General features: G+C 71.2%; 102 protein-coding genes, 3 rRNA genes, 1 pseudogene and 1 CRISPR repeat array (2 of these 107 cut by a window edge). Of the genes and pseudogenes, 21 read left to right on the top strand and 85 right to left on the bottom strand.

Going from position 1 to position 115,343, the window contains the following annotated elements; translation table 11 throughout:
• On the bottom strand, positions 1-463 hold the 5' portion of the coding sequence (locus AC0VYM_RS10330; protein ID WP_475461537.1) for a hypothetical protein. The gene continues 1,298 nt to the left of window position 1, outside the view; the window shows 463 of its 1,761 coding nt (coding positions 1-463); its start codon is at positions 461-463; its stop codon lies beyond the left edge, outside the window.
• 258 nt (positions 464-721) lie between these two features.
• On the opposite strand from AC0VYM_RS10330, the gene AC0VYM_RS10325 reads away from it, so the two are divergent.
• Positions 722-910 carry a hypothetical protein gene (locus AC0VYM_RS10325; protein WP_475461534.1) on the top strand — a complete coding sequence of 63 codons (189 nt, stop codon included), beginning with the start codon at positions 722-724 and terminating at the stop codon, positions 908-910.
• A gap of 163 nt (positions 911-1,073) precedes the next feature.
• On the opposite strand, the gene AC0VYM_RS10320 is transcribed toward AC0VYM_RS10325, so the two are convergent.
• Together AC0VYM_RS10320 and AC0VYM_RS10315 are read right to left on the bottom strand one after the other, a co-directional pair.
• The gene (locus AC0VYM_RS10320; RefSeq protein WP_475461533.1) at positions 1,074-2,021 is read right to left on the bottom strand and encodes a CRISPR system precrRNA processing endoribonuclease RAMP protein Cas6; all 948 of its coding nucleotides are present in this window, start codon (positions 2,019-2,021) and stop codon (positions 1,074-1,076) included.
• Positions 2,022-2,121: 100 nt separating this feature from the next.
• A complete protein-coding gene (locus AC0VYM_RS10315; RefSeq protein ID WP_475462994.1) occupies positions 2,122-2,664 on the bottom strand; it encodes a DUF1697 domain-containing protein in 543 nt (180 codons plus the stop codon).
• Between the two features lie 98 nt (positions 2,665-2,762).
• Between AC0VYM_RS10315 and AC0VYM_RS10310 the strand changes: the two genes are divergently transcribed.
• Entirely contained in the window at positions 2,763-3,824 is a 1,062-nt protein-coding gene (locus tag AC0VYM_RS10310) for a hypothetical protein (protein ID WP_475461531.1), read from the top strand.
• Between the two features lie 23 nt (positions 3,825-3,847).
• On the opposite strand, the gene AC0VYM_RS10305 is transcribed toward AC0VYM_RS10310, so the two are convergent.
• Both AC0VYM_RS10305 and AC0VYM_RS10300 read right to left on the bottom strand, forming a co-directional pair.
• On the bottom strand, positions 3,848-5,563 hold the full coding sequence (locus tag AC0VYM_RS10305; RefSeq protein WP_475461529.1) for a solute symporter family protein: 1,716 nt from the start codon (positions 5,561-5,563) through the stop codon (positions 3,848-3,850).
• Positions 5,563-6,000, bottom strand: a complete 438-nt coding sequence (locus tag AC0VYM_RS10300; RefSeq protein WP_475462992.1) for a DUF485 domain-containing protein — start codon at positions 5,998-6,000, stop codon at positions 5,563-5,565. The genes AC0VYM_RS10305 and AC0VYM_RS10300 overlap by 1 nt, the downstream gene beginning before the upstream one ends.
• A 527-nt stretch (positions 6,001-6,527) precedes the next feature.
• On the opposite strand from AC0VYM_RS10300, the gene AC0VYM_RS10295 reads away from it, so the two are divergent.
• Positions 6,528-6,809: a hypothetical protein gene (locus AC0VYM_RS10295; RefSeq protein ID WP_475461527.1), complete on the top strand. Its 282-nt coding sequence runs from the start codon at positions 6,528-6,530 to the stop codon at positions 6,807-6,809.
• A 152-nt stretch (positions 6,810-6,961) separates the two neighbouring features.
• Here AC0VYM_RS10295 and AC0VYM_RS10290 read toward each other — a convergent pair whose 3' ends face one another.
• The 6 genes from AC0VYM_RS10290 to AC0VYM_RS10265 all read right to left on the bottom strand — a co-directional run bounded on the left by AC0VYM_RS10290 (position 6,962) and on the right by AC0VYM_RS10265 (position 13,810).
• The gene (locus AC0VYM_RS10290; RefSeq protein ID WP_475461524.1) at positions 6,962-8,329 is read right to left on the bottom strand and encodes an NAD-dependent succinate-semialdehyde dehydrogenase; all 1,368 of its coding nucleotides are present in this window, start codon (positions 8,327-8,329) and stop codon (positions 6,962-6,964) included.
• The gene (locus AC0VYM_RS10285; RefSeq protein WP_475461522.1) at positions 8,326-9,636 is read right to left on the bottom strand and encodes a M20 family metallo-hydrolase; all 1,311 of its coding nucleotides are present in this window, start codon (positions 9,634-9,636) and stop codon (positions 8,326-8,328) included. Before AC0VYM_RS10285 ends, AC0VYM_RS10290 begins: the two co-directional genes overlap by 4 nt.
• 41 nt (positions 9,637-9,677) lie before the next feature.
• On the bottom strand, positions 9,678-11,351 hold the full coding sequence (locus AC0VYM_RS10280) for a thiamine pyrophosphate-dependent enzyme (protein WP_475461519.1): 1,674 nt from the start codon (positions 11,349-11,351) through the stop codon (positions 9,678-9,680).
• Positions 11,352-11,413: 62 nt separating this feature from the next.
• The gene (locus tag AC0VYM_RS10275) at positions 11,414-12,046 is read right to left on the bottom strand and encodes an RraA family protein (protein WP_475461516.1); all 633 of its coding nucleotides are present in this window, start codon (positions 12,044-12,046) and stop codon (positions 11,414-11,416) included.
• A complete protein-coding gene (locus AC0VYM_RS10270; RefSeq protein ID WP_475462990.1) occupies positions 12,039-12,440 on the bottom strand; it encodes a RidA family protein in 402 nt (133 codons plus the stop codon). The genes AC0VYM_RS10275 and AC0VYM_RS10270 overlap by 8 nt, the downstream gene beginning before the upstream one ends.
• Positions 12,441-12,442: 2 nt before the next feature.
• Entirely contained in the window at positions 12,443-13,810 is a 1,368-nt protein-coding gene (locus AC0VYM_RS10265; protein WP_475461515.1) for an MFS transporter, read from the bottom strand.
• 115 nt (positions 13,811-13,925) lie between these two features.
• Between AC0VYM_RS10265 and AC0VYM_RS10260 the strand changes: the two genes are divergently transcribed.
• Complete coding sequence (locus AC0VYM_RS10260; RefSeq protein WP_475461513.1) at positions 13,926-15,233, top strand: RsbRD N-terminal domain-containing protein; 1,308 nt, start codon at positions 13,926-13,928, stop codon at positions 15,231-15,233.
• Positions 15,234-15,479: 246 nt separating this feature from the next.
• Here AC0VYM_RS10260 and hutI read toward each other — a convergent pair whose 3' ends face one another.
• The 7 genes from hutI to AC0VYM_RS10225 form a co-directional block, all read right to left on the bottom strand.
• Positions 15,480-16,709, bottom strand: coding sequence for an imidazolonepropionase (hutI, locus tag AC0VYM_RS10255; RefSeq protein ID WP_475461511.1), 1,230 nt, complete (start codon positions 16,707-16,709; stop codon positions 15,480-15,482).
• Entirely contained in the window at positions 16,706-18,067 is a 1,362-nt protein-coding gene (locus tag AC0VYM_RS10250) for a formimidoylglutamate deiminase (RefSeq protein WP_475461508.1), read from the bottom strand. The genes hutI and AC0VYM_RS10250 overlap by 4 nt, the downstream gene beginning before the upstream one ends.
• Positions 18,064-19,302 carry an allantoate amidohydrolase gene (locus AC0VYM_RS10245; RefSeq protein WP_475461506.1) on the bottom strand — a complete coding sequence of 413 codons (1,239 nt, stop codon included), beginning with the start codon at positions 19,300-19,302 and terminating at the stop codon, positions 18,064-18,066. The genes AC0VYM_RS10250 and AC0VYM_RS10245 overlap by 4 nt, the downstream gene beginning before the upstream one ends.
• Positions 19,299-20,957, bottom strand: a complete 1,659-nt coding sequence (gene hutU, locus AC0VYM_RS10240) for a urocanate hydratase (RefSeq protein WP_475461504.1) — start codon at positions 20,955-20,957, stop codon at positions 19,299-19,301. Before hutU ends, AC0VYM_RS10245 begins: the two co-directional genes overlap by 4 nt.
• Positions 20,958-20,974: 17 nt before the next feature.
• Positions 20,975-22,522 (bottom strand): histidine ammonia-lyase, encoded by a 1,548-nt coding sequence (hutH, locus tag AC0VYM_RS10235; RefSeq protein ID WP_475461502.1) that lies wholly within the window; start codon positions 22,520-22,522, stop codon positions 20,975-20,977.
• A gap of 85 nt (positions 22,523-22,607) precedes the next feature.
• Entirely contained in the window at positions 22,608-23,009 is a 402-nt protein-coding gene (locus AC0VYM_RS10230; RefSeq protein ID WP_475461499.1) for a type II toxin-antitoxin system VapC family toxin, read from the bottom strand.
• Positions 23,006-23,260: a FitA-like ribbon-helix-helix domain-containing protein gene (locus AC0VYM_RS10225; protein ID WP_475461497.1), complete on the bottom strand. Its 255-nt coding sequence runs from the start codon at positions 23,258-23,260 to the stop codon at positions 23,006-23,008. Before AC0VYM_RS10225 ends, AC0VYM_RS10230 begins: the two co-directional genes overlap by 4 nt.
• Positions 23,261-23,372: 112 nt before the next feature.
• Between AC0VYM_RS10225 and AC0VYM_RS10220 the strand changes: the two genes are divergently transcribed.
• On the top strand, positions 23,373-24,128 hold the full coding sequence (locus AC0VYM_RS10220) for an IclR family transcriptional regulator (protein WP_475461495.1): 756 nt from the start codon (positions 23,373-23,375) through the stop codon (positions 24,126-24,128).
• Here the strand turns inward: AC0VYM_RS10220 and AC0VYM_RS10215 are convergent.
• A complete protein-coding gene (locus tag AC0VYM_RS10215; protein WP_475461492.1) occupies positions 24,125-24,817 on the bottom strand; it encodes a hypothetical protein in 693 nt (230 codons plus the stop codon). The genes AC0VYM_RS10220 and AC0VYM_RS10215 overlap by 4 nt on opposite strands.
• 115 nt (positions 24,818-24,932) lie before the next feature.
• On the opposite strand from AC0VYM_RS10215, the gene AC0VYM_RS10210 reads away from it, so the two are divergent.
• Positions 24,933-25,193, top strand: coding sequence for a hypothetical protein (locus AC0VYM_RS10210; RefSeq protein WP_475461489.1), 261 nt, complete (start codon positions 24,933-24,935; stop codon positions 25,191-25,193).
• A gap of 261 nt (positions 25,194-25,454) precedes the next feature.
• Here the strand turns inward: AC0VYM_RS10210 and AC0VYM_RS10205 are convergent, their stop codons facing one another.
• The 10 genes from AC0VYM_RS10205 to uvrC form a co-directional block, all read right to left on the bottom strand.
• Entirely contained in the window at positions 25,455-25,826 is a 372-nt protein-coding gene (locus AC0VYM_RS10205; protein WP_083926821.1) for an RNA polymerase-binding protein RbpA, read from the bottom strand.
• Positions 25,827-25,904: 78 nt separating this feature from the next.
• The gene (gene secG, locus AC0VYM_RS10200; protein WP_352387973.1) at positions 25,905-26,141 is read right to left on the bottom strand and encodes a preprotein translocase subunit SecG; all 237 of its coding nucleotides are present in this window, start codon (positions 26,139-26,141) and stop codon (positions 25,905-25,907) included.
• 287 nt (positions 26,142-26,428) lie between these two features.
• On the bottom strand, positions 26,429-27,208 hold the full coding sequence (tpiA, locus tag AC0VYM_RS10195; protein WP_475461486.1) for a triose-phosphate isomerase: 780 nt from the start codon (positions 27,206-27,208) through the stop codon (positions 26,429-26,431).
• Between the two features lie 122 nt (positions 27,209-27,330).
• Positions 27,331-28,515, bottom strand: a complete 1,185-nt coding sequence (locus AC0VYM_RS10190; RefSeq protein ID WP_475461483.1) for a phosphoglycerate kinase — start codon at positions 28,513-28,515, stop codon at positions 27,331-27,333.
• Between the two features lie 122 nt (positions 28,516-28,637).
• Positions 28,638-29,642, bottom strand: coding sequence for a type I glyceraldehyde-3-phosphate dehydrogenase (gene gap / locus AC0VYM_RS10185; protein WP_475461480.1), 1,005 nt, complete (start codon positions 29,640-29,642; stop codon positions 28,638-28,640).
• Between the two features lie 328 nt (positions 29,643-29,970).
• The gene (gene whiA / locus AC0VYM_RS10180; protein WP_330094586.1) at positions 29,971-30,951 is read right to left on the bottom strand and encodes a DNA-binding protein WhiA; all 981 of its coding nucleotides are present in this window, start codon (positions 30,949-30,951) and stop codon (positions 29,971-29,973) included.
• A gap of 201 nt (positions 30,952-31,152) precedes the next feature.
• Entirely contained in the window at positions 31,153-31,569 is a 417-nt protein-coding gene (locus AC0VYM_RS10175) for a DUF488 domain-containing protein (protein ID WP_475461476.1), read from the bottom strand.
• Between the two features lie 67 nt (positions 31,570-31,636).
• Positions 31,637-32,614, bottom strand: a complete 978-nt coding sequence (locus AC0VYM_RS10170; RefSeq protein ID WP_475461473.1) for a gluconeogenesis factor YvcK family protein — start codon at positions 32,612-32,614, stop codon at positions 31,637-31,639.
• A gap of 386 nt (positions 32,615-33,000) precedes the next feature.
• Positions 33,001-33,885, bottom strand: coding sequence for an RNase adapter RapZ (gene rapZ / locus AC0VYM_RS10165; RefSeq protein WP_475461471.1), 885 nt, complete (start codon positions 33,883-33,885; stop codon positions 33,001-33,003).
• A complete protein-coding gene (gene uvrC, locus AC0VYM_RS10160; protein ID WP_475461469.1) occupies positions 33,882-35,936 on the bottom strand; it encodes an excinuclease ABC subunit UvrC in 2,055 nt (684 codons plus the stop codon). Before uvrC ends, rapZ begins: the two co-directional genes overlap by 4 nt.
• Positions 35,937-36,115: 179 nt before the next feature.
• Here uvrC and AC0VYM_RS10155 point away from each other — a divergent pair, with 179 nt between their 5' ends.
• Positions 36,116-37,273: a mechanosensitive ion channel family protein gene (locus AC0VYM_RS10155; protein WP_475461465.1), complete on the top strand. Its 1,158-nt coding sequence runs from the start codon at positions 36,116-36,118 to the stop codon at positions 37,271-37,273.
• 66 nt (positions 37,274-37,339) lie between these two features.
• Here the strand turns inward: AC0VYM_RS10155 and AC0VYM_RS10150 are convergent, their stop codons facing one another.
• From AC0VYM_RS10150 to AC0VYM_RS10125, 6 genes and pseudogenes are all read right to left on the bottom strand, one after another.
• Complete coding sequence (locus tag AC0VYM_RS10150; protein WP_475461463.1) at positions 37,340-37,726, bottom strand: Rieske (2Fe-2S) protein; 387 nt, start codon at positions 37,724-37,726, stop codon at positions 37,340-37,342.
• 739 nt (positions 37,727-38,465) lie between these two features.
• A complete protein-coding gene (locus tag AC0VYM_RS10145; RefSeq protein WP_475461460.1) occupies positions 38,466-39,299 on the bottom strand; it encodes an aminoglycoside phosphotransferase in 834 nt (277 codons plus the stop codon).
• Complete coding sequence (locus AC0VYM_RS10140; protein ID WP_475461458.1) at positions 39,296-40,036, bottom strand: AAA family ATPase; 741 nt, start codon at positions 40,034-40,036, stop codon at positions 39,296-39,298. The genes AC0VYM_RS10145 and AC0VYM_RS10140 overlap by 4 nt, the downstream gene beginning before the upstream one ends.
• Positions 40,037-40,046: 10 nt before the next feature.
• A complete protein-coding gene (locus tag AC0VYM_RS10135) occupies positions 40,047-40,667 on the bottom strand; it encodes an SPASM domain-containing protein (RefSeq protein WP_475461455.1) in 621 nt (206 codons plus the stop codon).
• Between the two features lie 32 nt (positions 40,668-40,699).
• Positions 40,700-40,858 (bottom strand): annotated as a pseudogene (locus AC0VYM_RS10130) (BldC family transcriptional regulator); the annotation flags it as partial.
• Between the two features lie 10 nt (positions 40,859-40,868).
• Positions 40,869-41,006 carry a hypothetical protein gene (locus AC0VYM_RS10125; protein WP_475461452.1) on the bottom strand — a complete coding sequence of 46 codons (138 nt, stop codon included), beginning with the start codon at positions 41,004-41,006 and terminating at the stop codon, positions 40,869-40,871.
• Between the two features lie 676 nt (positions 41,007-41,682).
• On the opposite strand from AC0VYM_RS10125, the gene AC0VYM_RS10120 reads away from it, so the two are divergent.
• Together AC0VYM_RS10120 and AC0VYM_RS10115 are read left to right on the top strand one after the other, a co-directional pair.
• Entirely contained in the window at positions 41,683-42,747 is a 1,065-nt protein-coding gene (locus AC0VYM_RS10120) for a helix-turn-helix domain-containing protein (RefSeq protein WP_475461450.1), read from the top strand.
• Between the two features lie 13 nt (positions 42,748-42,760).
• Positions 42,761-43,345, top strand: a complete 585-nt coding sequence (locus AC0VYM_RS10115) for an HD domain-containing protein (RefSeq protein ID WP_475461447.1) — start codon at positions 42,761-42,763, stop codon at positions 43,343-43,345.
• A gap of 397 nt (positions 43,346-43,742) precedes the next feature.
• Here AC0VYM_RS10115 and AC0VYM_RS10110 read toward each other — a convergent pair whose 3' ends face one another.
• From AC0VYM_RS10110 to AC0VYM_RS10045, 14 genes are all read right to left on the bottom strand, one after another.
• Positions 43,743-44,111: a VOC family protein gene (locus AC0VYM_RS10110; RefSeq protein WP_475461445.1), complete on the bottom strand. Its 369-nt coding sequence runs from the start codon at positions 44,109-44,111 to the stop codon at positions 43,743-43,745.
• A 23-nt stretch (positions 44,112-44,134) separates the two neighbouring features.
• Entirely contained in the window at positions 44,135-44,746 is a 612-nt protein-coding gene (locus AC0VYM_RS10105) for an RDD family protein (RefSeq protein ID WP_475461442.1), read from the bottom strand.
• Between the two features lie 131 nt (positions 44,747-44,877).
• Positions 44,878-47,712: an excinuclease ABC subunit UvrA gene (gene uvrA, locus AC0VYM_RS10100; RefSeq protein WP_475461439.1), complete on the bottom strand. Its 2,835-nt coding sequence runs from the start codon at positions 47,710-47,712 to the stop codon at positions 44,878-44,880.
• A gap of 346 nt (positions 47,713-48,058) precedes the next feature.
• On the bottom strand, positions 48,059-49,081 hold the full coding sequence (locus AC0VYM_RS10095; RefSeq protein ID WP_475461437.1) for a TerC family protein: 1,023 nt from the start codon (positions 49,079-49,081) through the stop codon (positions 48,059-48,061).
• A 392-nt stretch (positions 49,082-49,473) separates the two neighbouring features.
• A complete protein-coding gene (locus tag AC0VYM_RS10090) occupies positions 49,474-50,556 on the bottom strand; it encodes a glycosyltransferase family 4 protein (protein ID WP_475461435.1) in 1,083 nt (360 codons plus the stop codon).
• The gene (gene murJ, locus AC0VYM_RS10085) at positions 50,553-52,163 is read right to left on the bottom strand and encodes a murein biosynthesis integral membrane protein MurJ (protein WP_475461433.1); all 1,611 of its coding nucleotides are present in this window, start codon (positions 52,161-52,163) and stop codon (positions 50,553-50,555) included. Before murJ ends, AC0VYM_RS10090 begins: the two co-directional genes overlap by 4 nt.
• Positions 52,160-53,161, bottom strand: coding sequence for a hypothetical protein (locus AC0VYM_RS10080; protein ID WP_475461431.1), 1,002 nt, complete (start codon positions 53,159-53,161; stop codon positions 52,160-52,162). Before AC0VYM_RS10080 ends, murJ begins: the two co-directional genes overlap by 4 nt.
• A complete protein-coding gene (locus AC0VYM_RS10075) occupies positions 53,158-54,303 on the bottom strand; it encodes a copper transporter (protein ID WP_475461428.1) in 1,146 nt (381 codons plus the stop codon). Before AC0VYM_RS10075 ends, AC0VYM_RS10080 begins: the two co-directional genes overlap by 4 nt.
• Positions 54,300-55,472, bottom strand: coding sequence for a putative cytokinetic ring protein SteA (steA, locus tag AC0VYM_RS10070; protein ID WP_475461425.1), 1,173 nt, complete (start codon positions 55,470-55,472; stop codon positions 54,300-54,302). Before steA ends, AC0VYM_RS10075 begins: the two co-directional genes overlap by 4 nt.
• Positions 55,473-55,649: 177 nt before the next feature.
• Complete coding sequence (gene recN / locus AC0VYM_RS10065; RefSeq protein WP_475461422.1) at positions 55,650-57,362, bottom strand: DNA repair protein RecN; 1,713 nt, start codon at positions 57,360-57,362, stop codon at positions 55,650-55,652.
• A 48-nt stretch (positions 57,363-57,410) separates the two neighbouring features.
• The gene (locus AC0VYM_RS10060) at positions 57,411-58,337 is read right to left on the bottom strand and encodes an NAD kinase (RefSeq protein ID WP_475461419.1); all 927 of its coding nucleotides are present in this window, start codon (positions 58,335-58,337) and stop codon (positions 57,411-57,413) included.
• Between the two features lie 109 nt (positions 58,338-58,446).
• Positions 58,447-59,247, bottom strand: a complete 801-nt coding sequence (locus AC0VYM_RS10055; RefSeq protein WP_475461416.1) for a TlyA family RNA methyltransferase — start codon at positions 59,245-59,247, stop codon at positions 58,447-58,449.
• Positions 59,248-59,277: 30 nt separating this feature from the next.
• Positions 59,278-59,457 carry a hypothetical protein gene (locus tag AC0VYM_RS10050; protein ID WP_378739103.1) on the bottom strand — a complete coding sequence of 60 codons (180 nt, stop codon included), beginning with the start codon at positions 59,455-59,457 and terminating at the stop codon, positions 59,278-59,280.
• A gap of 60 nt (positions 59,458-59,517) precedes the next feature.
• Entirely contained in the window at positions 59,518-60,195 is a 678-nt protein-coding gene (locus AC0VYM_RS10045) for a membrane fusogenic activity family protein (protein WP_475461414.1), read from the bottom strand.
• 187 nt (positions 60,196-60,382) lie between these two features.
• Between AC0VYM_RS10045 and AC0VYM_RS10040 the strand changes: the two genes are divergently transcribed.
• The 4 genes from AC0VYM_RS10040 (at position 60,383) to AC0VYM_RS10025 (ending at position 65,222) form a co-directional block, all read left to right on the top strand.
• Entirely contained in the window at positions 60,383-60,730 is a 348-nt protein-coding gene (locus AC0VYM_RS10040) for an SCP2 sterol-binding domain-containing protein (protein ID WP_475461411.1), read from the top strand.
• 16 nt (positions 60,731-60,746) lie between these two features.
• Positions 60,747-62,018: a DUF1015 domain-containing protein gene (locus AC0VYM_RS10035; RefSeq protein WP_475461408.1), complete on the top strand. Its 1,272-nt coding sequence runs from the start codon at positions 60,747-60,749 to the stop codon at positions 62,016-62,018.
• 56 nt (positions 62,019-62,074) lie between these two features.
• A CRISPR array of direct repeats spans positions 62,075-63,140; the repeat unit is 29 nt; unit sequence CGGTCCATCCCCGCGTGCGCGGGGCTCAC.
• Between the two features lie 165 nt (positions 63,141-63,305).
• Positions 63,306-64,172 (top strand): AAC(3) family N-acetyltransferase, encoded by an 867-nt coding sequence (locus AC0VYM_RS10030; protein WP_475461406.1) that lies wholly within the window; start codon positions 63,306-63,308, stop codon positions 64,170-64,172.
• Between the two features lie 33 nt (positions 64,173-64,205).
• Positions 64,206-65,222 carry an HAD-IIA family hydrolase gene (locus AC0VYM_RS10025; RefSeq protein WP_475461403.1) on the top strand — a complete coding sequence of 339 codons (1,017 nt, stop codon included), beginning with the start codon at positions 64,206-64,208 and terminating at the stop codon, positions 65,220-65,222.
• Between the two features lie 5 nt (positions 65,223-65,227).
• On the opposite strand, the gene AC0VYM_RS10020 is transcribed toward AC0VYM_RS10025, so the two are convergent.
• Positions 65,228-65,620 carry a single-stranded DNA-binding protein gene (locus AC0VYM_RS10020; RefSeq protein ID WP_475462989.1) on the bottom strand — a complete coding sequence of 131 codons (393 nt, stop codon included), beginning with the start codon at positions 65,618-65,620 and terminating at the stop codon, positions 65,228-65,230.
• Positions 65,621-65,811: 191 nt separating this feature from the next.
• Here AC0VYM_RS10020 and AC0VYM_RS10015 point away from each other — a divergent pair, with 191 nt between their 5' ends.
• Both AC0VYM_RS10015 and AC0VYM_RS10010 read left to right on the top strand, forming a co-directional pair.
• Complete coding sequence (locus AC0VYM_RS10015; protein WP_475462988.1) at positions 65,812-66,816, top strand: MBL fold metallo-hydrolase; 1,005 nt, start codon at positions 65,812-65,814, stop codon at positions 66,814-66,816.
• Between the two features lie 84 nt (positions 66,817-66,900).
• A complete protein-coding gene (locus tag AC0VYM_RS10010) occupies positions 66,901-67,836 on the top strand; it encodes a GNAT family N-acetyltransferase (protein WP_475461401.1) in 936 nt (311 codons plus the stop codon).
• Positions 67,837-67,910: 74 nt separating this feature from the next.
• Here the strand turns inward: AC0VYM_RS10010 and AC0VYM_RS10005 are convergent, their stop codons facing one another.
• Both AC0VYM_RS10005 and AC0VYM_RS10000 read right to left on the bottom strand, forming a co-directional pair.
• A complete protein-coding gene (locus AC0VYM_RS10005) occupies positions 67,911-68,312 on the bottom strand; it encodes an NUDIX hydrolase (RefSeq protein WP_475461398.1) in 402 nt (133 codons plus the stop codon).
• A gap of 62 nt (positions 68,313-68,374) precedes the next feature.
• Complete coding sequence (locus tag AC0VYM_RS10000) at positions 68,375-69,208, bottom strand: tetratricopeptide repeat protein (protein ID WP_475461395.1); 834 nt, start codon at positions 69,206-69,208, stop codon at positions 68,375-68,377.
• Between AC0VYM_RS10000 and AC0VYM_RS09995 the strand changes: the two genes are divergently transcribed.
• On the top strand, positions 69,152-69,877 hold the full coding sequence (locus AC0VYM_RS09995) for a hypothetical protein (protein ID WP_475461393.1): 726 nt from the start codon (positions 69,152-69,154) through the stop codon (positions 69,875-69,877). The two genes, AC0VYM_RS10000 and AC0VYM_RS09995, sit on opposite strands and share 57 nt — an antisense overlap.
• 248 nt (positions 69,878-70,125) lie before the next feature.
• Here the strand turns inward: AC0VYM_RS09995 and rrf are convergent.
• The 4 genes from rrf to tyrS form a co-directional block, all read right to left on the bottom strand.
• Positions 70,126-70,241: ribosomal RNA gene (gene rrf / locus AC0VYM_RS09990) — 5S ribosomal RNA — on the bottom strand.
• A 97-nt stretch (positions 70,242-70,338) separates the two neighbouring features.
• Positions 70,339-73,428, bottom strand: a 23S ribosomal RNA gene (locus AC0VYM_RS09985).
• Between the two features lie 318 nt (positions 73,429-73,746).
• Positions 73,747-75,279: ribosomal RNA gene (locus tag AC0VYM_RS09980) — 16S ribosomal RNA — on the bottom strand.
• The 16S, 23S and 5S rRNA genes sit together here, the layout of an rRNA operon.
• Positions 75,280-76,062: 783 nt before the next feature.
• Positions 76,063-77,361: a tyrosine--tRNA ligase gene (gene tyrS, locus AC0VYM_RS09975; RefSeq protein WP_475461391.1), complete on the bottom strand. Its 1,299-nt coding sequence runs from the start codon at positions 77,359-77,361 to the stop codon at positions 76,063-76,065.
• Positions 77,362-77,628: 267 nt separating this feature from the next.
• Here tyrS and AC0VYM_RS09970 point away from each other — a divergent pair, with 267 nt between their 5' ends.
• The 3 genes from AC0VYM_RS09970 (at position 77,629) to AC0VYM_RS09960 (ending at position 79,934) form a co-directional block, all read left to right on the top strand.
• Complete coding sequence (locus tag AC0VYM_RS09970) at positions 77,629-78,438, top strand: alpha/beta fold hydrolase (protein WP_475461388.1); 810 nt, start codon at positions 77,629-77,631, stop codon at positions 78,436-78,438.
• Positions 78,431-79,024 carry a TetR/AcrR family transcriptional regulator gene (locus tag AC0VYM_RS09965; protein ID WP_475461385.1) on the top strand — a complete coding sequence of 198 codons (594 nt, stop codon included), beginning with the start codon at positions 78,431-78,433 and terminating at the stop codon, positions 79,022-79,024. The genes AC0VYM_RS09970 and AC0VYM_RS09965 overlap by 8 nt, the downstream gene beginning before the upstream one ends.
• A gap of 184 nt (positions 79,025-79,208) precedes the next feature.
• Positions 79,209-79,934, top strand: coding sequence for an HNH endonuclease family protein (locus AC0VYM_RS09960; RefSeq protein ID WP_475461382.1), 726 nt, complete (start codon positions 79,209-79,211; stop codon positions 79,932-79,934).
• Positions 79,935-79,997: 63 nt separating this feature from the next.
• Here the strand turns inward: AC0VYM_RS09960 and AC0VYM_RS09955 are convergent, their stop codons facing one another.
• The 9 genes from AC0VYM_RS09955 to AC0VYM_RS09915 all read right to left on the bottom strand — a co-directional run bounded on the left by AC0VYM_RS09955 (position 79,998) and on the right by AC0VYM_RS09915 (position 90,373).
• Complete coding sequence (locus AC0VYM_RS09955; RefSeq protein WP_475461379.1) at positions 79,998-80,507, bottom strand: hypothetical protein; 510 nt, start codon at positions 80,505-80,507, stop codon at positions 79,998-80,000.
• A 167-nt stretch (positions 80,508-80,674) separates the two neighbouring features.
• Entirely contained in the window at positions 80,675-81,895 is a 1,221-nt protein-coding gene (gene lhgO / locus AC0VYM_RS09950; RefSeq protein WP_475461376.1) for an L-2-hydroxyglutarate oxidase, read from the bottom strand.
• A gap of 74 nt (positions 81,896-81,969) precedes the next feature.
• Entirely contained in the window at positions 81,970-82,422 is a 453-nt protein-coding gene (locus AC0VYM_RS09945; RefSeq protein ID WP_475461373.1) for a DUF742 domain-containing protein, read from the bottom strand.
• Positions 82,412-84,850, bottom strand: coding sequence for a sensor histidine kinase (locus AC0VYM_RS09940; RefSeq protein ID WP_475461370.1), 2,439 nt, complete (start codon positions 84,848-84,850; stop codon positions 82,412-82,414). Before AC0VYM_RS09940 ends, AC0VYM_RS09945 begins: the two co-directional genes overlap by 11 nt.
• Positions 84,851-85,119: 269 nt before the next feature.
• Positions 85,120-86,037 carry a sirohydrochlorin chelatase gene (locus AC0VYM_RS09935; RefSeq protein ID WP_475461368.1) on the bottom strand — a complete coding sequence of 306 codons (918 nt, stop codon included), beginning with the start codon at positions 86,035-86,037 and terminating at the stop codon, positions 85,120-85,122.
• 147 nt (positions 86,038-86,184) lie between these two features.
• Positions 86,185-86,805, bottom strand: coding sequence for a GTP-binding protein (locus AC0VYM_RS09930; protein ID WP_475461366.1), 621 nt, complete (start codon positions 86,803-86,805; stop codon positions 86,185-86,187).
• Positions 86,786-87,298 (bottom strand): DUF742 domain-containing protein, encoded by a 513-nt coding sequence (locus AC0VYM_RS09925; protein ID WP_475461363.1) that lies wholly within the window; start codon positions 87,296-87,298, stop codon positions 86,786-86,788. The genes AC0VYM_RS09930 and AC0VYM_RS09925 overlap by 20 nt, the downstream gene beginning before the upstream one ends.
• A complete protein-coding gene (locus AC0VYM_RS09920) occupies positions 87,295-87,729 on the bottom strand; it encodes a roadblock/LC7 domain-containing protein (protein ID WP_378747117.1) in 435 nt (144 codons plus the stop codon). Before AC0VYM_RS09920 ends, AC0VYM_RS09925 begins: the two co-directional genes overlap by 4 nt.
• Before the next feature lies 1 nt (position 87,730).
• Positions 87,731-90,373: a sensor histidine kinase gene (locus tag AC0VYM_RS09915; RefSeq protein WP_475461360.1), complete on the bottom strand. Its 2,643-nt coding sequence runs from the start codon at positions 90,371-90,373 to the stop codon at positions 87,731-87,733.
• A gap of 287 nt (positions 90,374-90,660) precedes the next feature.
• On the opposite strand from AC0VYM_RS09915, the gene AC0VYM_RS09910 reads away from it, so the two are divergent.
• Both AC0VYM_RS09910 and AC0VYM_RS09905 read left to right on the top strand, forming a co-directional pair.
• Positions 90,661-91,242 carry a helix-turn-helix domain-containing protein gene (locus AC0VYM_RS09910; RefSeq protein WP_475461358.1) on the top strand — a complete coding sequence of 194 codons (582 nt, stop codon included), beginning with the start codon at positions 90,661-90,663 and terminating at the stop codon, positions 91,240-91,242.
• Between the two features lie 106 nt (positions 91,243-91,348).
• On the top strand, positions 91,349-92,257 hold the full coding sequence (locus AC0VYM_RS09905) for a class I SAM-dependent methyltransferase (protein ID WP_475461356.1): 909 nt from the start codon (positions 91,349-91,351) through the stop codon (positions 92,255-92,257).
• Between the two features lie 33 nt (positions 92,258-92,290).
• Here the strand turns inward: AC0VYM_RS09905 and argH are convergent, their stop codons facing one another.
• The 20 genes from argH to ruvX all read right to left on the bottom strand — a co-directional run.
• The gene (gene argH / locus AC0VYM_RS09900; RefSeq protein ID WP_475461353.1) at positions 92,291-93,709 is read right to left on the bottom strand and encodes an argininosuccinate lyase; all 1,419 of its coding nucleotides are present in this window, start codon (positions 93,707-93,709) and stop codon (positions 92,291-92,293) included.
• A gap of 80 nt (positions 93,710-93,789) precedes the next feature.
• Positions 93,790-94,323 (bottom strand): arginine repressor, encoded by a 534-nt coding sequence (locus tag AC0VYM_RS09895; RefSeq protein ID WP_475461350.1) that lies wholly within the window; start codon positions 94,321-94,323, stop codon positions 93,790-93,792.
• Entirely contained in the window at positions 94,320-95,273 is a 954-nt protein-coding gene (argF, locus tag AC0VYM_RS09890; RefSeq protein WP_475461348.1) for an ornithine carbamoyltransferase, read from the bottom strand. Before argF ends, AC0VYM_RS09895 begins: the two co-directional genes overlap by 4 nt.
• Positions 95,270-96,478, bottom strand: a complete 1,209-nt coding sequence (locus AC0VYM_RS09885; protein WP_475461345.1) for an acetylornithine transaminase — start codon at positions 96,476-96,478, stop codon at positions 95,270-95,272. The genes argF and AC0VYM_RS09885 overlap by 4 nt, the downstream gene beginning before the upstream one ends.
• Positions 96,475-97,425, bottom strand: a complete 951-nt coding sequence (gene argB, locus AC0VYM_RS09880; RefSeq protein ID WP_475462987.1) for an acetylglutamate kinase — start codon at positions 97,423-97,425, stop codon at positions 96,475-96,477. Before argB ends, AC0VYM_RS09885 begins: the two co-directional genes overlap by 4 nt.
• 38 nt (positions 97,426-97,463) lie before the next feature.
• Positions 97,464-98,270 (bottom strand): bifunctional ornithine acetyltransferase/N-acetylglutamate synthase, encoded by an 807-nt coding sequence (locus AC0VYM_RS09875; RefSeq protein ID WP_475461343.1) that lies wholly within the window; start codon positions 98,268-98,270, stop codon positions 97,464-97,466.
• Positions 98,271-98,282: 12 nt separating this feature from the next.
• On the bottom strand, positions 98,283-99,311 hold the full coding sequence (gene argC / locus AC0VYM_RS09870; protein ID WP_475461340.1) for an N-acetyl-gamma-glutamyl-phosphate reductase: 1,029 nt from the start codon (positions 99,309-99,311) through the stop codon (positions 98,283-98,285).
• A gap of 142 nt (positions 99,312-99,453) precedes the next feature.
• Positions 99,454-100,875: an NAD(P)/FAD-dependent oxidoreductase gene (locus tag AC0VYM_RS09865; protein ID WP_475461337.1), complete on the bottom strand. Its 1,422-nt coding sequence runs from the start codon at positions 100,873-100,875 to the stop codon at positions 99,454-99,456.
• Positions 100,876-101,072: 197 nt separating this feature from the next.
• Complete coding sequence (locus AC0VYM_RS09860; RefSeq protein WP_475462986.1) at positions 101,073-101,468, bottom strand: MarR family winged helix-turn-helix transcriptional regulator; 396 nt, start codon at positions 101,466-101,468, stop codon at positions 101,073-101,075.
• 325 nt (positions 101,469-101,793) lie between these two features.
• The gene (locus AC0VYM_RS09855; RefSeq protein WP_475462985.1) at positions 101,794-103,020 is read right to left on the bottom strand and encodes an aminotransferase family protein; all 1,227 of its coding nucleotides are present in this window, start codon (positions 103,018-103,020) and stop codon (positions 101,794-101,796) included.
• Positions 103,021-103,520: 500 nt separating this feature from the next.
• A complete protein-coding gene (gene pheT / locus AC0VYM_RS09850; RefSeq protein ID WP_475461334.1) occupies positions 103,521-106,010 on the bottom strand; it encodes a phenylalanine--tRNA ligase subunit beta in 2,490 nt (829 codons plus the stop codon).
• The gene (gene pheS, locus AC0VYM_RS09845; protein ID WP_475461331.1) at positions 106,010-107,128 is read right to left on the bottom strand and encodes a phenylalanine--tRNA ligase subunit alpha; all 1,119 of its coding nucleotides are present in this window, start codon (positions 107,126-107,128) and stop codon (positions 106,010-106,012) included. The genes pheT and pheS overlap by 1 nt, the downstream gene beginning before the upstream one ends.
• Positions 107,129-107,312: 184 nt before the next feature.
• Positions 107,313-108,551: a sensor histidine kinase gene (locus AC0VYM_RS09840; protein WP_475461329.1), complete on the bottom strand. Its 1,239-nt coding sequence runs from the start codon at positions 108,549-108,551 to the stop codon at positions 107,313-107,315.
• A gap of 666 nt (positions 108,552-109,217) precedes the next feature.
• Positions 109,218-110,066 (bottom strand): TrmH family RNA methyltransferase, encoded by an 849-nt coding sequence (locus AC0VYM_RS09835; RefSeq protein WP_475461327.1) that lies wholly within the window; start codon positions 110,064-110,066, stop codon positions 109,218-109,220.
• Between the two features lie 30 nt (positions 110,067-110,096).
• Positions 110,097-110,468 (bottom strand): 50S ribosomal protein L20, encoded by a 372-nt coding sequence (gene rplT / locus AC0VYM_RS09830; RefSeq protein ID WP_026117095.1) that lies wholly within the window; start codon positions 110,466-110,468, stop codon positions 110,097-110,099.
• A gap of 166 nt (positions 110,469-110,634) precedes the next feature.
• Entirely contained in the window at positions 110,635-110,829 is a 195-nt protein-coding gene (gene rpmI, locus AC0VYM_RS09825) for a 50S ribosomal protein L35 (protein WP_017583949.1), read from the bottom strand.
• A 185-nt stretch (positions 110,830-111,014) separates the two neighbouring features.
• Positions 111,015-111,581: a translation initiation factor IF-3 gene (gene infC, locus AC0VYM_RS09820; protein ID WP_255421507.1), complete on the bottom strand. Its 567-nt coding sequence runs from the start codon at positions 111,579-111,581 to the stop codon at positions 111,015-111,017.
• 401 nt (positions 111,582-111,982) lie between these two features.
• Positions 111,983-112,822, bottom strand: coding sequence for a shikimate dehydrogenase (locus tag AC0VYM_RS09815; RefSeq protein WP_475461324.1), 840 nt, complete (start codon positions 112,820-112,822; stop codon positions 111,983-111,985).
• On the bottom strand, positions 112,819-115,206 hold the full coding sequence (gene mltG, locus AC0VYM_RS09810; RefSeq protein ID WP_475461321.1) for an endolytic transglycosylase MltG: 2,388 nt from the start codon (positions 115,204-115,206) through the stop codon (positions 112,819-112,821). The genes AC0VYM_RS09815 and mltG overlap by 4 nt, the downstream gene beginning before the upstream one ends.
• Positions 115,203-115,343 carry the final stretch of a Holliday junction resolvase RuvX gene (ruvX, locus tag AC0VYM_RS09805; RefSeq protein WP_475461318.1) on the bottom strand. 348 nt of this gene lie beyond the right edge of the window, so only the last 141 of its 489 coding nucleotides appear in the window; the start codon falls outside the window, past its right edge; its stop codon occupies positions 115,203-115,205. Before ruvX ends, mltG begins: the two co-directional genes overlap by 4 nt.

Genomic DNA, 115,343 nt, shown 5'->3' with positions numbered 1-115,343 from the left:
GCGCGGACATGTGACGGCGGGCGCGGCGCAGCCGGACGGGGAGCTCGGCCAGCGCCGCGTCCAGGTCCGGTGCGACCGGCTCCCCGGGGACGGGCACGGCCCCGGGCCCGTAGGGGACGAACGCGACCACCGGGGTCAGGCCCCCGGCCCGGTCCCGGAGCCTGCGCGTGTAGCGCCCGGTGAGGAGGCGGGCCGCCGCGAGGTCGGGCAGCACCAGGGTCAGGGCCCCGCCGGCGTCCCGCAGGACCAGACACCCCTCGGGAACGAGGTCACCCACCCCGTGGACGGGGTCGGAGGTGTCGGTGAGTTCGGCGACGAGCGCCGCGCGGCCCACGGCGTCCAGGATGCGTCGCCCGCTGTAGACGAAGGCCTGGATTCCGCGCAGGTCGACGCCGACGAGCACCCCGGTGACCGGGGTGTCGTCGTGGGCTTCGGTCGGTCGGCGCTCGGGGGCCTGGGTCACCGCGACGGACTCCTCGTGACCGGGGGACGGCGGGAACGGCGCGGGCGCCGCACGGGAACGGGTGTCCTGCTGACCTCTCTCGGACGGTGACGCCGTCGTCACCACGGATACCAGGAGTCGCCGCCCCGCGTCACCCCGTTGGCCCCTTCCGGTCACTCCTTCCCCCGCACGCACTCCGGTCCGACGGGGCACCGTTCCCTGTCCGAGAGAGCACAGTGCATGGACCGTCCCCCGCCCGACAGCAGAGAGGCCCCTCCCATGGCGACCCCGAGCAGACACGACCGGCTCTCCCGATCCGAACGCGACCGCCCCTCGGCGGGCAAGCGCACCGGCCCCGCCCTGACCCCGGAGGACCTCGTACCGCACCTGCTCGGGCTGGCCCGGACGCTCCGGGAGGGCGACGGACGGACCCCGCCGGGCCCCATGCCCCACGAACACACGTCCTGACGCCCCGACCCGGGTGACCATCCGGGTCGGGGCGCGGGCGGGGACGAGAAGGGGCTCCCACCCCGTCCACCGGGTGGGAGCCGCGAAGGGCGGCCGGGGGGCCGCCGGGGTGGGGCACCGGTCCCCGCCCGCCGTCCTCGGGCGGGAACCGGCGGTCTGTGGGTCAGTCGAACAGCGTTCCCCCGAACTCCTCCGCCTCCGCCGCCGCGCGCGCACGGCTGTCGAGCGGCCGGGGGCGGCCGTGCCGGATCCGGTGCGCGACGCGTCGGCCCGAACGCGGGGCGGGGACCTGCCCGGCGGAACCGCTCCGGGTGACCGTGTCCACCCGCACCGCCCCGAAGCCCTGCGCGGTGTACTTGCCGATCCCGGCCAGCTCCAGGAGCTCCAGCAGGACGGCGAAGGTGGCGCCCCCGAGCTGGCCGTCGACGGTGTCCAGGCGCAGGCCGCCCCGCCAGCCCAGCACGGTGCGGTTCTCGGTGTGCTGGTGCTCGGTCAGCCCCACCTCCTCGCCCGGCAGCGTCGAGCGCCTGACCCGGTCCAGCCCGGTCAGGGCCTCCTCCAGCCAGGGGGTGGCGAGTTCGGGCGGCGCGAAACGGGCCACCGCGCCCACCGCGCCGCTGCCGCCGACGATCCCGCCGCCCGAGCGGTGCACGGCCCCGAAGAGCCGCCGGGGGTTGGGGCGCACGTGCGGGACGCGTTCCCCCGTGGTGTCGCGGGTGGTCGTCACCACCGGGGTGACGGTGCGCACCTCGGCCGCGCGCACGGCGGCGGGCCGGTGCGCGTCGGTGAGCATCTCGGTGTAGGGGGTGTCGAAGGTCCGTGTGACCGAGAGGGGTTCGAGGAGGTGGTCACCGACACCCTGGACCCGACCGATCAGCTCCCCCGGGTCCACGGGCGCCAGGACGTCGTCGTCCAGCCAGGTCAGCGTCCAGTGGTACAGCCGGTCGCCCAGGGGGGTCGGCCAGCCGTTCATCGCCCAGCGCTTGGCCGCCGCGTGCTCGGACTCCGGCTGCGGCCACCAGCGGTTCAGCAGTCCGTGGCAGTCCTCGGGCCGGATCGGCCGCGCCGCGTCGGCCCTCTCCCCCAGGATCACGGTCCACCGTCTGGGCACCGGACACCACCCCTCGCCTGTTCGTGACGGCGCGGTCCGCCGTCCTCTTCCTCCCACGACTACTCTCGGACAGTCCCCGCGCCCCGGGGATCTGGGGGCCTCAGGCGTCCTCGGCCATCTCCACCAGACGCAGGACGGTACGCCAGTTGCGGGCGGTGATCTCCCCCGGGCAGTTCCGGGCGACCACGGCGGGCAGCCGGGCCTCGCGCACTCCGAGTTCGTGGTGGGTGAACACCTCGGTGGGGGTGACGGCGAGGCGCTCGCGCGGGTGGGTGGCGGGGTCGATCGCGGCGAGCGCTGCGGTGTCCACCGGTTCCGAGCAGAACAGCACCATGAACTTGGCGGGGTCCTCCACCGGCAGGGGGTTGGCCGCCACCGCCGCGCGGAGCTGTTCGAGCGTGCGCGCCATCACCGGTACGTCCAGACCGAGCCGGTCACGCAGCGCCGCGCGCACCGCCGCCTCCACCACCTCGGGGTCGGACTCCTCGGAGGTCAGGACGGCGTTGCCGCTCTGGATGTAGGTGGCCACGCCCGTGTACCCGAGCCCGGTGAGCAGGGCGCGCAGGTCGGCCATGGCCACTTTGCGGTGTCCGCCGACGTTGATGCCGCGCAGCAGCACGATGTGTCTGGTCATACCGGCCATGGTGCCCCAGCCCGACGACGGTTCCACGGTTGTCCGGCCCCACACGCGGGGACCACAATGGGCTGGCCACTGTTGACCCACGACGAAGCGGAGGGCCCATGCCCCGTCTGAGCCACAGCCTCACCCTGACTCCCCTGGGTCGTGAGGACCTCGCGCGGACGGTGTCCTCGGCGTACGGGGTCCTGCGCGGCGCGCACTTCGGGGAGGACGGCCTGCTGGTCCTGCCGTCGGAGAAGGAGCTGCGGCGCCTGGAGCAGCGGGCCGAGGAGCTGGGCATCGCGCTCGCCCCGGAGGAGAGGGCCGCGTACGAGCGCGGGGTGGAGGACCCGCTGGAGGGGACCGGGGACGCCGGGGAGGCGGCCGGTTCCACCGAACGGGAGCTGGCCGCCCAGGATCTGGCGGACGAGGCCGCGGTGGAAGCCGCCGAACTCTCCCTGCGCCTGCTCTCCGGGGAGCACCTCGCCCCCGGCAGCACCTACCTGGCCACCGAGGTCGATCCCGCGGGACGACCCGTCTTCGCGGCGGACGGCGAGGGCTGGGTGGGCACCGACCTGACCGTGGCCTCCTGGGACGAGACCGGCGTGTGCGCGGTCGACTTCGCCATGCGTGAGGAGGCCGGGAGCGGCGGGGGCTCCACCGGGAAGGGCGGTGAGGCCCCGTCCACCACCGGCTCGGTGGTGCACGACCGGGCCCGGCAGACCCTGGCCGTCGACGCGGACCTGCGCTTCCCCGTGGAGAGTGCCCTGGCGCGCTGGGGTTCGCACCTGCTGCGCGCCCGCGTACGCGTCCGGGTGGACCTGCCCGGCTGGTTCGCGGCCGCCACCGGCGCGGAGCCCCCTGCCCCGGTGACCCTGGAGGTGGAGCACCCGCTGGTCCGGGCGCGCGGTGAGGCCTCCCCCGCGCCCGGACCCGACGGGACGTGGACGGTCTCGGGTCGGCTGGACGTGCGCGGTGTCGGGTTGTCGCGCCCGATCGTGGCGGTGGCCGGGTGGGCTCTGGGCCGGTCCCTGCGCCGGTCCGACCAGTGGTCCGTGGAGTCGGGCGGCGCGTGGTTCCAGGAGGGCTGGGACGACGTCGCGCGGGCCCTGCCCGGTCTCCCGGACCTCCTGGACGACGTGGCCGGGACCTTCGCCGACGCCCGCCCCGGAGACCACGGCTGAACCCGCCGCCCCGGACCCGTCGGTCAGTCGCGGTCGGCGCCCCACCCGGTGAGCGAGCGCACCCGCAGCTCGGTGTAGCGGGCGCTGTTGCGCTCCCGTGAGAGCAGGCTGCCGAGGATCGCGCAGGCGAAACCGATCGGTACGGCCACCAGGGCCGGGTTCTCCATGGGGAAGACCTGGATGTCGACCCAGGCGGGCAGGACCGACAGGTTCCCGCCGGTCACGGGGTCGGTCCTCCCGGACACCACCGGGGAGAACAGCATCAGCAGCAGGGTCGCGGACAGCCCGCCGTAGATCCCCCACTCCACGCCCCGGGTGTTGAAGCGGCGCCAGAACATGGTGAGGACGATCACGGGCAGGTTGGCGGCGGCCGCGATGGCGAAGGCCAGCCCCACCAGGAAGGCGACGTTCTGGCCCTGTGCCCGCACCGCCAGGGCGATGGAGACCGCGCCGATCACGCACGCGGAGAACCGGGCCACCGCCACCTCCTGGGACTCGCGCGGGCGCCCCCACATCAGGATGTGGCCGAACAGGTCGTGCGCGATCGAGGAGGACGAGGCCAGGGTGAGGCTGGCGATCACGGCGAGGATGGTGGCCAGCGCCACGGCGGAGATCAGCGCCAGCAGCACGGCGGCACCCGCCGGTCCGGCGGTCCGGAGCCCGACCTCCTCGGCGAGCAGCGGGACGGCGGAGTTGCCCGAGGGGTCCAGGGCCGTGATGCGTTCGGACCCCACGAGGGCGGCGGCGCCGAACCCCAGGGCGAGGGTCATCAGGTAGAAGGCTCCCACCATGGCGATGGTGCGGTTGACCGAGGAGCGCGCGGCCCGGCCGTCGGTCACCGTGTAGAAGCGGATGAGGATGTGCGGCAGGGCCACGGTGCCCAGGACCAGCGCCAGCCCCAGGCTGATCAGGTCCATCTTGTTGAAGAGGGTCTGGGCCGCGTCTCCGGGGACCTCGACGCCGAACCGCAGCCCGGGTTCGAGGAAGGCCTGTCCGTGGCCGCTGGCCTCGGCCGCCCCGCTGAGCAGGGCGCGCGGGTCGAAGGAGAACAGGGCCAGGACCAGGACGGTGAGCAGTCCGGTGGCGGTGAGCAACACCACGGCCTTGATGATCTGGAGCCAGGTGGCCGCCTTCATCCCGCCGTACATGACGTAGACGATCATCAGCACGCCCACGAGCACGATGGCCCCGGTGCGGGCCTGGCCCGCGTCCAGTCCCAGGAAGGTGCCGCCGTCGTGCAGGCCGAGCAGGACCGAGACCAGGGCCCCCGCCCCCACCATCTGCGCCACCAGGTAGAACACGCACACGGTGACCGTGGACACCGTGCAGGCCAGCCGCACCCGCATCCGGCGCATACGGAAGGCGGGGAGGTCGGCCATGGTGAAGCGGCCGGTGTTACGTGTGAGCTGGGCCATGGGCAGCACCAGCAGCCAGGCCACAAGGAAGCCGATGGAGTACAGGAAACCGTCGTAGCCCTGGAGGGCGATCATCCCGGCGATGCCCAGGAAGGACGCGGCGGAGAGGTAGTCACCGGTCAGGGCGAGGCCGTTCTGGGTGCTGGAGAAGCCGCGCCCCCCGGCGTAGAAGTCGACGGCGCCCCTGGTGGTGCGCCGGGCGCGGATCGTGATGACCAGCGTGACCAGGACGAACACCGCGCACAGGCCGATGGTCCAGGCGTGCGCGGCCTCGACGCGGACGTCGAGCGCGGTGGTGAACGGGAACAGGGCCGTGGCGTCCATCAACCGACCACCCGTCCGTCGAGGGTGTCCTCGGCCCGGGCGTGGTCGCGGATCTCCTCCGCGAGGGGGTCGATGGAGCGGGCGGAGAAACGGCCGAACGCCCAGGCGAGCGCGAAGGTGAGCGCGAACTGGCCGAGCCCCGCTGCCAGGGCGACGTTGACGGAGTCGGTGATCCGCACGCTCATGAAATCGCGCGCGTAGGCGGAAAGGAGGAGATAGGAAAGGTAACTCAGCAGGAAGGTGCCGACCACCGCTCCGGCCAGAAGTGCGAATCTCCTTCGGAGTTTCACGAATCTCGGGTCGACGGACATGCGCTCACAGGCGTGCGCCATATCCGCCTCAGCCCACCCGCGCGCCGATCCGCCGCCGCTGAGGCGCGACGATTCCCCAGCGCCGCCACCACGCCCTCCGGACGTGCCTTCCATGTACTCGACCACGGCCATCCCCCCGAACACGGAAAATCCTCCCCGCGCACGCGGGGGCCTTGTGTGTGACGCCGAATCCGCTCCCCCACGGACTTCGGCCCTTCCCTCGGCGCGCGCCGCACTGGGCGCGTCGGCCGGATTCCCGGGGCGGCCCGTCTCCGTCACCGGACGTCCCCGCACCCCTGAGTGGAACTCACACTAACCACAGCCCCCGCGTCGTGTTCACCAAATACACAAATCGGCCGGGACGAATACGGGGACCGGAACACGAAAGGCGGGAAGGGCATTGTGTAACGGCGTCGGGAACGCGCCCGCTCCGCCACGGAGACCGGGATCACGGACCATCACCCGAATGGACCGCCTGGTCATCCGGGCCACACGCGCCGCCGGACGGCGCGATGACCCCTCCGACTTCGCTAGGCTTCGGGGCGACCCCGACCCATCACGGAAACCGGTCTCATCACCCGTTTCCGCGTTCGTACACGTGTATGATTACAGGGTCCGCACAGTTCACGCGATACCGAAGGGAAATCCCCGCCGTGGTCACCGAGGTCTTCACGCGCAAGTACTGCGATCCCCACGCCGTCCGCGAGGAGAAGGTCGAGGCGACTGAGGTCATCCAGTTCGCCTGGGAGGGCGCCGTCCGTGAGGTCGACGCCTGCGAGGAGTGCTTCAAGGAGCACGAGACCCGCTACGAGCCCCTCGTCGACTACTCGCGTCCGGTGAAGAAGCGCCGCGTCACCAAGAAGGCCGCCGCTTCCACCACCGAGAAGCCCGAGGGCTCCGACAGCGACGCGGACGGCGACGACGACGACAACTAGGTCGTCGGGCGCACCGGGGGGTCACCCCCGGGCCACTCCCTAGGTTCACCGGGCGGTCCCACGGGAACGCCCGGACCGGCCTCATCGCGTCAACCGCGAAACGGGGGCCGGCGGGCACGGTGTGCCCGCCGGCCCCCGTTCGCGTGTGCGCCCTACGGCACGCGCAGGAGCTTGCGGTTCACGAACTCCGCCATGCCGTACTCCCCCAGCTCGCGGCCGATCCCGGAGGCCTTCACCCCGCCGAACGGCAGGTCGGCCTGGGTTCGTGAGGGGGCGTTCACCGACACCATGCCCACGTCGAGCCGGTCGGCGACGGCCAGCGCCGCCTCCTCGTCCGTGCCGAAGACCACGCTGCCCAGGCCGTACGGGGTGTCGTTGGCCAGCTCGACGGCCTCGTCGACGGAGCCGACCCGGTGCACCACGGCGACCGGGCCGAAGATCTCCTCCCGGTAGGCGCGCGTTCCGGGAGCCACCCCGGTGAGCACCGTGGGCCGCACGAACGCCCCTTCGCGGTCCGGCCGGTCGCCGCCGGTCAGCACGGTGGCGCCGTGGGCCACGGCGTCCTCCACCTGTCCGATCACCTGACGGGCGGCGGTCTCCGAGGAGAGCGGCCCGAGGTCGGTCCCCTCCTCGGTGGGGTCCCCGACCCGCAGGGCGGCGACCCGTTCCACGAAGGCCGCCACGAAGGCGTCGTGGACCTCGTCCAGCACGATGATCCGTTTGGCGGCCGTGCAGGCCTGTCCGGCGTTGCCCATGCGACCGGCCACGGCGGCGTCCACCGCCCGGTCGAGATCGGCGTCGGCCAGCACGATGAAGGGGTCGGACCCGCCCAGTTCCAGAACGGTCCGCTTCATCGCACGCCCGGCGAGCGCGCCGACGGCACGGCCCGCCCGCTCCGAGCCGGTGAGCGAGACCCCCTGCACCGCCGGGTGCTCGATGATCCGCGCCACCTGTTCCTCGGTGGCGTACAGGTTGGTGTACACGCCCTCGGGCAGTCCGGCGTCGGCGTACAGTCCGACGATCGCCGCCGCCGACTCGGGGCAGCTCGGCGCGTGCTTGAGCAGCACGGTGTTGCCGAGCGCGATGTTGGGCGCCGCGAACCTCGCCACCTGGTAGTAGGGGTAGTTCCAGGGCATGATGCCGAGCAGGACGCCGATCGGCTCGGTCCGCACGGTCGCGGAGCCCTCCGCCACGGCCAGGGCGCGGTCCGCGGTGAACGCGGCGGCGTTGCGCGCGTAGTAGTCGTGGATGTCGGCGCACAGGTCGACCTCGCCCAGCGCCTCGGCGGTGGTCTTGCCCATCTCCCGGGTGATGATCGCCGCGAGGTGGTCGCGCCGCTCGCGGTGGAGCCGCGCCGCGGCCGCCAGGAAGCGGGCGCGTTCGGCCACCGGGCGGCGGCGCCAGTCCCGGAAGGACTCGGCGGCCCCGGCGACGGCGGCGTCGACCTCGGCCTCCGTGGCGGTGGGGAAGCGTCGGACCACGAGGCCGGTGGTCGGGTCGGTGACGGCGTAGTCGGTCACGAGCGGTCCTCTCCGGGGACGTAGGCGGTGGCGGGGCCGAGCTCGCCCGCTCCCAGGCGGCGGGTCACGTCGGTGAACAGTTCCAGCCCGGCGAGCAGGTCGGCGTCCTCGGTGAACTCCCCGACGTTGTGCGAGACTCCGCTGACGGAGGGCACGAAGAGCATCACGGTGGGAACGTGCTCCTTCATGTTGATGGAGTCGTGCCCGGCCACGGTCATGATGGGCTCGCTGCTCAGCCCGAGGCGTTCGGCGCTGGTACGGGCGAGCTCCACCCCGGAGGGCTGGTAGGGGTTGACGCCCCAGGAGTGGGACAGGTGCCGCTCCACGGTCACCCCGGTCTCCGCCTCGATCCCGGCCACGCGCTCCAGCAGCTGCGCGTTGGCCCGCGCCAGCACGTCCTCGTCGGGCGAGCGCAGGTCCAGCAGGAGCGTGACCCGGGAGGCCACCACGACCGGTGAGTTCGGGTAGACGTCCAGCTTCCCGACGGCGGTGTGCAGGGTGCCGGGGAACGCGTCCGCGAGTTCCCGCGCGGCGACGACCAGCCGGGAGGCGCCCAGCAGCGCGTCACGGCGGTCCGCCATGACGGTCGCCCCCGAGTGCGACTGCTCCCCGTGGACGGTGATCTCGTACTTGCTGGCCGCCCAGGAGGCGCTGACCAGACCGATCGTGGAACCGGAGTCCTCCAGGACCCGGCCCTGCTCGATGTGGATCTCGGCGCAGAAGACGGCCGGGGGGCCGTCGCCGTCACCCAGGAACCCCGTGGGCTCCAGCGCCTCCGCCACGGTGGTCCCGGCGCGGTCGCGGGTGGCCAGCGCGGTCTCCAGGCCGAGCCTGCCCGTGTAGACGGCGCTGCCCATCATGGAGGGCTCGAACCGGGAGCCCTCCTCGTTGAACCAGTTGACCACCGCCAGGTTGTGCACCGGCGGGGCGGCCGGGTCGGTCTCCTCGGCCGCGACGCGGAACACGGCGTGCGCCGCCGCGAGCACCCCGTAGGCCCCGTCGAAGCGTCCGGCGGTGGGCTGGGAGTCCATGTGGGAGCCGACGACGACGTAGGGGGCGCCGGGAACGCGTTCCAGCAGCCCGAACTGGTTGCCGATCCGGTCGTAGACCACGCGCAGGCCGTTCTCCTCCATGAGGGAGGCGAACCACCGGCGCTGGGCGTTGTCGGGTTCGGTGGCGGCCTGGCGGTCCACTCCTCCCTCGGGGGTGGCCCCGAAGGTGCTCATGGTCGCGAAGTCGTCGAGGAAGCGCTGGTCGGCCTCGTCCCGGGCCGGGGTCGGCTCGGTGGTCGGTCGGCTGGTGGGCATGGGTCGTCCCCTGTTCGTACGGTGGTGTCGGCTGCGGGCGGTCAGGACGCGGAGGGAGACCGGACCGCCGGGTCCTGCCGCAGGTGCAGGACGGCGGGGCCGCCGCTCTCACGCGCGCGGAGCAGGGCCTTGCGGAAGTCGGCGGTGGTGGACACCGTCTCTCCGTACCCGCCGAAGGAACGGGCCAACGCGGCGAAGTCGGGGTTGGTGAGGTGGGTGCCGGAGGGGCGCCCCGGGTAGTGCTGTTCCTGGTGTTCGCGGATGGTGGCGTAGACGCCGTTGTCCACGACGATCACAATGAAGGACGCGCCGTAGCCGACCGCCGTGGCGATCTCCTGACCGTTCATGAGGAAGCAGCCGTCCCCGGCCACGGAGACCACCTGGCGCCCGGGGTGGACGAGGGAGGCGGCCACGGCGGCCGGGACGCCCATGCCCATGGCACCGTTGCGCGGGGCGAGCAGGGAGCCGCTGGAGCGGTGCTCCAGGTACCGGGCGGGCCAGAGCGCGTGGTTTCCCGCGCCGTAGGTGACGACGGCGTCCTCGTCGAGCTCCTCGCGCAGCACCGCCATGACGGCGGTGAGGTCGACGAAGCCGTCCTCCGTGTCGGTGGTCCCCTCCGGTTCGGGGGTGGAGAAGGCCTCGTGTGCGGCGCGGGCCCGGTCCAGCCGGTCGGGGTCGTGCCGGACGGCCTCGCCGCCGTGCCCGGTGAGGGCGGCGACGAACCCGGCGGGGGCGGCGGCCACGTGCTGGTCGACGCGTCCGCTGTGGCCGAGCGGGTCGCCGGGGAGCACGAGGACGGTCTCGGCGTCGCCGCCCAGGGTGTAGCCGTCACTGAGCACGTCGGTGCGGGCCGTGCCCACGAACAGGGCCAGGTCGGCGCCGTCGAACAGGGCGGCCGCCGCGTCGGAGCGCCCGTAGCCGAGCGAGCCCGCGTAGGGGCTCGGCTCCCCCGGCACCCGGTGGGGCACCGCGTCGTAGGCGCGGAAGTCCGCGAGGACCGGGATCCGGCGCTCCCGGGCCCAGGCCGTGAGTGCGGCGCCGGTCCCGTCGGTCCAGGACTCGCCGCCCACCACGATGACGGGCCGCTCCGCGCGGTCGACCCGCGCGACGACCTCGGCCACGGCCTCGGCGGAGGGTCGGCCGGTCGTGGCGGTGCGCGGCTCCACCACGGTCCCACCGGGTACCCGGACCCGGATGACGTCCTCGGGCAGCCCGACCACGACGGGTCCGGGGCGGCCGGAGCGCGCCGTGTGGACGGCTTCGGACACCACCCGCCCGGCGGAGGCCGGGTCGTCCAGCGTGACCACCTTCTTGGCGGTACTGCCGAACCACCCGGTCAGGTCGAACTCCTGGAACGCCTCCCGGCCCCGGTCCGCGACGGGGATCAGCCCGACGAACAGCACCAGCGGGGTGGCGTCCTGGTACGCGGTGTGCACCGCGACGAAGGCGTTGGCCGCCCCAGGCCCGCGGGTGACCATGGCCACGCCCGGCAGTCCGGTGAGCCTCCCCTCCGCCAGCGCCATGAACCCGGCGCCGCCCTCGTGGCGGGTGACCACGGTGGTGATGGCGGAGTCGTGCAGCCCGTCGAGGACGTCGAGGTAGGACTCTCCGGGTACCCCGTAGACGCGTTCGACTCCCTCGTGTTCGAGCTGGGCGACGATGAGGTGGCCGGCCGAGCGGGCGGCGTCCGTCGGCGCGGGGGCTGTGGTGGACATCGTGGGTGGGGCCTTCCTGGTGGTGTCGGGGCGGCGGGGGTGGTGGTGCCGGTGTCGGCGGGTCAGAGGGCGAGGAGGCCTTCGAGCGGTTCCCCGGCGCGGATGCGGGCGAGGAGTTCCGGTTCGGCCCGGTCCGAACGGCGGGCGTCCTCGGCCAGGGCGGGGTCGAAGGTGTGCGGGTCCAGGACGAGGAGGCCGTTCTCGTCCCCGAGGACGACGTCCCCGGTGCGCACCCGGGCGCCGCCCACGGTGACGGGCGCGCCGACCCCGTCGAGGGCGGTGCCCAGGCGCTTGGTGGTGCGGCAGGTGGTGCCCCGGGCGTAGACGGCCAGCCCGCTCTCCACCAGGGCGGTGTGGTCGGTGACGGGTCCGTCCACGACCACGCCCGCGCCCGCGCGGGCGGCCACGGCGGCGGCGGTGACCGCCCCGACGGGGGCGTGCGCCCCGCCGACCACCTCGACCACCAGGATGCCGCCCGGGGCGAGGCCGACCAGGGCCCGGTTGACAGCGAGGGCGTCAGGTGTGGTCAGGCGGACGGTGTGCGCCACCCCGGCCATCCTGGGCACCGGGGTCAGACGGCGGATCCCGGGGTCGCAGAACCCCTCCTCCAGCACGTGGCCGAGGGTGGGGATCTCGACGTCGGTGAGGGTGGCCAGGAGCGCGGCCGTCCGTGTGTCGGAGCCGGGTTCAGTCACGGGGCTCCCCCTCCCCGCGGTCCGCCAGGACCGCCACGCAGTCGATCTCCAGGGCCACTCCCCACAGGGAGACGCACACCGTGGTGCGGGCTGGCAGGGTGTCGCCGAACACCTCGCGGTAGACCCGGTTGTAGGTGTCGAGGTGGTCGGGGTCGGTGAGGTAGCCGTTGACCTTGACCACGTGGTCGAGCGAGCTGCCCGCCGCCTCCAGGACGGCGCGGAGGTTGCCGAGGGTGCGGGTGAGCTGCTCCGCGAAGGTGTCCGGGGCGGCGCCGCTGGCGTCCACCGGCAGCTGTCCGGACGTGTACACGAAGCCGTTGGCGACCACCGCGTGGGAGAACGCGCCCACGGGCGCGGCCATGCCGTCGACCGCCTCGATACGGACGGGGTCCATCGTCACACCGCCTTCCGGGCGTCGGGGTCCACCTCGGCCTCGTCGAACCGGCTGCCTCCCGCGAGGGAGCGCAGCAGGAGCAGCGCGCCGAGCGAGAGCAGCGACGCGGCGACGATGTACCAGGCGATCGAGGAGCTCTGCCCGGACACGGACAGCAGCCACACCGTGGCGGCGGGGGTGGCGGCGGAGCCCAGGAGGCCGGAGAGCATGTAGGCCACGGACAGCCCGGAGTAGCGGATCTTGGAGCCGAACTGCTCAGCGAGGAAGGTGGCAATGGGGCCGTAGTTCGCGGAGAAGGCCAGCATCATCATCGAGTAGGCGGCGAAGAGCAGCGGCACCGACCCGGAGTCGAGCATCCAGAAGAACGGGAAGGCCAGCAGTGCCTCTGCGGCCACCCCGGCGAGGATGACGGGCCTGCGGCCCAGGCGGTCGGAGAGGCGGCCGAAGAAGGGGATGGCCACGAACGCCAGGGAACAGGCGACGAGCACGGCCCACAGCATGAGGTTTTCGGAGTGCCCCAGCTCGGTGGTCCCGTAGTTGACCCCGGAGGTGACCAGGAGCGTGAACGTCGACCCGGTGGACAGGGTGGCGACGCCGCCGAGCAGGACCTGCTTCCAGTAGTGCCGCATCAGGTGGGCGAACGGGAGCTTGGCCTTGGCGCCCTGGTCCTTGACCTGCTGGAAGCTGGGGGTCTCCTCGATGTGCAGGCGGATGTAGATGCCCACGCCCACGAGCAGCGCGGACATCAGGAACGGAACGCGCCAGCCCCAGTTCAGGAAGGCCTCGTGGTCGACGGAGGCCAGGACTCCGAGGAAGGCGAGGTTGGCGAGGAGCGTGCCGACGGGCACACCGACCTGTACCAGTGAGCCGTACCAGCCGCGCCGCTGGACCGGGGCGTGCTCCACGGTCATGAGGACCGCGCCGCCCCACTCGCCGCCCAGGGCCAGGCCCTGGATGAGCCGCAGGGTGAGCAGCAGGAGCGGGGCCGCGACGCCGATCGCCCGGTAGTCGGGGACCAGGCCGATGGCGACGGTGGCCACGCCCATGGTGATGAGGGAGATGAGCAGCATCGACTTGCGGCCCAGGCGGTCGCCGAAGTGCCCGAACAGGACCGCGCCCGCGGTACGTGCCACGTAGGCCGAAGCGAAGGTCAGGAAGGCCAGGATGGTGCCGACGGCGCCGTCGAGGTCGGGGAAGAAGACCTGGTTGAAGACGAGGGCGGAGGCGGTGCCGACGAGGAAGAGGTCGTACCACTCGACGGTGGTGCCGATGACGCTGGCGGTGGCGATCTTCCGCATCTTCGCCGGTTCGAGTCGGGCCGGGCCCGAGGAGGGGTCGACACCGGTGGGGGTGCTGGGGCTTGCGGTCATGAGGGTCTCCGTTTGAGCTGTGGAAACAGCGCGTTTGTCTCGCCTTCATGGTGCTGGTGTGATGGATGGGGATCAATCGGCATTCACCCACGCTCTGCGCCGCTAGCCTGTGCGAATGCACAGTGCCATGTCACCGGGGGAACCCGACCGGGACCCCAAACACCCCTGGAACCCCCTGGTGGAGGCGGATTCCGACACCGAGGCCGCCCCACGCCCGAGCCCGGAGACTGGTGTTTCCGCCATGTCGCCGGGGCGTAACGTTTCCGGGCGCGAGGCCGTGCCCGACGGAGCCGACGCCCGGGCCTGGGCCCGCACGCTCGAACTGCTGGCCGCCGACCGTGAGGCCCTGGTGGACGACTTCCTGCGGCGGCTGGACGACCTCGGCGGGTACCGGGAGCGGACGGTCCCCGACACCGACCTGCGCGCGACCGCGAGCGACACCCTCGACATGCTCATCCGCCAGATCGCGGGCCAGCCGCTCCCCGCCCACCTGGTCGGGCTGCCCGTACGTCTCGGCAGGCGCCGCGCACGTCAGGGGGTCGCGCGCGAACGGCTGCTGGAGGCGGTCCGGCTCGACTTCCGCGTGCTCTGGGCCGGGCTGGCGCGCGCCGGAGGGGCGGGCTCGGCGGACGTCCTCGTGCAGCACGCCGAGGAGATCCTCACCATCGTGGAGCGCTACATCGGTGACGTGCAGGTGGCCTTCCTGGAGGAACAGGCCGTGCTGTTGCGGGACTCCCGCGCGCTGACCGCGCAGGCCCTCTCCCGTCTGCTGAACGCCGGGGACCGGGCCGCAGAGGTGGCCTCGGAGGTGGCGGGCACACTCGGCCTGCCCGAGCGCGGCCGCTTCGAGGTGGCCTTCGTCTCCGTCCTGCCCAGGGACGAGGCCTGGCGGCGCCTGGTCCGGGACCGCGAGCACGACCCGTGCCTGACCTGGGAGTTCGACGAGGGCACCGCGCTGGTCCGGGAGGGCGGCGGAACCGGGTGGCCGCCCCTGCCCCCGGAGGTGAGCGGTGGGCGGATGTCCGGGGCGGACGGCCTGGCGTCGGTCCCGGCGGCCGTGGAGGCCGCCCGGGTCCTGGCCCGCTACTCCCGTCCGGGCGAGCTGGTCCAGGAGGAACGCGCGTGGTCGGCCCTGGCGCGCGACCGGATCCGTGAGGCGCTGCCCGGTTTCGGCCGGGAGCACCTGCGCGGCGTGGAACGGCTCGGCCCCGAGCACCGCGCGCGACTCATGGAGACGCTGACCCACTACGCGGCGACGGGATCGGTCAAGGAGACGGCGGCCTCCCTGTACTGCCACCGCAACACGGTGGTCAACCGGCTCCAGGCCTTCCGGGAGGCGACCGGCCTGGATCTGACCGTTCCCCGGGAGGCCGCGCTGGCCCTGGTCCTGTTCTCCGCTCCCGACGGCGTCGCGGAACCCTGACGGGGGTCGCGTCCGGCGGGCGTTCGTGCCCTCCCGTAGGAGGTGGCCCCTCCGCCGCGCCACGACACTGTGCCGCGACGGAGGGACGCGCACCGACACCCCCCACTGTGGGGGTCGCCGGTTTCACCGGGATGAGGGCCCCGTTGAGTTCCGGGTACGGTCCGGTTACCCCGGTTACCCGGGTTACCCCGGAAGCCCCGAAGCCCCGGGGGGCACCGCGGGTGGCCCCCCGACGCGGCTCGGAGGTCAGGGCCGGCCGGAGACCAGGGCGCCGTCCTTCCACACCGCCGCCACCTGGGGCACACCGGGGCGGTAGGCCAGGTAGAGGTGGTTCGGGGCGTCGAGCAGGGTGAGGTCGGCGCGGGCCCCCGGGGAGAGGCGCCCCACGTCGTCGCGGCGCAGCGCCAGCGCCCCGCCCCTGGTGGCCGCCCACACGGCCTCGTCCGGGGTCATCCCCATGTCCCGCACGCCCACCGCGATACAGAAGGCCAGGCTGGACGTGAAGCACGAACCCGGGTTGCAGTCGCTGGCCAGGGCCACGACCGCGCCCGCGTCGATGAGGGCGCGGGCGTCCGGGTAGGGCTGACGGGTGGAGAAGTCCACCCCGGGCAGCAGCGTGGCCACCGTGGGCTCCGGCCGTCTGGCGGCCTGGGCCAGGGCGTCCACGTCCTCACCGGACAGGTAGGTGCAGTGGTCGACCGAGGCGGCCCCCAGCTCGACCGCCAGGCGGACCCCGGGCCCCTCGCCCAGCTGGTTGCCGTGCACCCGGGGCAGCAGGCCCCGGTCCATCCCGGCGGTGAGCACCCGGCGGGAGGCCTCCTCGTCGAAGGCCCCGCGCTCACAGAACACGTCCACCCAGCGGGCGTGCGGGGCGCAGGCGTCCAGCATGGGACCGGTGACCAGGTCCACGTAGGCGGCCGGGTCGTCGGCGTACTCGGGGGCGACCACGTGCGCGCCGAGGAAGGTGACCTCGTCGGTGACCCGGCCCGCCACCTCCAGGGAGCGGCGCTCGTCCTCCACGGTGAGCCCGTACCCGGACTTGACCTCCAGGGTGGTGGTGCCCTGGGCGTGCGCCTCGCGGACGAACCGGCGGGCCCCGGCCAGGAGTTCGGCGTCCGTCGCGGCGCGGGTGGCCGCCACCGTGGTGCGGATACCGCCCGCCGAGTACGGCGTACCGCTCATCCGGGCGGCGAACTCGCGGCTGCGGTCACCGGCGAACACGATGTGGGAGTGGCTGTCCACGAACCCCGGGAGCACGCAGCGCCCGGCGGCGTCCACCCGGGCGTCGGCGGCGGGCGCCTGGGCGCGCGGTCCCGCCCAGGCCACACGGCCGTCCTCGATCACCAGGGCGGCGTCGCTGATCTCACCGAGCGGCCCCTCCCCCGTCTCGGGGTCGTTGGTGACCAGGGTGCCGATGGCGTCGACCAGGATCGTGCCGGGTGTCGCGGGTTCGGTGTCGGGGCCGGTCGGGGTCACAGCAGCTCCTTGATGGCGGCGTCGAGTTCTCGGGCGGTGTCGGGAAGGCGGACGTGCACACCGTCGCGGACGGTCCACTCCCCATCCACCATCACGTGCCGCACGTCGGCGGCGGTGGCGGCGAAGACCACGGCGTCGGTGGCGCGCGCGGGGTCGGCCCCGGCCAGGCGCACGTGGTCCAGGGACACGTTGACCAGGTCGGCGCGGGCGCCGGGGACGAGTGTCCCGGCGTCGTGCCAGCCGAGCCCGGCGTGACCGTCGGCGGTGGCGGCGCGCAACAGCTCCCCGCTGCCCAGAGTGCCCCGCCGGTGGGTGCGCAGGCGTTCGTGCAGCTCCACGGCGCGGGCCTCCTCGAACAGGTCGAGCTGGGCGTGCTGGTCGGTGCCCAGGCTGAGCGGGACCCGGGTCGGGGCGGCCACGAGGTCACCGGTGCGCGGCAGGCCGTCGGCGAGGTCGCGCTCGGTGGTCGGGCACAGGCACACGGCGGAACCGTGGGCGCGGACGGTGTCCACGTCGGCGTCGGTGAGGTGGGTGGCGTGCACCAGGGTGGTGCGTTCGGTGAGCGCCCCCGCCTCGGCCAGGACACGGACGGGGGTGGCCCCGTGTGCGGCCAGGCAGGCGGCGTTCTCCGCGGGCTGCTCGGAGACGTGGACGTGCAGGGGCAGCCCGCCCGCGTCCGCGAACCCGGCGACGGTGGGCAGGTCGGCGGCGGGGACCGCCCGGACCGAGTGCGCGGCGGCACCCACCCGGGCGTGCTTCCCCGAGGGGGCGAAGGCGCCGACCCGCGCGGCCCAGGCCTCGGCGGTGCCGTCACCGAAGCGCAGCTGCGGGCCGGTCAGGGACAGGTGGGTGCCGTCCTGCCCGAACCCTCCGGACAGGTAGCACACGTCCAGCAGGGTGATCCGCACCCCGGCGTCGGCGGCGGCCTCGACCAGCGCCTCCCCCATGGCGTTGGGGTCGGCGTAGGGCTGGCCGCCCGGGCCGTGGTGCAGGTAGTGGAACTCGCCCACACAGGCCACCCCGGCCAGGGCCATCTCGGCGTAGGCGGCCCGGGCCAGGCGGAGGTAGGAGTCCGGGTCGAGGCGCGCCGCCGCCCGGTACATCACCTCGCGCCAGGTCCAGAAGGAGCCCCCGCCCGTGTGGGTACGGCCGCGCAGCGCCCGGTGGAAGGCGTGCGAGTGGGCGTTGGCCAGGCCGGGCAGGGTGAGCCCGGGCAGGCGTTCGGCGCCGTCCGGGGCGGCGCCCGCAACGACCGAGGTCAGCCGTCCGGCGCCGTCCACGGTGAGGAGCACCCCGGGTTCGGGGGCCGCACCGCCGAGCCACGCCCACTCACACCAGTACCGGCGCGGCCCGGTCACGGCTTCCCTCCGGGCACCGCGAGCAGGTCGGCCAGGACGTCCGCCAGGGCGAGGACCCCGGCGTGGCGGTCCCCGGGGCGGGCCCACTCCTGCGGGGAGTGGGAGATCCCGGTCGGGTTGCGCACGTACAGCATCGCCGTGGGAACGTGCGCGGAGAGCACCCCGGCGTCGTGCCCGGCCCCGGTGGGCAGGACGGGGACCGGACCGGCGGACTCGGCGGCGCGAGCGCCCACGATCCCGGCGAGCCGGTCGCGGAGGTCGTGGGAGAACTCCACGAGCGGCGTGGTGGACTCGGCCGACATCGCGAGGGTGACCCCGTGGTCGCGGGCGGCCCGGTCGGCGGCCTCGCGGACGCCCTCCACCACCGACTCCAGGGTGCCGCTGTCGGCGGCCCGGGCGTCCAGCCAGGCGCTGACCAGCGAGGGGATCGCGTTGGTGCCGTTGGGGGTGATCAGGCCCTTGGCCACGGTGGCGCGGGCGCCGTGCCGCTCGGCCAGGGCGCGGGCGGCCAGGATCGTGTGGGCGAACGGGAGCATGGGGTCCTCGCGGTCCTCCAGGCGGGTGGTGCCCGCGTGGTCGGCCCGGCCCCGGAAGTCCATCCGCCACCGGCCGTGCGGCCAGATCGCGCTGGCCACGCCGACGGCGTGGTCGGTGTCCTCCAGGGCCCGCCCCTGTTCCACGTGCAGCTCGACGAACACGTCCAGCCAGGAGAGGAGTTCGGGGTCCGGTCCGATCCCGTCGGGGTCCAGCCCCGCCCCCGCCATGGCCCGCTCCCAGGTGACACCGGAGGCGTCGGTGAGGGAGCGGGCGCGGGCGGGGTCGATCTCCCCGGTGCTCAGGCGGCTGCCCAGGCAGGGCACGCCGAACCGGCCGCCCTCCTCCTCGACGAACACGCCCAGGGCCAGCGGCCGGGCGGGGGCGAACCCCCGGGCGCGCAGCTCGTCCACGGCGGCCAGGGCGCTGGCCACCCCGAGGGGGCCGTCGAAGGCCCCGCCGTCGGGCACCGAGTCCAGGTGCGAGCCGGTGGCCACGGCGCCCGGACCGGGCGTGCCCCACCAGGCCCACAGGTTGCCGTTGCGGTCGGTGCGCACGTCCAGGCCCCGGGCGGCGGCCGCCTCGGTGAACCAGGCGCGGGCGTCGGTGTCGGCGCCCGCCCAGGTGTACCGGTGGTAGCCGCCGCTGTCAGCGGAGCGCCCGACCGGAGCCAGATCGGCCCAGAGCTGGTCGAAGCTCACTCGCCCTCCTTCATGGGCACGCGGATGCCGTGCGCCTCCGCGACGCGCTCGGCCTCCTCGTAACCGGCGTCCACGTGGCGGATGACGCCCATGGCGGGGTCGTTGGTGAGCACCCGCTGGAGCTTGGCGGCGGCCAGCTCGGTGCCGTCCGCGACGCTCACCTGACCGGCGTGGATGGAACGGCCCATGCCGACCCCGCCGCCGTGGTGGATGGACACCCAGGAGGCACCGGAGGAGGTGTTGACCAGGGCGTTGAGCAGCGGCCAGTCCGCGATGGCGTCCGAGCCGTCCTTCATGCCCTCGGTCTCGCGGTAGGGCGAGGCCACCGAGCCGGTGTCCAGGTGGTCGCGGCCGATGGCCAGCGGAGCGGTGATCTCCCCGGAGGCCACCAGTTCGTTGAAACGCTGACCGGCGGCGGCCCGCTCACCCTGGCCCAGCCAGCAGATCCGGGCGGGCAGACCCTGGAAGGCGACCCGCTCGCGGGCCATGCGGATCCACCGGGCCAGGTGCTCGTTGTCGGGGAACAGGTCGAGGACGGCGTCGTCGGTGCGGGCGATGTCGGCGGGGTCGCCGGACAGCGCGGCCCAGCGGAACGGGCCCTTGCCCTCGCAGAACAGGGGGCGGATGTAGGCGGGCACGAACCCGGGGAAGTCGAAGGCGCGGGTGAACCCGCCCTCGCGTGCCTCGTCGCGGATCGAGTTCCCGTAGTCGAAGACCTCGGACCCCGCGTCGAGGAAGCCGACCATGGCCTCCACGTGCGCGGCCATGGACTCGCGGGCCCGGACGGTGAACTCCTCGGGCTTGGCCGCCGCCAGGGCCTTCCAGTCCTCGAAGGAGACACCCACCGGCAGGTAGGCGAGCGGGTCGTGGGCCGAGGTCTGGTCAGTGACGATGTCGATCGGCGCGCCACGGGACAGGAGTTCGGGGAAGACCTCGGCGGCGTTGCCGAGGACGCCGATGGACAGCGGTCGGCGCTCGTCGCGGGCGCGCACGGCCAGGTCCAGCGCCTCGTCCAGGCTGCCCGCGCGCACGTCCAGGTAGCGGTGCTCGATGCGGCGGTCGATCCTGCTGCCGTCGCACTCGACCACGATCGCCACGCCGTCGTTCATCGTGACGGCCAGGGGCTGGGCGCCGCCCATGCCGCCGAGCCCGGCGGTCAGCGTGATGGTCCCGGCCAGGGTGCCGCCGAACTTCTTCGCGGCCACGGCGGCGAAGGTCTCGTAGGTGCCCTGGAGGATGCCCTGCGTTCCGATGTAGATCCAGGAACCGGCGGTCATCTGCCCGTACATGGTCAGGCCCTCGGCCTCCAGGCGGCGGAACTCGGGCCAGTTGGCCCAGTCCCCCACCAGGTTGCTGTTGGCCAGCAGCACGCGCGGCGCCCACTCGTGGGTGCGCATGATCCCCACGGGGCGGCCGGACTGCACGAGCAGCGTCTCGTCACCCTCCAGGTCGCGCAGGGAGGCGGTGATGCGGTCGAAGCTGCGCCAGTCCCGCGCGGCCTTGCCGGTGCCGCCGTAGACCACCAGGTCCTCGGGGTGTTCGGCCACCTCGGGGTCGAGGTTGTTGTGGAACATGCGCAGGGCCGCCTCCTGCTGCCAGCCCTTGGCCGACAGGGTGAGGCCGCGGGCCGCGCGGACGGTGCGTGGGTTGCTCATCGTGGTCTCCTCGGGGGCTAGGCGAGCGGGGTGACGGTCTCGGCGGCCTCGACGACCGCGCCGTCCGCGACCAGGGCGGCCACGGCGGCGATCTCGGGGGCCAGGTAGCGGTCGGGGCCGGGGCCGGCGACCCGCTCGCGCACGGTGCGCAGGACGGCGCCGGTGGCGGGGCCGGGCTCCAGCGGTGAGCGCAGGTCCAGGGCGCGGGCGGCGGTCAGCAGCTCGACGGCCAGCACGGTGGTGAGCCCGTCCACCGCGCGGCGCAGTTTGCGGGCGGCGGCCCAGCCCATGGAGACGTGGTCCTCCTGCATGGCCGAGCTCGGGATGGAGTCGACGCTGGCGGGCACGGCCAGGCGCTTGAGCTCGGAGACGATGGCGGCCTGGGTGTACTGGGCGATCATGTGGCCCGAGTCCACTCCGGGGTCGTCCGCGAGGAAGGCCGGGAGGCCGTGCGAACGGGCGACGTCTAGCATGCGGTCCGTGCGGCGTTCGGCGATCGAGGCCGTGTCGGCGACGGCCACGGCCAGGAAGTCGAGCACGTAGGCGACCGGCGCACCGTGGAAGTTGCCGTTGGACTCCACGCGGCCGTCGTCGAGCACCACCGGGTTGTCGATGACGCTGTCCAGCTCGCGCCCGGCCACGAGCAGGGCGTGGGCGAGGGTGTCACGGGCGGCACCGGCCACCTGCGGGGCGCAGCGCAGCGAGTAGGCGTCCTGGACCCGGTTGCAGTCCGGCCCCCGGTGGGAGGCGACGATCGGTGAGTCCGCGAGCATCGCGCGCAGGTTCGACGCCGAGGCGGCCTGGCCCGGGTGCGGGCGCAGCCTCTGGAGCTCCTCCGCGAAGACCCGGTCGGTGCCGAGCAGGGCCTCGACGCTCATCGCGGCGGTGATGTCCGCGACCTTGAGCAGGCGCTCCAGGTCCATGCAGGCGATGGCGAGCATGCCGAGCATGCCGTCCGTGCCGTTGATGAGGGCCAGGCCCTCCTTGGCGCCGAGCTCCACGGGGGCGATGCCCGCCGAGGCCAGGGCGTCCCCGGCCTCCCTGAGCTCACCGTCGGCGTCACGGACCCGCCCCTCACCCATCAGGGCCAGGGCGACGTGGGACAGCGGCGCCAGGTCACCCGAGCAGCCCAGGCTGCCGTACTCGTGGACGACGGGGGTGATCCCGGCGTTGAGCAGGGCGGCCAGGGTCTCGACGGTGACGACCTGGACGCCGGTGTTGCCCGAGGCCAGCGTGCGCAGACGCAGCAGCATCAGGGCGCGCACAACCTCGCGCTCCACCTCGGGACCGGCCCCGGCGGCGTGCGAGCGGATGAGGGAGCGCTGGAGGCGGGCGCGCAGGTCGGGGGCGATGTGCCGGGTGGCCAGCGCGCCGAACCCGGTGCTGACGCCGTAGGCGGGCACCTCGCCCCGGGCGAGCGCCTCGACCTGCTCGCGGCCGTGGCGTACGGCCTTGCGGGTGTCCTCGCTGAGGACGACGTGGGCGCCCTCACGGGCGACGGAGAGGACCTGGGCCGGGGTGAGCGGAGCACCGCCGACGGCTACGGAAGGAACTGCTGTGGACATGACCCCATTCGACCCTGCCCGCGAGCCCGCCGGAAGAGCCAACACGGCAGAACCGTCCGAGATCCCAGACACCCGCGCCGGGGGCCTAGCGGATCACCCGCACCTCGCACCTGAGGCCCGGGGCGGCGGCCAGCCGCGCGTCACCGGTGACCAGGGAACAGTCCAGAGCCTCCGCCACGGCCACGTAGGCCGCGTCGTACGCGGTGAGGTTGTGCCGCAGCTCCCACACCCGGTCCGCGACGGATCCCGTCACATCGACGTGGGTGATCGCTTGCAGGCCGTACAGCTTGCGAGCGGTCTCGGCGTCACCAGGAGCGACCTTGCCTCCAAGGACCAGCCCGCGCAGGGAGTTGAGGAACTCCAACGGCTGATGGCTCGGCACGTACCATTCGCTGTCCGCTCCCACCACTCTGCGAGCGACGGTGGAAGTATGGCCCGGGGACCCCAGGTAGAGGTCGATCAGCACCGAGGTGTCTACGACGATCACGCTGCTCCGCTTTCCGTCTGGGCTGGGCCGTCCCCCCGAGCCTCGCGCACCGCGGCCACGATCTCGTCCATGCTGAGGTTGGCTCCGGGCAGGGGCGTCTGTTCCACGATCTCCCTGTTTCGTGCGAACCGCGCCTCCTTCTCCAGAACACTGAGCAGGTAGGACTGGAGCGACTTCCCCGCCCTCTTGGCCTCCGCCGCGAGGACGTCTCTGACCTCGTCCGGCACGTCCTTGATCTGAATAGCAGCCACAGCGCACTCCTTCGAATCGGGCTGACGCCATTACCTCCACATATTAGCAATGCATAGCGGCGCCACTGTGGCGCCACAATCGCACGCGCCGAGTCCATGACACCCTTGGTGCATGAGTGTTGTTCCGGCGGCCACACGCGCGCTGCGGCTGTTGCGCTTCCTGGCCTCGCGGCCGGGGCCGGTCTCGGCCTCGGCCATCGCCAACGGGCTCGGCCTGCCCCGGTCCAGCGTCTACCAGCTGTTGGAGGCGATGGCCGAGGAGGGGTTCGTGACCCACCTGCCCGAGGAGCGGCGGTGGGGACTGGGGGTCGCGGCCTTCGAGATCGGCTCGGCCTACCTGCGCCACGACGGGGTGGAGCGGCTGGCCCGCCCCCTGTTGCACCAGCTCACCGAGACCACCGGGGCCACCGCGCACCTGGGGGTGCTGCACGGCGCGGACACGCTGTACCTGCTCAAGGAACAGCCGCCGCACGCACCCACCCTGATCACCGGGGTGGGCGTGCGCCTGCCCGCGCACCTGACCGCGTCCGGGCGGGCCATGCTGGCCCAGCTGCCCCGCGCCCAGGTGCGCGCGCTGTACCCGGACACGGGCGCCTTCACCGACCGCACCGGACGCGGGCCCACCACACCGGGGGAACTGCGGGAGCTGCTCACCGAGGAGCGCCAGCAGGGGTGGTCGATCGAGAGCGGCCAGGTCACCGAGGGCTTCCTCTCGGTGGCGGCGGCGGCCTCGGACCACAACGGTCGCCCGGCGGCGGCGATCAGCCTGACCGTCCCGGTCGCGCGGCCGGTCACCCCCCGGGCCCTGGCCGGGCGGGTGCGGGACGCCGCCGGTGAACTCACGCGCAGGCTCAGCGGCCGGTCCTAGCGGCGCTGGCGCAGCGGCGGGGTCCGCTCGACGATCGAGGGCAGGGGCGCGGTGCGCTCCACCATCTTCAGGATGTGCTCCTTGATGTCGCGCGGCACCTGCACGTAGAACTGCGTGGCGGCCTCGGGGTCGACCTCCAGGTCGAGGCTCTCCGGGGTCTCCGCCCAGCTGGGCAGTTCGGGGTCGGTGCGGTGGGTGTCCAGCGCGAACTCGATGAAGTACGTGATCCTGCGGTCACCGGTGTGCACCTCGCGGATGCGGCGGATCTCGGGCCAGGCGATGAAGGTGCCCTCGCCGGGGAACCACCACTTGCGTTCCTGGAGCACGGTGACGCCGTCGCTGTCGGCGCTGATGCCCTGGCGGGTGATGCGCTGGGGCAGTCCGCGCACGAGGAAGACGTTGCTGCCCGGGCCGATGAAGAACATGACCAGCGCCGCGAACGCCCACAGCGACACGGAACCGACCGTGGTCTCCTCGCGCATGACGTGCCAGAGCATGGAGCCCACCACCACCAGGAACCCCAGAGTGAGGCCGCCGGAGAAGTAGGCCGCCGTCATCCACATGCGTGTGTTGGGGCCGCGCAGACTGACGTAGCGGCGCAGGTGGGACACGCTCGCGGGTCGTTCGGTCAGGTCCGAGGGGACACCCCGTGTGTCAGGGGGGACGTCCGATGCTTCGGGGGAGGCCATACCCCCCATTCTTCCAAGCTTCCGAGGTGCTTGGTGCCCCTCCTTCCCGGCCATGTGCGGTCAATCCCGGCGAACGCCTGATGTCCGCCCCTCTCCGGCGCTACAGTCCTTTCACATGAGGCGCAGCACGCGAGAGTACGAGACCGCACTGCTGGTGGACGGGGAGGTCCTGGTCATCGAGGGGATCGTCTACCGGGGGCGGACCATGCTCGACGAGGAGGGGGCGGAGCGGTTCGCGCCCCTGGAGCGTTGGGCCACGACCGTGGCCGAGAGCCTGGGCAGGCCGGTGACCTGGAGGGCGGAGGCCAAGAACGAGCCCGAGGCCCGGGGCACCGCGCGACCCGGAGAGGTGTTTCAGAACCGCCTGGCGCTCTGAGCACCACACTTGGCGCACTGGAACTTGCGGTCGTCGCCGAGAATCCAGTCGTGGTCTCCGCCGGTGGGGCACGCTGACATCGACACCAACTCCTCAGGAAGGGGGCTTCGGGGGTGTGTGTCGGTCATCGTAATTCCCACCAGCCACAGCAGTCTCGGGAATGAGAAGATACCTCCATCCCTCATGTCTGACGTGGTGTTCCCGGGCACGCGAAGGGGCCCGCCACCGATCCTGTGACCGGTGGCGGGCCCCTTCGAAGTCCTAGTTCTGGGAGGCCCTCATGTGGGCCTCGACCGCGGCGCGGTCGGCGCGGAGCTTGGCCAGCGCCTCGTCGAGGATGAGCTTGCCCTCCTCCTCGCTGCGCCGCTCCTTCACGTACGCCAGGTGGGTCTTGTACGGCTCGGTGCGCGGAGGCGACGGGGGGTTGGCCTTGTCCTTGCCCGCGGGGAAGCCGCAGCGCGGGCAGTCCCACTCGTCGGGAACGGCGGCCTCGCTGGCGAAGCTGGGAATGACCTCGTGCAGGTTCGCACAGTAGAACGGGACCCGGACGCGGGGAGCGGCCTCGCCCCGCTCCGCCTCGCCCATAGGGCCAGCTCCGACTCGGCTGCCACGGATGGCGCTGCCACTACCCACGAAAAACTCCTTCAGCGAACTCGCTGCCTGACTCGGGCGAGATTGTCTTGGACGAGGGGCCTGCGGCCGGTCGGCGCGCTACATTCCCCGGTTGATCAGCAGACCGAGGATGACGATCGTCACGATCCACGTGATCGCGATCCCGATGGTCATCCGGTCGAGGTTGCGCTCGACCACGGAGGAGCCGCCGAGCGAGGAGGTGACACCGCCGCCGAACATGTCGGACAGGCCACCGCCCTTGCCCTTGTGCATCAGCACGAGGAGGACCAACAGCACACTGAGAAGCATCACGAAGATGGACAGACCGAGGATCACACGCTCACCCGTAGCTCGACCCCGCAGCAGGGGGGAATGGACACCTCGATCCCCCTTTTCCCGCCCGTACCAGGGCCGACGGGAGGCGTCGGTCCGGAGCGGGTCGCGGAAGGAGGAGACCGGGGACGTTTTCGGATTTTACCGTGCCGGTGAAGGCATGGGCGGGGAAACCCCAAGGCAGGGGAATCCCCACAGCGAAGTCTAGCCCGAACGGGGCACCTGTCGGGCACCCGGGCCGTCACCCCTGGACGTCAGAGAGTGACGGGCCCGGTCCGCGAGACGATTGGTCAGCCGTTCTCGCCGAAACGGATCACCTTGGTGAACTCGTCGGCCTTCAGGCAGGCACCGCCGACCAGGGCGCCGTCGACGTCCTCCTTGGCCATGATGCCGGGGGCGTTGTCGCCCTTGACCGAGCCGCCGTAGAGCACGCGGACGGCGTCGGCCACCTCGGCGGAGTACAGCTCGGCCAGGCGGACGCGGATCGCCGCGCACACCTCCTGGGCGTCCTCGGGGGTGGCGACCTCACCGGTGCCGATGGCCCACACGGGCTCGTAGGCGATGACGATCCGCTCGGCCTGCTCGGCCGGGATCTCCTTGAGGGCGCCGTCCAGCTGGGCCAGGACGTGCTCGACCTGCTGGCCGGCCTTGCGCACCTCAAGCCCCTCGCCCACGCACAGCAGCGGGACGATGTCGTTCTTGTAGGCGGCCTTGACCTTGGCGTTCACCAGGGCGTCGTCCTCGTTGTGGTACTCGCGGCGCTCGGAGTGGCCCACCAGGACGTAGGAGCACTCCAGCTTGGCGAGCATCGCACCGGAGACCTCGCCGGTGTAGGCGCCCTTGTCGTGGGCGGAGATGTCCTGCGCGCCGAAGCGGATGCGCAGCTTGTCCCCGTCCACCAGGGTCTGCACGCTGCGGAGGTCGGTGAACGGCGGCAGGACGACGACCTCGGCGTTGTCGTAGTCCTTGTCGTTCAGGGCGAAGGCCAGCTTCTGGACGAGCGCGATCGCCTCGAAGTGGTTGTTGTTCATCTTCCAGTTGCCCGCGATGAGCGGCTGGCGCTTGGTCATCCTTGACTCACTTCACAATCGTCGGAGAGGGCTTGCGTGTGCGCCGCCGCGGCCGGGCGGAGGCGCGAGGAGTGTGCGTTCGGGCCCCGGAGCGCCGCGGAGGCGCGGGGCGAACACTCCGCTCAGGCCAGGGCGTCGATGCCGGGGAGGTCCTTGCCCTCCAGGTACTCCAGGCTGGCGCCGCCGCCGGTGGAGATGTGGCCGAAGGCCGCCTCGTCGAAGCCCAGGGATCGCACGGCGGCGGCGGAGTCGCCTCCGCCGACGACGGTGAAGGCGTCGGAGTCGATGAGGGCCTGGGCCAGGGCGCGCGTGCCGCCCGCGTAGGGAGCCATCTCGAACACGCCCATTGGGCCGTTCCAGAACACGGTCCGGGCGTCGGCCAGCTTCTCGGCGAACAGCTCCTGGCTCTTCGGGCCGATGTCCAGTCCCATGCGGTCGGCCGGGATGGCGTCGACGCCCACGGCGGCGTGCGGGGCGTCGGCGGCGAACTTCTCGGCGGCCACGACGTCCACGGGAAGGACGATCTCCACGCCCTCGCGCTCGGCGCGCTCCAGGTAGCCGCGCACGGTGTCGAGCTGGTCGCTCTCCAGGAGGCTGGAGCCGACCTCGTAGCCCTTGGCCTTGAGGAAGGTGAACACCATGCCGCCGCCGATGAGCAGGCGGTCGGCGGTGCCCAGGAGGTTGTCGATCACGGCGAGCTTGTCGGAGACCTTGGAGCCGCCCAGCGCCACCACGTAGGGGCGCTCGGGGTCCTCGGTGAGCCGCTTGAGCACATCGACCTCGGTCAGCACCAGGCCGCCGACGGCGTGCGGGAGCTTGCCGGGCAGGTCGTAGACGCTGGCGTGCCTGCGGTGCACGGCGCCGAAGGCGTCGCCCACGTACAGGTCCGCGAGCTGCGCGAAGCGGTCCGCGAGCTCGCCGCGCTCGGCCTCGTCCTTGCTGGTCTCGCCGGGCTCGAAGCGCACGTTCTCCAGCAGCGCGACCTCTCCGTCCCCGAGGGCGGCGGAGGTGGCGCGGGCGGACTCCCCGGCGGTGTCGGCGGCGAAGGCGACCTCGGTGCCGAGCAGCTCACCGAGGCGGGCGGCGACGGGGCGCAGGGAGTACTGGGGGTCCGGGGCGCCCTTGGGGCGGCCCAGGTGGGCGGCGACGATGACGCGCGCGCCGCGCTCACGGAGCTTCTCGATGGTCGGCAGGGCCGCGCGGATGCGCCCGTCGTCGGTGATGCGGTCACCGTCCAGGGGCACGTTCAGGTCGGCCCGGACGAACACGCGCTTGCCGGAGACGTCAAGGTCGTCGGTCGTCCGCATGCTGGTCTCCTCGTTGGGGTGTCGAAGTCTGGGAGGGGCGCGCACGCGACGGCACCCCCACCGCGCGGGGGCGGAAGGGGTGCCGGGTCAGGCGTGCGCCGCCACGGGTCGGGACCCGTCGGTCACAGGTTGGAGCCGACCAGCTTGGCCAGGTCGACCAGGCGGTTGGAGTAGCCCCACTCGTTGTCGTACCAGCCCAGGATCTTGACCTGCTTGCCGGAGACCATGGTCATCCCGGCGTCCAGGGTGCAGGAGGGCGAGGTGCCGACGATGTCGGAGGAGACGATCTCGTCCTCGGTGTAGACCAGGACGTCCTTGAGCGGGCCCTCGGCCGCGGCCTTGAACGCGGCGTTGACCTCGTCCTTGGTGACCTCACGGTCCACGGTGACGACCAGGTCGGTGGCGGAGCCGTCCGGCACGGGGACGCGCATGGCCATGCCGTCCAGCTTGCCCGCGAGCTCGGGGATGACCAGGGCCGTGGCCTTGGCCGCACCCGTGCTGGTCGGGATGATGTTCTGCGCGGCCGCGCGGGCGCGACGCAGGTCCTTGTGCGGGAAGTCCAGGATGACCTGGTCGTTCGTGTACGCGTGGACCGTGGTCATGAAGCCCTGCTGGATGCCGAAGGCGTCCTTGAGGACCTTCGCCATGGGCGCCACGCAGTTGGTGGTGCAGGAGGCGTTGGAGATGATGTCGTGGTTGGCGGCGTCGTACTTGTCGTCGTTGACGCCCATCACGATGGTGATGTCCTCGCCCTTGGCCGGGGCGGAGATGATGACCTTCTTGGCGCCGGCGCTGATGTGCTTCCGGGCGTCCTCGGCCTTGGTGAAGATACCGGTGGACTCGACGACGACGTCGACGTTGAGCTCGCCCCAGGGCAGCTGGGCGGGGTCGCGCTGGGCGAGGACCTTGATGGTCTTGTCGCCGACGCGGATGAAGTCGTCACCGACCTCGACGTCGCCGTCGAGGGTGCCGAGCACCGTGTCGTACTTGAGCAGGTGCGCGAGCGTCTTGGTGTCGGTGAGGTCGTTGACCGCGACGATTTCGATGTCGCTGCCGCCAGCGGCGACCGCGCGCCAGAAGTTGCGGCCGATCCGACCGAAGCCGTTGACGCCTACACGGATGGTCACGGAACCAATCTCCTCATATGTCGCACAGCAGTTTCACCCGAGCGTGTGGGCTGTTCCCGGAGCACCGGACTGGTACGGCCGGCACGACCGTGTTGAACAGCGTGAACGCGTAACAGGTGTTCACAAAGAGCCTAGCGGAGTGTCGGCGGGGAGCCGTTCTCACCCCCGTCCAGCCACCCGTCGCGCCCTCGCGGATTCGCGACCATCCTGACACCGTGAAGCGGAGAGGTCTATACCATTTTCGGAAGTTATCCGGGAGTTTTCCCAGTTAACAAAGCCGAACATCGGTGTCACGGCCGCGTTCCGGCGCGGTTGCGCCCCAGACCGGTCAGGGGACGAGCATGTCGGGAGTGAGGTTCGCCTCGGTTCCCTCGATGCCCAGGTCACTGGCCCGCTTGTCGGCCATGGCCAGCAGCCTGCGGATGCGCCCGGCGATGGCGTCCTTGGTCAGCGGCGGGACCGAGAGCTGTCCCAGCTCCTCCAGGGACGCCTGCTTGTGGGCCAGGCGCAGCTGCCCGGCGGCCACCAGGTGCTTGGGGGCTTCCTCCCCCAGGATCTCCAGGGCCCGCTCGACCCGCGCGCCCGCCGCGACCGCCGCCCGGGCGCTGCGCCGCAGGTTGGCGTCGTCGAAGTTGGCGAGCCGGTTCGCGGTGGCCCGCACCTCCCGGCGCATCCGGCGCTCCTCCCAGGCCAGGACGCTCTGGTGGGCGCCCAGCAGGGTCAGCAGCGCGCCGATGGAGTCGCCGTCGCGCACCACCACCCGGTCCACGCCGCGCACCTCGCGGGCCTTGGCGTGCACCTTGAGGCGTCGGGCCGCACCGACCAGGGCCAGCGCGGCCTCCGGACCGGGGCAGGTGACCTCGAGGGACATGGAACGACCCGGCTCGGTCAGGGAGCCGTGCGCGATGAAGGCGCCGCGCCAGGCGGACTCGGAGTCGCAGGCACCGCCCGCCACCACGTGGCGGGGCAGGCCGCGCACGGGACGCCCGTTGTTGTCGACCAGCCCGGTCTGGCGGGCCAGGGACTCACCGTCCTTGATCACCCGCACCACGTACCGGTTGCCCTTGCGCAGTCCGCTCGGGGAGAGCACGACGACCTCGGACTCGTGCCCGAAGACCTCCGAGATGTCCTTGCGCAGCCGCCGCGCGGCCGCGCCCGTGTCGAGTTCGGCCTCGATCACGATCCGGCCGCCCACGAGGTGCAGGCCACCGGTGAACCGCAGGATGGTGGACACCTCCGCCTTGCGGCAGCATGGCTTGAGGATCGCCAGTCGGCTCAGCTCATCCTTCACCACGCCGGTCATCGCCATCGCCGCGATCCTCCCCTTGAACTGGCAGAACACCGGCACCGCACACCCGGGCGCCGGGTGCCGCCACGGGCTGTTCCCTGGGCGGCTGTCTCTCGGTGCAGACTACGTGACGCGCGCCTTTACGCCGACCCCCGCACGGCGTGTCGCGCTTCCTCAAGCCCAGCTCACAGGCGGCGTGTCGCCCTTCGTGACGGTGTGCGGTCAATTGCTCCCGGACTCCTGGGAGGAGTTCAGGAGCGACTCCAGGTGGTCCCTCAGCACGACGGCGTGGTTGTGCTCGGTGTCCCTGGCCGCGTACAGGAGCGTGACGGGCCCCTTCCGGGCCGCGTCGAGGATCGGGGCCAGGACCTCCGGGTGGGCCTCCAGCTCGGCCCGGTAGCGGCGGGAGAACTCCTCGAAACGGCCCGGGTCGTGCCCGAACCAGGTACGCAGATGCGGACTGGGCGCGACGTCCTTGACCCACTCGTCCCCGTCGACCGCGCTCTTGCTCACCCCTCGGGGCCAGAGCCGGTCCACCAGGAACCGGGGCCCGGGCGGGGGCTCCTCCCCCTGCCCGGGGTGCTTCTCGGCACGAACCTCGTCGTAGACGCGTTCCAGGTGGATGCGGTGATCAGCCATGCGCCCACCCTTCCCCGCCCCCGGTCACGGGCACCCCAGCCCGGTACCAACATCGGGAGACTCGGGGTCAGTCCTCCAGGACGTGCTCCAGGGCGGCGGCCAGCTTGTCGGCGTCGTGGCGCGGGGTGCCGTCCCCCAGGCTCAGGTCGGCCAGTTCGAGCCGCCCGCCGAGCTGGTGGGCGGCGGACAGGAGCGGGCCGACCTCCTCCACCGTGCCGGAGTCGGCCAGCACCACGTCCACGCCCAGCTTGGGCGCGTGCTCGTGGAGCACCTCGAGGTAGGTCTCGGGGCGGAAGTCGTCGGTCTCCCCCTGCTGGGGTGACAGGTTCAGCACCACCAGCCGCCGGGCGCGCGTGGTGACCAGGGCGTGGGCCAGCTCCGGAACCAGCAGGTGCGGCAGCACGCTGGTGAACCACGATCCCGGACCGAAGACCACCCAGTCGGCCTCCCGCACGGCCTTGACCGCCTGCGGACTCGCCGGGGGGTCCTCGGGGATCAGCGAGATGGAGCGCACCCGGCCGCTGGTGCTGGCGCACGCCACCTGCCCGCGCACCGTGGTGAGCGCGTCGGGTTCACCGGGGTCGATCCCGGCCACCTCCGCCGAGATCTCCAGCGGCACGGACGACATCGGCAGGACCCGGCCGTGGGCGCCCAGCAGCTGGCCCACCCAGTCCAGCCCCGCCACCGAGTCGCCGAGCAGTTCCCACAGCGCGACGATCAGCAGGTTGCCGACCGCGTGGCCGTGCAGGTCCCCCTCCGAGCGGAACCGGTGCTGGAGCACCTGGCTCCAGGTGTGCCCCCACTCGTCGTCCCCGCACAGCGCGGCCAGGGCCATCCTCAGGTCACCGGGCGGAAGCACGCCAAGTTCCTCGCGCAGGCGGCCGCTGGAGCCGCCGTCGTCGGCGACGGTCACGATCGCGGTGACGTCCGTGGTCACCCTGCGCAGCGCAGACAGGGAGGCGTGCAGGCCGTGCCCGCCCCCCAGCGCGACCACCCGGGGCGGCCGTGAGGCGTCGTCCCCGTCCGGATCGGTGCTGTTCGACATGCCTTTGGCCTGCCCCCTCGTCCCGTGTCCGGCGGTCGCGTCGGCCCGCCCCGGAAGGGGGCGTGCGAACGGCCGACCCACGCCCCCGGCCCGCCGTGTCCCGATCCCTTGGCGGACCGGCACCAACAATGACCGGGCCAATGTAAGGGAAGACGCCATTATTGGCGATTCGGTTCACCTGAGGGCCTGGCGTGTCCACGGGCACCAGGATGTCAGAGGGAGGCGTGACCGGCCGTGAGCGGCTCGGACACGAACACGCCAGTGGCGCGGGTCACCTCGGTGGCCCGGGGGCGCGAGCCCCCGGGTGCCGCCGCCGCGTTCACCGCCGGGTCACGGACGGCACGCCGCTGGCGCCGCCGACGCTTCCGTGCCCGCCGGAACGCGTGTCACTCCCGGCCCACGTCCCGGTGGACCACGTGCACGTCGACGCCCTGCGCCCGCAGCCGTTCACCGAACTGCTCCGCCATGGCCACGCTGCGGTGCTTGCCGCCGGTACAGCCCACCGCCAGGGTCATGTAGTGCTTGCCCTCGCGCTGGTACCCGGCGATGGTCAGCTTCAGGACCTCCGAGTACGCCTCCAGCATCTCCTGCGCGCCGTCCTGGGAGAGCACGTAGTCCCGGACCGGCTCGTCCCGGCCGTTCATGGGCCGCAGGTCCGGCACCCAGTGCGGGTTGGGCAGGAACCGGCAGTCCAGGACCAGGTCGGCGTCGACCGGCAGACCGTGCTTGAACCCGAAGGAGACCACGTTGGCGCGCGGACGCACCTCGTCGCTCTCCCCGAAGAAGCCGATCACCCGCGCCTTGAGCTGGTGCACGTTGAGCTGGGAGGTGTCGATGACCAGGTCGGCCTCGCCGCGGATCGCGCGCAGGGTCTCGCGCTCGCGGTCGATGCCGTCGGTCAGGCGCCCGTCGCCCTGGAGGGGGTGCGGGCGGCGGACCCCCTCGAAGCGGCGCACCAGGGCGTCGTCACCGGCCTCCAGGTACAGCACCCGCGCGGTGATGTCGCGCTTGCGCAGCTCCTCCACCGTGGACAGCAGGTCCTCCGTGAACGCGAGCGAACGCACGTCCACCACCACCGCGACCCGGGGCACCGCCCCGTGCGTGCGGCCCGCGAGCTCGATCATCGTCGGCAGCAGCCCCGGTGGCAGGTTGTCCACCACGAACCAGTCCAGGTCCTCCAGGGCCCTGGCCGCCGTGCTTCGACCCGCACCGGACATCCCGGTGACGATGACCACGTCGGGCGGTAGCTCCCCGCCCAGTTCGACCGTCATGTGTCTCCTCCCCCGTCTGTGCCTTGCCTTGCCGTCGCCCCGTCACCCTCCGCATCCCTCCGGCCGGGGCCACCGGACAGATGTGCGTGTACGGACTCGGCCAGCTTGGGGCCGATCCCCGGTACCGCCGCGATCTCCTCGACACTCGCCGAGGCGAGTCTGCGCACCGAACCGAACTCCTTGATGAGGGCGGTCCTGCGCGCCGGGCCCAGGCCCGGAAGTTCGTCCAGACTGCTCCCGGTGAGCGCCTTGGCGCGCTTCTGCCGGTGGTACTGGATGGCGAATCGGTGGGCCTCGTCGCGGACGCGCTGGAGCAGGTAGAGGCCCTCACCCGCGCGCGGGAGGATCACCGGGTCCTCGTCGTCGGGCAGCCACACCTCCTCCAGGCGCTTGGCCAGACCGCAGACGGCCACGTCCTCGATGCCGAGTTCGTCCAACGCCCGCCGCGCCGCCTCCGCCTGCGGGCGGGCACCGTCCACCACCACCAGGTTAGGCGGATAGGCGAACTTGCCGGGCGCGGGCTCCTCGGAGGTGCCGCTCCCGCCCGTGACCCCGTGGCCGTCGGTGTCCGCGTGGTCGTCGGTACCGCCCATCCGGGCCACCTCGCCGGCGCGCGCGCTCTCCTCCAGGTAGCGGCGGAACCGTCGCCTGACCACCTCGTACATGGCGGCCACGTCGTGCTGTTCCGCTCCCCCGGCCCCGCTGCCGCGCACGGAGAACCGCCGGTACTCGGACTTGCGGGCCAGACCGTCCTCGAAGACCACCATCGAGGCCACCACGTGCTCGCCCTGGAGGTTGGAGATGTCGAAGCACTCGATGCGCAGCGGCGCCTCGGGCAGGTCCAGCGCCTCCTGGATCTCGTTGAGGGCGCGGCCCCGGGTGCTCAGGTCTCCGGCGCGGTGGGTCTTGTGCCGGGCCAGCGCCTCGCGGGCGTTCTTGTCCACGGTCTCCATGAGGGACTTCTTGTCGCCGCGCCGGGGCACACGCAGGTCCACCGCCGCGCCCCGGTGCTCGGCCAGCCAGCTCGCCACGGCGTCGGGGTCGTCCGGCTCGTGGGAGACCAGGACCTCGCGCGGGATCGACGTGCCGGTGCCCTCGGTCTCCTCGGCCCCGTCCAGCGAGCCGTAGAGCTGGCGGAGGAAGTTCTGCATGAGTTCCCCGGGACTGGCGTCGGTCACCTTGTCCACCACGTAGCCGCGCTGGCCGCGGATCCGGCCGCCCCGTACGTGGAAGATCTGGACCGCCGCCTCCAGGGGGTCGTCGGACATGGCGATGACGTCGCAGTCGGTGGAGTCGGGCAGGACCACGGCCTGCTTCTCCAAGGCGGCGCGCAGGGCCTCGATGTCGTCGCGGATGCGCGCGGCCCGCTCGTACTCCATCTCCTGGGCCGCCTCGGTCATCCGGGTCTCCAGCTGACGGATGAAGCGCCCGGTGTCCCCGGCCAGGAAGGAGCAGAAGTCCTCTGCCAGTTCGCGGTGCTCCTCGGGGCTGGCGCGGCCCACGCAGGGCGCCACGCACTTGCCGATGTAGCCGAGGAGGCAGGGGCGGCCGCTGTTGCGGGCGCCCCGGAACACCCCGGGCGAGCAGGTGCGCACGGGGAAGACCCGCAGCAGCAGGTCGACGGTCTCGCGGATGGCCCAGGCGTGGGAGTAGGGGCCGAAGTAGCGCACGCCACGGCGCTTGGCGCCCCGCATCACCTGGACCCGGGGGAACTCCTCGTTGAGGGTCACCGCCAGGTAGGGGTAGCTCTTGTCGTCGCGGTACTTGACGTTGAAGCGCGGATCGTACTGCTTGATCCAGGAGTACTCCAGCTGGAGGGCCTCGACCTCGGTGCCGACGATCGTCCAGTCGACGTCGGCGGCGGTGGAGACCATCTGCTGGGTGCGGGGGTGCAGTCCGGCGAAGTCCCGGAAGTAGGAGGACAGCCTCGACCGCAGGTTCTTGGCCTTGCCCACGTAGATGACCCGGCCGGAGGCGTCCCGGAATCGGTAGACGCCCGGCTCGGTCGGGATGGAGCCGGGGGCGGGGCGCAGGTGAGGAGTCGCAGCCATACCCCCATTCTGGTCGCTCCCGGGGACAGACGGCCACCGGTCCGTGCGATGCGCCCCCGTGGAGCGGATCACTCCGGAGGAATCAGTCCAAGCAAACGTCACGATTGGATATCTGCATGGTCTAGGTTGGGCGGGTACAGCTGAACTTCCCGACATGAACGACAAGGGGGCGCTTCGACGTGTCCGTCTCCCAATGGATCGCGATCGGCATCGCCGTCTCGGTCTCGATGGCCCTGGTCTTCATCCTCCAGTGGCTGCTCAACCACAAGTTGGGCAAGGTCTGGCCGATGGCCCGCTACGTGGTCTCGCGCTCGGCGGTCACCGCGTACACCGCCGCGGCGGTCGCCGGTGCCAACCTGGCGCTCCCCAGTCGGGGAGACGTGGCCTGGAGCACCTTCCAGACCATCGACCACGCGATGACGATCCTGATGATCGGTACCCTGACCGCCCTCGGGATCAGTCTGGCCTACGCGGCCACCGACATGGTGCTGGAGCGCCTCTCCGTGCGCAACGGCGACGCCGACCGCCGGGCCCGCCGACTCCAGACCCAGGTACGCCTGCTGCGCAGGGTCATCACCTCGATCATCGTGGTCCTGGCGATCGCGTCGATCCTCTTCACCTTCGACGAGGTCCGCGCACTCGGCGCCGGGCTCCTGGCCTCGGCCGGTGTCATCGGTATCGTCGCCGGTGTCGCCGCCCAGTCGACCCTGGGCAACCTCTTCGCCGGACTCCAGCTGGCCTTCAGTGACGCCCTGCGCATCGGGGACGTCGTGGTGGTCGAGGGCGAGTGGGGCCGCGTCGAGGAGCTCAGCCTCGTCAACGTCACCATCAAGATCTGGGACGAGCGCCGCCTGGTGGTCCCGGTCGCCAACTTCACCACCACCAGCTTCGAGAACTGGACCAAGGCCGGGACCAACATCACCGCCAAGGTCCAGCTCCCCCTCGACTGGGAGGTGCCCATCGGGGACCTGCGCGAGGAGACCGGCCGCCTGATCACGTCCAGCAGGTTCTGGGACGGGCGCAGCTGGTCCTGCCAGGTCGTGGACATCACCGACACCGGTGAGGTCATGGTCCGGGTGGTGGCCACCGCCTCCGACACCGGCAACCAGTGGAACATCGCGTGCGAGATCCGCGAGCACCTGGTCACCTGGTTGGCCACCAACTACCCCGAGTCCCTGCCGCGCAACCGCACGGAGTTCATCAGCGGTGCGGAGGAGTCCGACTACGCGGCGCAGTTCCCGACCTCGGCGTTCCGCCGGGCGGCCCCCGCCTCCTCGGACACGGCCCATGACGACGGCAACGGTTCGGCGCAGTCGGGCAACCCCGAAGAGGTCTGACCGACCGTACACACGACGGAGCCCCACCGAACTCTCGGTGGGGCTCCGTCGTGTGTGGCCCCGGGGTCAGTCGAGGATGATGTCGGTCCCGTCGATGGTGACGGTGAACTCCTCCAGGGGGTCCTCCGCCGGGCCGGTCACGACCTCGCCGGAGGCGATGTCGAACTCGCTCCCGTGGCACAGGCAGCGGATGACCTCGTCCTCCACCTCCTGGACCGTGCAGCCGCCGTGGGTGCAGGCGGCGCTGAAGGCCTTGTACTCACCCTCCTCGGGCTGGGTCACCACCAGCTTGCTGTGGCTGAACACCGCTCCGCCGCCCTCGGGCACGTCCGTGGTCTGACCGACCACGTGACCCCGGCGCACCTCCTGGGGGTTGGGAGGCTGACCACAGGCGCTCACGGCGGTCACGGCGGCCGCCGCCCCCGCCGTTCCGAGCAGACGACGCCTGCTCACCCCGCACCCGCATGTCCTCGTTCCAGCCACGACCGAACGCTCCTCACCTGCGCCTGAATTCCACTACGAACTGTAGTACAGCGCGCCTGCAAGTCTTACGCGGGTCCTGACCTGCGACTACGCGACTTTCGAGGCGACGCGGTCGGTAGCACGACCGTTGTTGGCGGCACTGTCGCCGTATGTCGACCGCCTCGGCCACGGGAGTGGCAGATACCGAAAACCGATGGGACCAGCCCCCTCACGAACCTTGGCAAACTGGGTCAGAGCCCTCCGTGCCGGGATCGCCACTGAGAAGCAGGGCAGAAGACCCGCCAGCGAGTACACGATCCCAACTACCAGCCTGCGCCGGGTCGATGGCCACCTGGCCGTGCAAGGCCTCCCTCAGACCCTCGACAGCGTCTCCGCCGAAGTCCTGAGCGACCTGCTCGACGACATCACCTCAGCAACGTCATCTGGGACCGCACTCCACCACCACAGGAATCTCAAGGCGCTCGCCGTGACCACGCTCGTCGGCGCCGCCACTTCGGTCTCTGCTCTGGTAATCGACGGCGGGGTGCTCACCCTCGCCACCGTCGGCACCGCCGCTGGGAGCGGCGCCCTCATGGCCGTGGCCGCCCAACGTCCACCGCCGCGTGGAGAAGTAGTAGGTCAACGTCCAGAATCGCACTTGCGTTCGGCGAGCCCCTCACTCGACGTCGCCCCGCTCCACCGTGAAGGTGGAGCGGGGCGACGTGGTCGTTCACCCGCCCAGCAGCTCGCGTGCCCGCCGGTGCAGCAGGGGTGCGACCCCCGGGTCGTCTCCGTGCTCGATCCGCAGAAGGAGGCGGGCGATGACGAAGAGCTGGGCGCGCACTCCGTCCGGAGTGTCGAGTTGGTCAGCGAACACCTGGTGTACCTGCTCGGCGGTCTCAGGGTGGGCGAGGCTGTGGCAGTACAGGGTGGCCGTGTCGAGCCCGGCCGGGGCGCCTCCCCAGAGTTCCCAGTCCAAGACGCCCAGGCTGGGGCCAAGCAGGTTGTTCCAGTGCAGGTCAGCGTGCGCGGTTGTCCAGTGCGTGACGGTCGGGTCGATGGCGTCACCGAAGAACACGGCCAGGCGCCGCGTGACAGTGTCCTGGTCGACCGCGACCCGGGTCGTGTCATGCTCCGCCAGCCGGTCGAGGGCAGCGCGCAGGTCTGACCACCAGCCATCTCCCACTTCGGGGAGGTCCTGGAGGAAGGGCGTTGGCGAGCAGACGTCCCCGGGGAGCATGGTCGCGGCCTCGGCGCGGACCCGTCGAGGTGGGTCGTCCCACTCGGTGACCTCGACGACCTCGGGGCGGGGAATCCCGGTGAGTGCGTTGGCGTCAGCGTTTCCGGTCCAGGACTCCCCCTGGGCCCACCGAGGGAATTCGGTGGTGACCCGTACCCACAGGTTTCCGTGCGGGCCCCGCGCGGGGGCGCCGACCGTGCGGTCTCGCCACCCGAACACCGGTTCCCCGGTCGGGGTGAGCCCGAACTCCTCGGTGGCCTGGGCGAGCAGGGTTAGCATGTGGTCGCGGTGGCGTTGGTCGGCCAGGTCCTGGGCGGTGGTCATGGGTCGACGATATGACGCAGGTACCGGCCGGGGTCGGACATGTAGCGGCGCCAGTGGTCGACCATCTCCAGATCAGCCCAGGTGGTGCGGCGTGAGCCGTGGTCTCCGACCTCGATCACGTCCGCGCCTGGTAGGGCGGACAGGATCGGGCTGTGCGTGGCGCAGATGATCTGTGATCCGGACTGCGCGAGGTCGTGCATGAGTCCGACCAGGCGCAGGCACGACATGAAGCTGAGAGCGGCCTCGGGTTCGTCCATGAGGTACAGGCCGGGCTTGTCGAACATGGTCTGGAGGATGATCAGGAACCCTTCACCGTGGGAGTGTTCGGCCAGGTTCTCGTCCCAGTATCCGTGCATCCCCGACACCGCCTCGGCAAATCCGAAGGTGGTTTCGGCACGCAGGAAGTAGCCGGTCTGGGCGCGGCGCCCGGCCTGTTTCTGCCGGGCGCCGCGTTGCGTCAGGTCCAGGCGCAAACGCTCCCCCAAGACGCCCTTGGGGCGGTTGTTGGCGTACTTGCGTCCGGCCCTTCCGCCGCGCGCGTCCAGTCCGTAAGCTTCGGCGATTCCTTCCACGAGCGTGGACTTACCGGACCCGTTCTCACCGACGAGAAAGGTCACCGGCTCTCGGAACTCCATCGGTTCGGAGAGCAGGCCGCCCACGGCCGGGACCGAGTAGGGCCACTCGGCCGGGTCCGGTGTGTCGAGCCCGGTCGGGAGGTCGATGCCTTGGACGAACACGCGTGATTCCTTACCTGTAGTCCGGTGCGCACCCACCAGTCGGAGTGCAACCGGTCGGCGTACATGCCGGGCTGCACGAGGGACCGCACTGGGGGTCGCACATGTCCGGCACGCACGGACCAGCGGCGAAGTCGGCCCGCAGCTGGCCGACCACGGTCGCCATCCGCTCACTGGTCATGATCTCGTTCAAGGACTGTTCCCGCACGTTGCCCACCGACAACCAGCGGGTGAACACGCACGGCCACACCTCACCGTTCGGGGCCACGGCCAGGTTGCCGTGGGCGCACCGGCCGCACAGAACCGAGGTGTCGGGTTCGGCGTCGGTCGAGGCGCCCCGGCCGACACCGCGCAGGTCGTCGTATCGCACTTCCCCCAGGTCGAGGGTGTCGAGCTGGGCGCGCGCCTGGTCGCTGCGCTGGGATTCCAGAACACCGATGACCCCGGCGCGCAGGGGGATGTGGCGGCGTCGGGCTTCGGTGATGTTGGCCAGCGTGCGCACGTGGGTAGGCCGCTTGGTGATCTTCTCGTGCTCGGCCGGGTCGTCGGAATACCAGGACGTGGCCAGCCGCACCCCGGGGCGCGCGAACACCTCCCACAACGCGGTGGGAACGTGCACGAGGTTGCTGAACACCTCAACCTCCAGTCCACGGCTGAGGGCGTGGCGCGGTAGCGCCGATGTCCACCCAGGGTGCAAATGGATTGGAGTTTTCCCGCCTTGGCCCACCGGGTCACGGTCTTGGGGTCGACCCGAAACATGGTGGCGACCTCGGCCGGAGTCAACAGCTCCACGGGCGCTAGGGGGTCGGGAGTTCGCGTGCTCACTCGGGTGCTCCTACGCGGGCGTCATCTCGCGCCGCCATTCCGGCGGGGACACAACGGCCACCATCTCCTCCTCCGGCTGGGCGGCCAGGAGGGGCTGCCTCTCCATGACCTCCAAGACCTCCAAGAAGTCGCCCATGTCAATGTCCATGTCGGGTCCTCTCTCTGTGCTGTGGGTGCCATGTGGTGAGGGTGGGAACTATGGGCGGGACGGCGTGGGCTCACCGTGGTGGGCGCGGAGGGACTCCTCCAGGAGCTCAGGGGTCGGCGCGGACTCGACCGGCCAGGGCGACCCCGGAGTGAGGTGGCGAGCGATCCAGGCCCGGTCCGTGCACGTGAACCGATGGTCTGGCCACGTTCGGCGGAGGCGGGCCAGGACGACGCACGGGTCCGGCCAGGTGCTGGCGTCCCTCCCACGGTGGTCGCCCTCGTGCCCGATCGTCAGGGTGCACGAGCGCGGCGTGCCGCTGGCGTCGAGGGCAGTGGAGGTGCAGCGCGATCCCTCCATCACGCCACCACCAGGCCCAGGCCGTCGAGGACCGCCAGGAGCACGGATAGCTCGGGGTGCCGGGGCGGGGCGCGGGTGGTTCGCTGCGATCCGCTCGTACGCGGACCCCGAATCGTCTGCGCTCACCGTCATCGCCTCACCTGGAATCGGCTGCTCTGTACTGTGGCTATGACGCTACGGACCGCCGTGCGACCGGACCACGGACCGGGAGTACGAGTCACCCCCTCGGAGAAGCCCCATGGCCAAGCGCACCGCGTCTTCGACCCTGACTGCCGGTCAGAGTTCGCTCCCACGGCCTGACGCGGAGCGGGAAGGGAGGGTGTCGGGGTACGTCCTGAAGACGATCCGGCAGACAGTCGGCCTCACCCAGGAACAGTTGGCCGAGAAGGCCCGGGTGGACGTGTCCACGCTCCAAGGATGGGAGTCGGGGCGCCGCCCGCTCATGGCCATTTCCGCAGGCGCGTATCTGAAGCTGAGGCACCTGCTACTCCGGCTGGGGTCGTCACCGAAGCTCCTCGGGCAGCTGGACACGGGGATGGAGGCCGACCGTTTCCTCGGGTACGTGATGACCGCGGACGGGTCGATCGACCTGGAGAACCACCCACTCGCCACGTGGGTGATCACCCGCCCGTTCACGGAACTGGTGGCGTGGCCGTTCACGGGGGACGTCCCGAACCAGATGAAGGAGGTCGCACCACTGCGGAGGCGTGGCCCATCGGGGTCTGGCCCGGACATGAGCGCGGACGAACGCCGCCACATGGTGTCCCACCTCCAGGCTGCTGCGGAGCAGGCCGCGAAGGGCTCCGTAAAGGGGGCTCTCCTTCGCCGCCAGGCCCACTACGTCGCCGGGTTCGACAAGAGCTCGGAAACCGTGGAGTGGCTGGCGGTGATGCAGCGCGCCGAACAGCGCCGCCTCGGTTCGGAGGTGGAGTGGACCCCGTCGTGGGCGGTGGTGCGCTCTGGGGCGCACACGCTCGCGCGCACGGGCGACGAGGAGGCGCTTCCGTCGTTCATCGACGTCCACATTTCGACGGACGCCTGCGAGATCGCGAACCTCAACTACTGGGCGTACTGGCTCGGGGAGATCAGCGATCCCCAGCTGGCAGACACGTTCATGGTCGAGCTCGACATCGACTCTTGGCACGGCGACCGCCTGCTTAAACACCTCGCCGCCCGGTTGACCCCGGACAACGTCTACGTCGACGTCGTCTGCCACACCCTGTGGGCATTGATCATCCGCAAGTCGGGGCTGCTGACAAAGAAGATCGCGGACGACCTCATCGAGTCGGTTGGCCGGATGCTGTCGGAGGCCACGATCTCGCCCCAGTCGAAGCGCGAACTGGAGGAAGTGTCCTACGCTCTTCGGACGGTTCAACGGCGTTAGAAGGGTCCCCTGAATGGGTCAGCAGCAGGACGTGCGGGCACTGGACTTCCTGTACGAGGCGGGTCTCCTCAAACGCTACAAGCGGACCGGGTGGGTGGTGGCCGGTGTCCCGGACCCGGAGTCGATAGCGGACCACTCGCACCGCACCGCCCTCACAGCGGCCGTCATCGCGGAGCTCGAAGGCGCGAACCCGGAGCGCGCCGCCTTCTTGGCCCTGTTCCACGACACGCAGGAGACGCGGCTGACGGACATCCCGTACATCGGGAAGCGGTATCTGAAGGCGTCCTCGAACGCCGAGGTGACGGCGGACCAGGTGTCGGGGATGCCAGAGGGGCTGGCCCGGCTCATTGGTGGCGCGGAGGCGGAGTACGAGGCGAAGGAGTCTGCTGAGGCGCGGTGCGCGAAGGATGCCGACAAGCTCGAATGCTTGTTGCAGGCGGTGGAGTACCGGGAGCAAGGCACGGACACGCAGGCGTGGATCGACACTTCCCTCACCGCACTGAGGACTGACAGCGCGCAGCGGCTCGCGAAGTTGGCCCTTGACCGGTCGCCGCTGTCGTGGATGCACGAAGCGCGGGACTCCAAGCCTCCGAAGTAGGCCGCGTGTGAGAACGACCTCAACATACAGGGCCCGCCCTCATGTCGTCTGGGCGGTTGTTACGCCGCCACGCCCTCCTGCACCGCCAGTAGGCCACGGAAGCGCTGGAGGGTGCCGCGGCATGTCCGGTCGGACACCTCGTGGCCAGCAGCGACCAAGACCGCGGCAATGTGTTCGCCGGAATCATTTCTGGTCCTAGCACGGCGTGGATCTCAAGCCCTCGGCGTGGTGTTGGTAGCACCGCCCCCGCCCAGGGCGTTGTGTCTCTTTTTGGGGGGTGCCGTGCGTCGATCGGGGGTGCGCGGCTGAGGGCAGGGCGTAGCCGCTGGAAGGTGGAACCGCTACTCATTCAGCGAAGACCAGAACGGGCCACGCGCCTCCGCTGGCCGTCGGGTGGTCACGCCGTGAACTCCAGACAGAACGGGTGACCGGCCGGGTCGGCGTAGACCCGGTACAGGTTGTCGGGCCGCTCCTCGGAGACGGCCAGCAGGCGCGCGCCAAGCTCCAGCACTCGCTCGTGGGCGGCGTCGATGTCCTCGACCACGATCTCGAAGTGCATCTGTTGGGGCCTCTCGGGGTCCGGCCAGGCGGGGGCCGGGTGGTCGTCCACCCGCTGGAAGTCGATCACCGGCCGGGTCCCGTCACCGATCCCCGCCCAGTCACGGTCACGTCTGGTGACCGGAAGCCCCAGGAGTTCGGAGTAGAAGTCGGCCAGGGCCCCGGGGTCGGGGTAGTCAACGGTCACCGCACGCAGTCGTCCAAGCATGGGGACAACCTGCCAGGCCGGGCTCACCGCGACCGCACGTTGAGGACGACCGTTCCGGCGATCCTGTCGTGCAGGCCCTGCCGGTTCGGCCGGTTCCAGGCGGCCATGCCGCCGATCAGCAGCGCCATCACGGCGATCAGCACGATCCAGAGGCCCCGGGTGAAGAACAGCAGGATCGGGAAGCCGTACAGGGCCGCTCGTACGGTCACGGCGGAGAGGCGGATCGGGCCGAGCCCGCCCTCGGCGGACAGCGGGGCCACCTTGATCCCCATCCGGCGCTTGCCGTACGTCTGTTGCCAGCGGTGGACCGCGTAGGTCTCGTAGGCGGTGTGGAGCACGAACATGACCGGCCAGAGGATGAACCAGAAGCGGTGTTCGATGTCCTGGGTCGAGCCGCCGAACACGAGTTGGGATCCGGCCCAGGTGAGGGTGAGGACCACGCTGACCAGGAGCGCGGGCAGCGCGATCACGACCGCGTCGATGCAGCGGGCGGCGGCCCGGGACGACCACGACGCCAGCGGGTGGACACCCCCGTCCACCGGAACGCCCTGGGGCGCGTACGCCCCACCCGGTCCCGGAGCGGGCGGACCCTCCGGCGGCCAGGGGCGTCCGTTCGGGGGCGGTGAGGCGTTCATGGGAGAGGTCGACCTCCGAGGGTGGCGGGGAGCGGGGCACCTCCGACTGTACCGATCACGGCGCCCGCCCAGGGAGGAGCCGCCCATGACACGGCGCCCGCACGGAGACCGTGCGGGCGCCGGAATGTGGGTCAGAGCATCTTGGCGAGGAACTGCCCGGTGTAGGACTCCGCGACCGCGGCGACCTCCTCCGGGGTGCCCTCGGCCACGAGCGTGCCACCGCCGGAACCGCCCTCGGGCCCCATGTCGATGACGTGGTCGGCGGTCTTGATCACGTCGAGGTTGTGCTCGATGACGATCACCGTGTTCCCGGTGTCGGCCAGCCGGTTGAGGACCCCCAGCAGCTTGCGGATGTCCTCGAAGTGCAGACCGGTGGTGGGCTCGTCGAGCACGTACACGGTCCGGCCGGTGGAGCGGCGCTGGAGCTCGGCGGCGAGCTTCACGCGCTGGGCCTCACCACCGGAGAGCGTCGTGGCGGGCTGGCCCAGGCGCACGTAGCCCAGACCGACGTCGGCCAGCGTCTGGAGGTGGCGGCGGATCGCGTTGACCGGCTCGAAGAACTCCAGGGCCTCCGAGATCGGCATGTCCAGCACCTCGGCGATGTTCTTGCCCTTGTACTTCACCTGGAGGGTCTCGCGGTTGTACCGCGCGCCGTGGCAGACCTCGCAGGGCACGTACACGTCCGGCAGGAACTGCATCTCGATCCTGAGCGTGCCGTCACCGGAACAGGCCTCGCAGCGGCCGCCCTTGACGTTGAACGAGAACCGGCCGGGCTGGTAGCCGCGCGTCTTGGCGTCGGTGGTCTGCGCGAACAGCTTGCGCACGTGGTCGAAGACCCCGGAGTAGGTGGCCGGGTTGGAGCGCGGGGTGCGGCCGATCGGGCTCTGGTCGACGTGCACCACCTTGTCGACCTTGTTCATCCCGTTCACCCGCAGGTGGCGGCCGGGCACGTCACGCGCCCCGTTGAGCTCCTTGGCCAGGGCCTTGTACAGGATCTCGTTGACCAGGGTGGACTTGCCCGAGCCGGACACACCGGTGACCGCGGTGAACACGCCCAGCGGGAACGCCACGTCGATGCCGTGCAGGTTGTTCTCCCGGGCGCCCCGGACCACCAGCTCGTGGCCCTTGGTCAGCGCACGCCGCTCGGCGGGCAGCTCGATCGCGCGCCGCCCGGCCAGGTAGTCGCCGGTCAGCGAGTCGGCCGAGGTGAGCAGTTCGTCCACGATGCCCGTGACCACGACGTGCCCGCCGTGCTCTCCCGCGCCGGGGCCGATGTCCACGACCCAGTCGGCGGCGCGGATGGTGTCCTCGTCGTGCTCGACCACGATGAGCGTGTTGCCGATGTCGCGCAGCCTCTGGAGGGTCTCCAGCAGCCGGGCGTTGTCGCGCTGGTGCAGGCCGATGGAGGGTTCGTCCAGGACGTACAGCACGCCCACCAGGCCGGAGCCGATCTGGGTGGCCAGCCGGATGCGCTGGGCCTCGCCGCCGGAGAGCGACCCGGAGGAGCGGGCCAGGCTCAGGTAGTCCAGACCCACGTCCAGCAGGAATCCGAGCCGGGCGTTGATCTCCTTGAGCACCTGCGCGGCGATGACCATGTCGCGGTCGGAGAGCCGGAGCCCGGCCAGGAAGGCGGCGCTCTCACCGAGCGCCATGGAGGCCACGTCCGCGATGGATTTGCCGCCCACCGTCACCGCGAGGACGACCGGCTTGAGCCGGGTGCCGTCACAGGTGGGGCAGGGCACCGAGCGCATGTAGCCCTCCAGGCGCTCGCGGGTGTGGTCGCTCTCCACCTCGGAGTGGCGGCGCTTCACCCAGGGGATCACGCCCTCGAACTCGGTGTAGTACGAGCGGTTGCGCCCGTACCGGTTGCGGTAGCTGACGTGGACCTGGGTGTCGTGGCCCTCCAGGATCGCCTTGCGCGCGCGGCGCGGCAGCCGCTCCCAGGAGGTGTCGGTGTCGAACCCCACGGCCTCGCCCAGCGCCTTGAGGATGCGTTCCCAGTAGCCGCCGTTGGGCCCGCCCGACCAGGGGGCGATGGCGCCCTCGGCCAGGGTCTTCTCCGGGTCCGGGACCAGCAGGTCCGCGTCGACCTCCATGCGGGTGCCCAGGCCGGAGCAGTCGGGGCAGGCGCCGTAGGGCGCGTTGAAGGAGAAGGAGCGCGGTTCGAGCTGCTCGAAGGAGAGGTCGTCGTAGGGGCAGTAGAGGTGTTCGGAGAACACCTTCTCCCGCTCGGGGTCGTCGGCCTCCAGGTCCACGAAGTCGAGGACGATGGTGCCGCCGGCCAGCTTGAGCGCGGTCTCGACCGAGTCGGTGAGCCTCCCGTTGGCGCCGGGCTTGACGCTGAGGCGGTCCACGACGACGGCGATGTCGTGCTTGTCGTAGCGACCGAGCTTGGGCGCCTCGTCCAGTCGTACCGCCTGGCCGTCGACGACGGCGCGCGTGTAGCCCTTGGACTGGAGGTCCTTGAAGAGCTCGACGTACTCGCCCTTGCGCCCGCGCACGACCGGGGCGAGCACCTGGAAGCGGGTGCCCTCGGTCATCTCCATGACCCGGTCGACGATCTGCTGCGGCGTCTGCCGGGCGATCTCGCGGTGGCACTCCGGACAGTGCGGAACGCCCACGCGGGCCCAGAGCAGGCGCAGGTAGTCGTAGACCTCGGTGATGGTGCCCACCGTGGACCGCGGGTTGCGGCTGGTCGACTTCTGGTCGATCGAGACCGCCGGGGACAGGCCCTCGATGAAGTCCACGTCGGGCTTGTCCATCTGACCAAGGAACTGGCGGGCGTACGCGGAGAGGGATTCGACGTAGCGGCGCTGGCCCTCGGCGAAGATCGTGTCGAAGGCGAGCGAGGACTTGCCCGAACCGGACAGGCCGGTGAACACGATCATGGAGTCGCGCGGCAGGTCCAGCGACACGTCCTTGAGGTTGTGCTCCCGTGCTCCACGGACCACGAGTTGTTCGACCATCGAGTGAGACATCCTTCGGCTCTGACGCACAGGACGCGGACCACGTCGAATGACGTCGGTGGACCCGTGTATGGCTTCGCGTTGAGGCGGTCGCGGACCCCCGCGGGCCGCCGCGGCTCCGGAGACGGGCCGCTCAGGGGATGTCGGGGAGTGGTGACACGACACCCCGTCCGACCACACTAACGATCACCCGGGGCGGTTTCTTCCGCCACGCGAAAATGGTGGTGCCCCGGCGCGTGAGCGTCGGGACACCACCACTATAAACGAACAACCGTTCGAACGAGGCGGGTTTCCACAGTTGCCCGGAGCGGACTCCGGGAACGTCCGGAAACGGGGTGGTTCGGGGTCAGGAGCGGTCGGCCGTGGCGTCCTGGTCCTTGCCCTCGACCTCGGCCTGGCGGCGCTGGTCGATGCCGGACTTCACCAGGCTGCCGATGATGGTGACGGTCATGATGCCGAGGATCACGGTCAGCGAGGTGCCGATGCCGATGTCGATGACGTGCACGCCGTTCTCGTGGAGCGCGTGCAGGATCATCTTCACGCCGATGAACACCATGATCGCGGACAGGCCCCAGCTGATGTAGGCCAGGCGGTCCATCAGTCCGGCCAGCAGGAAGTACAGCTGGCGCAGGCCCATGAGGGCGAAGGCGTTGGCGGTGAAGACGATGTAGGCGTCCTGCGTCAGGCCGAAGATGGCCGGGATCGAGTCGACGGCGAAGACGAGGTCGATGACGCCGATCGCGACGATGACCAGCAGCATCGGGGTCACGTGGCGGCGGCCGTCGAGCTTCACGGTCAGCTTGGCGCCGTGGTAGTCGTCGGTCACCGGCCAGAAGCGCTTCACCATGCGCACGACGGGCGTCTGCGTGAAGTCCTTGTCGTCCTCGTCGCCCTTGACGTGGTCGCGGACGATCTTGTAGCCGGTGTAGATGAGGAAGACGCCGAAGAGGTAGAAGACCTCACTCCAGGCGTTGATGACCTGCGCGCCCAGCACGATGAAGAAGCCGCGCATGACGATCGCGATGACGATGCCGACGAGCAGGACCTCGTGCTGGTACTTCTTCGGAACCGCGAACGCGGTCATCAGAAGGTAGAACACGAAGAGGTTGTCGATGCTCAGGCTCTTCTCGGTGACGAACCCGGCGAAGTACTCGGCGCCCGCCGTCGGGTTGCCGAAGTACATGACCCCGAAGCCGAACACGATGGCGATGCCGATGTAGAAGACGGCCCACCAGGAGGCCTGCTTGATCCCGAACTCCTTGGGACCCTTGGTCTTACTCCACGGGTGGTCGACGATCACCAGGTCCAGGGCGAGGATCAGCACCATGGCCGCGATGGTGGCGGCCCAGACCCACAAAGGAACGTTCACTGACGGATTCTCCTCCGGTCGGTGCGCGCGAGCAGTTTGCACGCACAGCAGATAACCGGAGGTCTCTCCCGCTCACGTCCGAGGACGTGAACCGACGGAACCGGGAGCACGCCGTTGTACTCCGTGATGACGGCACCGCCGCGACAGGGATACTCCCCTCACGTGGTGAAGCAGGCGCCGAGGGCGCACCAGAACAGGTTACGCCATCCGCACCAGTACTCAGCATCTCATCGAAGTCCTCTCTGGGGAAGTCACCCGCGCGGCGGTACCCATCCATCCCCGGAGACACGTCTTCCGCACCCGTCGGACATCCCGCGCGGCGGCCGTCCGGACCCCGGGCGCGCCGTGTCGGGGCCACGTGCCCGTCCGCGTGCCGGGGCGGGGCCCCGCGCTCACCGGTGCGCCACCGACTTGTACACCGAGCACGCCGCCTCCACCGCCTCCTCCTCCGAGGGCAGCCTCCGGGCGGCCTCCCGGGAGCGGGACCGCAGGTCGGCGGCGAGGTCGGGGTCGTCCAGCACCCGGCCGACCGCCGACGCGAACGCCGCCGGATCACCGGGCGGCACCATCAGGACCGTCCCCGAGTAGAGGTCGGGGATGCCGCCCACACGGGTGGAGACCACCGGCAGGCCGGCCCGCAGCGCCTCCATGATGACCAGCGAGGGCCCCTCCCACTGGCTCGTGAGACAGAACACGTCGGCCGCCGCGAGCAGGTCCGCCACGTCGGCCCGGTGCCCGAGCATGCGCACGTCGCCCCGTATCCCGGCGGCGGTGTCGTGCAGTTCACCCCACAGCGGCCCGTCCCCCGCGATGGCCACCACGGGCTCGGGGCTCCGGTCCGCGATCGCCGGTGTCGCCGCCAGCAGGGTGTCCAGCCCCTTCTGTTCGGCGAGCCGGGCCACCGTCAGCAGCAGCGGTCGGTCGGACTCCACCGCCAGGTCGGCGCGGGTCTCCGCCCGCCCCTTCAGGGGCCTGCCCGTCTCCGGGGCCGCCACCACCGCCATCCGGGCGTCCTTCGCCCCCGCCTCCGAGAGTCTGCGGACGAGGTCGCCGGAGACCCCCAGGACCACCTGCGCGCGGTGGGCCACGATCCGCTCCAGTACCGGGTAGACCGTGCCCAGGACCCCGCCGACCACGGGCGGGGCGTTGTGCGCGGTGACCACCAGCGGCCGCGCCCCCGCCAGGGCGCACAGGGCCCCGGCCCGGAGGCCGTGCGCGTGCACCACGTCCGCACCGCGCAGCGACGCGTTCAGCCGCAGCACCACCCCGGGGTCGCCCAGGGAGGGCGAGGGCCCGATCGGGACCGGGAAGAAGCGCATGCCCAGTGACGTGAACCCGAACTCGCGGTCGGCCGAGGGCGGCCCGAGCACCGCCACGCGGTACCCCCGGGCCACCAGCCCCTCACCCAGTGAGCGCACGTGGCGACCCACCCCGCCGCTGACCGTCCCCACGACCAACGCGATCCTGCCGTTCACCGTGTTCCCCTCCCTCGTTCGCGAATGTTCCGAGCACGGTCCGCCACCGTGCGCAGCGCGGAGCGGTCCACCAGGACCGCCACCCCGCCGAAGACCGCCATCGCCGCGCACCCCGCCGCGACGGCGACGAGCACCGTCCAGCCGATCCCGTCCCCCAGGACCCGGACCAGCTCCGTGGCCGTCCCCCGACCGGCCAGCCACCCCGCGCCGCCCGCGACCAGTGCCGCGCACAGGGACCGGCGCAGCCCGGTCAGCGCGCCGCTTCCGTGGACCCGCACGACCCCGGCGCACAGCAGGGCGGCGGCCAGGCTGAGCCCCGTGGTGCTCGCCGCGCCCAGCCCGGCGATGGACCACCCCGGCGGCAGTGACCACACCAGCCCCACGGCACAAGCCATCACCACCAGCCAGCCCACGATCTGCGCGGTGGCGGCGGAGCGCCCGTGGTGGGAGGCGTACAGCGCCCGGCTGAACAGTGCCACCAGACCGAACCCCACCACCCCCGGGGCGTACGTCAGCAGCGCGCGTTCCAGCGGGGCCGGTTCCACCTGCGCGAAGACCGCCGCCAGTGGTCCGGCCGCCGCAGCCAGGGCCGTCCCCACCCCCGCCGTGATCACCACGCAGGCCCGCGCGCTGCCCGACAGCAGCCGGTCGAACCCGGCCCGGTCCCCCTCGGCGTCGGCCACCGCCAGAGCGGTGAACGCGCTGGTCGCGATGGGGACCGCGATCACCCCGTAGGGCAGGGTGAACAGCGCCCACGCGTAGCTGTAGAGCACGGAGGCGCCCGCTCCCCCGCCCCAGTTGGCCAGGGCCACCGAGAGCAGCAGGCTCACCTGCATCGCCACCAGCGGCAGCAGGGAGGCCAGGGCCAGGGCGCGCACCCGCTCCCCCACGCCCGGGGGGAAGGTCAGGCGGGGGCGCAGCCGCAGCCTAAGCCCCCAGGCCGGGCCCAGCACCGTGAGGAAGAGGGCCACCACCCCGGCGGTCGTGCCCAGGGAGAGCACCAGTTCGGCGGAGACCGGCAGGGCGTCGAGGTCCTGCCGGTGGTCGGTGCCCAGGGGCACGAACACGAGGTAGGCGGCGATGACCACGAGGCTGGACACCAGGGGCGCCAGCGCCGGGGCCAGGAACCGGCGATGGGACTGGAGCACGCCGTAGAGCACCGCCGCGAGCCCGTAGAAGACGATCTGCGGCGCGAACACCACCAGCATGCGGGCGGCCAGGCCGACCAGGGCCGGGCGGTCGCAGCCGACCCCGGCACCCAGCAGCAGGGTCATCGCCGGGACCGAGACCAGGGCCAGCAGCGCGGCCAACGGCAGGGAGAGCAGCAGCACCCAGGTGACCAGCGCCGAGGCGGTGTGCCGGACCTGCTCGTGGTCGCCGCGCCGCACCGAGGCGGCCAGGACCGGGACGACCATGGCGGTCAGGGCGCCGCCGATGACGATCTCGAACAGCACGGCGGGGAGCTGGTTGGCGGTGACGTAGGCGGTGCCCAGACAGGTGTCGCCCACGGTCTGGGAGAAGACGACGGTGCGGCCGAACCCGGCCAGGCGGGCGCCCACGGTGACCACCGCGATGAGCGCCGCCGCCGTGGCGACCCCGCGTGTCACCCCGGAGCGGGTGAGGCGGTGGAGCGCCGCGCGCGCGGCACGGGCTCCGATCCGTCTCGGGCCGTGCTCCCCCGCCCGGCTCCGTTCGGCACGGGGGCTCCGGTCGGGTGGTCGGCGGTGGGGTGACCGGTCCCGTGGGCTCCGGAGTCCGCGCGTCCCCACCGGTCCAGCCGGTTCAGCAGGGGCACGCGCTCGATCACCTGGGAGAAGCTGGTGCGCTCGCTGGCGAGGGTCAGGCCGACCACGGCGCCGAGCAGGGCCAGGCGGACCGGTCGCGGCGCGCGGGCGGCGGCGGCCACGCCCAGGGCGGCACCGAGGGCGTTCGCCCCGGCGTCACCGAGCATCGAGCGTTCGGCCAGGTCGTCGGGGAGCAGCGCGGCCGAGGCGCCCAGCACCGGGCCCACCAGGGGCGCGGCCGGGGAGGCCAGCGCGGGCGCCGAGGCGAGCAGCGCGAACTTCACGGCCCGTCCGGGGCGGAGGTCGAAGAGGTTGACCAGGTTGGCGCTGGCCGCGATCAGGGCGCCGTCCACCAGGGTGTCCAACGGTCCGCGGCGCAGCAGGTACGCGGCGGCCAGCCCCGTGACGCCGATCCCGGCCATCTTGACCGCCCCGGTGGTGACCTCCCCGTGTGCCAGCGCGCCCAGGTGTCCGCGCAGTCCCTTGGCGCGCGCGTTCCCGGCCAGGTCGTCGTAGGCGCCGAAGGCCGCCGAGGACGCGGCGGCCAGGGAGGCGGCGGCGCGCACGCGCGGGGTGAGGCCGGGGGCGAGCACGCAGGCGACGCAGACGCCCGAGGCGAGGGCGGGGCCCTCCTGGAGGGTGACGGTACGACCCCGGAAGTTGACGCGTTCCCAGGCCGGGGAACGGTCGCCGTCCCGGTTGAGCAGCGTGTAGGCGGAGCGGGCGGCGAGAGCACCGAGGGCGGCGCCGGTCAGCCCCCGGACCACCTGGGAGACCACGGAGGTCCGGGGTGCCGCCGGGGCGGTGCGCGCGGGCCTCACTCTCCGCTCCGGGGCGCCCTGCGACGGGCCTCGTCGTTGCCGGACTCGGCGGCCGCCTCGGCGTCGGCCTCCGCTTCGGCCCCCGTCTCGGCGGTCTCGACCGGCCCGGGCAGCGGGTCGGGCAGGAAGCCGACCACGCCCTCACCGATGCCGTACGCGGAGCCGGAACCGCCGAGGGAGTCGGCCAGGGCGAGGACGGCGACCACGTCGCCGGTGGGACGCCCGACCACGTCCACGGTGGCGTGGGTCCGTTCCTGCGCCCGTGCCTGGGCGATCAGACCGCCCGGACGGCCGGAGTCGGCTCCCCCGGCGAGGACCGTGGGGCCGACCTGCTGGTGGAGGGCGGCGGTGAGGCTGGTCAGGGCGGTGTTGACGCGTTCCTGGTCCTCTTCGGGGGCGTTGGCGGCCGGGGCCACCACCATCACGGTGTCGGCCGACTCCGCAGGGGAACCCTCGACCGTGAGGAGTCCGCCCTCGGAGAAGGCGGACAGGACGGCGGCCGCGTCGTGGCCGGTGCCCCGGTCACCGTCACCCTCGCTTCGGCCCTCGCTCTCGGCGTCACCCTCGGTGTCGTCGGTCCGATCCTCGTCCCCGCCCTCGGACTCCTCGGCGTCCTCGGTGTTCTCGGTCCCGGACTCGGACTCTGACGGGACCGCCAGCGCGTGTCCCAGCGCGGTTCCGGCCTTGTCGTAGGGGTTGCCGGAGAGGTCGCCGGGATCGGCCGCGACCTGGAGGGCGAGTTCGTCGACGAAGGTGGCGCTCCCGCTGTCCAGGAAGGCGTCCTCGAACAGGAGTCGGCCGACGACCGCTCCGCCCGCCTCCTCGACGCGGCCGCCCAGGGACTGCACGACCTCCTCGTCGGCGCCGGGCGCCGCGACCAGGACCACCTCGCGGTCGAGCAGCCGGTCCTCCAGGACGTCGGCGGCGACGGCGTCGGTGAACTGGTCCGCCCCACTGTTGAGCTGTTCGGAGTCGTCGCGCTCGGCGCGCAGCTCCTCGCTCTGCCCGCGCAGGTCGGCGGTCTCGGACTGAAGGGTGTTGAGCAGGGGGTCCTGGAGCATCGTGGTGCCCAGGACCAGGCCGACGGTGAGCGCGAGGAACACCGCGACGATGGAAACGAGGTGATAGCGGAAGTCGATCACGTGAACAGCCCCGTCATCCAGTAGACGAACGCGTCCCAGCGCGCCGCGAGAAAGGTGAGATAGACCTGCCCGGCCGGTGAGCTGTAGGCGGCGACCAGGATGGTGAGCAGGCACGCGGCCACCAGGCCGAGCAGTGCCCACGGAGAGATGCGGGAACGGTAGAGGCGGCTCACGCCCTTGGCGTCCACCAGCTTCCCGCCCACCCGCAGGCGGGTGAGGAAGGTGCTCGCCATGCCCGAGCGCCCCTTGTCGAGGAACTCCTCCAGGGTGGCGTGGGTGCCCACGGCGACGATGAGGCTGGCACCCGAGCCGTCGGCGAGCATCATCGCCACGTCCTCGCTGGTGCCGGTCGCGGGGAAGACCACCGCCTCGTGGCCGAGGTCGGTCAGGCGCTGGAGTCCGGGGGCGCGACCGTCGCGGTAGGCGTGCACCACGAGTTCGGCGCCGCTGGTCAGGGCCTGGTCGGAGACGGAGTCGAAGTCCCCGACGATGATGTCGGGCCGGTACCCGGCCTCCATCACCGCGTCGGCTCCCCCGTCCACGGCGATGATGACCGGCCGGAACTCGCGGATGTAGGGCCGCAGGGCGACGATGTCCTCGCGGTAGTGGTAGCCGCGCACGACGATCAGGACGTGGCGCCCCTCCATGGAGGTGCCGATCACGGGGATGCCGATGCCGTCCAGCAGGAGGTCGCGTTCGCGCTGGAGGTAGGCCATGGTGTTGGCCGCGAAGGCCTCCAGCTGTGTGGCGAGCCCGGCGCGGGCCTCGGCCATGGCGGCGGCCACGCCCTCCTTGTCCTGGCGGGTGCCCCGGGCGACCACCTCGTCGCCCCGGTAGAGGGTGGCGCCCTCCAGCCGTAGGCGTTCCCCGTCGCGGACCCGCGTCAGGATCTCGGGGTCGACGTCGTCCACCAGGGGGATACCGGCGGCCACGATCATCTCGGGCCCCTGGTTGGGGTAGCGTCCGCTGATACTGCGCGCGACGTTGAGCACCGCCGAGACCCCGCAGCCCACCAGGGCCTCGGCACTGACCCGGTCCAGGTCGACGTGGTCGATCACGGCGATGTCGCCGGGTCGCAGCCGTTTGGTCAGGTTCTTGGTGCGGCGGTCCGAACGGACGGGCGCGACCAGCCCGAAGGGGGCTTCCGCCCGCGAACGGCGGAATCGCATTGTGGCTCTGAGCGCATCCGATACCTTCATCGGTGGCATACTGTCAGAACTCGATCACCGTAAGTTACTACAGGCGGCCGGTCGGCGTTTTCTGGGCAAATCGACCCATGGTGTAACGCGGACGGTGCCCGCACCCCTCAGGTACGGGCACCGCGAGGGCTCGTCACCGAGTCCGGGTCAGCCAGCCGGGTAGGCGCGGTCCGGATCGGCGTTGTCCATCAGTTCCTCCGCGTGCGCCCGGCCCAGCTCGGAGTCCTCCAGACCGGCGAGCATCCGCGAGAGCTCACGCACGCGCCCGTCCCGGTCCAGCCGGACCACGCCGCTCTCCGTCACCAGGCCCTCGGTGGACTTCTCCACCACCAGGTGCGCGTCCGCGAAGGCCGCCACCTGCGGGAGGTGGGTGACCACGATCACCTGGGCCAATCTGGCCAGACGGGCCAGCCGTCGGCCGATCTCCACGGCGGCCTTGCCGCCGACACCGGCGTCCACCTCGTCGAACACGAACGTCGGCACCGGGTCCGCCCCGGCGAAGACCACCTCGATCGCCAGCATCACCCGGGACAGCTCACCACCCGAGGCGCCCTTGTGCAGGGCCAGCGGCGGCGAACTCGGGTGCGGGGCCAGCAGGAGCTCGACCTCGTCGCGCCCGTGCTGCCCGAACTCCTCGCCCGTGGTGATGCGCACGCTCACCCGCGCGTGCGGCATGGCCAGCGCGGTCAGCTCCTCGGTGACCGCAGCTCCGAACCGCTCAGCGGCCCCGGTCCGGATCTCGGTCAGCTCGGCGGCGGCCTCGTCCATCCGCGCGTACAGTTCCTCGGCCTCGGCGCGCAGACCGTCGATCCGGTCGTCGTCGCCCTCCAACTCGCCCAGGCGCTTGGCGGCCGTCTCCGCCCAGGCCAGGACCTGGTCCGTGGTCTCGCCGTACTTGCGGGAGAGCTGGGTCAGCAGGGCCCGGCGCTCCTGGATCACGGCCAGCCGACCCGGGTCCGCGTCCACCGACTCCGCGTAGGAGGCCAGCTCGGTGGCGGCGTCCGTGAGGATGTAGGACGCCTCGTCCAACCGGTCCCCGATGGCGGCCAGCTCCGAGTCGTGCTCGCGCACGGCGCCCACCGCCTGGCGGGCCGCCGACAGCAGCCCCACCACGTCGGCCTGGACCTCGGCCGCGGCCGGGTCGCCGGTCAACGCCTCGTGGGCGGTGGTCGAGGCCACCCGCAGGCCGTCGGCGTGCGCCAGCCGCGTCTCCTCCGCGAGCAGCTCGGCGTCCTCACCGGGCTGGGGTTCGGCGGCCGCGATCTCCTCCACGCCGAACCGCAGGAGGTCGGCCTCCTGGGCGCGCTCACGGGCCCGCTCCACCAGCTCGTCGAGCTCGGCGGAGACCTCACGGTGGCGCCGGTAGGCGGTGGTGTACCGCTTGATGGCCCTGGCGAGGTCGTCTCCGGCGAACCGGTCCAGCGACGAGCGCTGACGGTCCGCCCGCAGCAGACGCTGCTGGTCGGACTGGCCGTGCACGGCCACGAGGTCGTCGGCCAGGTAGGCGAGCAGGCTGACCGGGGCCGAACGGCCACCCATGGTCGCCCGCGACCTTCCCTCGGCCGAGACCGCGCGGGTGAGGATCAGGACGTCGTCGTCGATGTCGCCGCCGGCCTCCAGCACCCGGTCGGCCACCCGGCCGCCCCGGGGCACGGTCAACCGGCCCTCGACGACCGCGCGCTCGGCGCCCGGACGGACCCGCTGGGGATCGGCGCGCCCACCGAAGAGCAGTCCCAGCCCGGTGACGACCATGGTCTTGCCCGCGCCGGTCTCACCGGTGACGACGGTCAGACCCGGTGACAGTTCCAACACGGCGTCGTCGATGACACCGAGGCCTTGGATTCGGACTTCTTCGAGCACCGATCCCTCTCCTGATAGTTGACGCCCTTTGCTTGCGACGGCGCTGGATCAGCGTCCGTGCGCGGCCCGTCCCCGCCATCCCGTGACCGGGAGGCCGAACTTGGCCACCAGCCGGTCGGTGAACGGCGCACGGTGCAACCGGGCCAGCCGGACCGGCGTATCGGCACGGGTGATCTCGATTCGTGCTCCCACGGGCAATTCGACCATACGCCGTCCGTCACACCAGAGCACGCCCGGTGTGGTGTCCGGCAGCACCTCCAGGGCCACCGTGGCCTCGGGCCCGACCACCAGGGGCCGGGCGAACAGGGCGTGCGCGCTGATCGGCACGACCAGCAGCGCCTCCACGTCCGGCCACACGACCGGACCCCCGGCGGAGAAGGCGTGAGCGGTGGAACCGGTGGGGGTCGCGCACACCACGCCGTCACAGCCCCAACTGGACAGGGGACGCCCGTCCACCTCCAGGACCATCTCCAGCATGCGGCGCGAGTCGGCCTTCTCCAGGGTCGCCTCGTTGAGCGCCCAGGAACGCACGGGGGGCGCGCCGTCGCCCCGGCCGCCGTTGAAGACGGCCACGTCGAGGGTCATCCGTTCCTCGACCACGTAGTCGCGGTTGACGACGCTGTTCACCGTGGCGCCCAGGTCCTCGCGTTCGGCCTCGGCCAGGAAGCCCACGTGCCCGAGGTTGACCCCCAGCAGCGGCGCACCGGCCGGGCGGGCGAGCTCGGCGGCGCGCAGCAGGGTTCCGTCCCCGCCGAGCACCATGACCAGCTCCACGCCCTGGGCGGCCTCCTCCGCCTCGACCGGCTCCACCGGAGACAGGACGCAGCCCGAGGCCGCCAGTTCCTCGACCTCGCTCTTGAGCATCCGGACGGTCAGCCCCGCCGCGCTCAGACGCGCGTGGACCAACTGGGCACTGCGCACGGCCGCCGGCCGGCCGGTGTGGGCCAGCAGGAGAACGCTGCGTCCGCTGGTCATCGCCGTCCCCTTACGTTCGCCTCCCCGTGGGGAGCCTGGTGCTGACCGGGTGCTCGACCGCACCCGGCCGGGTCACGTTACCGGACTCCTGCGACAGGAGGCCACGCCCTCAGGAGGGCCCCTCCTGGATCGCGCGCTCCAACGCGGCCGGGTCCAGCGGGGAGGCCCCGGCCCGCATCCAGAGGAAGTACTCGACGTTCCCCGAGGGGCCCGGCAGGGGGCTCGCGGTCACGTCGACGACGCCCAGTCCCCACGTGAGGGCGTGCGCGGCCACGTCGGAGACGGCCTCGGCGCGCAGCTCGGGTTCGCGGACCACACCACCGGCGCCCACGCGGTCCTTGCCCACCTCGAACTGGGGCTTGACCATCATCGAGAAGTCGGCGTCGGGCGCCACGGACTCACGCAGGGCACCGAGCACCAGCTTGAGGGAGATGAAGGACAGGTCCCCGACGACCAGGTCGGGGCGGGGCTCACCGACCATCTCGGGCGTGAGCTCGCGGACGTTGACCCGCTCCATCACCCGCACCCGGTCGTCGCTCCGCAGCGGCCAGGCCAACTGTCCGTAACCGACGTCGACCGCCGTGACGTGCGCCACCCCGCGCCGCAGAAGGACGTCGGTGAAACCACCGGTGGACGCCCCGGCGTCCAGGGCCCGGCGTCCCTTCACGTCCAGCTCGAAGGCGTCCAGCGCCCCGATGAGCTTGTGCGCGCCCCGGGACACGTAGGCGGGTTCCTCAGAGGGTGTGCGCACCACGACGGGCTGGTCGGTGCCGATCTGGGTCGCCGCCTTGGACGCCACCATGCCGGAGACCAGGACGAACCCGTCCTCGATCAACTCGGCGGCGTGACCTCGGGAGCGTGCGTGACCTCGGCGGACCAGTTCCGCGTCGAGCCGACTACGTTTTGCCATGGTCACCTAGGGTACCGGCCGTTCCGGCCACTATCGGGAACCCCGGGCGTTCTGTCCCAGCGCGCCCAGGACACCCGACAGCTCCTGCTGGAGCGTGTCGAAGACCGCCACGTGCTCGTGGGTGGGCAGTTCGTCCAGCGCGGCCAACCGTTCCCTGGTCGCACCGAGTGTCCGCTCCGCCAGTGCCTCGGCCTGCTCGCTCGGGTCCATCGCTCCCCGTCCCTTCGACCACCCGCGCGGGCGCCGGTGCTCCGGCGCCCGGAACGGACTCTACTTCTTGGCGCCCTTGCCCTTGGTGGTGCGCTTGGCGGTCGAACGTGACCGGGTCGTCCTGGGTTTGGTCTTCGCCGCGCCGTCGGAGGCCTGGTTCCCGGCGTCGTCGCCCTTCGCGCCGTCACCGTCCTCCGTGGCGGCGGTCTCCCGCGCCTCGCCGTCGCCCTTGTCGGCCTCCGGGGCTGCCTCCGGAACCTCGGGCTCCGAAGCTACGGGCTCTGGAACCACGGACTCCGGAGCCTCCGCCACGGCCTCGGGCTCCACGGGGGCCTTCTCCTCCACGGGCAGCTCCGAGGAGGCTCCGCCCCGGGGCTCCAGGACCCGCTCCACCGCGTGCCGGGCCGCCATCCGGCGCTCCAGCTCGGCCACACGGCGGACCATCCGCTCGTGCTCCGCCCGCGGCACCATGTCCATCTGCTCCAGCGCGCTACGGACCTCGGAGCGGACCAGCTCGGCGACGGCCGCGCGGTTGGCCCGGCTGGTCTCGATCAGCTCGCCCGCCAGGGTCTGGATGCTCTGTCCCACCCTCGGCGGCGTCTCCCCGTCCGGGACCGCGGAGGGCGTGGCCCCGTTGGCGCGCAGCAGGGTCTTGGCGGCGGCCACCGCCTGCTTGCGCGAGAGTTCGGTGAGGCCATTGGCGGCGTCCAGATAGGTGCGTACCGCGTCGACGACCATGATGACGTGCTCCTTGAAGGGACCGCAGGAGGAAAGGGAAGGAGGGCGCGGGGAGGGAGGGGCCTCGTGCTCCAGGGGGTTCGACGCCAACGCTACCGGGAGCCGGGCGCGTGTGGCACGCAAACCACGGAGCCCGCACGGGACGGGGACACCGGACGACGTCCCACCGATAGGGCATCATGAGCCCATGAGCAGCATCGACGCGTGCCTCGACGGCATCGCCCGGGCGAACGAGCGCATTCTCGCCCAACCCCTGGACCGGCGCCGTGAACACATCCGCGAACGCACGGTGCGCGTGGTCGTCCCCGACCTGGAGACCGCCTTCGACATGCGCCTGACCGTGGACGGGCTCACCGACGTCACCCCCGGCCCGCTGGAGGCCTCCTCGGGCGCGCAGGTCCGGGTGACCGTGACCAGCGACGACCTCGTGGCCCTGGCCGAGGACCGCCTGGATCCGGCCGTGGCGCTGATCACCCGGCGGCTCAAGGTGGACGCCACCCTGGGCGACATGCTCCGCCTGCGACGCGTGCTCTGACGGGTACCTTGCTGTGATGCCTCGCCAACCACTCGTCCTGGCCCCCTTCCGCGGACTGCGCTACGCGGCCCCCGATGTCGACCGCTTCATCGACGGCGTCTTCGACATCTCACGCCTGCTGGCCCCGCCCTACGACATCCCCGACGCGGACGAGGCCCGCGAACTGCAACGCTCCGACCCCCACAACGCGGCGAGGGTCACACTGCCGTTCGAGCTCTCCCGGCAGGCGCCCGAGGACGCGGCCTCCCGGCGCTACCGGGCCGCCGCCGACCTCCTGCGGAGCTGGATCACCGACGGGGTCCTGGCCCGGGACGAGGAACCGGCCCTCTACGTCTACGAGCAGGTCACCGCCGACGGCCGGACCCAACGGGGACTGGTGGGCGCGCTGGGACTGCCCGACGAGGGCCCCGACCCCGCCGTGCGCCCGCACGAGGACGTGGCCGAGCCCCCGGTACGCGACCGCTTCCGCCTCATGGAGGTGGCCCGCGCCAACCTCGAACCCATCTTCCTGGTGTACCGGGGCGCGGACGGCGCGGCCTCAGCGGCCACCGAAGCCACCACCACACGTGAGCCCCTGGTCTCCACGCGGACCCGCGACGGCTCCGAACACCGGCTGTGGGCGGTCACCGACCCCCGGGTCCAACGGGAGATCACCGACGACCTGGCCGGTCGCTCCGCGCTGATCGCTGACGGTCACCACCGCTACGCCGCCTACCGCCAACTGCGCCAGGAGAAGACCGACCCCGGCTGGGGCCACGGCCTGGCGCTGCTCGTGGACAGCGACGCGCATCCGCCCCAGCTGGGCGCGATCCACCGCGTGCTGCCCGGCCTGGACACCGCCGAGGCCCTGGCCGCCGCCGCGACCGTGGCCACGGTGGAACCGGTCACCGAGGCCGACCCCGCCCTCCTGGAGCGAAGAGGGGCCCCGGCCCTGCTCCTGGTGTCGGCCGAGGGCGACGCCCACCTGGTGAGCGGGTTCGACGAAACCGTGCTCCAGGAAGCCATGCCCGACCACTCCCCCGACTGGCGCCACCTGGCCACGGCCGCCCTGCACGAGGTGCTCCTGCCTCTGTGGCACTTCCCCGAGGAGCACGTGCGGATGGTCCACGACGACCCGGCCGAGGCCGCGGCCGCCGCCCGTGACGAGAAGGGCACGGCGGTGATCGTCCCCCCGCTCCGCGTGGAGGAGGTCTACGCCGTGGCCGACCGGGGCGAACTCACCCCCCGCAAGTCCACGTCCTTCGGCCCCAAACCCCGCACGGGCCTGGTCATGCGAGTCCTCGACTAGCCCCACCGCCCTTGGGAGGCTCACGGGGAAACGGTGGAAGGGAGTTTGGTCCGGCTCGGTCCGTCCCCGCATGCGCGGGGCTCACCGTTGAGGGTGTTCTGCCTGACCTGGATGATCCGGTCCATCCCCGTGTGCGCGGGGCTCACGACGAGACGGTGTAGGGGCCTCGGTGCTCGTACGGTCCATCCCCGCGTGCGCGGGGCTCACGCGGGCGAGACCCTGGACACCATCCGGAACGCCGGTCCATCCCCGCGTGCGCGGGGCTCACGCGACCTGGCGGCGCCACTGACGGTCCAGCACCGGTCCATCCCCGCATGCGCGGAGCTCACTCCCCCTCTGCGCGTAGGCCCGGGTGCCAGGTCGGTCCATCCCCGCATGCGCGGGGCTCACTTTGTCTGCGCACGATGTCACCCGTGCTGTAGCGGTCCATCCCCGCGTGCGCGGGGCTCACCGTTGCTCAACCGGCGGCGGGGTCATGTAGGCCGGTCCATCCCCGCGTGCGCGGGGCTCACAAGGGTCCGCGCCGAGTAGCTCGACGCGGACCCGGTCCATCCCCGCGTGCGCGGGGCTCACGCGTTCCTGTTGCTGATGTTGCTTTCCCCGATCGGTCCATCCCCGCGTGCGCGGGGCTCACCGTCGGGCTCTTGGTCTCGGTCACGGTGTGCTCGGTCCATCCCCGCGTGCGCGGGGCTCACGGAGCACCTGCAGCAGCCAGTCCACGTGCTCGCGGTCCATCCCCGCGTGCGCGGGGCTCACATGGCCGCGCGCAGGGCCTCGGCGCGCGCACTCGGTCCATCCCCGCGTGCGCGGGGCTCACGGCGACGACCATGTCGAGCACCTCGAGGACGTCGGTCCATCCCCGCGTGCGCGGGGCTCACGGCAACCTGGACAAGAAGCCGTCCGACCTGAGCGGTCCATCCCCGCGTGCGCGGGGCTCACGACCACCGAACACGCAACGAGCCCGCCCAGGGAGGTCCATCCCCGCGTGCGCGGGGCTCACATCCGCAGCGGCTCCGCGATGCTGCCGCCCGGCGGTCCATCCCCGCGTGCGCGGGGCTCACCGGTGCCTCGACCTGAGCCGGGCGACGGTCGTCGGTCCATCCCCGCGTGCGCGGGGCTCACAGTTAATGACCTGCATCAACGCGGGCCGTTATCTCCGCTTGATATTCGGGATGGCTCAGGTTCACGGTGATCGTATCTGGCACAGCCGAAACTGGCTGGCCTCGTGGCGGAACGCGCTGGAAAATGGCGGCAGTCCCCCGTGTCCACCAGCACAGGAGCGCTCTCGTGTCCACACCCCCTTCTCTGTCGGACGGGCCGCGTACGGCGGCCTCCCTCGCAATGCACCTCGCGCACCTGGGGGTGAGGCACGGTGACACCCTTCTGGTCCACAGTTCCCTGCGCTCTCTGGGGTGGGTGTGCGGGGCCGACCAGGCGGTGGTCCGGGCCCTTCTGGACGCGGTGGGGCCCACGGGGAACCTGGTGGTGCCCACACAGACCATGGGGAACACGGATCCCGCCAGCTGGGTGAACCCTCCGGCGCCGAAGGCCTGGTGGGAGACGATCCGCGCCGAGGCACCCGCCTTCGACCCCGCCATCACGCCCAGTTCCTATATGGGCCGTATCCCCGAACGGGTCCGGACCTGGCCCGGCGCGGTGCGCAGCGACCATCCGCAGACCTCCTTCGCCGGGCTCGGCCCGCGAGCGGCACATCTGATGCGTCCGCACCCGATCACATCAGCGCTTGGAGAGGGTTCGCCCCTGGCCAGGATGGAGCGGGCCGACGCGCGAGTGCTGTTGCTGGGTACCGGCTACGACTCCTGCACCTGCTTCCACCTGGCGGAGTACCGGGTCCCCCGGCCGAGGACGGAAGCCTCTTCGTGCGCGATCCGGAACTCCGAGGGGCGACGGGAGTGGATCACCTACACCGGTGTGGCCCTGGACGAGAGTGACTTCCCCCGGTTGGGCGCCGAGTTCGAGGCCACCGGCGCGGTCACCGTCGGGCGTGTGGGATCGGCGACCGCCAGGCTGTTCTCCCTGCGGGAAGCGGTCGCCTTCGCCGTCGGCTGGCTCACCGAGCACCGCCCGGCTGCGACGGAACCCACATCCGCGGGCAGGCGGCGGGAAGGCCCCGGCGGCCTAGCCTGGAGATGACCTCTCCCGCCACACGGAATCGGACCACACACCATGTTGCAGGCCGCTGACCGCCCGCTCAACGAGCTCCACGACGCGATGCTCCTCGACCTGGACGGTGTGGTCTACATCGGCCCCACTGCCGTGCCCGCCGCGCCCGAGGCCGTCGGCAAGGCGCGTGCCGCCGGAGCCCGGGTCGCCTTCGTGACCAACAACGCCGGACGCACCCCCGCTCGGATCGCGGAGCACCTGACCCAGCTGGGCGTGCCCGCCGCCCCCGAAGACGTGGTGACCTCCGCCGAGGCGGCGGCGCGCCTGGTCGCCGCCCGGTTCCCCGAGGGTTCCGAGGTACTGGTGGTCGGTGACACCGGGCTGCGCCAGGCCGTGCGCCGGATGGGACTTCGCCCCGTCACGGTCACCTCGGACTCAGTGGTGGCGGTCGTGCAGGGCTACTCGCGGTCGATGACCCGGGACCTCCTCGACCAGGGCACACTCGCCGTCTCGCGGGGCGCGTTCTACGTGGCCAGCAACTCCGACGCCACAGCCCCCACCGAGTGGGGGGTCACCCCCGCCAACGGTTCCTTCGTGCGCGTGATCGCGCACGCCACCGGGGTGGAGCCCGTGGTCGCGGGCAAGCCGATGCGCCCCCTCCACGAGGAGGGCATGATGCGCACCGGAGCGAGCAACCCCCTGATCGTGGGCGACCGGCTGGACACCGACATCGAAGGTGCCACCGTGCACGGCGCCGCCGGACTCCTGGTGCTGTCCGGGGTGGCCACCCCGCGCGACGTCCTCGCCGCCCCCGTCCACCAGCGCCCCCGCTACCTGTCGTGGGACGTGTCCGGGATGAACGAGCCCCACCCGGGCCCGGTGCGCCGTGTCGACGGGGACACCGCACGCACCGAGTGCGGGGGATGGACCGCCACCTCGGTTCGGGGAACGGTCCGCCTGACCGGGGAGGGCGACCGGCTGGACGGCCTGCGCGCGCTGTGCGCGGCGGTCTGGGCCGACGAGTCGATCGACCCCGCCGGGTCTTCGGCGGCCGAGGCCCTGGGCGTACTGGGCTGGTGACCGTTTCACCGACCCGCCTCGCGTATCCGCGAGGCGGAGTCCGCCTCCACCTCCAGCACGCTGTGGATCCCGTTCCAGCCGCGCCAGGTCCGGCGGCGTAGTTCACCGGTCACCCGGACCACGTCACCGACCCGCCATCCCTCCACCGCCGCACACAGGCGTGGGTCGAAGGAGACGAGGGTCATCGAGTCGGCCCGGGCACGCCTTCGCCCGGGCACCTCGGGGCGGGCCACGCAGATCCGCCAGGTGACCAGTCGGCCGCCGCTGGGGAGCTCGCGTTCCGAGGGGGCGGCGGTGACCCGGCCGACGACGAAGACGTCGTTCCGGTGTCCGTCGGGGCGTTCGGTGAGTTCGGGCTCGGGGGTGGAGGGGTGGGTGGTCTTCGACGGGGTGGGTATCAGCACGAGGGCGCCTTTCTGTCCTGGTGTGCTGGTTCCAGGATCACCTGGGCGGGGTGGGGAGGGAAGAGCGTTTCCGGGGCTGTGGACAACGGTGCGACCCCACCGTCAACTGCCGTGACATCCTTGTCCTAGAGTCGGGTTCGGTCCGTGGCGGACCGAAGGACGCTTGAGGAAGAGGGGTGCCCGCCGTGCACGATGACGTGGACGTCAGCGGTCTGCCCGAGGGGATCACTCCGCTCGGTGACGAGATCTACGCGATCGACACGATGCTCGCCGGTTATCCCGGGGTCGTCTCCGCCTATCTCATCCGCACCGAACGCCCCTGCATCATCGAGGTCGGTACCGCCGGCTCGGCCCCGGTCCTGCGTGACGCCGTCATCAGGCTCGGGCTGGCCCCCGAGGACCTCGCCACCATCGTGGTCACCCACATCCACCTGGACCACGCGGGCGGCACCGGGGACATGGCGGCCCTGTTCCCCAACGCCGAGATCGTCGTGCACGAGCGCGGTGCCCGCCACCTGGCCGACCCCAGCCGTCTGATGGCCAGCGCGAAGATGGTGTGGGGCGAACGGCTGGACACCCTGTTCGGCCAGATGCACCCCACCGACGCCGCCCGGATCCGGTCCGTGGGCGAGACCGGGGAGATCGACCTCGGCGCCGGCCGCAGGCTCGTGTCCCACTACGCACCCGGCCACGCCAAGCACCACATGGGGCTGGTGGACACCGGGACCGGTGACCTGTACGTCGGTGACGCCCTCGGCGTGTACAACCCCCTGACCGGGGACCTGCGCCCGGCCACCCCGCCGCCGGACTTCGACATGGAGGCCTGCCTGCGCACCCTGCGCCTGTTCGGTGACATCGGTGCTCAGCGGCTCATGTTCTCCCACTTCGGCGCGCACGACGCCGTCACCGAGACCATCGACCGCGCCGAGAGCGAGCTCCGGCTGTGGGTGGAGACCGTGCGCGACTCCCGGGACACCGGCGGAGACCTCGACCACGCCATCGCGATGGTGCGCGACAAGGTGATCAGCCGGTACAGGCCGCTCCCGCCGGGGGCGTCGAGCGGGTCCGCCGCCGTCCTGGACACGCTCAGCGGCCCGGAGGCCAACGTGAGCGGGATCGTGCACTGGCTGGACCGGCTCGCCCAGGAACAGGCCGAGGCGAAGCGGAAGTCGGAGGAGGAGCGGGCCTGAGCCCCCTTCCCTGAGGGGCGGAGCGCACGGGAGTACGCCGTAATTCGCGTGCGCGTCCGGATCCTGTCGGCATAGCCTCCCGGCATGAACCCCCAGATTCGTGACCTCCGCCCGGAGGACGCCCCTCAGGCCCACGCGCTCATCCGCGCCTCCCTCCCCTGCCTGGTCCTCACAGAACAGCACATGCGGTGGCGGATGGCCCATCCGCTACCGGGGATGGACGACACCCGCATGGTCGCGGTGGAGGGCGAGACCGTGGTCGGGCACCTGCTGAGTCGTCTGCAGACCAACGAGGACGGGACCCGCACGGGCCGCAGCTACATCGGGGCCCTGGCCGAGGGGCACCGGAACGCGGACCTCGTCGAACGGCTCCTCGCGGCCTCGGAGGCCGTCCTGATCGAGAAGGGGGCGACCACCCTGCGCGTGAACAGTGCGCAGGAGGGGGTCCAGGCCGGTGGCGAGCTCTTCCGTCAGGCGGCCCGGGAACGCGGGTACGAGGTGCGGGAGGAGCACCACGTCCTCGGCCTGGACCTCAGCGGACTGCCGGACCGGCCAGAGACGCCGGAGGGCTTCCAGCTGCGCCCGATGACCGACTTCGCCGATCCGCGACCGATCTACGAGCTCGACAGGGCCTGTGACGAGGACGAACCCGGTGACTCGGAGGACGACTTCGTCCCCTACGAGTTCTGGCTGCAGTCGGTCTGGGAGAACCCGCTGATCGATCTGGAGATCAGCCTGGTGATGCTCCACGAGGGGAACCCGGTCGCCTTCTCCGCCTACATGTCCGACCGGGACACCCGTGTGGGGTCCTCGATGACAGCCACCCAGCGCGAGTACCGCGGGCGGGGGTTGGCGCGGTGCGCCAAGGTCTCCGCTCTGCGCCGGGCCCGGGAGCGGGGCATCACGCACGCCTACACGGAGAACCACGTGGACAACCAGCCGATGCTCGCCATCAACGACCGGCTCGGGTACGAGGCGGTCGGCGTCGAGAGGGTCCACGTCAGGCGTGTGGGGGCCTGAGGTCGACCCCGGATGTACGGGGGGGTCGGGCGCGAGGGCGGGTCTCGCCGTGCGTGTGTGACGGCCGGGACGCCCTAGCGGGCGCCGGGCAGTCCGAGCACGCGCAGGAGGTGCGCGTACAGACCGTCCGCCCAGGACAGTTCGTGCTCCTGGGGAAGCTGGTCGAAGGCCCGCACCTCGACGGTCTCGTACTCACCGCTGAGGGGTTCCAGCTCACTGACGTGGGCGTGCGTGACCACGGTGGTGTGCCCGCCCGACAGCACGTAGTACCCCAGGGGCCGGAGGTCAGCGAGGGTGGCCCCGGCCTCCTCGAAGGCCTCACGCCGGGCGGTGGCGAACAGGTCCTCACCGCTCTCGCGGTGGCCTCCGGGGAACTCCCAGGCCCGCCGTCGATGGCGGACCATGAGGGGGCGCTTCCCCAGGTAGGTCAGGCACACCACCGAGTCGTACCGCTCGGGGACCGTTCCCAGGTACACGACGGCGCCGCCGAGTGGCTCCCGGCCACTCGACGGCGCTCCGTCACGATGTTCCGAGGGGGTCAGCCCCGGTCCTCACGGCCGCCTCGGCGGTCGTCACGACGATCGTCGCGGCGGTGGTCCCGGCCCTTCTCCTCGCGACGTTCGCGGGAGGCGGTGGCTTCGGCCTCGGCCGCGGCCTCGTCCGCCTCCTCCTCGACGTCGGTCCAGACGACCCCGTCCTCGACGTCGCTGTCGACCAGCTCGACACCCTCGATCGCGGCCAGACGCTCGTCCGCGTCGGTGACGCCCTCGCGGTCCACGGAGGAGGCGCGCGCGAAGTACTCGCGGGCGTCCTCCTTGCGGCCCAGCTCCTCCAGGACGTCGGCGTAGGCGTAGAAGAGTCGAGCCACGTACGGACGGGCCCGGCGCTCCTTGAGCTCCGGAACCTGGAGCTCGGCCAGGGCCGCCTTCACGTCACCCATGTCACGGCGGGCACCGGCGGCGACGATCCGCAGCTCGATGCGCTCGTCGGCGTCCAGGTCCTTGGCGGCCGGGTCGTTGGTGATCTCCAGGGCGCGCTCGGGGCGGCCCAGGCCGCGCTCACAGTCGGCCATGATCGCGAGGAACGTGTCCCGACCACTCATCCGGCGGGCCGCACGCAGGTCGGACAGGGCCTCCTGCCACTTGCCCACCGTGTAGGCGGCGATACCCGAGGCCTCGCGGACCGTGGGCAGACGGGAGGCCTTGCGACGGGCGTACGCGGCGTGCTTGTAGGCGCGCTCCGGGTCCTCGTCCACCATGATTCCGGCAGCCACGATGTGCTTGCCGACCAGCTCGGCCAGGGTCTTGGGCAGCGAGTGCAGGTCGCGCTTGGTGTCCTTGTCCAGCTGGTCGTAGGTGGCCTCGTCCGGCAACGGCGGAGCGATGTCGGCCGGGTCGCGGTCGTCACGACGATCGTCGCGACGGTCGTCACGGCGGTTGTCCCGCTGCGGTCGCCGGTCGTCCCGCTGGAAGTCGCGGCCCCGGTTGTTCCGGTTGCCGCCACGGTCGTCCCGTCCGTCGCGGCCGCGGAAGTCACGCCCGCCGCCCTGACGGTCGTCGCGCCCACGGTAGCCCCCGCGGTCGTCCCTACGGTCGTCGCGGCGGCCGTCCTGACGGTCCCGGTCACCACGGTAACCACCGCGGTCATCACGGCGATCCCCGCCGGGGCCGCCACGGAAGTCACGGCCACCACCACGACGGTCGTCGTCGCGCCTGCCGCCACGGTCGTCCCTGCGGTCGTCGCGGCCACGGAAACCTCCGCGGTCATCACGGCGGAAGCCGCCACGGCGGTCGTCGCCGCCACGGAAGTTGCGGCGTTCACCGCCGCCGGAACCGCCTCTGTTGTCGTCCCGGGAGCCCCTGTAGCCAGACCGGGGACGGGAATCGTCACCGCGCCCGCGACCGCCAGGCTCACCGGAGCGGCTACCGCTGTGGTCGTTTGCTCCGGAGTCCTCGCGGTCTCCCGATCGGCTGTCCTCAGTCATCCAACCCGTCCGTCAACACTCAAAAGCGCTGCCACCTTGAGCAGTAGCAGCGCGTAGTAGTACTCGTATCCTCCAGCTTACGACATGGCGTAGGCGCACATCACCAAAGCCGCAGCACACGACGATGTGACCCGTGTGTGTGGTTGTCCACAGGCTTCACAGCCCGCCATGGCCACCCCCACCCACACAGGCCTGCCCACCACCATTTTCACAAACGCACAAACCAGGGCAACAAAAAAGAGAAGGAGAAGAACCCACACCCCCAAGGCGTGAACCCTTCCCCTCCCCTTCTCTTCTAAGTAAAACCGTGGCGGCGACCTACTCTCCCACCCCATCACAGGGCAGTACCATCAGCGCAAGGAGACTTAACGACCGGGTTCGGAATGAGACCGGGTGTGACCCTCCTGCCAAAACCACCACGGAAACCAACACCCACAACCACCACTCAACCCCGAAAGGGAATGACAGCCACGAGCAAGCTTCGTGAACAAAGTGTGCGCGAACATCCAATTATCTGCAGCGGACAAGCCCTCGACCTATTAGTACCGGTCAGCTCCACCCCTCACAAGGCTTCCACACCCGGCCTATCAACCCTGTCGTCTACAGGGAGTCTTACCCTCTCAAGGAGGCAGGAGACCTCATCTCGAAGCAAGCTTCCCGCTTAGATGCTTTCAGCGGTTATCTCTCCCGAACGTAGCCAACCAGCCATGCCCTTGGCAGGACAACTGGCACACCAGAGGTTCGTCCGTCCCGGTCCTCTCGTACTAGGGACAGCCCTTCTCAAGTCTCCAACGCGCACAGCGGATAGGGACCGAACTGTCTCACGACGTTCTAAACCCAGCTCGCGTGCCGCTTTAATGGGCGAACAGCCCAACCCTTGGGACCAACTCCAGCCCCAGGATGCGACGAGCCGACATCGAGGTGCCAAACCATCCCGTCGATATGGACTCTTGGGGAAGATCAGCCTGTTATCCCCGGGGTACCTTTTAGCCGTTGAGCGACACCGCTTCCACACGCCGGTGCCGGATCACTAGTCCCAGCTTTCGCTCCTGCTCGACACGTCCGTCTCACAGTCAAGCTCCCTTGTGCACTTACACTCAACACCTGATTACCAACCAGGCTGAGGGAACCTTTGGGCGCCTCCGTTACTCTTTGGGAGGCAACCGCCCCAGTTAAACTACCCACCAGACACTGTCCCCGAACCGGATCACGGTCCAAAGTTAGATGCCCGAAACAGTCAGAGTGGTATTTCACCAACGCCTCCACCGCCACTAGCGTGACAGTCTCACAGGCTCCCACCTATCCTACACAAACCATCCCAAACACCAATGTCAAGCTATAGTGAAGGTCCCGGGGTCTTTCCGTCCTGCTGCGCGAAACGAGCATCTTTACTCGTAGTGCAATTTCACCGGGCCCATGGTTGAGACAGTGGGGAAGTCGTTACGCCATTCGTGCAGGTCGGAACTTACCCGACAAGGAATTTCGCTACCTTAGGATGGTTATAGTTACCACCGCCGTTTACTGGCGCTTAGATTCCTAGCTTCGCGGGCCGAAACCCACTAACCAGTCCTCTTAACGTTCCAGCACCGGGCAGGCGTCAGTCCGTATACAGCGTCTTACGACTTCGCACGGACCTGTGTTTTTAATAAACAGTCGCTTCCCCCCGCTATCTGCGACCCCACCCAGCTCCGAAGGCATGCTTCTTCACCGGACAGGGCTCCCCTTCTCCCAAAGTTACGGGGACAATTTGCCGAGTTCCTTAACCATGGTTCACCCGAACGCCTCGGTATTCTCTACCTGACCACCTGCGTCGGTTTAGGGTACTGGCCACACACGAACTCGCTAGAGGCTTTTCTCGACAGCATGGGATCACTCACTTCGCCAAAAACGGCTCGGCATCACGTCTCAACCTTCATGAGAGGCGGATTTACCTACCCCTCGGCCTACACGCTTACCCCCGGACAACCACCGCCGGGTAGAGCTACCCTCCTGCGTCACCCCATCACTTACCTACTACAAGCTCGGGTCCCAGACCAGTTCAGAGGCACTCCCCGAAGGGACCACCAAGAACCAGCGTGGTTAGCATCACCTGATTCGATACTGGACGCTCGTGCACGGGTACGGGAATATCAACCCGTTATCCATCGACTACGCCTGTCGGCCTCGCCTTAGGTCCAGACTCACCCTGGGCGGATTAACCTGCCCCAGGAACCCTTAGTCAATCGGCGGCAACGTTTCTCACGTTGCTTTCGCTACTCATGCCTGCATTCTCACTCGCACACCCTCCACCACTCGATCACTCGGCAGCTTCACTGGATGCACGACGCTCCCCTACCAACCCAAGAATAAACTTGGACTTCACAGCTTCGGCGGTGTACTTAAGCCCCGCTACATTATCGGCGCAGAACCACTTGACCAGTGAGCTATTACGCACTCTTTAAAGGATGGCTGCTTCTAAGCCAACCTCCTGGTTGTCTGGGCAACTCCACAACCTTTCCCACTTAGCACACGCTTAGGGGCCTTAGCTGATGATCTGGGCTGTTTCCCTCTCGACTACGAAGCTTATCCCCCGCAGTCTCACTGCCACGCTTCACTTAACCGGCATTCGGAGTTTGTCTGACGTCAGTAACCTTGTAGGGCCCATCAGCCAAACAGTAGCTCTACCTCCAGCAAGAAACACGCGACGCTGCACCTAAATGCATTTCGGGGAGAACCAGCTATCACGGAGTTTGATTGGCCTTTCACCCCTACCCACACCTCATCCCCCAGATTTTCAACTCTGGTGGGTTCGGGCCTCCACGAGGTCTTACCCCCGCTTCACCCTGGACATGGGTAGATCACTCCGCTTCGGGTCCACAGCATGCGACTCAAACGCCCTATTCAGACTCGGTTTCCCTACGGCTACCCCACCCGGGTTAACCTCGCCACACACCATGACTCGCAGGCTCATTCTTCAAAAGGCACGCCATCACAACCCCGAAGGACTGCTCTGACGGCTTGACAGCACACGGTTTCAGGTACTATTTCACGACCCCTCACCGGGGCACTTTTCACCTTTCCCTCACGGTACTAGTGCACTATCGGTCATCAGGACGTATTTTGGCTTAGCAGGTGGTCCTGCCAGATTCACACGGAATTTCTCGGGCTCCGCGCTACTCGGGAGAACATCAACACCTAGACTCTTCCTTCACCTACGGGACTCTCACCCACTCCGGTACCGCTTCCCAACGGATTCAGCTAGAAAAATCATCAGCGCTCCAGGCCGACAGACCTGAAAAGATGCATCCCACAACCCCGCACACGCAACGACTGTCGTCTATCACACGCGCACGGTTTAGCCTCTTCCCCGTTCGCTCACCACTACTAGGAGAATCACTGTTGTTTACTCTTCCTACGGGTACTGAGATGTTTCACTTCCCCGCGTCACCACCAACTACCCTATACATTCAGGTAGCGGCAACCCGACACAACTCGGGCTAGGTTTCCCCATTCGGACACCCGCGGATCAAAGCTCGGTTGACAGCTCCCCGCGGCCTATCGTGGCCTCCCACGTCCTTCATCGGCGCCTGATGCCAAGGCATCCACCGTGTGCCACTATCACTTGGCCACTACAGATAATAAGATGCTCGCGCACACTATTCACAAATCAAAACACCAACCACAAACTCCGATACCTCACACCAGACCAGCTGGGAGTTCTCAGAGGTGGTAGCGGGAACCAACTCGGCCACCCACCCCCCAAAAAAGAGAGCCGATGGCCGCGATTGCTTCCTCAGATACCCAACAGCGCGCCCCCCGACGCTTCTAGTCGCCAGGGGTTAAGTTCAATTTTCTATGAGCCACTCCCCATCACCCCGAAGGGTGTGAGGTCCACTTTCGAGTCCGACCAACGATAGAAAGGTGTTGGTCTTCAAAAGACTCCTTAGAAAGGAGGTGATCCAGCCGCACCTTCCGGTACGGCTACCTTGTTACGACTTCGTCCCAATCGCCAGCCCCACCTTCACTCATTCCCTCCCCGAAGGGTTAGGCCACAAGTTTCGGGTGTTGCCGACTTTCATGACGTGACGGGCGGTGTGTACAAGGCCCGGGAACGTATTCACCGCGGCGTTGCTGATCCGCGATTACTAGCGACTCCACCTTCATGGGGTCGAGTTGCAGACCCCAATCCGAACTGAGACCGGCTTTAAGGGATTCGCTCCACCTTACGGTATCGCACGCCCATTGTACCGGCCATTGTAGCATGTTTGCAGCCCAAGACATAAGGGGCATGATGACTTGACGTCGTCCCCACCTTCCTCCGAGTTGACCCCGGCAGTCTCCCATGAGTCCCCACCATTACGTGCTGGCAACATGGAACAAGGGTTGCGCTCGTTGCGGGACTTAACCCAACATCTCACGACACGAGCTGACGACAGCCATGCACCACCTGTCACCCACCAACTAAATGACCCTGTATCTCTACAGGTCCACGGGTGATGTCAAACCTTGGTAAGGTTCTTCGCGTTGCGTCGAATTAAGCAACATGCTCCGCCGCTTGTGCGGGCCCCCGTCAATTCCTTTGAGTTTTAGCCTTGCGGCCGTACTCCCCAGGCGGGGCGCTTAATGCGTTAGCTACGGCGCGGAAACCGTGGAAAGTCCCCACACCTAGCGCCCAACGTTTACGGCATGGACTACCAGGGTATCTAATCCTGTTCGCTCCCCATGCTTTCGCTCCTCAGCGTCAGGTAAGGCCCAGAGACCCGCCTTCGCCACCGGTGTTCCTCCTGATATCTGCGCATTTCACCGCTACACCAGGAATTCCAGTCTCCCCTACCTACCTCTAGCATGCCCGTATCCACTGCAGAACCGGAGTTAAGCCCCGGTCTTTCACAGCAGACGCGACATGCCGCCTACGAGCTCTTTACGCCCAATAATTCCGGACAACGCTCGGACCCTACGTATTACCGCGGCTGCTGGCACGTAGTTAGCCGGTCCTTATTCCCCACCTACCGTCAACCCCACGAGAACGTGGAGCCTGCGTTGGTGGTAAAAGAGGTTTACAACCCGAAGGCCGTCATCCCCCACGCGGCGTCGCTGCATCAGGCTTTCGCCCATTGTGCAATATTCCCCACTGCTGCCTCCCGCAGGAGTCTGGGCCGTGTCTCAGTCCCAGTGTGGCCGGTCGCCCTCTCAGGCCGGCTACCCGTAATCGCCTTGGTAGGCCGTTACCCCACCAACAAGCTGATAGGCCGCGAGCCCATCCCTGACCGATAAAACTTTCCACCCTCCACCATGAGGTGGCGGGTCGTATCCGGTATTAGACGGCGTTTCCACCGCTTATCCCGGAGTCAGGGGCAGGTTGCTCACGTGTTACTCACCCGTTCGCCGCTCGTGTACCCCGAAGGGCCTTACCGCTCGACTTGCATGTGTTAAGCACGCCGCCAGCGTTCGTCCTGAGCCAGGATCAAACTCTCCATAAAGGTCAAACAACCCGTCCCGGCGACCAGAGGTCAGCCTGGGGCGAGTAAACCTAGAAGAAATCCTGACCAACCAACTCGCGTTGGTTAATCAAAGGAACCCTACGCACCGAAGTGCGTCGGGGCCAAAACAAACATGGCTTAAAGAAAATCAAACACGCGCTGTTGAGTTCTCAAGAAACAATCGCTCTTCCCGTACAAGCGCCAGAACCTCAAGGTTCCGTCTGCTCTTCCGGAGAAGGCCTCTGCGTTTCCACCGCTTTAGCGGCTTCTTCGCTGTGTTGTGTCTTTACTTTATCAGGTGTTCCGCGCCCCGCCAAATCGGCGTTTTCGCTTTCAAACCTGATCCGGAGAAAGAATTCCCGGTGCCTCGTCCGCTCTGCGTTTCCGCCGGGCTTTTGAAGCAACTCCCCGAGCCTACATGCTCCGAGCGACTGCTCGAACCACTCTGCTTCGGGAGGATGTCTGTGATCGCGGCCCGGTTCCGAGTCGAAACCATAAAGGTTCCGCTCGCCGTCCCGCAGCGACTCGTTCGAGTGTAGGGGGATCGTGTGCGGACGTCAAACCGGGACCCGGAACGGGCGCCCTCACGGCGATCCGGGCCTCTGGCACCTCGGCGCGCGGTCCTCACACCAGGCACGCGCCGGTACGTCGGCTCTGGTCAGACATGGACTGTCGTGCCCGGATCATCCCGGAGTCAAACTTCCGCCTCGTTCCGCCCACGGACGGAGGAACGGGGAAGGGCCGGTCCCCCACCTGGGAGACCGGCCCTCGTTCACCGGTGGGTCAGCCCTGAAGGACGACGCCACCGATGTTGCGCTTGCCCTTGCGGAGCACGACGAAGCGATCGGCGAGCACGTCCTCAGCGCTGAGCCTGGCCTCGACGTCGGTGACCTTCACGTTGTTCACGTAGGCGCCGCCCTCCTGGATGGCGCGTCGGGCCGCCGACTTGCTGGGCGTCAGCCCGCTCTGCGCGAAGAGGTCGGTGACCAGCAGTTCGGCGACCGGACCGTCGACCTCGGCCTTGGGCACCTCGGCCAGGGCGGCCTCCAGGGTGCGGCCGTCGAGCTCCGTCAGGTCCGCGCGGCCGAACAGCGCGAGGCTGGCGTCCTTGACCTTGCGGGTCTCCTCCTCGCCGTGGACCAGCGTGGTCAGCGCCTCAGCGAGGGTGCGCTGGGCCGCGCGGGCCTGCGGGCGCTCCTCCGTCTGGCGCTCCAGGTCCTCGATCTCCTCACGCGAGAGGAAGCTGAACACCTTGAGGTAGCGGATGACGTCGCGGTCGTCCGCGTTGAACCAGAACTGGTAGAAGGCGTACGGCGAGGTCAGCTCGGGGTCGAGCCAGACCGTCCCGGTCTCGGTCTTGCCGAACTTGGTGCCGTCGGCCTTCGTGAGCAGGTTCGTGGTCAGGCCGTGCGCCTGGCCGTGCGGCTCGTTGCCCTCGATCCGGCGGACCAGGTCCAGGCCCGCGGTGATGTTGCCCCACTGGTCGGAGCCGCCGGTCTGGAGCGTGCAGCCGTAGCGCCGGTAGAGCTCGACGAAGTCGTAGGACTGGAGGAGGACGTAGCTGAACTCGGTGTAGCTCATGCCCTCTCCGTCGAGGCGGCTCTTCACCGTCTCGCGGGCCAGCATCTGGTTGATGCTGAAGTGCTTGCCCACGTCACGGAGCAGCTCGATCGCGTTGATCTCCCCCAGCCAGTCGCCGTTGTTGGCGAGGACCGCGTCGGTCGGGCCGGCCTGCTCGCCCTCCGGGGCGAAGCGCAGGAACGCGGAGAGCTGCCCGGCCAGGTTCCCGACCCAGCCCCGCACCGTCTCCACCGAGTTCATCTGACGCTCGGCGTTGGGCTTGGGGTCACCGATGAGGCCCGTGCCACCGCCGACGAGGGCGATGGGCCGGTGCCCGGCCTGCTGGAAGCGGGCCAGGGTGAGCGCCTGGGTGAGGTGTCCTACGTGCAGGCTGCCCGCGGTGGGGTCGAATCCGCAATAGAGGGTGATCGGACCATCGGCCAGCGCCTTGCGGAGTGCGTCAAGGTCGGTCGTCTGCGCGATCAGGCCGCGCCACTGGAGTTCGTCGATGATGTCGATCACTGTGTGGCTCTCTGTTGTGTAGGCGGGCCCTTCGGCCCGATCTGCCTAGCAGTGTAAGGGCGGGTGCGTGTGTGGAGCACCCCGATATCCCTCACACGGCCACGCTACCGGCCGGGCGTCGGTCCAGTTCACGCGTGCGAAGGGGTCCGGTCAGACGTGTGGGAGCGGTGCCCTGACGCGGCCCCTTGACGCCGTTGGCTAATGGCATTAGCTTTATGGCTATGGGCATGAGCCACTGGGTTCGGGCCATGGACGAAGGAGACCGTCATGCACCACCTGCGCCGCCCCGAGGGTCGGATCGCCTACGACCTGTACGGAGCCGGGAACACCGGAGGCCTCGTGATCTGCGTGCCCGGCATGTTCGACCACCGTTCCTCCTTCCGGTTCGTCGCCGCCGCGCTGGCCCGGTCCGGACACCGCGTGGCCGTCATGGACCTGCGCGGCCACGGTGACAGCGACGCCGCCTTCGACCGGTACGACAGTCGCGCGACCGCCGGTGACGTCGTCGCCCTGGCCGAGGAGCTCGGCGGACGAAGGGTGGTGATCGCGGGCAACTCCATGGGAGCCGCCGCCGCGACCATCGCGGCGCTGGACCGGCCCGACCTCGTCGGCGGGATCGCCCTGCTCGGCCCCTTCCTGCGCCCGGCGGCCACGAGCCGACTGACACGGGCCGCGCTGAAGGTCCTCGTCTCCGGGCCCTGGACGGCCAGGGCCCTGACGATGTTCTACGACTCCCTGCACAAGGGACGCGTTCCGGAGGGCCACGCGGAGCAGAAGGCCCGGGTCCACGCGATGCTCCGCCCCGTCGAGCGGCGTCGGGCCGTGGCCAGGACCATCGAGGCGCCCAACGAGACGGTCGACGACGCGGGCGGGCTGACGGCTCCGGCCGTGGTGATCATGGGTGAGCTGGACCCCGACTGGAAGGATCCCCGTGCCGAGGCCGACTGGGTGGCCTCCGTGGTGGGCGGCCGCGTGGTCATGGTCCCCGAGTGCGGGCACTACGCGCAGTCTCAGCGGCCCGACGTGGTCGTCCCCGCGCTGGAGGAGCTGATCGAGAGGGTGGAAGCCGTTGCCTAGGGCAGGGCTGACCCCCGGAGTGGTCACCGCGGAGGCGGCCTCGCTCATCGACGAACGCGGGTTCGACGCCCTGTCCCTGGCCGCGCTGGCCAAGCGGTTGGGCGTGGCGACACCGAGTCTGTACAAGCACGTCGACGGGTTGGACGGGCTGCTGCGGGAGGTGTCCCTGCTCGCGGTGTCCGAACTCGCGGAGCGACTCCGGTCCGCCGCGGTCGGCCGGTCGGGGCCGGGGGCCGTCCGGGCGCTGTTCGACGCCTACCGCCGGTACGCGCTGGAGCACCCGGGCCGCTACGCGTCGATCCAACGGGCCCCGGCGCCCTCGGACACCGAGGCCCAGGCGGGGTTCGCGCGTCCCGTGGAGGTGATCACCGCGGTGCTGCGCGGGTTCTCGATCCCCGAGGGGCGGATGGTGCACACCATCCGCGCCCTGCGCAGCGCCGTACACGGATTCGTCGACTTGGAGACCCGCGGCGGCTTCGGGCTCCCGGAGGACGTCGACGAGAGCTTCGCCGTGCTGGTGGAGGGCTTCGTCCGTGCGCTGGAGGGGTGGTCCGGGCGCGGGGCCGGAGCGGAGGCAGGGGGCTGACGGCGGCGGAACGCTTCGGGCGGCGGTGATCCGAAGGAGGGACCGGTGTCCCTCCGGCACCGCCCCGCCAGGGAATACTGACCCCGGGTGCTGTTACGGTCCGGCCCCGTGATGGGCCAAGCTGGAGGGACCCGGATCGGACGACCGCCCGTCCCGGGAGGCAAGACAGTGTTGGAGTTCCCTGATGGCCCAGAAATCCTCCCCCCGAACCCCCGCCAAGGGTGGGAAGCCCACCTCCCGGCTGACCGCGATCATCAGTACCGTCGTCGGCGTCCTCGTGCTCGCCGCATTCGTCCTGCAACAGCTGGGCGTGATCGACCTGGAGTCGGGCGAACCCGCCACCGAGCAGCAGAGCGCCCCCGAGACGAGCTCTTCCGACGTCGACCAGGCCAGGGAGCGGTTGGAGGAGATCCGGATCGAGGAGGAGAACGACCCGCCCGGATACGACCGCGCCCTCTTCCCGCACTGGGACTCCGGGGTCCAGGACAACTGCTCCACCCGCCAGGTCGTGCTGCTCCGTGACGGTGAGGACGTCCTGACCAACGACAACTGCCAGCCGACCTCCGGTTCCTGGTACAGCCCCTACGACGGCGAGACCTACACCGACGCGCAGGACATCGACATCGACCACATGGTGGCGCTCAAGGAGGGGTGGCGGTCGGGTGCCCACGCCTGGTCGACCGAGGAGCGTCAGAAGTTCGCCAACGACCTCGACTCCTCACAGCTGTGGGCGGTGAGCGCCTCGACCAACCGGGCCAAGGGTGACGCGGACCCGGCGAACTGGATGCCGCCGCTGGAGTCCTCGCACTGCGACTACGTGGTGTCCTGGATCGAGGTCAAGCACAAGTGGGACCTGACCGCGGACCCCGACGAAGAGACCGCGCTGCGTGAGGTCCTCGCCGGCTGCTGACCCGGGCCGCCCGCGCGGGGCCGGGGTCTCCGTGACGCTGGCCCGGGGCTCCGGGCCAGCGGCCTAGGCGGGGTTCTCCTGAACCTCCACGCCCCGTGCGGTGGCCAGGACCTCCTCCTCCCCGATGAGGCCGAAGGGGTCCCTGACCTCGACGGCGACCCCCGGTGCGGGGGTCCAGAAGGCCTCGGCGCCGCCGTACAGCCCTCCGGTGCCGTTGTTGTCGAACTCCCCGAGCTCCCAGGTGTCCGCGTCGCGCTCGTGGTAGCGGGTGAGGAAGGTACGGACCGCGTCCAGGTCGGTGAACTCCTCGCTCCTCAGGACCAGCACCTGGAGCAGCACCTCGAACCCTCCGCCCTCCTTGGCCTGTTCCCAGGCCCGTTGGGTGAAGGAGACCTCCCCCCACTCATAGCTGAAGTCCGAGGCCGAGGCCTGGGGGCCGACCTTCGCGGGCAGGTGGCCGATGGTGAATCCGTCCAAGGGTCCTCCTCGGGGGCCGACGGCGGACACGGCCGCCGTGAGAACGAGTGCGAGCACGGTGGCGAGGGCCACCGGGGCCCACCTGGTCAGTCGCATGGTCACCTCCACCGGTTGGTCTCGGGACCGTCCCGAGTGACCGGTGATTCCATGCTCCGCCGGGCGGGCGGCCAGTACCAGAGTGTCCTCGAACCTGTGGATAACTCCGCTCCGACACACCCGCCGGAGTGCCTCCCGGGGGTTCTCGCCCCCGGGAGGGCCGGGGCCTAGCGCGCCCCGTCGACGTGGTGGTCGTACAGGAACTCCGCGATCGCCAGGGACGAGGTCGCCGCCGGGGACGGGGCGTTGCGCACACACACGACCCGGCCGTGGGTGTCCACATGGAAGTCGTCCAGGAGGCCGCCGTCCCGGCCCAGGGCCTGGGCCCGCACCCCGGCGGGCGCCGGGCGCAGGTCGGCTGCGGTGAGCTCGGGGAGCAGGCGGCGGGCCTGCCCGGCGAACACGGCCTTGGAGGCCGAGACCAGGGTCTCCCGCGCGCCCACGGTCCAGTGCTGGCGGGCCAGACGCCAGAAGCCGGGCCAGGCGAGTGTCTGCGCGAACTCACGGGCGTGCAGGTCGCGGGCGCGGTACCCCTCCCGGGCCAGGGCCAGGATGGCGTTGGGCCCGGCCATGACCTCGCCGTGCACGTGACGGGTCAGGTGCACGCCAAGGAACGGGTACCGGGGGTCGGGTACCGGGTAGAGCAGCCCCCGCACGAGGTCGCGGCGTTCCGGGACGAGCTCGTGGTAGTGGCCCCGGAAGGGGACGACCCGCGGGTCGGTACCGCCTCCGGCCATCCGGGCGAGCTGGTCGCTCTGGAGTCCGCCGCACAGGACCATCCGGTCGAACCGGTGGATGACCCGCTCCCCCTTGGGGTCACCGGTGAGGGCCTCGGTGCCGTCGAGATCCTGGCGGAGGTCGATGACCGGCGTGTTGAGCAGGACCCGGCCCCCGGAACGGCGCACGTCGTCCGCGAGCTGCTCCGCGACCGCGACGAAGTCCGTGATGGCGGTGGTGGGCGAGTGCAGCGCCCCGACCCCGACCGCGTGGGGTTCGACCTCGCGCAGTCCGTCGGGGCCGAGGCGGGTGACGCCGGGGACCCCGTTCTCCTTCGCCTTCGCCTCGATGTCGTCCAGGCGCGCCTCCTCCTCGGAGTTCACCGCGACGAGGAGCTTGCCCGCCTCCTCGTAGGGCAGGTCGTTCTCCGCGCAGTAGTCCCTGAGCAGGCCGACCCCCCTCCGGCAGAGGGTCGCCTTGAGCGACCCGGGGCGGTAGTAGAGCCCCGCGTGGACGACGCCGCTGTTGTGGCCGGTCTGGTGCGCGGCGACCCGGTTCTCCTTCTCGAGGACGGTGACCCGGGTGCCGGGGCGGTGGAGGGTGATGTGGCGGGCCAGGGCCAGTCCGACGATCCCCGCTCCGATGATGCCGATGTGTTCGGTGCTGCGCATGGGCGCACGCTAGCAACCCGGTGTCGGGAGCGGTGGCACCGGGTGACGTCGAACACGGGCCGCGCGGCCGAGGGTCACAGGGAGCGCAGTCCGACGAGCACGGCGTGCAGGATGTCCTCGCGGCCCAGCGGCCGGGAGGGGCCGCAGCACTGGAGCGATCCCTCGGAGACCATGCCGGTGACCATCGAACGCACCTGCCCCATGGGGAGCCCGACCTCGGCGGCCAGCTCCGCCACGGTCCGGGCCCGCCTGGCGTGGTTGAGGATGGCCTCCCGTTCGGGACGCAGCCACTCGTGGTGCCCGGGGGTGCGGGCGGCCACCACGAGGGTGAGCAGGTCCAGTTCGGTGGCGGCCGTCGTGGGCGGCGCGGCGAGCTCCGTGGTTCCGACGTCGACGGCGTAGGGCCGCAGGAACCTCTCGTTCTCCGCGTCCTCTCCCCCGTCCACGGGTCTTGGGCCGTTCCCGTCGGTGCGGTCGGCCGCGCCGCGCTCCGTCAGGCGACGGGCGTGGCGGCCCTCAGCGCTCACTGTGTCCTCCTGGAGGTGTCGGGAAGGGCGGGGCGTCGGACGGCGCGGGGTCGAAGGGCTCCTGTTCCCCGGACTCACCGAACCGGACGGACGGCCCCGTGGAGGCGTCCCGGTCGCGCCGCCCCGATCGACGGTGCGGGAGCTGTCCCCCGGAGGCGCCGTACGGACCCCGCGGGTCCGAGGCACCGACCCGGTACTGCGCGCCGCTGGGCGGCCGGGTCACGGCCTGGGGCTGGGGACCGGTGTGCGGCTGCGGACCGGTGTGCGGGGGGAGGCCGGTCCGCGCCTGGGGACCGGTGCGGGAACGCGGGTCGTGGTGGTCGGGGACCCCCTGGGGCCCGGACTGGCCGAACGGTCCCTGGGGCCCCGTCGGCTGGGTCGGCCCGTGGTTGGTCAGGTGGCTGAGCACGCCCGGGAAGGCCGGTGCGCCGGGCGGGGCACCGGTGACCGGGACCGGGTTGTCGACGGGCTCCAGCAGGCTGTCCGGGATGAGCGCGGTGGCCAGGGTGCCGCCGTAGGGCGAGGGGTGCAGCCACACGCGGATGCCGTGCCGTTCGGCGAGGCGGGCCACGACGAACAGGCCCAGTCGCGGGTCGTCGGGCAGGGCCATGACGTCGAACTCCGGCGGCCGGGTGAGCGTGCGCTCGGCCGCCGCGTAGCCCTGCTCGGACATGCCCAGTCCGCGGTCCTCGATCTCCACGATCAGTCCGCCCCCGACCGGGGAGCAGCCGACGTCCACGGTGGTCCCGGCGGGCGAGAACTGGGTGGCGTTCTCCACCAGCTCGGCCAGGAGGTGCACGACGTCCGCCACGACCTGGCCGTGCATGAGCACCCGGGGCGCGGACGTGAGCCGCACGCGGTCGAAGTCCTCGGTCTCCGCGATGGAGGCGCGCAGCACGTCCACGAGGGGGCGGGGCTGACGCCAGCGCCGGGCGGACTGGCCGCCGCCCAGGATGATGAGGTTGTCCGCGTAGCGGCGGGCACGGGTGGCCAGGTGGTCTAGGCGGAAGAGTCGGCGCAGCGCCTCGGGGTCCTGCTCCCTGTACTCGATCTCGTCGAGCAGGCGCAGCTGGCGTTGGACCAGGGTCTGGTTGCGGAAGGCGATCCCCAGGAAGGCCCGGTTGGCGCCCCGGCGGATCTCGGCCTGGCGGACGGCTGCCTCCACGGCGGTGATCTGGGCGCTGTCGAAGGCGTCGGCCACCTGGCCGATCTCGTCGTCGCCCTCCTCGTCCAGGGCCGGGAGCTCGTCCACCACGTCGACCTTGTCGCCGCGCTGGGCCCGCTCGATGATGTCCGGCAGGTCGGCGTCCCGCTCCAGGATCTGTTCGCGCAGACAGGTGAGGCGTTCGGTGAGGCGGCGCGAGGAGCGGCCCACGAGCGCGATGGCCACCGCGCCGCCGAGCAGGGTGACGGCGGCCGCGGCGACGCCCAGGGTGACCCTGAGCAGGGCGGCGCTCCAGGCCAGGTCCACGGTGCGTTCGATCTGGGTCCGGGAGATGTCGTCCAGGGAGCCCGCCGCGACGGCCGAGGAGGTGTCCCAGTCGTTGGCCTCGATGTCGATGGCGGAGTTCCACTCGGTGAGCGGTTCCTGGCCGGGGAGGGCGTCGTCGTTCTGGGCGACCGGCGGACGCGTCACGACCCTGCGGCTGAACCCCTCGGCCCTGGTCCACACGTCGTCCTGGATCAGGGCCTCGTGAGCCGCGCGGACGCTGGGGTGCATGGCGTGGCTGACGGTGTCGAGGGTGGCGCGGTAGGAGGCGGTGAGGAAGGTGAAGTGCGCCGTCTCCTCGTAGGTCATCCGCTCCGCCGCGATGACCCCGGCGAGCAGGGCGTCGGCGGTCGCGTACTCCTCGCGCGCGGCCAGGAGCTCCCTGGTGAGGACGGCGTCGGTGAGGTTCTCTCCGCCGTCGGTGGTGTGCAGCAGCGCGATGACGGTGTCGGTGAGGGTCCCCAGGAGGTCGCCGTAGCCGCTGAGGGCCTCCTCCCGGTTGGCGGTCCGGGCGTCGACCGTGGATCGCAGGGCCTCCAGGCGGTCCGGGGCGCCGGTCACCAGGGCGGAGTTGCGGTTCACCTCGACGTCCCGGCCGTCCTCCAGCCTCTCCGCGAGGGAGACGGCCTCGGTGAGGGCGCCGTCGGTGGTGTCGCGCTGCTCCTCCAGGTCGTCCTGGAGGGTCGCCTCCCCACCGCCGTCCTGGACTCCCAGGTGGACCATGGACAGGCGGCGTTCGGCGCGCAGCTCGGTCGCGGCCCGGGACAGGACCTCGGTGCCCTCCCGGGCCTGGCTCACGGCGCTCATCAGCTGTGCGGCCTGGGCGGTGCCGAGCGTGGCCACGATGAGCCAGAGCGCGAGGAAGCACAGGCTCGGGATGAGCACGATCCGGTTGAGCTGCCCGCGGATCGTGCGGGTGGACGCGTGTGTTCTTCGCATGGCCCCCTCCAGCCCGTGCGGGTGCCGGGGCGTCCCTGGAGGGGTGCCGCGGCGGCTTTCGGTCCTGCCGAGGCTATCGAAAAACCATTGCCGTACGTTGTCAAACAATCACGACTAGTTATACGAGCTTGTGGGGAGGGTCGCCGCTCGCGGGTGGACGCGGTCCGAATCCGCCGTGAAGGAGCAGGTCACCCCGATCAACGCGACAGGGCCGCCCGGTGGTCCGGGCGGCCCTGTTCGACGGGGTCCTGGCGGGGCGTGTCGCGGAATCAGGACTCCGGACGGTGGCGGGAACCCACCGGGGCGGGCAGCTCCTCGGCGGTGGGCGGCTGCTCCACACCGAGCGAGTTGAGCACCTCGGCGTAGCGCAGCGCGGCGATCTTGCCCAGGAGGCTGTCCGCTCCCAGGGGAGCACCGGGCCGGGCGCCGTGGCGCTCGGCGAGGTCGGCCAGGTACTGGGCCGGGATCTCCGGGCCCAGGGCGCTCGGCGCGATGACCGGGCGCTGGCAGCCGCCCTGGCGCAGCTGGGCCACGACCTGCTCGATCGAGGCCTCGTTCTCCAGGTCCGCGGGGAGCACCGTCAGCCCCAGCCGTGCCGCGAGCAGGACGGCGGTGACGCCGGCGGCGCCCACGGCCCCCTCACCGCCCACGGCCCCGACGACGACGCCGTCGGCCATGGTGGTGTTGCGGGCGGTCACGCTGATCAGGCGCATACGGTCGGCGCGCACGAACCCGGCCTCGGCCAGGCGCAGGTGCAGCACCTCGGCCAGCATGGGGTGCGGGCCCAGGCCCTCGGTGACGCGGACGTCCGCGCCGGTCTGGGCCACGGCCGCCTCGATCGCGGCGTTGGTGCCCCCGTGCGGAGCCGTGACCAGGGGGACCACGACACCGGCGAGCGGTCGGCCCTCGGACTCCTCCAGATCGGCCAGGGCCTCACCGATACCCAGTTCGTGGCCCTCGGTGTGCCCGAACCTGATCGTCACCTCGGGGCGGTAGGCCCGGACGAGATCGGCCATTCGGGCACCGATCAACTCACCGTCGGCGTCCCTGGCCTGTTCGGCCGTGCCCGGGACCGCCATGATCAGGGTGGGGGTACCGAACCAGTTGTCGAAGGACAGCGGGTTGCGGTGGCGTCCGGAACGCCGCTTGGGCAGTTCGCGTGGGGGAAGTCGGTCAGAGTTTCGCATACCAGGATTCAGACGAGAAGTGGATGGGGCGCGCTGTCAAAGCGGGTGGTCACTGCCGCGACATTGTAGCGTTCAACACCACATTCACGGGCGTTTCTCCCGAACGTACAACGGACCGACCCGGCTCGGACTGGCGGGGTCGCCCGGTCAACCGCTGAGCACCGGGCGACGGCTGTTGATGACGTGGGTCACCAACTGGACGAGGACCTCCTTGGACGACTCCCGCTCCCTGGCGTCCGCCATCAGCAGCGGCACGTCCGCCGGAATGTCCAGCGCCTCCCGCACCTCCTCCGCCTCGTAGTGGGCCGCGCCGTCGAACTGGTTGACCGCGACCACGAACGGCACGCCCCGGCGTTCGAAGAAGTCCACCGCGTGGAAACAGGTGTCCAGACGACGGGTGTCGGCTAGCACGACGGCGCCCAGGGCGCCCTCCACCAGCTCGTCCCACATGAACCAGAAGCGGTCCTGTCCCGGCGTACCGAACAGGTACAGCACGATGTCCTCGTTGATGGTGATGCGCCCGAAGTCCAGCGCGACCGTCGTGGTGGTCTTGTTCTCCACTCCCCCGAGGTCGTCGACCCCCTGACTGGCCTCGGTCATCACCTCCTCGGTACTGAGCGGGGTGATCTCGCTGACGGAGGCCACCATCGTCGTCTTTCCTGCGCCGAACCCTCCGGCGATGATGATCTTGACCGCTTGGGGTATCGCCTCCGGCGCCTCACGCGCTTCCTGCGCCCCCGGTCGGTTCTCAGAGTCTGCGGATGCCATCGAGTACCGCCTGAAGTACTTTCTTCTCGGGAAGCTGGGTCACGGGCATCGCTGCCCGGGTGTGGACGTCCCCCTCGGCCACCAGGTCTCCGAGGAGCACCTTGACCACTGTCAGGGGGATGTCCAGGCGCGCGGAGATCTCCGCGACCGAGATGGGCCTCCGGCACAGGGTCAGGATCGCCTGGAGTTCAGGGTCCCGGACACGGTCGTCAAGGTCGCGGGCGGCCATCACGATCGTGATCAGGTCCAGTCCGCGCCCCGCGCTGCCGGGCCGGGTCCGCCCCCGGGTCATCGTGTAGGGGCGGACCAGCGGCCCGGCGGGGGCGTCCCCCGGAGTGATCCCGGCGGAGGGACCCTCGGAGGTGGGGTGGCCCCGACCTCGGTGCCAGGTGGGGTGTGTGCGCCGTGCGGGGCCGCCCACACCCTCCCGGTCCCCCGGCACAGGCGCCACGCTCGACAGCGGACCGTCGCGCTGTTCGCCTGGGGTGTTCACGAACTCCCGCCTCCCATGGCCGTCAGGTGGCCCGGGCGCCGTGGTGGCGCGGTGAGGAACTGACCCACCCTCTTGACTCGGAGGTTCATCTCGTAGGCGACCAGTCCGACGTCGGCGTCCTCGGTCGCCAGGACGGCCAGACAGGCCCCGGTGCCCGCCGCGGTGACGAACAGGTACGAGTGCTCCATCTCCACCACGGTCTGACGGACGTCGCCGCCGCCGAAGTGGCGCCCGGTGCCCCGGGCCAGGCTCTGGAACGCGGAGGCCACCGCGGAAAGGTGCTCGGCGTCGTCCGAGATCAGTCCCCGGGAGCGTCCGAGCAGCAGTCCGTCGGCCGACAGCACGATCGCGTGGCTGGCGCCCACGACGCGGTCGACCAGGTCGTCCAGGAGCCAGTCCAGGTTGTCCGCGGCCTTGCTCATGCCCACCATCTCAGTCGCTCTCTCCTGTGTGGTCGTCGGCGGCTGCACCGACCTGGTCATCACTGCTGTGCCCGGGTCCGTCGCGGCCGATCTCCTCGGCTCGACCGCGTCGGGTTCCGGCGCTGAAGGCGTCCATCATGCGGCGTGCCTGTTCGGGGCTGCGCTGCGACACCGGTTCGGAGTCGTACGGACCCGAGCCGGTCGAGGGGTCGTCGCGGAGCTGGGGTGCGAGGTTGGCCTGTCGCCTGCGTCGGGGCAGTCCGGCCCGGTCCGGTCTGGACCCGGCTCCCGTCTCGTCTCCTCCTCTTCGGGGCAGGGGCGCGTGGCCCGTGGTTCCGGGCCGCTGACCGGACGCGGGTGTGGGCGTGGGCCCGGACGCGGGCTCGGGTGTCAGGTCCGGGACCTGGCGCAGCAGCGGCCCGCCGGGGACGTGGTCACCGGTCTCGTCCGCTGGCCGGTCGTCGTGTTCGGGGACCGACCGCAGGACCGGGCGGGCGTGCCGGGGGCCCGCCTCGGCAGCGAGCAGGTCGGCGGGGTCGTCGTGCTCGGCTCCCGCGTGGGGTTCCGGGCGGACCGAGTTGGAGCGGGCGAGCACCGCCGCCCGGGGACGCTCCACCGGCGCGCCGCCGCTGGAGACCACCAGGGCGCCGGGCACGAGGACCACGGCACGGGTGCCTCCGTAGGGCGAGTGCCGCAGCTGCACCCCGATCTCGTGCTTGAGCGCGAGCCTGGCCACGACGAACAGGCCGAGGCGGCCGTCCGTCCCGGGGGTCATGACGTCGAACTCCGGGGCCTCCGCGAGCGTCGCGTTGTTCTCGTCCAGCACCTCCTCCGTCATGCCCAGGCCGCGGTCCTCGATCTCGATCACCACGCCCTTGGGGACGTTGTCGGTGGCGATCGTGACGTTGGTGTGGGGCGGCGAGTAGGCGGTCGCGTTCTCGACCAGTTCGGCCAGCAGGTGGATGACGTCGGCGACGACCGCTCCCACCAGGGACAGGTCCGGCACGGAGGTGAGTTCGACCCGGGCGTACTCGTCGGTCTCGGAGATCGCTCCGCGCAGGATGTCCACGAGGGGGACGGGGTGGCGCCAGCGCCGTCCGGGCTGGGCGCCGCCGAGGATGATGAGGTTCTCCGCGTGGCGGCGGCCCCGGGTCGCGAGGTGGTCGAGCTGGAAGAGGCTCTCCAGCAGGTCCGGGTCCTCCTCCTCGCGCTCCACACGGTCCAGAAGCTGGAGCTGCCGCTGCACGAGGGACTGGTTGCGGTGGGCGATGCCGAGGAAGACCCGGCTGACGCCCGCCCGGATGTCGGACTGCTTGACGGCGGCGCCGACGGCGGTGCGCTGGGCGATGTTGAAGGCGTCCGCCACCTGTCCGACCTCGTCGGTGCCGTGGTCGAGCTGCTTCATCTCGGTGTCGAGGTCCACGCTCTCGCCCGCCTCCAGACGGCGCACGATCCGGGGGAGGTCGCTGCGGGCGATCCCGAGCGTCTCCGCGCGGAGCCTGGCCAGCCGGTAGGTGAGGCGGCTGGCCGAGCTGGCGGCCACCCCGTAGGCGACCGTTCCCGCGAACAGGGAGGTGATGCCGCCGCCGAGCGCCATCGTGAACATCCACGAGCTGGCCTCCTCGGTGGAGGTGACCACGCTGTCCACCCTGTCGGTGGTGACCTCGGCCAGCCCGGTGTTGACCTCGTCGGCCGCCTCGCGCCAGGCGCCGAGACCGGCGGGCGGTGCGGGATCGCGCCGGAGCTCCCCGGTGAGGGGGTCCATGTCCACGGGCGCCTCGTACTGGACGAGGGTGTCGGCCACCCCCATGGCCTCGACCCACGCGGCGCCGCGGGTGATCCGCTCGACGCGCGAGGCCTGGTCCTCCTCGGCGTCCTCGACGGTGGCCGTTCCGGTCTCCGCCCGTGCGACGGAACCCTGGTCCTCGGGGAGTTCGTCGGGGAGTTCCTCGGCGCTCAGCCTGCGGCGCGTGTCTCCCGTGAGGGAGGCGATCTCGGCCTGGTGCGCGCGGGTGAGTTCGTTCTCGGCCAGCACCGCGGTGATGACGGCGTCGGCGTGGCCGAAGCTCTCCTGGGCCCACAGCAGGTTGTCGGCCTCCGAGGCGGCGTCGGAGACGAGCCCGTCGTCGAGCCCCTGGACGGTGGTCGAGTAGAGCCGGATGCCCTGTTCGATCGCTCCGGTGTAGGTGTCCAGGACGTCGGCCGCCGGGCCGGGTTCGGCGAGGTTGTCGGTACGCAGCGCCTGGACGTCCTCAAGGGAGCCGAAGAACGCCAGGGCCAGTGCCTCGGGCTCCTGTCCGTCGCCTTCCAGGGTGTCGCGTACCTGGCGGAGCTGGACGAACGCCTCGTCGGTGGTCCGCGCGGCTTCGACGAGCGCCTGTCGGCGGTCGCCGCCGGGGTCGGTGACGAAGTCGACGCCGAGACGGCGTTCGTCCTGGAGCGCGGTGAGCGCCCCGGCGAGGTCGGCCCCGGCCCGTCCGTCGGTGACGGAGTGGTGCAGGGACAGCGCCTGGGCGAGGGTGGCCGTGCTGAGCAGCACGAACAGCGCGAGGAAGGTGATACTGGGAATCAGCACGATCCGGTTGAGCTGTGTTCTGATCCCTGGCCCGCTACCGGACCTGGGCCCGCGACCCGTGCTCACTGGCTGACCCACTGCGCTCCTCCCACGGACTCGACGACGGGCACCGGAGACCACGCCTGATGCGTGCCGGTCCCCGCACGGGTCGTCACGGTACGCGCAGATGGAAACACGTGCGGTGTCCGCAGACTCAGGACGCTACCGCACTCTTCCCCTTGGTGCGGGGGGAATCGGAGATTGGATTCGCTCGGGGGCACGGGCCCTCGGCACGCCGGTCGAGTGGTGTGTACTCGCATGTCAGATGATGACGACACAAGTCCGACCTCGGGCGTTCCTTGCGTTGAGGACATAGGGTGCTGCCCATGACGCAAGAGGACCGTGATCTGGACCGGTTGGTGCGGGGGCGCATCCGTGCCCTCCGCGTGGCGCAGGGGTGGTCGCTGGAGGAGCTGGCCGCTCGGGCCCGGCTGAGCCAGTCCACCCTGAGCCGGATCGAGAACGGGCAGCGCAGGCTCGCCCTCGACAGCCTGGTGACCCTGGCGCGGGCGCTGGACACCACCCTGGACCAGCTGGTGGAGAGCGCCACCGACGACGTCGTCTCCAGCCCGATGGTGGACGGCGCCCACGGCACGCTGCGCTGGCCGGTGCGGGCGGACCCCGGCATGACCGTCATGCGCCAGAGGCTGACCGATCCCCCGCCGGACCAGCCCTCGCGGATGCGGGCGCACCCCGGTCGGGAATGGCTGGTCGTGCTGTCCGGAACCGCCGTGCTCCTGCTGGGCGACCGGCGCATCCGGATCGAGACCAACCAGGCGGCCGAGTTCCCGACCATGCTTCCGCACGCGATCGGGGCCGAGGGCGGCCCGTGCGAGATCCTCGGGATCTTCGACCGCGATGCCCGCCGGGGCCACCAGCGAGGCGACGCCGGGACCTCGCCCTCCTGAGCCGGGGCGCACGCGGGCTTGCGCGTTCGGCAGCCTCCGCGGACACTCTCTTGCCTTTGGCGAAAGAAGTGCTGCCGTCGGCGCAAGGTCGGCCTAGCCTGGCACCATGACGCACTCTCACACGCACCACGGACACCACCCGGGGCAGGACCGCCACGACCACGACGGCCACCGCACGGGACACGCGCACGAGCACGGGCCGGGCTCCCATGACCAGGCGCGGATCCTCGACCTCGACGCGCGGGTCACGGCCCCGCTGACCGACGACGTCATCGCCTGGCTGCCCCTCGACGAGGACCCGCGCGAGATCGTCGACCTGGGGGCCGGAACCGGGGCCGGAACCCTCCCGCTCCTGGCCCGCTTCCCCGAGGCGCGCGTGACCGCCGTCGACTCGTCGGCCGAACACCTCGACCGGCTGCGGGCGAAGGCCCGGGAGGCCGGGTCGGCCGACCGCGTGCGCACGGTCCTGGCCGACCTCGACCAGACGGACTGGCCCGACCTCGGCTCCCCGGACCTGGTGTGGGCCTCGGCCTCCATGCACCACATGGCCGACCCCGACCTCGCCCTGCGCCGGACCCGCGACCTGCTCGCGCCCGGAGGACTCCTCGCCCTGGTCGAGCTCTCGGGCTTCCCGCGCTTCCTGCCCGGGGACGCCCCGCAGGACCGCCCGGGGCTGGAGGAGACCCTGCACGCCGTGAGCGACCGGTGGCACGCCGGACACGTGCCGCACCGGGGCGCCGACTGGGCCGAGAGGCTGACCGCCAACGGGTTCCGCGTCGACGGTGAACGCACCCTGACGGCGGGGCTGGAGGGCGCCGGGGACCCGGTGGTCGTCGACTACGCGCTCACCAGCCTCCGACGCCTCAGGGAGAGCGTGGTCGACGAGCTGGCGCCCGAGGACCTGGCCGCGCTCGACCGGCTGCTGGACCCCGAGGCCCCGGGCGGGATCGCGCACCGGGACGACCTGACGGTGCGTACCGTGCGCTCCGTCTGGGCCGCCCGCCGCTCGGACTGATCCGGTCCGCGCGAGGGACGGCCCCGGGGATCCCTAGGACACGAAGGCCTTGCGGTGCTCCTCGACGTCGGCGCGGAGCCGGTCGAGCTGCTCCGCGACGCGGACGGGGGCGGTCCCGCCCCGGCCCGCGCGGGAGGCCAGGGAGCCCGCGACGGTGAGGACCTCGCGCACGCCCGGGGTCAGGTGCTCGGAGATCTCCGCGAAGTCGGCGTCGGTGAGCTCGGGCAGGTCGATGCCGCGCTCCTCGCACACCCGCACGCAGGTGCCCGCGATCTCGTGGGCGTCGCGGAAGGGGACGCGCTCACGGACCAGCCACTCCGCGATGTCGGTGGCCAGGGAGAATCCCTGCGGGGCCAGCTCCGCCATCCGGTCGGTGTGGAAGGTGAGCGTGGCGACCATGCCGGTCATGGCGGGGAGCAGCAGGTGCAGGCTGTCCACCGCGTCGAAGACCGGCTCCTTGTCCTCCTGGAGGTCCCGGTTGTAGGCGAGCGGGAGCCCCTTGAGGGTGGTGAGCAGGCCGGTGAGGTCACCGACGAGCCGACCGGCCTTGCCCCGGGCGAGCTCGGCCACGTCGGGGTTCTTCTTCTGCGGCATGATCGAGGAGCCGGTGGAGAAGGCGTCGTCGAGGGTGATGAAGGAGAACTCCTTCGTCGCCCACAGGATGACCTCCTCCGAGAGCCGGGACAGGTCCACGCCGATCATGGCGGTGACGAAGGCGAACTCCGCGACGACGTCGCGGGCGGCGGTGCCGTCGATGGAGTTCTCCGAGGACGCCGGGAAACCGAGTTCGTCAGCGACCGCCTCCGGGTCCAGCCCCAGGGAGGAACCGGCCAGTGCGCCGGAGCCGTACGGGGAGACGGCGGCGCGGCGGTCCCAGTCCCGGAGCCGCTCGACGTCGCGGACCAGCGGCCAGGCGTGCGCCATCAGCTGGTGGGCGAGGAGGACGGGCTGGGCGTGCTGGAGGTGGGTGCGGCCCGGCATGGCGGCGTCGGGGTGGGCCCCGGCCTGGTCCGCGAGGGCGCGCACGAGGTCGAGGAGCTGGTCCGCGATGGATCGCGCCTCCTCACGCAGGTACATGCGGACCAGGGTGGCGATCTGGTCGTTGCGGGAGCGTCCGGCGCGCAGTCGTCCGCCGAGTTCGGCACCCACCCGCTCGATGAACCCGCGCTCCAGCGCGGTGTGCACGTCCTCGTCCTCCAGCACGGGGGTGAAGTCCCCCGAGGCCACGTCGGCCTCCAGCCGGTCCAGCCCCGCGATCATGCGGTCGAGTTCGTCGGCGGTGAGCAGACCCGCGCGGTGCAGGGCGCGCGCGTGGGCGCGCGATCCGGCGATGTCGTGGCGGGCGAGGCGCCAGTCGAAGTGGGTGCTGAGCGAGAGGCGGGCCAGGGCCTGGTCCGGTCCGCCCTCGAAGCGGCCGCCCCACAGGCGCAGGGCCTCGGGCTGGTCGGCCATCGTGGTCTCCTTCGTGACGATTCGGGTGGTGCGGGACGGCGCCTGGCCGTCCGGAGCTGGGTTCGACGGCGCGCGGGCCGTCAGGGTCTGCGGTCGGCCAGCCGCAGCAGCGCCGCGGCCAGGTCCTCCCCGCCCTGGGGGTCGCGGGAGATCACCAGGATGGTGTCGTCCCCGGCGATGGTCCCCAGGATGGCGTGGAAGTCCGTGTGGTCGATGGCCGACGCCAGGTACTGCGCGGCCCCCGGAGGGGTGCGCACGATGACCATGTTGGCGGAGGCCTCGGCCGAGACGAGCAGGTCCTCGGCCAGCCGGGTGAGGCGGGCCCCGGAGACCTGTTCGAGGCTGAGGGTGTCGGGGCGGGTGCGCTGGAGGCGTTCGCCGCCCTCCCCCGGGAGCACGTAGGCCAGGTGACCGTCGGCGGTACGGAGTTTGACCGCGCCCAGTTCGTCCAGGTCCCGGGAGAGGGTGGCCTGGGTGACCTGCACTCCGGCCTCGGAGAGGCGTTTGGCCAGCTCCCCCTGGGAACGGACGTCCTCGCGGGTGAGGACGTCCGTGATGCGGGCGTGCCGGGCGGCCTTGGTCATGGGTGCCGGGCCGCTGGGGTCGTGGCTCATCGCGTCTCGGGGTCGGACTCGGGTTCGTCGCTGCTCTCCAGCAGGTGGGTGAGGAGCGCCTTCTGCACGTGGCGCCGGTTCTCGGCCTCGTCCCAGACCACGCTCTGCGGGCCGTCGATGACCCCGGCGGTGATCTCCTTGCCCCGGTACGCGGGCAGGCAGTGCAGGACGATCGCCTCCGGCCGGGCGACGGCCATGAGGTCCTCGTCCACGATGTAGGGGCGGAAGGGGGCCTCGCGGTCCTCCTTCTCGTCCTCCTGTCCCATGGAGACCCAGGTGTCGGTGGCCACGACGTCGGCGCCCTCGGCCGCTTCCCGGGCGTCGGTGGTGACGGTGACGGACCCGCCGGTGCCCTCCGCGATCTCGCGGGCGCGGGTCAGCACGACCTCGTCCGGGTGGAACGCCTCGGGTGCACCGATCCGTACGTGCATCCCGGCGGTGGCGCAGCCCAGCAGGTAGGAGTGGGACATGTTGTTGGCGCCGTCACCGAGGTAGGCGAGGGTGAGCCCGGCCAGGAAGCCCTTGACCTCGCGGACCGTCTGGAGGTCCGCGAGGATCTGGCAGGGGTGGAACTCGTCGGTGAGCGCGTTGATCACCGGGACGCCGATGTGCCGGGCGAGGTTCTCCACGTCGGCCTGGGAGAAGGTGCGCCAGGCCACGGCGGCGACCTGGCGCTCCAGGACGCGGGCGGTGTCCTCCAGGGGTTCGCCGCGCCCCATCTGGGTGCTGCCGGAGTCCAGGACCAGCGGGCTGCCGCCGAGGTCGGCCACGCCCACCGAGAAGGACAGCCGGGTCCGGGTCGAGGGCTTGTCGAAGAGCAGGGCGACGGTGCGCGGCCCGGCCAGGGGGCGGTACGCGAAGCGGTCCCGCTTCATCTCGTCGGCCAGGTCGAGGACGCGGGTCTGCTCCTCGGGCGTGAGGTCGTCGTCACGCAGGAAGTGCCGGGTCATGACTGCTGCTCCTTCGTGGCGGCGGCTTCGGCGGCGTCGAGGATGGTGGGCAGGGCCTCGATGAACACGCCGATCTGTTCGGGGGTGATCACCAGGGGCGGGGCCAGCCGGATCGCGTCGGGGGCGACCGCGTTGACCAGGAAGCCACGGACCGCCGCCTGCTCCTGGACGTGCGCCGCGTGCGGTCCGGTGAGCACGAGGGCGCGCCAGAGACCGCTGCCGCGCTGTCCGGACAGGAGGGGGTGGTCGATGCCCTCGATCTGCTCCGCGAGCAGGTCGCCCATCACCTTGGTGTGGGCGAGCAGGCCCTCGGTCTCGATGGTGTCGATGACGGCCAGCGCGGCGGCACAGGCCACGGGGTTCCCGCCGAAGGTGGAGCCGTGGTCGCCCTTCTGGAAGGCGTCCGCGAAGCGGCCGAAGCCGACGCAGGCACCGATGGGCAGCCCGCCGCCCAGGCCCTTGGCGAGGGTGAGCACGTCGGGGCGTACACCCTCCTCCTGGTGGGCGAACCACTGGCCGGTACGGCCGATGCCGCTCTGGATCTCGTCCAGGACGAAGGCGGCGCCGGTGCGGTCGCACAGGGCGCGGACCCCGGCGAGGTAGCCCTCGGGGGCGGGGACCACTCCGGCCTCCCCCTGGGTGGGTTCGACGAACACGGCGACACAGTTCTCGTCGACCGCCTCGGTGAGGGCGTCGATGTCACCGTGCGGCACGAAGCGCACGTCCGTGCCGAAGGGACCGAAGGGCTCGCGGATGGCGTCCTTGCCGGTCAGGGCGAGGGCCCCGGCGGAGCGGCCGTGGAAGCCCTTGGCGGCGGCCACGAAGTAGTGGCGGCCGGATCCGGCGGCGCGCTTGACCAGCTTGAGCGCGGCCTCGTTGGCCTCGGTGCCGGAGTTGGCGAAGAAGACCTTGGCGTCGCCGCCGACCAGCTCCACGAGGCGTTCGGCCAGCTGGACCTCGCGCTCGTGCACGAAGAGGTTGCTGGTGTGGGCGAGGGTGGCCGCCTGGTGGGCGACCGCCTTGACCAGGGCGGGGTGTCCGTGTCCCAGGCTGGAGACGGCGATGCCCGCGATGAGGTCGAGGTACTGGCGGCCGTCCGCGTCGTAGACCTCGCAGCCGCGACCGAGGGTCAGGGCCACCGGCGGCACGCCGTAGTTGGGCATGAGCGAGGCGGCGAAGCGCTCCCTCAGGTCGCTGCTGGTCACTTGTGGGCTCCCGTGTTCTGTTCGGAGGTATGGGTGGGGCGCCAGGGGCGCGGGTAGTGGCCGTTCCCGGAGAGGAGTTCGGCCTCCAGCTCCTCGTCAGCGACCATCGTGCCGACGCCCAGGTCGGTGAAGACCTCGAGGAGCAGGGAGTGCGGCACGCGGCCGTCGATGATGTGGGCCTGGGGCACGCCGCCCTCGACCGCCGTCAGGCAGGCCTCCATCTTGGGGAGCATCCCCGAGGAGAGGGAGGGCAGGAGGGCGCGGAGCTCGTCCACGTTGAGGCGTCGGATGAGGTCGGTGTTGGCCGGGTAGTCCGCGAACAGGCCCTCGACGTCGGTGAGCATGATGAGCTTGCTCGCGCCCAGGGCGACGGCGAGCGCGGAGGCCGCGGTGTCGGCGTTGACGTTGTAGACGCCGCCGTCGTCGGCGCGGGCGACGCTGGAGACCACGGGGATGCGGCCGTCAGCGATGAGCGCGGAGACCGCGCCGGGGTTGACCTCGCTGACCTCGCCGACCCGGCCGATGTCGACGGCCCGACCGTCCACCTCCACGCTCTTGCGTTCGGCGTAGAGGAGGTTGGCGTCCTCCCCGGACATGCCGACCGCGAAGGGGCCGTGCTGGTTGACGAGCCCGACGATCTCGCGGTTGACCTGGCCGGTGAGGACCATCCGGACGATGTCCATGGCCTCGTCGGTGGTGACCCGAAGCCCGGCGGTGAAGCTGGACTCCACGCCGGAGCGGTCCAGCATGGCGCTGATCTGGGGCCCGCCGCCGTGGACGACGACGGGGCGCAGGCCCGCGTAGTAGAGGAAGACGATGGACTCCGCGAAGCGGACCCGCAGCTCCTCGCTGATCATGGCGTTGCCGCCGTACTTGACCACGACCGTGCGGCCGTGGAAGCGGGAGAGCCAGGGCAGCGCCTCGATGAGGTGCGCGGCCTTGTCCATGGCCTGGGCCTGGTCCCGGGTGGTGGGTGTCGCGGAGTTCACTGGTGGGCCTGCCTGTCCTGGGGGGCTCCGGGTTCGGAGGTGAGGGATGCGGACGTGTCCGCCGCGATCTGGGCCGCGAGCTCCTCGCAGACCCGGGTGAGCAGGAGGGCGACCGCCGACTCGTCCGGGGTGTCCGGGGCGGCGCCGCTGGCCATCAGCAGGACGGTGTCGTTGGTGCCGGTCAGCGGGGCGAGGGTGGAGGCGGCCGCGTCGGTGACCAGGCGCTGGCACTGCTCGGGGCTGAGCGCCGCGTCGGTGGTCAGGACGCACAGGGCGGAGCCGACGGAGGCGTCGGGGCCCTTCGCCATGCCGCCGACGGTGACGCCCTCGCCGCGCCGGAAGGCGAACTTGGCGACGGTGTCGTCGGTGCGGACGGCGTCGGCGGCGGCGAGCCCGCCGCCCCGGGCCGCCTGGGCGAGGGCGTCCGCCAGGGCGGTGTTCAGGGGCGCGGTCGGCGGTACGGCGCCGGTCTCCCCGGCGGAGCAGAGCGCGATCTCGGCGGCGGAGTCGGCCAGGAGGGCGGCGGCGTGCTCGGCCTGGGCGTGGGCGGCCTGGAAGCCGGGCGGCCCGGTGGCGGCGTTGGCGCCGCCGGAGTGGAGGACGACCGCGCGGACGCGTCCGCCCGAGACGACCTGCCGCGTCCACAGGACGGGCGCGGCGGGTGCGGGGTGGTCGGTGAAGACCGCCCCGGCCGCGCGTGCGGGGCCGTCGTTGACGACGACGGCGAGGTCGCGGGCGTGGTCGGCGCCGGTTCCGGTGGTCACGCCGGCGGCACGGAAGCCCTGGGGTGCGGTGACGCTCATGTCGGCCCCTCCTTAGGGCGCGACCGCGGCGAGCGGGAGGCCGGTGGTCTCGGGCAGGCCGAGGGCGATGTTGGTGCTCTGGAGCGCACCGCCCGCGGTGCCCTTGGTGAGGTTGTCCAGGGCGGCGACGGCGACCATGCGTCCGGCGTCGGCGTCCACGGTGACCTGCACGAGCGTGGTGTTGGCGGCGAGGGTCATGGCGGTGTTGGGCCAGGTGCCCTCGGGGAGGAGGTGGACGAAGGGTTCGTCGGCGTAGGTGGTCTCGTAGGCGGCGCGGACCTGGTCGGCGGTGACCCCGGGCTTGAGGGGCGCGGTGCAGGTGGCGAGGATGCCGCGCGGCAGGGGTGCCAGGACCGGTGTGAAGGAGAGGCGGACCGGTTCGCCGGTGACGGCGGTGAGGTTCTGGACGATCTCGGGGTTGTGCCGGTGGGTGCCGCCGACCCCGTAGGGGCTGAGGGCGCCCATGATCTCGCTGCTGACGAGGTTGGGCTTGGGTGCCTTGCCCGCGCCGGAGGTGCCGGTGACGGCGACGACGGTGAGGTCGGTCTCGACCAGCTGCTGGGCCAGGCCGGGGAAGAGGCCGAGGGTGGCGACGGTGACGTGGCAGCCGGGGACGGCGATCCGGCGGGCGCCGGTGAGGCGGTCGCGCTGTCCGGGCAGTTCGGGGAGGCCGTAGGGCCAGGTCCCGGCGTGGGGGGTGCCGTAGAAGCGTTCCCAGGCGGCGGAGTCGTCGAGGCGGAAGTCGGCGCCGCAGTCCACGACGAGCACGTCCTCACCGAGCTGCTGCGCGATGTCGGCGGACTGCCCGTGCGGGAGGGCGAGGAAGACGATGTCGTGGCCGCGCAGTTCCTCGACGGTGGTGGGCACGAGGGTGCGGTCCGCGAGCGGAAGGAGGTGGGGCTGGTGCTGGATGAGGGGGGTTCCGGCGTTGCCGCCCGCTGTCAGGGCGCCGATCTCGATGTCGGGGTGTCCCAGGAGCAGACGCAGCAGCTCGCCCCCGGCGTAGCCGCTGGCTCCGGCGATGGCCGCTGTGTATCCCATGGTGAGACCCTCTCTGATCGCTTGGACTGAACCATCATGCATGCCAGTGTAATTTTATGCAACTGATGGCGGTCGAAGCGGGGGGCGTACGAGGAGGGTACGACGGGTGCGGCGGGGACGCGGCCGGGGCGGGAGGCGCGGGTCAGTTCCCGGGCATGCGCGTGGCCAGATCGGCCAGGCGGGAGGTGTGGCCCTTGCCCTCGGTCCGGGACTCGCGGCGGTCGGCCGAGCGGTAGAGCCCGCGCACGACCTGGGTACCCATCCAGCGCAGGGGCTCGGGCTCCCAGCCGCGCACCTCGTGTCCGACCCACGGCAGGCGGGTGAGGTCGCTGCTGCGACCCAGGACCAGGTCGCGGAGGGTACGACCGGCCAGGTTGCTGGTGGAGACGCCGCTGCTGGAGTAGCCGCCCGCCCAGCCCAGCCCGGACGCGGTGTCCAGGTTCACCGTCGGGGACCAGTCCCGGGGCACCCCGAGCACGCCCGACCAGGCGTGCTCGATCGGGGCGTCCGCGACGCCGGGGAACATGCCGGTCAACGAACGCCACAGTTCGGCGATGGCCTGCGGGGCGGTCGCCCCCTCGTTGTCCTCGGAGGCGCCGAGGCGGTGGGGTGCGCCCCGGCCGCCGATGGCGATGCGGTCGTCGGCGGTGCGCTGGGCGTAGACGTAGGAGTGGGCGGAGTCCCGCAGGAGCTCACGACCCTCCCAGCCGATGTCCTCCCACAGGTCCGCGGCGATCGGCTCGGTGACGATCATCGAGGAGTACATGGGGCGCCACCGGCGGCGCTGCCCGCGCAGGGTGGAGGTGAAGCCCTCGGTGGCGCGCAGCACGTGGTCGGCGCGGACGGTGCCGCGTTCGGTGACCACGGACGGGCGCTCGGAACCCTCGCGGGGACGGATCTCCGTCACCGGGGTGTCCTCGAAGATCTCCACGCCCAGCGCCTCGACCACGCGGGCCAGGCCGGTGACCAGCTTGGCCGGGTGGACGCGGGCGGCGTGCCGCGAGTAGGCCGCGGCGACGGCTCCGTCCACCGCGATCGGGGGCGCGTGGTCCAGGTCGACCATGTGGATGTCGTCGGGCCAGTACCCCCAGTCCTGGAGGTAGTCGATGTGGGCCTGGAGGCGTTCGTGCTGGGCCGCGTTGCTGGCGATCAGGCGCATACCGCCCTTGACGACGTCGGCCTCGATCCCCTCGGCCTCGGTGACCGAGACGACCTCGTCCACGGTGTTCATCAGGGCCCGCTGGAGGGCGATCATGGCGGGCTTGCCATGTGACCGTGCGTAGTCCTCCTGGGAACCGGAGAACTCGGCGGACAGCCACCCTCCGTTACGCCCCGAGGCGCCGAACCCCGCGAACTCCCGCTCGACGACGCAGACGCGCAGGTCGGGCTGGTCCTTCTTGAGGTAGTAGGCGGTCCAGAGGCCGGTGTACCCGGCTCCGACCACACAGACGTCGTAGTCGGCGTCACCGGGGAGGGGGGATCTCCGTTCGGGCAGGCCGTCCTCACGGAACCAGAAGGAGACGCCGCCGTTGGCGAACCGGGACGACCGGGGAATGGGCCTCATCTGGGCAGCAGTGGTGAACAGCCTCATCATTCCCCCCGGAACCTCAGTGCTCCCGACCCACCCCGCGTTGGGCCCCCGAACTCTGGCCAACCTACATGGGAACGAACGCGCATGGGATGTTTTCTGCACATTCACGTGGATCGGCACACCACGGGAGTGGGGATTCGGCTACACAGAGTCGCAGCCCGGGATTCGCGTCAGCCGCGGGCGCTGTCACGGAGCGTACGCGCGATGGTGGCGAGTTGTCGAACCCCCGCCTCACCGAGCGGCGCGAGCACGTGCTCCCGGAGGCGTTCGACGTGGCGCACCCGCGTCGCGACGATGAACTCCAGGCCGCTCTCGGTGAGGGTGGCGTAGACGACGCGACGGTCGCTGGCGCAGTTGTGTCGTTCCAGGTAGCCCTCCTTCTCCAGGCGGTCCGCCAGCTTGGTGAAACCGCCCGTGCTGAGGCTGACCTCACGCGCCAGGCGGCTCATCGGCAGCTGGTGCCCCGGAGTGCGCTGGAGCCGGATGAGGACCTCGAACCACGGGCCCGCCATGTCCTTGCCGTCCGGGGTGATCCCGTGCAGCAGGCGCGGCTGGATCGCGCTCATCGCCTCGTGCACCAGCCCCCAGGTCGTGATCAGATCGTCGTCACTGGGCCCGGCCTCCAGCGGTTCGACGGTCTCCGCGCCGTCCCGCTCCACCGTGGCGTCTCCCTGTGCCGTCATGGACTGCCCCCTGCCGTGTGACCGGGGGCGCCGACCCTACGCACCCCCGAAGAAGTATCTTCCCAGTAAATATTACTGCACAATACCAGCACTCGACAGAGGTTTCCTGGGAAAATAATCAACCCACCGGCGCCGTGCACCGGTGGGTCCTGCGGATCCTGCTGCGGGGTCCTTCCTCGGGGAGCCCGGAAGCCCGGGCTCCCCCTCGTCAGTGTCGGTCCATGACGGCGTCCAGCGCCCCGTACAGGGTGGACGTCAGGTGCTCGACCTGCTCCCAGGTGATGATCAGGGGCGGCGAGACCAGCAGCGCCTTCGGGATCGGACGGACGATCACCCCGCGCGTGCGGGCCTCCGCGAACACCTCCGCCGTGGTGATCCCCCGCTCGGCGAGCGCCTCCTCGGTGAGCTCCACCGCGCCCATCACCCCCACCCCGGAACGGACCTCGGCCACCAGCGGGTGGTCGGCCAGCCCGCGCAGTGCGGAGTCCAGGTGGGTCTCCACCTCACGGGAGACCGTGAACAGGTCCTCGCGCTCCAGGATGTCCAGGTTGGCCATGGCCGCGGCGCACGCCGACGGGTGGCCCGCGTAGGTGGTGCCGTGCAGGAACGGGTTGCCCTCCTGGTTCCAGAAGGGGTCGGCCACACGACCGTTGACCACGACCCCGCCCAGCGGCAGGTATCCGCTGGAGACGCCCTTGGCGAAGACGATCATGTCCGGGCTGACCCCGAACCGCTCGATCCCGAACCAGTTCCCCAGACGGGCGAAGCCGCAGATCACGCTGTCCACGACGAAGAGGACACCGTACTTCTTACAGATCCGCGCCACGTCCGCGAAGTAGTGCTCCGGCGGCAGGAAGACACCCCCCGCGCCGATCACCGGCTCCGCGAAGAAGGCGGCGACGCGGTCCGCCCCGACACGCAGGATCTCGGCCTCCAGGGCCGCGGCGGAGTCGTGCGGGACCACCGAGGTGTCCTCGATGAGCTTCCCGTAACCGGAACGGAAGCGCTCCATCCCGATCATGCTCGTGCCGAACCCGTTGAGGCCGTGGTACCCCCCGGTCCGGCTGATCAGGTGCTGCCGCTCCGGCTGGCCCTGCGTGACCCAGTAGGCCCGCGCCAGCTTGGCGGCGGTGTCGATCGACTCCCCTCCCCCGCAGGTGAGGATGACGCGCGGGTCATCGACCGGGGCGTGGGCGGCGAGGCGGTCGCTCAGCTCCATCGCGGGTACGTTGGCGAAGTCACCGTAGACGGTGTAGGCGTCCAGGGTGCTCATCTGTCGGTGAACCGCGTCCGCGATCTCGGCGCGACCGTGCCCGACGTTGGAGTACCAGAGGCTGGCGGTACCGTCGAGGTAGCGGTCACCGAACTGGTCCCAGAGCCACACGCCCTCGGCGCGGGCCACGACGAACTCCGGGCCCTTGGCCACGGTGTTCATATCACAGAAGGTGTGCCAGAGGCGGCTGGGCTCCCGGTGTTCCTTGGGAGCGAGCGCGGACGAGACAACCGTTTCGGTCATATGGCGACCTCCGAGCCGTGACATGCGCGAGAACGCGCAGCGGAAAACGGATCTGACCCCTCCCTGGGCGCCCAGGTCGTGGCAGGTACTCGCAGGCTAAGTTCTCAAGCCGCTCCACAGCAAGAGCCAAAACGAGCTTTCATGCCCCGAAACCCAAACTTCATTCCGGCTACCCCCGCCGCCTCACGCTAAAACCCTTACTACGCTGGAAAGACACCCCTCCAATTTTCTTGAAATCCGAACCCTTCCACTGCACGTTTCACAACAGAGGGAGGTCTTCCGGCATTCCTTCTCAGCGGGGGTCCGGACCCGTACTCCGGCAGGGACACAGAAAGGCGGGACGGGTCCCCTCACATGGGAGGACCCGCCCCGCCGCGACCCGCCGACACCGTCTCCTCGCGGAGCGGCGCCGACCGGGGTCAGCCGCGCAGGACCGCGCCGGTGCGCTCGGTGGCCAGGGCGACGGCCGCGTCGCGCGCGGCACCCGCCTCCTCGGCCGTCAGCGTCCGGTCCTCGGCCCGGAACCGCAGCGCGAAGGCCACCGACCGGCGACCCTCACCGACCTGCTCGCCGGTGTAGACGTCGAAGAGCCGCACGCTCTCCAGGAGGGGTCCGGCCCCTTCGGCCAGCGCCTCGCTGATCCGGCCGACCGGCACCGAGGCGTCGACGACCAGGGCCACGTCCTGGGTGGCCACCGGGTAGGTCGACACCGTCGGCGCGGGCACCTCGGTGCGGGCCCGCTCGACACCGTCGAGGTCGATCTCCGCCGCCGCGGTGCGCTCCGGCAGCCCGAACGCCTTGACGACCCTCGGGTGCAGTTCTCCGGCGTGACCGACGGGCACGCGCTCGCCCTCCACCCGCACGTACAGCGCGGCGCAGCGACCGGGGTGCCACGGTGCGCGGGTGTCGGCCTCGACCTCCAGGTCGACGCCGGCGACCCGGGCGACGTCCCGGGCGGCCTGGATCGCGTCGGCCCAGGTGGCCGCGCGGCCCTCGCCCCACCAGCCCGCGCGCTCGGCGTCGCCGGTGATGACCACGCCCACGCGGCGCGGCTGCTCGGGCAGGGCCGCGTCGACGAGCGCGAGCTCCTCGGCGCTGGGACCGCGGTCCACCGGCAGGATCGGGGCGCGGGTAGCGCCGGGAACCGGCAGGTACACCAGGCCCGTCTCGAACAGGGCCACGTCCGTGAGGCCCCGTCCCACGTTGCGGGCGAGCGCCTTGAACAGCCCCGGCAGGAGGGTGGTCCGCAGCAGCGGCTCCTCCTCGCTGAGCGGGTTGGCCAGGCGCAGGCTGGCGCGGCGCGGGTCGTCGGCGGCCAGCTGGAGGCCGTCGAGGTCGCGCTCGGCGGTGAACGGGTAGGACAGCACCTCGTTGTAGCCGGTGTCGGCCAGGATGCGGCCGACCGCGCGGCGCAGGCGCTGGCTGGAGGTCAGACCCCGACCCGAGCCGCTGGGCCGGATCGAGGGGATGTTCTCGTACCCCTCGAAGCGGATGATCTCCTCAGCGAGGTCGTTGGGGTCGGTGATGTCGGGCCGCCAGGTGGGCGGGGTGACCCGCAGCAGGTCCCCGTCCGCCTCGACGGCGCAGCCGACGGCGCGCAGCCACCGCTCACTGGTGCCCTCGGGGTAGTCGACCCCGGCCACACCCGACGCGTGGGACGCCCGGATGACGATGGGCTCACGCGGGGCGGACTCGTCGACGACCGTGTAGGCGGTCTCGACGGTGGCACCGCCGAGCTCGGCCAGCAGCTCCACGGCGCGGGTGGCGGCGGCGAGCTGACCTGCGGCGTCGATCCCGCGCTCGAAGCGCCGGGAGGCCTCTGAGGAGAGCTGGTGCCGCCGGGAGGCGCGGGCGACGCTCATGGCGTCGAAGTGCGCGGCCTCGACCAGGACGCTGGTGGAGGCCAGGCCGATCTCGGTGTTGAGGCCGCCCATCACACCGGCGACGGCCTGGGCTCCGGAGTCGTCCGCGATGACGATGTCGTCGGCGTCCAGGGAGCGCTGGACGTGGTCCAGGGTCTCCAGCTTCTCCCCCGCCTCGGCCTGGCGGACCCGGATCGCGCCGTTGACGCGGTCACGGTCCCAGGCGTGCAGCGGCTGGCCGAGTTCGAGCATCACGTAGTTGGTGACGTCCACGGCCAGGGAGACAGGGCGGACGCCGCACTGGTGCAGGCGGCGCTTCATCCACAGCGGGGTGGGCGCCTCCGGGTCGAAGCCGGTGGCGCCGCGCAGCACGAGGCGGTCGCAGCGCGCGGGGTCCTCGATCGCACCCGGGTGGCCGGGTGCGGTGGCCTCGGCCACGGTGACGTCGGCGGGGTCGTGCAGGGCCACCCCGTACAGGGCGGCGACGTCGCGCGCCACGCCGCGCAGGGACAGCGCGTACCCGCGGTCGGGGGTGACGGCGATGTCGAGGACGTCCTCGCGCAGGCCGAGAACGGCGATGGCGTCGGCGCCGATCTCCGCGAAGCCCTCGGGCAGCACGACGATGCCGTCGTGGTCCTCCCACAGGCCGAGTTCGGTGGCCGAGCAGATCATGCCCGCCGACATCCGCCCGTAGGTCTTACGGGCACCGATCCGGAAGCCGCCGGGCAGTTCGGCGCCGGGCAGGCAGACGACGACGAGGTCGCCCTCGACGAAGTTGCGGGCGCCGCAGACGATCTCCTGCGGTTCGCCGGTGCCGTTGGCCGGGCCGACGTCCACCTTGCAGTAGCGGATGGGCTTCTTGAAGCCGGTCAGCTCCTCGATCTCCAGCACGCGGCCGAAGACGACGGGTCCGGTCAGGTCGGAGCCGAGCTCGTCGACGGTCTCGACCTCCAGCCCGGCGAGGGTCAGCCGGGAGGCGAGGTCACGGGCGGAGACGTCGGCCGGAAGCTCGACGTACTCACGCAGCCAGGTCAGGGGGACGCGCATCAGTTCTCACTCCCGAAGGCCGAGGTGAAGCGGATGTCGCCCTCGACCATGTCGTGCATGTCGCGCACACCGTGCGCGAACATCAGTGTCCGTTCGATTCCCAGTCCGAAGGCCCAGCCGCTGTAGACCTCCGGATCCACCCCGGCGGCGGTGAGCACGCGCGGGTTGACCACGCCGCAGCCGCCGATCTCGATCCAGCCCTCGCTGGAGCAGGTGCGGCAGGGCCGGTCGGGGTCGCCCACGGAGGCGCCCCGGCAGACGAAGCACTCGATGTCCACCTCGGCGGAGGGCTCGGTGAACGGGAAGTAGGAGGCGCGGAAGCGGGTCCGCAGGCCCTCACCGAAGACGGACTCGACGAAGGCGTCGATGGCGCCGCGCAGGTGCGCCAGGGTGATGCCCTTGTCGACGACGAGGCCCTCGAGCTGGTGGAAGACCGGGCTGTGCGTGGCGTCCAGCTCGTCGGTGCGGAAGGTCTTGCCGGGCGCGACCACGTACACCGGCAGTTCGCGCGAGAGCAGCGCGCGGATCTGGACCGGGGAGGTGTGGGTGCGCATGACCAGGCCGGACTCGCCGCCGTCGGCGCCCTCGACGAAGAAGGTGTCCTGCATGCTGCGGGCCGGGTGGTCGGGCTGGAAGTTGAGGGCGTCGAAGTTGAACCACTCCGCCTCGATCTCCGGACCCTCGGCGACCTCGAAGCCCATCCCGACGAACACGTCGGTCATGCGCTCCGCGACGGTGGTCAACGGGTGTCGGGCCCCGCGGGGAGTGCGGTCCCACGGCAGGGTGACGTCGACGTGCTCCTCCACGAGGACGCGCTCGTCGCGCTCGGTCTCCAGCACCGCCTGGCGGGCCTTGAGGGCCTGCCCGACGTCGCGCCGGGCGCCGCCGACGCGCTTGCCGGCGTCGGCCTTGGCAGCCGGGGGCAGAGCGCCGATCTCCCGGTTGGCCAGGGCCAGCGGGGAGCGGTCCGAGGCGTGCGCGAGCCGGACCTCCTTGAGTTCTGCGAGGTCGGCGGCGGCCTCGATGGCGGCCAGCGCCTCCTCGCGCATGCGGGCGACCTCGTCGGGGTGCAGGGAGGTCACCTCGACCGGGTCGAAGGAATTGTTCGGTGCAGACATGGTTGGTTGCCTCGCCGTCACCGGTCCCCCACGGAGCGGGGACCGGCGCGGCAGTCACGGTCCGCACGGGGGCGGACGAAGCCGACAGGAAAAGCACAGGCGGTTTCGGGCAGCCCGGGAAGGTCCGTCGCGGGGTCCGGGACATGCCGCGTGCGCCCACCGGGGGGCCGAAGGGTCTGAGGGCTCAGACGAACTCGGGCGTCCCGGCGGGCACGGTAAATCGGAACTCGGCGCCGCCGTTGGGGGCGCGTCCGACGGTGATCGTGCCGCCGTGGGCCTCGACGAGGCCCTTGACGATGAACAGTCCGAGGCCGGTTCCGCCACGGCGCTTCCCGCGCCAGAACTGACGGAAGACGCGCGGAACGGTCTCGGGTGCTATGCCCTGGCCTTCGTCGCGCACCGACACCGCTGCTCCTCCTTCACACGGCTCGATCACGACACTGACAGTACCAGCGCCGTGCCGCACCCCGTTTTCCACGAGGTTGGAGAGGATCTGCTCCACCTTGTCGGCGTCCAGCCACATCTGCGGGAGCTCACCGCGGGTCTCGACCCGGAAGCGGTCCTCGGCGTAGCCGGAGGCGACGCGGCTGGCGACCAGTCGGCGCACGGCCGTCGGCAGGTCGACGACCTGACGGCGCACCTCCAGGCGCCCGGACTCGATCCGGGAGACGTCCAGGAGGTCGTGGATGAGCCGGGTGACGCGGTCGGCGTCGGCGTTGACGGTCTCCAGCATGAACAGCTTCTGCTTGTCGGTGAGCCGTTCCCACTTGTTGAGCAGGGTGGAGGTGAAGCCCTTGACGCTGGTGAGCGGGGAGCGCAGCTCGTGCGCGACCTCCGAGACGAGGTCGGCGCGGGAGCGTTCGACCCGCGCGGAGGCGTCCCTGAGCGTGAGGACCAGGCGGACGAGGTCGCCGCCGGGTCGGGCCCGCACGTAGCGGGCGGAGACGAGGATCTCCCGTTCGTCGGGCAGGCAGAGCATGCGCTCGGGCTGGCGGGTGCGTTCGCGGTCACCGCCGTAGGGGTCACTGGACTCCCACCAGTTGTTGCCGTCGAGCCCGTTCAGCGGCAGGGCGGCCCGGAAGTCCCGGCCGATCGCGGACGTGGCGGGGACCCCGGTCAGCTGCGCGGCGAGGGAGTTGAAGAGGACGACCCGGCCTCCCGCGTCGGCGACGACCACCCCGTCGGGCAGGTCGTCGGCGTGCAGGGGCGGACCGTCCGCGCCCGCCGAGGCGGTGTCGACGTCCCACAGCGCGGGCGCGGGCGAGCGCCGCCGCCCGGTGCGGGGGTCCGGTTCGGGGACACCCTCCCGGTTGGCGGGGACGTCGGTGGTGTGTCCGTGCCCTGGGACGGGGTCCTTTGAGGGTCGCGCCGCCGCACCGTCAGAGTCCTCCGCCGGTTGGCCCACGTGTCGGCCGCTGCCCACGCCTCTCCCCGCTCCCCTCCGAAGGTCCGCGACCACAGGACTCCTGGGTCGGGATCGCTGACCGGTCGTGTCCGTCGCTGAACTCCCCGGACACCACCGCAGATCTACCCTGCACTCCCACCTGGTACGCCTGACGACCCGGGATACGGCGTCACCCGGAGCCCGGGAGGCGGCCTCCGTTCGGCGCCGCCGTCCGGAGGCGGTCGGCCGCACGCGGGCCCCGGGCCCGCCCGCCGACACGGTGAAGCACCGTGTGCTCACACCCTGTCGCCAAGCCTGCCGTGTCGTCGCGGTCACGCGCACCGTCCTACCCGTGACACGGGTCGGCTGGGGGTGGACAAGCGGGATGCGCATGAACCACCGTCGTACTGGCCCGACCCTATCGACACTCGAACCCCGTGCACGTGCATTTCGGGTGGTTGAGGCAACCTGTTACCGAGCGTGTGGGCCGCTCGGCACTCCACCCGGGGTCAGCCGTCCGCTCGTGACGGGGAGTGACCATCGGGGATGGTTCCGCCACGCCGGGACGTGGTCAGACGGCTGCGGAGGAACGGTCTCGGCGCGGCGCGGCCACACGCGAAGGGACCACCGCGACGGTGGCCGGATCCAGCCTTTCGGCCCCGCCGTAGACCGGGGAGCGGCGACGCCGGACCGGATCGGCCGCGCTCAGGCGCGGCGCTGCTGACGGGCGGTCGTGTACAGGCAGACCGCGGCGGCCGTGGCCAGGTTCAGGCTCTCGGCGGCGCCGTAGATCGGAACGCTGACCGCGCCGTCCGTCTGCTGGACGATCTCCTCGGGCAGGCCCCAGGCCTCGTTGCCGAAGACCCAGCCGACCGGGCCGTCCAGGTCGCCGTCGTCGGCCAGCTGGTGCAGGTCGCGGTCGCCGCTGCCGTCCGCCGCCCAGGCCCTGGCCCCGGCGCCGCGCAGGAAGTCCACCGCCTGGGCCACCGGCACACCCACCACGACGGGCAGGTGGAACAGGCTTCCGGCGGAGGCGCGCACGCACTTGCCGTTGTAGGGGTCCACCGAGGCGTCGGTGAAGATGACGACGTCGGCTCCGGCCGCGTCGGCGGTGCGCAGGACCGTACCGGCGTTGCCGGGGTCGCGCACGTGGGAGAGGACGACGGCCAGACGCACGTCGGACACGCTCTCCAGGGGGACGTCGACGAACTCGCAGACCGCGATGACCCCCTGCGGGGTGATGGTCTGCGCCAGCTCGGACATCACGTCGAGACTGACCCGGTGGGTGGGCACGCCCGCTGTGTGGGCGGCGTCCATCAGGTCGATGTGGCGCTGCATGGCCTCCGCCGTGGCGTAGACCTCGACGACGCCGTGGGCGGTCCCGTTGTAGGGGGACCGCCCGACGCCGCCGTTGACGGCGGCCAGGGCCTCCCGTACGGCCTGCGGCCCCTCGGCGAGGAAGCGCCGCTCACGCTGACGGAAGGTGCGCTTGGCGAGCCGCCGAACCCCCTTGATCCTGGGTGACCGGACACTCGTGAACTCGTGGCTCGCCATCGCTACCCGTCTGCTTCTTCCGACTGCCCGCTAGGCCGCGGCGGTGGTGGGGAGGGCCTGCTTGGCCTTCTCCACGAGAACGGCGAAGGCGGCCTCGTCGTTGACGGCCAGCTCGGCCAGCATGCGACGGTCGACCTCGATCTCAGCCAGCTTCAGACCCTGGATGAGACGGTTGTAGGTCAGACCGTGAGCGCGGGAGGCGGCGTTGATGCGCTGGATCCACAGACGACGGAACTGCCCCTTGCGGTCCTTGCGGTCCCGGTAGGAGTAGGTCATCGAGTGGAGCATCTGCTCCTTGGCCTTGCGGTACAGACGCGAGCGCTGCCCGCGGTAACCACTGGCCCGGTCGAGAACGACCTTGCGCTTCTTCTTGGCGTTGAGAGCCCGCTTCACGCGTGCCACAGTGACTCCCTCATTGGTTCTTCCGGCGCGCACGGCGCGCCGACCGGTCCGGCCAGGACGCACCCAGCGACCGTGTTCGCTTCAGGTGGGTGTCCCCCGGGCGCCTCAGCGCGCCGACGGAGTCGGGCGCACGGGCTCGCCAAGGAGGACGGGAGGTGCTCCGGTGCTACATGCCCAGGAGCTTCTTGATGTTCTTGGTGTCGGCCGGAGCGAGCTCGGCCTCCGTGCCCAGCTTGCGCTTGCGCTTGGAGGTCTTGTGCTCAAGGATGTGGTTCTTGTTGGCACGGCGGCGCATGATCTTGCCGGAGCCGGTGACCTTGAAACGGTCCTTGGCTCCACTGTGGGACTTGTTCTTCGGCATGTCGCCGTCGTCTCCTACTCCGTCGGCGCGGCACCCGCACAGGATGCGGACACCGCGATTGTTCCGCCACTACGGCGGGGTCCCGTCGCACACCGGTGCATCACGGACTGGTCGGGCGCAGCCCACCCCACCACCCGGTCGTCGCCTACACGGCGTCCGGGCGGTGGGGGACTTCCCCTGGCGCCTTACGCCTGGTCGCGCTCGTCGCGGCGGGTCTTGTCCCCCGCCGCGGCGCGGGCCTCGGCCTTGTGCTCGGAACGCCGCTTGTGCGGACCGATCACCATGACCATGTTGCGGCCGTCCTGCTTGGGCTGGGACTCGACCGTGCCAAGATCCTGGACGTCCTCGGCCAGACGCGCCAGCAGCCTGCGCCCGAGCTCGGGCCTCGACTGCTCGCGGCCACGGAACATGATCGTCACCTTGACCTTGTCCCCGCTCTTGAGGAACCGAACGACGTGACCCTTCTTGGTCTCGTAGTCGTGCGGGTCGATCTTCGGGCGGAGCTTGATCTCCTTGATGATCGTGTTCGACTGGTTCTTGCGCGACTCACGGGCCTTGACCGCGGACTCGTACTTGAACTTGCCGTAGTCCATCAGCTTCGCGACCGGCGGGCGCGCGGTCGGCGCGACCTCGACGAGGTCGAGGTCCGACTCCTGGGCCAGACGCAGCGCGTCCTGCACGGAGACGATTCCGACCTGCTCACCGTTGGGTCCGACGAGTCGGACCTCGGGCACCCGGATACGGTCATTGATGCGGGGCTCTGTGCTGATGAGACCCCTCCCTAGCTTTCTCGGATTACCTGGGACCGGCCGCCCACCGTGCGGTGGTCGGCCTGTTCGACCGGGTCGCCCGTGCTTGTTCAGGCCACCCGCCCGCGTTGGGGTCTCACCAAAAACGAAAAACCCCGCCAGCGTGTGCAAGCGGGGCGATCCGACCGGACGTTCACGACGGAACCGCGCGCCGGGCCGCCGGAACCCGTACACGGGTGTCCGACGTACTCGGGGCGCTGTGCCCATCGTCTGACCGGGACCCACACGGGCGCGGCCCGGTAGGTGGGAGGATCATCTCCGCTTGCGGCTCCGGCGTGCAGGACACACCGGACCAAGTCGATGACACCCAATATAGCAGGACCCGCGACCACCGTGTCCGGTGGTCAGACCGCGGCCTGGTCGGAGCGCCGGACCAGCTCGGCCTCTCCGGCGGCCCGCATGGCGTCCACGGGGACGTCGTCGGTCCCCGTCATGAGGCGGACCTGGGCGACGGCCTGGTGCAGGAGCATCGGGAACCCGCCGACCACACGTCCGCCACGGGCCGCCACCGCCGTGGCGGCGGGGGTGGGCCATGGGGCGTAGATCACGTCGAACAGGTCGGCGCGGGAGGCCGCGATCCGTTCGGCGTACCCGTCCGCCGCCCCCGAGGGCAGTGTGGAGACCACGAGGTCGGCGTCGAGGTGGCGGTCGATCTCCGTGAGCGGGGCCACCCGCACGGGTCGGCCCAGACGCTCGGCCGCCGCGGTGACCTCACCCGTGCGCGCGGTGTCCCGGGCCAGGACGGTGACCGGACCGGTCGCGCCCAGCTCCCGCAGGGCCGCCAGGGCGGAGGCCGCGGTGGCCCCGGCGCCCAGGACGACCGTGCTGGCCGGGGCCGCCACCCCCGCCTCGGTGAGGGCGGTGGCGATCCCCTCCACGTCCGTGTTGAGCGCCGACCACCCCGCGCCCCGGCGGACCAGGGTGTTGGCGCCGCCGACCGCCGTGGCCAGGTCGGTGACCTCGTCGGCCAGGTCCATGGCCCGGCGCTTGAGCGGCATGGTCAGGGAGAGCCCGGCCCACTCGGCCGGGTCCAATCCGGAGAGGAAGGGCGCCAGCCCCGCCTCGTCGCACTCGAAGAGTCCGTAGGACCAGTCCTCCAGGCCCAGTGCCGCGTAGGCGGCCGTGTGCAGGACCGGGGAGAGGGAGTGGGCCACCGGCGAGCCCAGGACCGCGGCGCGCGTCATTCCCCGCCCTCGCTGGCTCCGCCGCCCCAGGTCTCCTGGAAGCGTTCCTTGAGGACCTCGAACTCCTCGTGGGTCTCCGCGAACTCGGTGACGCCGTTGTCCGGGTCGGTGGCCACGAAGTACAGCCACTCACCGTCGGCCGGGTCCAGCGCCGCCTCGATGGCGTCCTGTCCGGGTGCCACGAACGGGCCGGGGATCAGACCGGGGCTGTGGTAGGTGTCGAACCCGCTGGTGTCGTCCCTGCACGCGGCCAGCTGCTCGTTGTTGAGCGCGATGCCGTACTCACCGATGGCGTAGAAGCAGGTGCTGTCCATCTGGAGCGGCATGTCGATGTCCAGGCGGTTGTGCACCACCCGCGAGATCTTCGGCATGTCCTCGGCCCGGCCGCTCTCGGCCTGCACGATGGAGGCGATCGCCATGACCTCGTTGGGGTCGTACCCGAGGTCGGCCCCCCGGGACTCCAGGTTCACCTCCTCAGCGATCTGCTTGTGCTGGGTGACCATGGTGCGCAGCATCGACAGGGCCTCGGTGTCGGGTTCGAACCGGTAGGTGGACGGGAACAGGTAGCCCGCCGGGCCCTCCGACGCGTAGTCGGGCAGGTTGAGCTCGTCGGTCTGCTCGTACGCCGCCTGGAGTTCCTCCAGGCTCAGGCCCGTGTTGTCCGCCAAGAGCTGGAGCACCTGGTCTGATCGGAGCCCCTCGCGGATGGTGACCCGCCCCCCGAGCCGGTTCTCCGGGTCGAACAGGGCCGCCACGGCGCTCTCGCCGCTCATGCCCTCGGCCAGGGAGTAGGTGCCGGGCACCAGGCCCTCTCCACCGTTGGACCTGAGCGCGTTGGTGAAGGCCCGCACGCTGGCGACCACGCCCTGGTCCACGAGGCTCTGGGCGACGGCGGTGCCGCTCTGCCCGTTCTCAATGGCGAAGACGACCTCGCCCTCTCCCTCACCGGAGAAGTCCGGCGGGAACACGTAGGTGCGCGCGACCCCGTAACCGCCGCCCGCGACCACGAGCAGCAGGACCAGGGCGAGCAGGACCGTCAGGCCCTTGCTCCTCCTGCGCTTCTTCGGCTTGCCCTTGTTGAGCCGGGCGGCCTGCGCGGCCTTGGCCCGCTTGGCGCGCTTGCGGGTGGCACGGCTGTCGCCGTAGGAGGCGGCGATGTCCTCAAGGCTGTCCTCTTCGTAAAGGTCCTCCTCGGGCTCCTCCTCCGCCACGGGTTCGGGCTCGGGTTCGGCACGGCGTCCCCGCTTGGCGCGGCGGCGACCGCGACGCCCCTTGGGCTCCTCCTCGGGCTCCTGCGCGAGGAAGGAACCGGTGTCCGTGAGGTGTTCCTCGTCCTCGTCCAGGTTGGACAGCTCGGCGAAGGCGCCGGTGTCGGTGACCGGGGCGGCGAAGGCGCCGGACTCCTCGGGCTCGGGCTCCGGCTCCGCCGCACGACGGGCGCGCCGACGACCGCGACGGCCGGTCGGCTCCTCGGACTCGGGCTCGGGTTCGGGCTCGGGTTCACGGTCCCGGAACGGACCGGTGTCCTCGGGGGCCTCCTCCGCCGCACGACGGGCACGGCGGCGGCCGCGACGACCGGTCGGCTCCTCGTCCTCGGGCTCCAGCGCGCGGAAGGCGCCCGTGTCGCGTACCGGCTCGGGCTGGGGCTCCGGGGCGCGCTTGCGGCGGGCCCGGCGGCCCTGGGGCTCTTCCTCGGGGGGGTCCGCGGGGAAGGCGGGGGCGGGATCGTCGGCGTCGTCGCCCCAGAAGGCGGAGCGCGGCTCCGCGGGCTCCTCGGCGCGTGCGCGCCGGGCCCTGCGGGGGGGTTGTTCCTGTGCGGGGGCGTCGGCGGGGGGCTGGGGGGCCCCGGTTCCGCGCGAGGAGTTCTGGGCGCCGCCGAGGTTGGCCAGGGCCGCGAGGGCGTCCTGGGTCGCGTCGGCGCTGGGGCGCTGGTGGCTTCCGGTGTCCGAGGGGGAACCCTGGGCGGGGCGCTGGGGGGCCTGTCCGCCGCGTGCGGCCCGACCGCCGCGCAGGGCGTCGGCCGCGCCGAAGCGCCGGGGCTGGGCCGTCTGGGGGTCGCCGTTCCACGGCGTCTCGTCCGCCGGGGGTTCGGCCCTGCGGCGGCGGCCCGGGGCGGGTCCGGTCCGGCCCCGGGGGTCGGACTCCCCCGGCGCGGGGGTCGGGTACCGGGGGGCGCGGGCGTCGCCGGTGGGCGGCCCCGTGTGCCCGAACTCACCCGTTCCGGCCTCCTCGGTCCAGTGGTTGGACCGGGGCTCGGGACGCGCGCGGCGGCCGCGTGACGGCGGCTGCGCGGGCAGCGGGTCGGACAGCGGGTCGTAGTCGTAGCCGTCCTCGCGGTCGGCGCGTCCACGGTAGGGATCGGGGTAGTCATCCCTGTCGGTCATGAATCTCCCTGGCTTGCACGGACGATCTCGCCCGGGGGATGGCCTGTCGACCGTTCCTGGTCCAAGGCACTCTGCAAGAGCACGGTGGCGGCCGCCTGGTCGATGACCGAGCGGCGGGCCCGGCCGCCCCTGGCCCC

It is taken from the genome of Nocardiopsis sp. iso_237, assembly GCF_056173345.1.
The sequence above is the reverse complement of the archived record's forward strand: the minus strand, read 5'-3'. Positions and strand labels throughout refer to the sequence as shown.

Coding starts and splice junctions, on each gene's coding strand:
- AC0VYM_RS10325 (WP_475461534.1), top strand. CDS start 722: ATGGCGACCCCGAGCAGACACGACCGGCTCTCCCGATCCGAACGCGAC.
- AC0VYM_RS10315 (WP_475462994.1), bottom strand. CDS start 2,664: ATGGCCGGTATGACCAGACACATCGTGCTGCTGCGCGGCATCAACGTC.
- AC0VYM_RS10310 (WP_475461531.1), top strand. CDS start 2,763: ATGCCCCGTCTGAGCCACAGCCTCACCCTGACTCCCCTGGGTCGTGAG.
- AC0VYM_RS10305 (WP_475461529.1), bottom strand. CDS start 5,563: ATGGACGCCACGGCCCTGTTCCCGTTCACCACCGCGCTCGACGTCCGC.
- AC0VYM_RS10285 (WP_475461522.1), bottom strand. CDS start 9,636: ATGCCCACCAGCCGACCGACCACCGAGCCGACCCCGGCCCGGGACGAG.
- AC0VYM_RS10280 (WP_475461519.1), bottom strand. CDS start 11,351: ATGTCCACCACAGCCCCCGCGCCGACGGACGCCGCCCGCTCGGCCGGC.
- AC0VYM_RS10270 (WP_475462990.1), bottom strand. CDS start 12,440: ATGGACCCCGTCCGTATCGAGGCGGTCGACGGCATGGCCGCGCCCGTG.
- AC0VYM_RS10265 (WP_475461515.1), bottom strand. CDS start 13,810: ATGACCGCAAGCCCCAGCACCCCCACCGGTGTCGACCCCTCCTCGGGC.
- AC0VYM_RS10260 (WP_475461513.1), top strand. CDS start 13,926: ATGCACAGTGCCATGTCACCGGGGGAACCCGACCGGGACCCCAAACAC.
- hutU (WP_475461504.1), bottom strand. CDS start 20,957: ATGAGCAACCCACGCACCGTCCGCGCGGCCCGCGGCCTCACCCTGTCG.
- hutH (WP_475461502.1), bottom strand. CDS start 22,522: ATGTCCACAGCAGTTCCTTCCGTAGCCGTCGGCGGTGCTCCGCTCACC.
- AC0VYM_RS10220 (WP_475461495.1), top strand. CDS start 23,373: ATGAGTGTTGTTCCGGCGGCCACACGCGCGCTGCGGCTGTTGCGCTTC.
- AC0VYM_RS10215 (WP_475461492.1), bottom strand. CDS start 24,817: ATGGCCTCCCCCGAAGCATCGGACGTCCCCCCTGACACACGGGGTGTC.
- AC0VYM_RS10210 (WP_475461489.1), top strand. CDS start 24,933: ATGAGGCGCAGCACGCGAGAGTACGAGACCGCACTGCTGGTGGACGGG.
- tpiA (WP_475461486.1), bottom strand. CDS start 27,208: ATGACCAAGCGCCAGCCGCTCATCGCGGGCAACTGGAAGATGAACAAC.
- AC0VYM_RS10190 (WP_475461483.1), bottom strand. CDS start 28,515: ATGCGGACGACCGACGACCTTGACGTCTCCGGCAAGCGCGTGTTCGTC.
- whiA (WP_330094586.1), bottom strand. CDS start 30,951: ATGGCGATGACCGGCGTGGTGAAGGATGAGCTGAGCCGACTGGCGATC.
- AC0VYM_RS10175 (WP_475461476.1), bottom strand. CDS start 31,569: ATGGCTGATCACCGCATCCACCTGGAACGCGTCTACGACGAGGTTCGT.
- AC0VYM_RS10170 (WP_475461473.1), bottom strand. CDS start 32,614: ATGTCGAACAGCACCGATCCGGACGGGGACGACGCCTCACGGCCGCCC.
- rapZ (WP_475461471.1), bottom strand. CDS start 33,885: ATGACGGTCGAACTGGGCGGGGAGCTACCGCCCGACGTGGTCATCGTC.
- uvrC (WP_475461469.1), bottom strand. CDS start 35,936: ATGGCTGCGACTCCTCACCTGCGCCCCGCCCCCGGCTCCATCCCGACC.
- AC0VYM_RS10145 (WP_475461460.1), bottom strand. CDS start 39,299: ATGACCACCGCCCAGGACCTGGCCGACCAACGCCACCGCGACCACATG.
- AC0VYM_RS10125 (WP_475461452.1), bottom strand. CDS start 41,006: ATGGACATTGACATGGGCGACTTCTTGGAGGTCTTGGAGGTCATGGAG.
- AC0VYM_RS10115 (WP_475461447.1), top strand. CDS start 42,761: ATGGGTCAGCAGCAGGACGTGCGGGCACTGGACTTCCTGTACGAGGCG.
- AC0VYM_RS10110 (WP_475461445.1), bottom strand. CDS start 44,111: ATGCTTGGACGACTGCGTGCGGTGACCGTTGACTACCCCGACCCCGGG.
- AC0VYM_RS10105 (WP_475461442.1), bottom strand. CDS start 44,746: ATGAACGCCTCACCGCCCCCGAACGGACGCCCCTGGCCGCCGGAGGGT.
- uvrA (WP_475461439.1), bottom strand. CDS start 47,712: ATGGTCGAACAACTCGTGGTCCGTGGAGCACGGGAGCACAACCTCAAG.
- steA (WP_475461425.1), bottom strand. CDS start 55,472: ATGCGATTCCGCCGTTCGCGGGCGGAAGCCCCCTTCGGGCTGGTCGCG.
- AC0VYM_RS10060 (WP_475461419.1), bottom strand. CDS start 58,337: ATGACCAGCGGACGCAGCGTTCTCCTGCTGGCCCACACCGGCCGGCCG.
- AC0VYM_RS10055 (WP_475461416.1), bottom strand. CDS start 59,247: ATGGCAAAACGTAGTCGGCTCGACGCGGAACTGGTCCGCCGAGGTCAC.
- AC0VYM_RS10050 (WP_378739103.1), bottom strand. CDS start 59,457: ATGGACCCGAGCGAGCAGGCCGAGGCACTGGCGGAGCGGACACTCGGT.
- AC0VYM_RS10045 (WP_475461414.1), bottom strand. CDS start 60,195: ATGGTCGTCGACGCGGTACGCACCTATCTGGACGCCGCCAATGGCCTC.
- AC0VYM_RS10040 (WP_475461411.1), top strand. CDS start 60,383: ATGAGCAGCATCGACGCGTGCCTCGACGGCATCGCCCGGGCGAACGAG.
- AC0VYM_RS10035 (WP_475461408.1), top strand. CDS start 60,747: ATGCCTCGCCAACCACTCGTCCTGGCCCCCTTCCGCGGACTGCGCTAC.
- AC0VYM_RS10025 (WP_475461403.1), top strand. CDS start 64,206: ATGTTGCAGGCCGCTGACCGCCCGCTCAACGAGCTCCACGACGCGATG.
- AC0VYM_RS10010 (WP_475461401.1), top strand. CDS start 66,901: ATGAACCCCCAGATTCGTGACCTCCGCCCGGAGGACGCCCCTCAGGCC.
- AC0VYM_RS09970 (WP_475461388.1), top strand. CDS start 77,629: ATGCACCACCTGCGCCGCCCCGAGGGTCGGATCGCCTACGACCTGTAC.
- AC0VYM_RS09960 (WP_475461382.1), top strand. CDS start 79,209: ATGGCCCAGAAATCCTCCCCCCGAACCCCCGCCAAGGGTGGGAAGCCC.
- AC0VYM_RS09955 (WP_475461379.1), bottom strand. CDS start 80,507: ATGCGACTGACCAGGTGGGCCCCGGTGGCCCTCGCCACCGTGCTCGCA.
- lhgO (WP_475461376.1), bottom strand. CDS start 81,895: ATGCGCAGCACCGAACACATCGGCATCATCGGAGCGGGGATCGTCGGA.
- AC0VYM_RS09940 (WP_475461370.1), bottom strand. CDS start 84,850: ATGCGAAGAACACACGCGTCCACCCGCACGATCCGCGGGCAGCTCAAC.
- AC0VYM_RS09935 (WP_475461368.1), bottom strand. CDS start 86,037: ATGCGAAACTCTGACCGACTTCCCCCACGCGAACTGCCCAAGCGGCGT.
- AC0VYM_RS09930 (WP_475461366.1), bottom strand. CDS start 86,805: ATGGCATCCGCAGACTCTGAGAACCGACCGGGGGCGCAGGAAGCGCGT.
- AC0VYM_RS09920 (WP_378747117.1), bottom strand. CDS start 87,729: ATGGTGGGCATGAGCAAGGCCGCGGACAACCTGGACTGGCTCCTGGAC.
- AC0VYM_RS09910 (WP_475461358.1), top strand. CDS start 90,661: ATGACGCAAGAGGACCGTGATCTGGACCGGTTGGTGCGGGGGCGCATC.
- AC0VYM_RS09905 (WP_475461356.1), top strand. CDS start 91,349: ATGACGCACTCTCACACGCACCACGGACACCACCCGGGGCAGGACCGC.
- argH (WP_475461353.1), bottom strand. CDS start 93,709: ATGGCCGACCAGCCCGAGGCCCTGCGCCTGTGGGGCGGCCGCTTCGAG.
- AC0VYM_RS09895 (WP_475461350.1), bottom strand. CDS start 94,323: ATGAGCCACGACCCCAGCGGCCCGGCACCCATGACCAAGGCCGCCCGG.
- argF (WP_475461348.1), bottom strand. CDS start 95,273: ATGACCCGGCACTTCCTGCGTGACGACGACCTCACGCCCGAGGAGCAG.
- argB (WP_475462987.1), bottom strand. CDS start 97,425: ATGGACAAGGCCGCGCACCTCATCGAGGCGCTGCCCTGGCTCTCCCGC.
- AC0VYM_RS09875 (WP_475461343.1), bottom strand. CDS start 98,270: ATGAGCGTCACCGCACCCCAGGGCTTCCGTGCCGCCGGCGTGACCACC.
- argC (WP_475461340.1), bottom strand. CDS start 99,311: ATGGGATACACAGCGGCCATCGCCGGAGCCAGCGGCTACGCCGGGGGC.
- AC0VYM_RS09865 (WP_475461337.1), bottom strand. CDS start 100,875: ATGAGGCCCATTCCCCGGTCGTCCCGGTTCGCCAACGGCGGCGTCTCC.
- AC0VYM_RS09860 (WP_475462986.1), bottom strand. CDS start 101,468: ATGAGCGCGATCCAGCCGCGCCTGCTGCACGGGATCACCCCGGACGGC.
- AC0VYM_RS09855 (WP_475462985.1), bottom strand. CDS start 103,020: ATGAACACCGTGGCCAAGGGCCCGGAGTTCGTCGTGGCCCGCGCCGAG.
- pheT (WP_475461334.1), bottom strand. CDS start 106,010: ATGCGCGTCCCCCTGACCTGGCTGCGTGAGTACGTCGAGCTTCCGGCC.
- pheS (WP_475461331.1), bottom strand. CDS start 107,128: ATGTCTGCACCGAACAATTCCTTCGACCCGGTCGAGGTGACCTCCCTG.
- AC0VYM_RS09835 (WP_475461327.1), bottom strand. CDS start 110,066: ATGGCGAGCCACGAGTTCACGAGTGTCCGGTCACCCAGGATCAAGGGG.
- rpmI (WP_017583949.1), bottom strand. CDS start 110,829: ATGCCGAAGAACAAGTCCCACAGTGGAGCCAAGGACCGTTTCAAGGTC.
- AC0VYM_RS09815 (WP_475461324.1), bottom strand. CDS start 112,822: ATGACGCGCGCCGCGGTCCTGGGCTCGCCGGTGGCCCACTCCCTCTCC.
- mltG (WP_475461321.1), bottom strand. CDS start 115,206: ATGACCGACAGGGATGACTACCCCGATCCCTACCGTGGACGCGCCGAC.